The organism is Streptomyces sp. NPDC018026 (assembly GCF_044327745.1).
GTDB lineage: Bacteria > Actinomycetota > Actinomycetes > Streptomycetales > Streptomycetaceae > Streptomyces > Streptomyces rubrogriseus.
The window spans coordinates 283,300-397,869 of record NZ_JBIRFY010000005.1; the positions used below are offsets into that span (position 1 = coordinate 283,300).

At 69.7% G+C, this 114,570-nt stretch carries 95 protein-coding genes and 9 pseudogenes (1 of these 104 only partly in view); 48 read left to right on the top strand and 56 right to left on the bottom strand.

Going from position 1 to position 114,570, the window contains the following annotated elements; genetic code table 11:
• Positions 1–21 precede the first annotated feature (21 nt).
• Together ACH4D3_RS18485 and ACH4D3_RS18490 are read left to right on the top strand one after the other, a co-directional pair.
• Complete coding sequence (locus tag ACH4D3_RS18485; protein WP_398323247.1) at positions 22–390, top strand: VOC family protein; 369 nt, start codon at positions 22–24, stop codon at positions 388–390.
• A 148-nt stretch (positions 391–538) separates the two neighbouring features.
• Positions 539–1,327, top strand: a complete 789-nt coding sequence (locus tag ACH4D3_RS18490; RefSeq protein ID WP_398323615.1) for a LysR family transcriptional regulator — start codon at positions 539–541, stop codon at positions 1,325–1,327.
• Here the strand turns inward: ACH4D3_RS18490 and ACH4D3_RS18495 are convergent.
• Positions 1,324–2,208 carry an oxidoreductase gene (locus tag ACH4D3_RS18495; protein ID WP_398323248.1) on the bottom strand — a complete coding sequence of 295 codons (885 nt, stop codon included), beginning with the start codon at positions 2,206–2,208 and terminating at the stop codon, positions 1,324–1,326. The genes ACH4D3_RS18490 and ACH4D3_RS18495 overlap by 4 nt on opposite strands.
• A 93-nt stretch (positions 2,209–2,301) precedes the next feature.
• On the opposite strand from ACH4D3_RS18495, the gene ACH4D3_RS18500 reads away from it, so the two are divergent.
• Entirely contained in the window at positions 2,302–3,165 is an 864-nt protein-coding gene (locus ACH4D3_RS18500) for a LysR family transcriptional regulator (RefSeq protein WP_398323250.1), read from the top strand.
• A 63-nt stretch (positions 3,166–3,228) separates the two neighbouring features.
• Here ACH4D3_RS18500 and ACH4D3_RS18505 read toward each other — a convergent pair whose 3' ends face one another.
• Together ACH4D3_RS18505 and ACH4D3_RS18510 are read right to left on the bottom strand one after the other, a co-directional pair.
• Positions 3,229–4,506: a hypothetical protein gene (locus ACH4D3_RS18505; RefSeq protein WP_398323252.1), complete on the bottom strand. Its 1,278-nt coding sequence runs from the start codon at positions 4,504–4,506 to the stop codon at positions 3,229–3,231.
• 143 nt (positions 4,507–4,649) lie between these two features.
• On the bottom strand, positions 4,650–5,237 hold the full coding sequence (locus ACH4D3_RS18510; protein WP_398323254.1) for a TetR/AcrR family transcriptional regulator: 588 nt from the start codon (positions 5,235–5,237) through the stop codon (positions 4,650–4,652).
• 129 nt (positions 5,238–5,366) lie between these two features.
• Here ACH4D3_RS18510 and ACH4D3_RS18515 point away from each other — a divergent pair, with 129 nt between their 5' ends.
• Both ACH4D3_RS18515 and ACH4D3_RS18520 read left to right on the top strand, forming a co-directional pair.
• On the top strand, positions 5,367–6,836 hold the full coding sequence (locus ACH4D3_RS18515) for an MFS transporter (RefSeq protein ID WP_398323256.1): 1,470 nt from the start codon (positions 5,367–5,369) through the stop codon (positions 6,834–6,836).
• 2 nt (positions 6,837–6,838) lie between these two features.
• Positions 6,839–7,543, top strand: a complete 705-nt coding sequence (locus ACH4D3_RS18520; protein ID WP_398323258.1) for a CatB-related O-acetyltransferase — start codon at positions 6,839–6,841, stop codon at positions 7,541–7,543.
• 51 nt (positions 7,544–7,594) lie between these two features.
• Here the strand turns inward: ACH4D3_RS18520 and ACH4D3_RS18525 are convergent, their stop codons facing one another.
• From ACH4D3_RS18525 to ACH4D3_RS18540, 4 genes are all read right to left on the bottom strand, one after another.
• Positions 7,595–9,976 (bottom strand): glycoside hydrolase family 3 N-terminal domain-containing protein, encoded by a 2,382-nt coding sequence (locus ACH4D3_RS18525; RefSeq protein ID WP_398323259.1) that lies wholly within the window; start codon positions 9,974–9,976, stop codon positions 7,595–7,597.
• Positions 9,977–10,089: 113 nt separating this feature from the next.
• Entirely contained in the window at positions 10,090–10,986 is an 897-nt protein-coding gene (locus ACH4D3_RS18530) for a carbohydrate ABC transporter permease (RefSeq protein ID WP_398323261.1), read from the bottom strand.
• Between the two features lies 1 nt (position 10,987).
• Positions 10,988–11,890 carry a carbohydrate ABC transporter permease gene (locus tag ACH4D3_RS18535; RefSeq protein ID WP_398323263.1) on the bottom strand — a complete coding sequence of 301 codons (903 nt, stop codon included), beginning with the start codon at positions 11,888–11,890 and terminating at the stop codon, positions 10,988–10,990.
• Entirely contained in the window at positions 11,887–13,197 is a 1,311-nt protein-coding gene (locus ACH4D3_RS18540) for an extracellular solute-binding protein (protein WP_398323265.1), read from the bottom strand. Before ACH4D3_RS18540 ends, ACH4D3_RS18535 begins: the two co-directional genes overlap by 4 nt.
• 231 nt (positions 13,198–13,428) lie before the next feature.
• Here ACH4D3_RS18540 and ACH4D3_RS18545 point away from each other — a divergent pair, with 231 nt between their 5' ends.
• On the top strand, positions 13,429–14,457 hold the full coding sequence (locus ACH4D3_RS18545; RefSeq protein ID WP_398323267.1) for a LacI family DNA-binding transcriptional regulator: 1,029 nt from the start codon (positions 13,429–13,431) through the stop codon (positions 14,455–14,457).
• Positions 14,458–14,468: 11 nt separating this feature from the next.
• Here the strand turns inward: ACH4D3_RS18545 and ACH4D3_RS18550 are convergent, their stop codons facing one another.
• Positions 14,469–15,317 (bottom strand): LysR family transcriptional regulator, encoded by an 849-nt coding sequence (locus ACH4D3_RS18550; protein ID WP_398323269.1) that lies wholly within the window; start codon positions 15,315–15,317, stop codon positions 14,469–14,471.
• 38 nt (positions 15,318–15,355) lie between these two features.
• On the opposite strand from ACH4D3_RS18550, the gene ACH4D3_RS18555 reads away from it, so the two are divergent.
• The gene (locus ACH4D3_RS18555; protein ID WP_398323271.1) at positions 15,356–16,204 is read left to right on the top strand and encodes an NADPH-dependent F420 reductase; all 849 of its coding nucleotides are present in this window, start codon (positions 15,356–15,358) and stop codon (positions 16,202–16,204) included.
• Positions 16,205–16,295: 91 nt separating this feature from the next.
• Here the strand turns inward: ACH4D3_RS18555 and ACH4D3_RS18560 are convergent, their stop codons facing one another.
• Positions 16,296–16,898 (bottom strand): TetR/AcrR family transcriptional regulator, encoded by a 603-nt coding sequence (locus ACH4D3_RS18560; RefSeq protein WP_398323273.1) that lies wholly within the window; start codon positions 16,896–16,898, stop codon positions 16,296–16,298.
• Positions 16,899–16,988: 90 nt separating this feature from the next.
• On the opposite strand from ACH4D3_RS18560, the gene ACH4D3_RS18565 reads away from it, so the two are divergent.
• Complete coding sequence (locus ACH4D3_RS18565; RefSeq protein ID WP_398323274.1) at positions 16,989–17,957, top strand: zinc-binding dehydrogenase; 969 nt, start codon at positions 16,989–16,991, stop codon at positions 17,955–17,957.
• 33 nt (positions 17,958–17,990) lie between these two features.
• Here ACH4D3_RS18565 and ACH4D3_RS18570 read toward each other — a convergent pair.
• The 3 genes and pseudogenes from ACH4D3_RS18570 to ACH4D3_RS18580 form a co-directional block, all read right to left on the bottom strand.
• Positions 17,991–18,215 (bottom strand): annotated as a pseudogene (locus ACH4D3_RS18570) (AraC family transcriptional regulator); the annotation flags it as partial.
• Between the two features lie 90 nt (positions 18,216–18,305).
• Positions 18,306–20,180 carry a Na+/H+ antiporter NhaA gene (gene nhaA, locus ACH4D3_RS18575; protein ID WP_398323276.1) on the bottom strand — a complete coding sequence of 625 codons (1,875 nt, stop codon included), beginning with the start codon at positions 20,178–20,180 and terminating at the stop codon, positions 18,306–18,308.
• Between the two features lie 147 nt (positions 20,181–20,327).
• A complete protein-coding gene (locus ACH4D3_RS18580; protein WP_398323278.1) occupies positions 20,328–22,379 on the bottom strand; it encodes an NPCBM/NEW2 domain-containing protein in 2,052 nt (683 codons plus the stop codon).
• A 316-nt stretch (positions 22,380–22,695) separates the two neighbouring features.
• Here ACH4D3_RS18580 and abc-f point away from each other — a divergent pair, with 316 nt between their 5' ends.
• Positions 22,696–24,351, top strand: a complete 1,656-nt coding sequence (gene abc-f, locus ACH4D3_RS18585; RefSeq protein ID WP_398323280.1) for a ribosomal protection-like ABC-F family protein — start codon at positions 22,696–22,698, stop codon at positions 24,349–24,351.
• A gap of 106 nt (positions 24,352–24,457) precedes the next feature.
• On the opposite strand, the gene ACH4D3_RS18590 is transcribed toward abc-f, so the two are convergent.
• The 4 genes from ACH4D3_RS18590 to ACH4D3_RS18605 all read right to left on the bottom strand — a co-directional run bounded on the left by ACH4D3_RS18590 (position 24,458) and on the right by ACH4D3_RS18605 (position 29,003).
• Complete coding sequence (locus ACH4D3_RS18590) at positions 24,458–25,708, bottom strand: Gfo/Idh/MocA family protein (RefSeq protein ID WP_398323282.1); 1,251 nt, start codon at positions 25,706–25,708, stop codon at positions 24,458–24,460.
• Positions 25,709–25,773: 65 nt separating this feature from the next.
• Positions 25,774–26,931 (bottom strand): ROK family transcriptional regulator, encoded by a 1,158-nt coding sequence (locus ACH4D3_RS18595; RefSeq protein ID WP_398323284.1) that lies wholly within the window; start codon positions 26,929–26,931, stop codon positions 25,774–25,776.
• Positions 26,932–26,993: 62 nt separating this feature from the next.
• Entirely contained in the window at positions 26,994–27,752 is a 759-nt protein-coding gene (locus ACH4D3_RS18600; RefSeq protein WP_398323286.1) for a glycoside hydrolase family 36 protein, read from the bottom strand.
• A 459-nt stretch (positions 27,753–28,211) separates the two neighbouring features.
• Entirely contained in the window at positions 28,212–29,003 is a 792-nt protein-coding gene (locus ACH4D3_RS18605) for a VOC family protein (protein ID WP_398323288.1), read from the bottom strand.
• Between the two features lie 306 nt (positions 29,004–29,309).
• Between ACH4D3_RS18605 and ACH4D3_RS18610 the strand changes: the two genes are divergently transcribed.
• Together ACH4D3_RS18610 and ACH4D3_RS18615 are read left to right on the top strand one after the other, a co-directional pair.
• Positions 29,310–29,576, top strand: a complete 267-nt coding sequence (locus ACH4D3_RS18610) for a WhiB family transcriptional regulator (protein ID WP_398323290.1) — start codon at positions 29,310–29,312, stop codon at positions 29,574–29,576.
• A 292-nt stretch (positions 29,577–29,868) separates the two neighbouring features.
• On the top strand, positions 29,869–30,660 hold the full coding sequence (locus tag ACH4D3_RS18615; protein WP_398323292.1) for a DUF427 domain-containing protein: 792 nt from the start codon (positions 29,869–29,871) through the stop codon (positions 30,658–30,660).
• Positions 30,661–30,804: 144 nt separating this feature from the next.
• Here ACH4D3_RS18615 and ACH4D3_RS18620 read toward each other — a convergent pair whose 3' ends face one another.
• Positions 30,805–31,230 (bottom strand): OsmC family protein, encoded by a 426-nt coding sequence (locus ACH4D3_RS18620; RefSeq protein WP_398323294.1) that lies wholly within the window; start codon positions 31,228–31,230, stop codon positions 30,805–30,807.
• A 192-nt stretch (positions 31,231–31,422) separates the two neighbouring features.
• Between ACH4D3_RS18620 and ACH4D3_RS18625 the strand changes: the two genes are divergently transcribed.
• Together ACH4D3_RS18625 and ACH4D3_RS18630 are read left to right on the top strand one after the other, a co-directional pair.
• A complete protein-coding gene (locus tag ACH4D3_RS18625) occupies positions 31,423–32,856 on the top strand; it encodes an aldehyde dehydrogenase family protein (protein WP_398323296.1) in 1,434 nt (477 codons plus the stop codon).
• Between the two features lie 203 nt (positions 32,857–33,059).
• On the top strand, positions 33,060–33,920 hold the full coding sequence (locus tag ACH4D3_RS18630; RefSeq protein WP_398323297.1) for a helix-turn-helix transcriptional regulator: 861 nt from the start codon (positions 33,060–33,062) through the stop codon (positions 33,918–33,920).
• 53 nt (positions 33,921–33,973) lie between these two features.
• On the opposite strand, the gene ACH4D3_RS18635 is transcribed toward ACH4D3_RS18630, so the two are convergent.
• Entirely contained in the window at positions 33,974–35,713 is a 1,740-nt protein-coding gene (locus ACH4D3_RS18635) for an FAD-binding protein (RefSeq protein ID WP_398323299.1), read from the bottom strand.
• A gap of 228 nt (positions 35,714–35,941) precedes the next feature.
• On the opposite strand from ACH4D3_RS18635, the gene ACH4D3_RS18640 reads away from it, so the two are divergent.
• Together ACH4D3_RS18640 and ACH4D3_RS18645 are read left to right on the top strand one after the other, a co-directional pair.
• Positions 35,942–38,755 (top strand): AAA family ATPase, encoded by a 2,814-nt coding sequence (locus ACH4D3_RS18640; protein WP_398323301.1) that lies wholly within the window; start codon positions 35,942–35,944, stop codon positions 38,753–38,755.
• Between the two features lie 193 nt (positions 38,756–38,948).
• Complete coding sequence (locus ACH4D3_RS18645; protein WP_398323303.1) at positions 38,949–39,680, top strand: sigma factor; 732 nt, start codon at positions 38,949–38,951, stop codon at positions 39,678–39,680.
• A gap of 77 nt (positions 39,681–39,757) precedes the next feature.
• Here the strand turns inward: ACH4D3_RS18645 and ACH4D3_RS18650 are convergent, their stop codons facing one another.
• Complete coding sequence (locus ACH4D3_RS18650; protein ID WP_398323305.1) at positions 39,758–40,687, bottom strand: LysR family transcriptional regulator; 930 nt, start codon at positions 40,685–40,687, stop codon at positions 39,758–39,760.
• Between the two features lie 113 nt (positions 40,688–40,800).
• On the opposite strand from ACH4D3_RS18650, the gene ACH4D3_RS18655 reads away from it, so the two are divergent.
• Positions 40,801–41,328 (top strand): sugar O-acetyltransferase, encoded by a 528-nt coding sequence (locus ACH4D3_RS18655; protein ID WP_398323617.1) that lies wholly within the window; start codon positions 40,801–40,803, stop codon positions 41,326–41,328.
• Positions 41,329–41,407: 79 nt separating this feature from the next.
• On the opposite strand, the gene ACH4D3_RS18660 is transcribed toward ACH4D3_RS18655, so the two are convergent.
• From ACH4D3_RS18660 to ACH4D3_RS18680, 5 genes are all read right to left on the bottom strand, one after another.
• Entirely contained in the window at positions 41,408–41,737 is a 330-nt protein-coding gene (locus ACH4D3_RS18660; protein WP_398323307.1) for a putative quinol monooxygenase, read from the bottom strand.
• Positions 41,738–41,789: 52 nt separating this feature from the next.
• Positions 41,790–42,815: an NAD(P)-dependent alcohol dehydrogenase gene (locus tag ACH4D3_RS18665; RefSeq protein ID WP_398323309.1), complete on the bottom strand. Its 1,026-nt coding sequence runs from the start codon at positions 42,813–42,815 to the stop codon at positions 41,790–41,792.
• Positions 42,812–43,621: an iron-sulfur cluster assembly protein gene (locus ACH4D3_RS18670; RefSeq protein WP_398323311.1), complete on the bottom strand. Its 810-nt coding sequence runs from the start codon at positions 43,619–43,621 to the stop codon at positions 42,812–42,814. Before ACH4D3_RS18670 ends, ACH4D3_RS18665 begins: the two co-directional genes overlap by 4 nt.
• A gap of 1 nt (position 43,622) precedes the next feature.
• On the bottom strand, positions 43,623–44,624 hold the full coding sequence (locus ACH4D3_RS18675; protein WP_398323313.1) for an amidohydrolase family protein: 1,002 nt from the start codon (positions 44,622–44,624) through the stop codon (positions 43,623–43,625).
• 86 nt (positions 44,625–44,710) lie between these two features.
• The gene (locus tag ACH4D3_RS18680) at positions 44,711–45,508 is read right to left on the bottom strand and encodes an acetoin reductase (RefSeq protein ID WP_398323314.1); all 798 of its coding nucleotides are present in this window, start codon (positions 45,506–45,508) and stop codon (positions 44,711–44,713) included.
• Between the two features lie 226 nt (positions 45,509–45,734).
• Between ACH4D3_RS18680 and ACH4D3_RS18685 the strand changes: the two genes are divergently transcribed.
• From ACH4D3_RS18685 to ACH4D3_RS18695, 3 genes are all read left to right on the top strand, one after another.
• Complete coding sequence (locus tag ACH4D3_RS18685) at positions 45,735–47,558, top strand: sigma-54-dependent Fis family transcriptional regulator (RefSeq protein WP_398323316.1); 1,824 nt, start codon at positions 45,735–45,737, stop codon at positions 47,556–47,558.
• A 97-nt stretch (positions 47,559–47,655) separates the two neighbouring features.
• Entirely contained in the window at positions 47,656–48,375 is a 720-nt protein-coding gene (locus ACH4D3_RS18690; RefSeq protein ID WP_398323318.1) for a dienelactone hydrolase family protein, read from the top strand.
• Positions 48,376–48,544: 169 nt separating this feature from the next.
• A complete protein-coding gene (locus tag ACH4D3_RS18695; protein ID WP_398323320.1) occupies positions 48,545–50,098 on the top strand; it encodes an FMN-binding glutamate synthase family protein in 1,554 nt (517 codons plus the stop codon).
• 146 nt (positions 50,099–50,244) lie between these two features.
• On the opposite strand, the gene ACH4D3_RS18700 is transcribed toward ACH4D3_RS18695, so the two are convergent.
• Positions 50,245–50,817 carry a TetR family transcriptional regulator gene (locus ACH4D3_RS18700; protein WP_398323322.1) on the bottom strand — a complete coding sequence of 191 codons (573 nt, stop codon included), beginning with the start codon at positions 50,815–50,817 and terminating at the stop codon, positions 50,245–50,247.
• A 69-nt stretch (positions 50,818–50,886) separates the two neighbouring features.
• Between ACH4D3_RS18700 and ACH4D3_RS18705 the strand changes: the two genes are divergently transcribed.
• The 4 genes from ACH4D3_RS18705 to ACH4D3_RS18720 all read left to right on the top strand — a co-directional run bounded on the left by ACH4D3_RS18705 (position 50,887) and on the right by ACH4D3_RS18720 (position 56,588).
• Entirely contained in the window at positions 50,887–52,134 is a 1,248-nt protein-coding gene (locus ACH4D3_RS18705; protein ID WP_398323324.1) for an FAD-dependent monooxygenase, read from the top strand.
• 207 nt (positions 52,135–52,341) lie between these two features.
• A complete protein-coding gene (locus ACH4D3_RS18710) occupies positions 52,342–54,546 on the top strand; it encodes an MMPL family transporter (RefSeq protein ID WP_398323326.1) in 2,205 nt (734 codons plus the stop codon).
• Positions 54,547–54,666: 120 nt separating this feature from the next.
• A complete protein-coding gene (locus tag ACH4D3_RS18715; protein ID WP_398323328.1) occupies positions 54,667–55,902 on the top strand; it encodes a sensor histidine kinase in 1,236 nt (411 codons plus the stop codon).
• Entirely contained in the window at positions 55,899–56,588 is a 690-nt protein-coding gene (locus tag ACH4D3_RS18720; RefSeq protein ID WP_398323330.1) for a response regulator, read from the top strand. Before ACH4D3_RS18715 ends, ACH4D3_RS18720 begins: the two co-directional genes overlap by 4 nt.
• A 35-nt stretch (positions 56,589–56,623) precedes the next feature.
• Here the strand turns inward: ACH4D3_RS18720 and ACH4D3_RS18725 are convergent, their stop codons facing one another.
• On the bottom strand, positions 56,624–57,289 hold the full coding sequence (locus tag ACH4D3_RS18725) for a TetR/AcrR family transcriptional regulator (protein ID WP_398323332.1): 666 nt from the start codon (positions 57,287–57,289) through the stop codon (positions 56,624–56,626).
• Positions 57,290–57,350: 61 nt separating this feature from the next.
• On the opposite strand from ACH4D3_RS18725, the gene ACH4D3_RS18730 reads away from it, so the two are divergent.
• Positions 57,351–58,865, top strand: a complete 1,515-nt coding sequence (locus ACH4D3_RS18730; protein WP_398323334.1) for a monooxygenase — start codon at positions 57,351–57,353, stop codon at positions 58,863–58,865.
• A gap of 268 nt (positions 58,866–59,133) precedes the next feature.
• On the opposite strand, the gene ACH4D3_RS18735 is transcribed toward ACH4D3_RS18730, so the two are convergent.
• From ACH4D3_RS18735 to ACH4D3_RS18745, 3 genes are all read right to left on the bottom strand, one after another.
• Positions 59,134–59,718: a hypothetical protein gene (locus tag ACH4D3_RS18735; RefSeq protein WP_398323336.1), complete on the bottom strand. Its 585-nt coding sequence runs from the start codon at positions 59,716–59,718 to the stop codon at positions 59,134–59,136.
• A 109-nt stretch (positions 59,719–59,827) separates the two neighbouring features.
• Positions 59,828–60,202, bottom strand: a complete 375-nt coding sequence (locus ACH4D3_RS18740; RefSeq protein ID WP_398323338.1) for a VOC family protein — start codon at positions 60,200–60,202, stop codon at positions 59,828–59,830.
• A gap of 33 nt (positions 60,203–60,235) precedes the next feature.
• Positions 60,236–61,009, bottom strand: a complete 774-nt coding sequence (locus ACH4D3_RS18745) for an oxidoreductase (protein WP_398323340.1) — start codon at positions 61,007–61,009, stop codon at positions 60,236–60,238.
• A 79-nt stretch (positions 61,010–61,088) separates the two neighbouring features.
• On the opposite strand from ACH4D3_RS18745, the gene ACH4D3_RS18750 reads away from it, so the two are divergent.
• Positions 61,089–61,667, top strand: a complete 579-nt coding sequence (locus ACH4D3_RS18750) for a TetR/AcrR family transcriptional regulator (RefSeq protein ID WP_398323342.1) — start codon at positions 61,089–61,091, stop codon at positions 61,665–61,667.
• Positions 61,668–61,871: 204 nt separating this feature from the next.
• On the opposite strand, the gene ACH4D3_RS18755 is transcribed toward ACH4D3_RS18750, so the two are convergent.
• The gene (locus tag ACH4D3_RS18755) at positions 61,872–62,252 is read right to left on the bottom strand and encodes a hypothetical protein (protein WP_398323343.1); all 381 of its coding nucleotides are present in this window, start codon (positions 62,250–62,252) and stop codon (positions 61,872–61,874) included.
• A 1,289-nt stretch (positions 62,253–63,541) separates the two neighbouring features.
• Here ACH4D3_RS18755 and ACH4D3_RS18760 point away from each other — a divergent pair.
• Complete coding sequence (locus ACH4D3_RS18760) at positions 63,542–64,180, top strand: hypothetical protein (RefSeq protein ID WP_398323345.1); 639 nt, start codon at positions 63,542–63,544, stop codon at positions 64,178–64,180.
• A gap of 310 nt (positions 64,181–64,490) precedes the next feature.
• Here ACH4D3_RS18760 and ACH4D3_RS18765 read toward each other — a convergent pair whose 3' ends face one another.
• The 12 genes and pseudogenes from ACH4D3_RS18765 to ACH4D3_RS18820 form a co-directional block, all read right to left on the bottom strand.
• Complete coding sequence (locus tag ACH4D3_RS18765; RefSeq protein ID WP_398323347.1) at positions 64,491–65,210, bottom strand: hypothetical protein; 720 nt, start codon at positions 65,208–65,210, stop codon at positions 64,491–64,493.
• Positions 65,211–65,240: 30 nt separating this feature from the next.
• Positions 65,241–65,909, bottom strand: a complete 669-nt coding sequence (locus ACH4D3_RS18770) for a DUF4259 domain-containing protein (RefSeq protein ID WP_398323349.1) — start codon at positions 65,907–65,909, stop codon at positions 65,241–65,243.
• Between the two features lie 440 nt (positions 65,910–66,349).
• A complete protein-coding gene (locus ACH4D3_RS18775; protein WP_398323351.1) occupies positions 66,350–66,541 on the bottom strand; it encodes a hypothetical protein in 192 nt (63 codons plus the stop codon).
• A gap of 121 nt (positions 66,542–66,662) precedes the next feature.
• Positions 66,663–66,812 carry a hypothetical protein gene (locus ACH4D3_RS18780; RefSeq protein ID WP_398323352.1) on the bottom strand — a complete coding sequence of 50 codons (150 nt, stop codon included), beginning with the start codon at positions 66,810–66,812 and terminating at the stop codon, positions 66,663–66,665.
• Positions 66,813–66,980: 168 nt separating this feature from the next.
• The gene (locus tag ACH4D3_RS18785; RefSeq protein WP_398323354.1) at positions 66,981–68,465 is read right to left on the bottom strand and encodes an MFS transporter; all 1,485 of its coding nucleotides are present in this window, start codon (positions 68,463–68,465) and stop codon (positions 66,981–66,983) included.
• Positions 68,462–69,097 (bottom strand): TetR/AcrR family transcriptional regulator, encoded by a 636-nt coding sequence (locus ACH4D3_RS18790; protein ID WP_398323356.1) that lies wholly within the window; start codon positions 69,095–69,097, stop codon positions 68,462–68,464. Before ACH4D3_RS18790 ends, ACH4D3_RS18785 begins: the two co-directional genes overlap by 4 nt.
• A 133-nt stretch (positions 69,098–69,230) precedes the next feature.
• Positions 69,231–69,508, bottom strand: a pseudogene (locus tag ACH4D3_RS18795) (Tn3 family transposase); the annotation flags it as partial.
• Positions 69,509–69,638: 130 nt separating this feature from the next.
• Positions 69,639–69,830 carry a hypothetical protein gene (locus ACH4D3_RS18800; protein ID WP_398323358.1) on the bottom strand — a complete coding sequence of 64 codons (192 nt, stop codon included), beginning with the start codon at positions 69,828–69,830 and terminating at the stop codon, positions 69,639–69,641.
• 265 nt (positions 69,831–70,095) lie between these two features.
• Positions 70,096–70,905, bottom strand: coding sequence for a hypothetical protein (locus tag ACH4D3_RS18805; protein WP_398323360.1), 810 nt, complete (start codon positions 70,903–70,905; stop codon positions 70,096–70,098).
• Positions 70,902–72,497, bottom strand: a complete 1,596-nt coding sequence (locus tag ACH4D3_RS18810; RefSeq protein WP_398323362.1) for a DUF2589 domain-containing protein — start codon at positions 72,495–72,497, stop codon at positions 70,902–70,904. The genes ACH4D3_RS18805 and ACH4D3_RS18810 overlap by 4 nt, the downstream gene beginning before the upstream one ends.
• Positions 72,494–72,853 (bottom strand): hypothetical protein, encoded by a 360-nt coding sequence (locus tag ACH4D3_RS18815; protein ID WP_398323364.1) that lies wholly within the window; start codon positions 72,851–72,853, stop codon positions 72,494–72,496. Before ACH4D3_RS18815 ends, ACH4D3_RS18810 begins: the two co-directional genes overlap by 4 nt.
• A 264-nt stretch (positions 72,854–73,117) precedes the next feature.
• Positions 73,118–73,840 (bottom strand): DUF2589 domain-containing protein, encoded by a 723-nt coding sequence (locus tag ACH4D3_RS18820; protein WP_398323366.1) that lies wholly within the window; start codon positions 73,838–73,840, stop codon positions 73,118–73,120.
• Positions 73,841–74,557: 717 nt separating this feature from the next.
• Between ACH4D3_RS18820 and ACH4D3_RS18825 the strand changes: the two genes are divergently transcribed.
• The 4 genes and pseudogenes from ACH4D3_RS18825 (at position 74,558) to ACH4D3_RS18840 (ending at position 76,519) form a co-directional block, all read left to right on the top strand.
• Positions 74,558–74,743 (top strand): DUF4240 domain-containing protein, encoded by a 186-nt coding sequence (locus ACH4D3_RS18825; RefSeq protein ID WP_398323619.1) that lies wholly within the window; start codon positions 74,558–74,560, stop codon positions 74,741–74,743.
• Between the two features lie 276 nt (positions 74,744–75,019).
• A complete protein-coding gene (locus ACH4D3_RS18830) occupies positions 75,020–75,616 on the top strand; it encodes a hypothetical protein (protein ID WP_398323368.1) in 597 nt (198 codons plus the stop codon).
• 41 nt (positions 75,617–75,657) lie between these two features.
• Positions 75,658–76,031 (top strand): annotated as a pseudogene (locus tag ACH4D3_RS18835) (transposase family protein); the annotation flags it as partial.
• Positions 76,032–76,126: 95 nt separating this feature from the next.
• Positions 76,127–76,519 (top strand): hypothetical protein, encoded by a 393-nt coding sequence (locus ACH4D3_RS18840; protein WP_398323370.1) that lies wholly within the window; start codon positions 76,127–76,129, stop codon positions 76,517–76,519.
• Here the strand turns inward: ACH4D3_RS18840 and ACH4D3_RS18845 are convergent.
• Positions 76,516–77,136: a transposase gene (locus ACH4D3_RS18845; protein WP_398323372.1), complete on the bottom strand. Its 621-nt coding sequence runs from the start codon at positions 77,134–77,136 to the stop codon at positions 76,516–76,518. The two genes, ACH4D3_RS18840 and ACH4D3_RS18845, sit on opposite strands and share 4 nt — an antisense overlap.
• Here ACH4D3_RS18845 and ACH4D3_RS18850 point away from each other — a divergent pair.
• A complete protein-coding gene (locus ACH4D3_RS18850) occupies positions 77,104–77,355 on the top strand; it encodes a hypothetical protein (RefSeq protein WP_398323374.1) in 252 nt (83 codons plus the stop codon). The two genes, ACH4D3_RS18845 and ACH4D3_RS18850, sit on opposite strands and share 33 nt — an antisense overlap.
• A gap of 19 nt (positions 77,356–77,374) precedes the next feature.
• On the opposite strand, the gene ACH4D3_RS18855 is transcribed toward ACH4D3_RS18850, so the two are convergent.
• The 5 genes and pseudogenes from ACH4D3_RS18855 to ACH4D3_RS18875 form a co-directional block, all read right to left on the bottom strand.
• Positions 77,375–77,836 (bottom strand): hypothetical protein, encoded by a 462-nt coding sequence (locus tag ACH4D3_RS18855; RefSeq protein WP_398323376.1) that lies wholly within the window; start codon positions 77,834–77,836, stop codon positions 77,375–77,377.
• 42 nt (positions 77,837–77,878) lie between these two features.
• Positions 77,879–78,196 (bottom strand): annotated as a pseudogene (locus tag ACH4D3_RS18860) (transposase); the annotation flags it as partial.
• A 402-nt stretch (positions 78,197–78,598) separates the two neighbouring features.
• Positions 78,599–79,627 carry an alpha/beta hydrolase gene (locus ACH4D3_RS18865; protein ID WP_398323378.1) on the bottom strand — a complete coding sequence of 343 codons (1,029 nt, stop codon included), beginning with the start codon at positions 79,625–79,627 and terminating at the stop codon, positions 78,599–78,601.
• Positions 79,628–79,641: 14 nt separating this feature from the next.
• The gene (locus ACH4D3_RS18870) at positions 79,642–79,992 is read right to left on the bottom strand and encodes a hypothetical protein (protein WP_398323380.1); all 351 of its coding nucleotides are present in this window, start codon (positions 79,990–79,992) and stop codon (positions 79,642–79,644) included.
• Positions 79,983–80,507 carry a TetR/AcrR family transcriptional regulator gene (locus ACH4D3_RS18875; protein ID WP_398323381.1) on the bottom strand — a complete coding sequence of 175 codons (525 nt, stop codon included), beginning with the start codon at positions 80,505–80,507 and terminating at the stop codon, positions 79,983–79,985. Before ACH4D3_RS18875 ends, ACH4D3_RS18870 begins: the two co-directional genes overlap by 10 nt.
• 232 nt (positions 80,508–80,739) lie before the next feature.
• Here ACH4D3_RS18875 and ACH4D3_RS18880 point away from each other — a divergent pair, with 232 nt between their 5' ends.
• From ACH4D3_RS18880 to ACH4D3_RS18895, 4 genes are all read left to right on the top strand, one after another.
• Positions 80,740–81,408, top strand: a complete 669-nt coding sequence (locus ACH4D3_RS18880) for a macro domain-containing protein (protein WP_398323382.1) — start codon at positions 80,740–80,742, stop codon at positions 81,406–81,408.
• The gene (locus tag ACH4D3_RS18885) at positions 81,377–83,197 is read left to right on the top strand and encodes an ADP-ribosyltransferase domain-containing protein (protein ID WP_398323383.1); all 1,821 of its coding nucleotides are present in this window, start codon (positions 81,377–81,379) and stop codon (positions 83,195–83,197) included. Before ACH4D3_RS18880 ends, ACH4D3_RS18885 begins: the two co-directional genes overlap by 32 nt.
• 715 nt (positions 83,198–83,912) lie before the next feature.
• Complete coding sequence (locus ACH4D3_RS18890) at positions 83,913–84,974, top strand: ketoreductase domain-containing protein (protein WP_398323621.1); 1,062 nt, start codon at positions 83,913–83,915, stop codon at positions 84,972–84,974.
• 762 nt (positions 84,975–85,736) lie between these two features.
• Entirely contained in the window at positions 85,737–86,159 is a 423-nt protein-coding gene (locus ACH4D3_RS18895) for a hypothetical protein (protein ID WP_398323622.1), read from the top strand.
• Positions 86,160–86,674: 515 nt separating this feature from the next.
• On the opposite strand, the gene ACH4D3_RS18900 is transcribed toward ACH4D3_RS18895, so the two are convergent.
• Positions 86,675–86,941, bottom strand: coding sequence for a GlsB/YeaQ/YmgE family stress response membrane protein (locus ACH4D3_RS18900; protein WP_398323384.1), 267 nt, complete (start codon positions 86,939–86,941; stop codon positions 86,675–86,677).
• A 995-nt stretch (positions 86,942–87,936) separates the two neighbouring features.
• Between ACH4D3_RS18900 and ACH4D3_RS18905 the strand changes: the two genes are divergently transcribed.
• The gene (locus ACH4D3_RS18905; RefSeq protein ID WP_398323386.1) at positions 87,937–88,596 is read left to right on the top strand and encodes a hypothetical protein; all 660 of its coding nucleotides are present in this window, start codon (positions 87,937–87,939) and stop codon (positions 88,594–88,596) included.
• Between the two features lie 95 nt (positions 88,597–88,691).
• Here ACH4D3_RS18905 and ACH4D3_RS18910 read toward each other — a convergent pair whose 3' ends face one another.
• A complete protein-coding gene (locus ACH4D3_RS18910) occupies positions 88,692–88,940 on the bottom strand; it encodes a hypothetical protein (RefSeq protein ID WP_398323387.1) in 249 nt (82 codons plus the stop codon).
• Positions 88,941–89,235: 295 nt separating this feature from the next.
• Between ACH4D3_RS18910 and ACH4D3_RS18915 the strand changes: the two genes are divergently transcribed.
• Both ACH4D3_RS18915 and ACH4D3_RS18920 read left to right on the top strand, forming a co-directional pair.
• Positions 89,236–90,420, top strand: a complete 1,185-nt coding sequence (locus ACH4D3_RS18915) for an IS701 family transposase (protein WP_398323389.1) — start codon at positions 89,236–89,238, stop codon at positions 90,418–90,420.
• Positions 90,421–90,712: 292 nt separating this feature from the next.
• Positions 90,713–91,330 carry a DUF6368 family protein gene (locus ACH4D3_RS18920; protein ID WP_398323391.1) on the top strand — a complete coding sequence of 206 codons (618 nt, stop codon included), beginning with the start codon at positions 90,713–90,715 and terminating at the stop codon, positions 91,328–91,330.
• Between the two features lie 92 nt (positions 91,331–91,422).
• Here ACH4D3_RS18920 and ACH4D3_RS18925 read toward each other — a convergent pair.
• Positions 91,423–92,459 (bottom strand): annotated as a pseudogene (locus tag ACH4D3_RS18925) (IS630 family transposase); the annotation flags it as partial.
• Between the two features lie 644 nt (positions 92,460–93,103).
• Between ACH4D3_RS18925 and ACH4D3_RS18930 the strand changes: the two are divergent.
• The 5 genes and pseudogenes from ACH4D3_RS18930 to ACH4D3_RS18950 all read left to right on the top strand — a co-directional run.
• A pseudogene (locus tag ACH4D3_RS18930) lies at positions 93,104–93,583 on the top strand (IS110 family transposase); the annotation flags it as partial.
• A gap of 627 nt (positions 93,584–94,210) precedes the next feature.
• Positions 94,211–95,989 (top strand): group II intron reverse transcriptase/maturase, encoded by a 1,779-nt coding sequence (gene ltrA / locus ACH4D3_RS18935; protein ID WP_398323393.1) that lies wholly within the window; start codon positions 94,211–94,213, stop codon positions 95,987–95,989.
• Between the two features lie 96 nt (positions 95,990–96,085).
• Positions 96,086–96,889, top strand: a pseudogene (locus tag ACH4D3_RS18940) (transposase); the annotation flags it as partial.
• 61 nt (positions 96,890–96,950) lie between these two features.
• Complete coding sequence (locus ACH4D3_RS18945; protein ID WP_398323395.1) at positions 96,951–97,718, top strand: hypothetical protein; 768 nt, start codon at positions 96,951–96,953, stop codon at positions 97,716–97,718.
• A 103-nt stretch (positions 97,719–97,821) separates the two neighbouring features.
• Positions 97,822–98,539: pseudogene (locus ACH4D3_RS18950) on the top strand (transposase).
• A gap of 151 nt (positions 98,540–98,690) precedes the next feature.
• Here ACH4D3_RS18950 and ACH4D3_RS18955 read toward each other — a convergent pair.
• Positions 98,691–99,455, bottom strand: a complete 765-nt coding sequence (locus ACH4D3_RS18955) for a GNAT family N-acetyltransferase (protein WP_398323624.1) — start codon at positions 99,453–99,455, stop codon at positions 98,691–98,693.
• 405 nt (positions 99,456–99,860) lie between these two features.
• Positions 99,861–100,778 (bottom strand): annotated as a pseudogene (locus ACH4D3_RS18960) (helicase associated domain-containing protein); the annotation flags it as partial.
• Between the two features lie 1,549 nt (positions 100,779–102,327).
• On the opposite strand from ACH4D3_RS18960, the gene ACH4D3_RS18965 reads away from it, so the two are divergent.
• The 3 genes from ACH4D3_RS18965 to ACH4D3_RS18975 all read left to right on the top strand — a co-directional run bounded on the left by ACH4D3_RS18965 (position 102,328) and on the right by ACH4D3_RS18975 (position 106,646).
• Positions 102,328–102,873: a hypothetical protein gene (locus tag ACH4D3_RS18965; RefSeq protein WP_398323397.1), complete on the top strand. Its 546-nt coding sequence runs from the start codon at positions 102,328–102,330 to the stop codon at positions 102,871–102,873.
• A gap of 726 nt (positions 102,874–103,599) precedes the next feature.
• A complete protein-coding gene (locus tag ACH4D3_RS18970; RefSeq protein WP_076972345.1) occupies positions 103,600–103,965 on the top strand; it encodes a hypothetical protein in 366 nt (121 codons plus the stop codon).
• Positions 103,966–104,099: 134 nt separating this feature from the next.
• On the top strand, positions 104,100–106,646 hold the full coding sequence (locus ACH4D3_RS18975) for a tetratricopeptide repeat protein (protein WP_398323399.1): 2,547 nt from the start codon (positions 104,100–104,102) through the stop codon (positions 106,644–106,646).
• 182 nt (positions 106,647–106,828) lie between these two features.
• Here ACH4D3_RS18975 and ACH4D3_RS18980 read toward each other — a convergent pair whose 3' ends face one another.
• From ACH4D3_RS18980 to ACH4D3_RS18990, 3 genes are all read right to left on the bottom strand, one after another.
• A complete protein-coding gene (locus ACH4D3_RS18980; protein ID WP_398323401.1) occupies positions 106,829–106,984 on the bottom strand; it encodes a hypothetical protein in 156 nt (51 codons plus the stop codon).
• Between the two features lie 34 nt (positions 106,985–107,018).
• Positions 107,019–108,278: a hypothetical protein gene (locus tag ACH4D3_RS18985; protein WP_398323403.1), complete on the bottom strand. Its 1,260-nt coding sequence runs from the start codon at positions 108,276–108,278 to the stop codon at positions 107,019–107,021.
• Positions 108,279–108,346: 68 nt separating this feature from the next.
• A complete protein-coding gene (locus tag ACH4D3_RS18990; protein WP_076972342.1) occupies positions 108,347–108,529 on the bottom strand; it encodes a Dickkopf N-terminal cysteine-rich domain-containing protein in 183 nt (60 codons plus the stop codon).
• A gap of 840 nt (positions 108,530–109,369) precedes the next feature.
• Here ACH4D3_RS18990 and ACH4D3_RS18995 point away from each other — a divergent pair.
• Entirely contained in the window at positions 109,370–110,554 is a 1,185-nt protein-coding gene (locus ACH4D3_RS18995; RefSeq protein WP_398323405.1) for an IS701 family transposase, read from the top strand.
• 2,126 nt (positions 110,555–112,680) lie between these two features.
• A protein-coding gene (locus ACH4D3_RS19000) for a CRISPR-associated endonuclease Cas3'' (protein ID WP_398323407.1) crosses the window boundary here: on the top strand, positions 112,681–114,570 show its 5' portion. 978 nt of this gene lie beyond the right edge of the window; only the first 1,890 of its 2,868 coding nucleotides appear in the window; it begins with the start codon at positions 112,681–112,683; the stop codon falls past the right edge of the window.

Consider the following 114,570-nt stretch of genomic DNA (forward strand, 5'->3'; position numbering starts at 1 on the left):
ACCGTTCCCGACAGGAGTGCCATGTCCACCATCCAGCCAGTGATCCTGACCGCCGACCACGGTGTCCTGCTCGGCTTCTACACGAAACTGTTCGGCGCCGAGGAGATCTTCCGGGTACCGGAGAAGGGTCCGGTCTTCTACCTCGGCCTGCGCATCGGCGACACCGACCTCGGGCTGGTGGCCAAGCCGGACCCGGGGGAGCGGGAGGCACCGCGGATCCTGCTCAGCATCGGTGTCGACGACGTCGACGAGACGCTCGGCCGGGTAGCGGCGCTGGGCGGCACGGTCCGCCGCGGTTCCAAGGACATGCCGTGGGGGCAGCGTGTCGCTCACATCGAGGACCCCGACGGCAACCCGGTGAACCTCACCCAGCCCGTTCCGGCCCGGTGACGCCGCCTGGAGCAGCGTGGGCAGCCGCTCGGTCCAGCGGCTCGTGGTTGACCCAGATCGCCCGGTAGGGGTGGCGGCCCTGCCAGCGCCTGATGATGTGACGCCGGGCGGCGACCGACTCGACCAGACCGGATGCCCTCACGAGTTCCTGGAATTCGTCGAGGCGGCCGGCCTGGCGATCGCGCAGCCGGCCCTGTCCAAAGCGGTCCGGCGTCTGGAATCCCGGCTGGGGGTGCGGCTGCTGGAGCGCTCCAGCAGGCACGTCGCCCTCACCACCGCAGGCGAAGCGCTGCTGCACCACGGCCGGCACGCACTCGACGCGGTCGGCGCGGCTGCCGAGGAGACCCGCCGGGCCGGTGACCGGCACGCCCACCTGCGCCTGGTGATCAAACCCGGCGGTGACGGAAACCTGCTGTCCGGCATCCTCGCCGGCTACGCCGGCCGGCCCGACGCCCGCCAGGTGGACATCCTCTTCGGCGGAGCCACCGACCGCGCCGATCACGTCCGGGACGGCCGTGCCCATGTCGCCCTGGTGTACGCGCCGTTCGACGACATGACCGGCCTGGACCACGAGACCCTGGCAGTCGAAGGACGTGTCGCGATCCTGTCGCCGGACCACGGGCTCGCCGCCCGCCCGGAGGTCACCCTCGCCGACCTCGCCCGGGAGACACTGCCGCGCTGGAAAGGCGTGCGCTGGACCGGAGCGCCCGAGGCCGGGCCGGGTCCCGAGGTCACGGACGCGGCCGAAGCCCTGCGAACTCGTCATCGCGTGGTCCCAGGACGACCGTCGCCGCCCGATGCCGACGGGCTCCCCGCGCTCCCGGTCGTGGCGGCGGCGCAGACCGAGGACCACGGCCGCCGCTCCCGGCCCGACCCCACCTCCGGGAACTCGGAAAAGCTGGAACAGGGCCTCTCTGTCCCGGCCGAGTCCCGCTAGTGGCCGATCTTGTCCAACTCGGCGAGTTCCTCGGCGGAGAGCGAGAGCCCCGCGCCGGTCACGTTCTCGCGCAGGTGCGCCACCGACGAGGTGCCGGGAATGAGCAGGATGTTCGGCGACCGCCGCAGCAGCCAGGCCAGGGCGACGGACATGGGCGTCGCACCCAGCCGGGCGGCCACCGCGGAGAGGGCCGTGGACTGCAGCGGGGTGAAGCCGCCCAGTGGGAAGAAGGGCACGTAGGCGATGCCCTTGTCGGCGAGTTCGTCGATCAGCCCGTCGTCCTGGCGGTAGGCGAGGTTGTACATGTTCTGGACGCACACGATCGGCGCGATCGCCTGTGCCTCGGCGACCTGCTCGGCGGTCGCGTTACTCACTCCGAGGTGCCGGATCAAGCCCTGATCCTGGAGTTCGACGAGGGTTTCGAAGGGCTCGGCGAGCGAGCCGGGCCGGGGGCCCTGAGCGTCGCCGAGCCGGAGATTCACCACGTCGAGCGAATCGAGGCCGAGGTCATCGAGATTCTCGCGGACGGCGTGGCGCAGATCCTCGGGCCGACGGGCAGGAGGCCAGCCGCCCTGCTGATCGCGGACCGCGCCGACCTTGGTCACGATGTGCACCGGCGCGGAACCGGGGCGCAGCGCTTCACGGATCAGCCGGTTGGTGACACGAGGTCCGTATGCGCCGGCGGTGTCGATGTGGGTGATCCCCAGGGCGGCCGCCTCGCGCAGGACGGCGAGCGCGCCGTCGTGGTCGGCGGGCGGGCCCATGACCCCGGGGCCGGCGAGCTGCATCGCGCCGTAGCCGAAGCGGGTGACGGTCAGGTCGCCCAGGGTCCAGGTGCCGCCGGGCAGTGAAGCGGAGGGTGTGTTCACGGTTTCGCTCATGCCGAAGATGCTCGCTCGTGGAGCGGCTGCGCAGCCAATACCGATGCGGTGCTCTCTCATACCCGGTAGGTATCACCGAGGTACGCTGTGACCATGGACGCCTTGGAGACCCGCGAGCTGAGGTACTTCGTGGCCGTCGCGGAGGAACTGCACTTCGGTCGTGCCGCCGAGCGCCTCGGCATCGCCCAGCCACCGCTGTCCCGGGCGATCCAGCAGCTCGAACGGCGCCTTGGCGTACGTCTGATGGAACGCGACCGCCGCGGCGTCGCACTCACCGGCGCCGGAGAAATGCTGCTGCACGAGGGCCGCGCGGCCCTCGACGCGACCACCGCGGCCGCTCGCCGCACCCGTCGTGCCGGTGGCGCCGACAGTCCGGGCGGCCCCCGCAACCGCCTGGTGCTGGCGGTGAAGGCCGGTGCCTCCCACGAGCTGCTGCACAAGCTCCTCGACGCCTACGCGGCCGAGCCCGCCGCCGCCGAGATCGAAGTGCTGCCGAGCGGCACGTGTGAGCAGGAAGGAATGCTGCGCGACGGCCGCGCCGACGTGGCGCTCATGCACGCGCCGTTCAACTCCCTCGCCGGGTTCGACAGCGAGGAGCTGATGACCGAGGGTCAGATCGCCGTGCTGCCCGCCGGGCACCCTCTCGCCGCGCGGAGGACGCTGTCACTGGCCGACGTCGCCGACATCCCCGATCTCCCGCTCGCCCGCTGGTCCCGCCACGGCACGTACCCGCCCGGCCCGGGCCCGGAGATCCACGACCAGACGCAGCTGGCCCAGCTGATCGCCCTCGGACGCACCGTGGCCGTCTACCCCGACTCGGCCCGCGCCTGGCTGTGGGCCGAGCACGCCGCCGTCCCCCTGACCGACGCGCCCCCCGTCGTCACCCACATCGCCTGGCCCGCGCACAGCAGTTCCCCCGCCCTCGCCGGGCTCATCCGCACGGCCACCCGGCTGTGACCGCCCGGCTCGGGCGGCCGGGACCGCCCGAGCCGGGAGCCGCGTCGTCCGCATCCCGGACCGTCAGACTCCGATCAGGGTGTACGTGCCCGTACCGTCCTGCCTGCCGCTGGAGTACTGACGTATGAACTCCCCGTCCGCGTACCGGTCGTGGCCCATCATGGAGCCGGTGTACTTGTTCTGCACACCGATCTGCGAGCTGCCCGGGACATCGCGGTAGATGTAGAACCGCTGGAGGTCGTCCTCCGCGCAGGGGACCGTCATCAGGACCGCCCGATCGGTGGCCGCGCTCTCCTCGGTGACGGTCGCGCATCCACCGTTGCCCCAGTTCCACAGGGACGCCTCGAGGACCCCGTTGCGCTCCGTCACGTTGCACAGGCGCCAGTTGTCCAGGTGGGCGCTGAAGATCGTCGAGGGCCGCAGCCGGACACCGTCGTCCGCCAGGAGCGGTGCGCCCCAGGACAAGGGCTTTCCGGGGACGGCGATCTTGTAGGCCTCGGCCGAGCAGTCCAGAGCGGCCCGCGCGCTGTCCCCGGTTGCCCCGGACATTTCGGCGGAGGCGCCACTCGTGGGAGCCGGGCGCTGCACGGGGCGGTCCGGCTTCTGCTGCGCGGCCGGGGCCACCGCACCCGCCGGGTGGGCGGCCTTCGCGGCGGCCGAGCCGCAGTCGAGGAGGGTTTGTGCCTTGGCCATGATGCTGCCGGCGGGCACGCTGTCCTGGCAGCGCACCGCGCCCTCCTCAAGGGTGGTGAAGGTGGTGAAGCTGCCGCTGCCGGGCCCCTCGGCCCACTCCAGCGCCCAGCTTCCGTCGTCCTGCTGGGCGCGGTTGCAGTTGAGGCTTCCGTACGTGCCGGTGACCTTCTTGGTGCCCTTGTAGACGCCGTAGTAGCCGGGCTGGTTGAAGTTCCAGGTGACCGAGGTCGACTCCGTGCTGGTGGAGGTGTACTCGAGCTTCACGTCCAGGCCGACGGTCGCGCTGACGTTGCTGAGCGTCTCGACGTCGAAGCTGCTCTCGATCGTGTCGTTGAGGCCGACGGAGACCGTGATGACCGTCGTGAGGTCGGTGGTGACGGCCTGGTTTCCGGTGGTGCCCTCGGTGACGTACCAGCCCTTGAAGTGGGTGATCGTCGGCGACACTTCGGTGGCCTTGATGTACGGGTGGCGGGTGCCGAGGTCGGCCGCCGTACAGGTGTCGCCGGGCCGGGGCGCCGTCGTGTCGGTGGGCGCCGCGGCGGCCGGCGGGGCGGCGAGGCCCAGGGCGGCAACCGCCCCGGCGGCCGCCGTGGCGGCCACCGCCATGAGTGATCTGCCGATGCGGCTGACGGGTCCTGTGGAGCGCATCGTTGCCTGTTCCCCCCTGGTCGAGTGGGTTCGGTCGGGGTGAATGTAGCGGCCACCCAGGGTGGTGGTGTGAGGCCCGAACTAGCCACAAATGATCACGGAGGGGCCTGTTCCGCCCCTGCCGCGGACCGTCCCCGCGGGTCTCACGGACCAGGTTCCGGGTCCCTCAGCAGCCGGTCGACCAGCCCGTCGATGTAGTCGGGGGTGAGCGGCACCATGCCGAACAGGACGCGGATGTACATCGGGGCCAGGACGTGGTCCAGCACGTCGAGCGCGTCGGGTGCGGCCTCGCCGCGGTCGCGGGCGTGATCGAGCATGGACTGCAGTTGCCGGGTGCGTTCGGCCCGCAGGTCGGCCCCCGCCTGCCGGCCCTGCCGGCCGCTGCTCGACAGGGCGACCGCCAGATGCAGCACCGCCGGACCGTCGGGCCCGGTGATCTCGCGGGCCACCTGGGCCGCGTACGTACGCAGGTCGCCGGCGAGGCTCCCGGTGTCGGGCATCGGGGACTGCGCATTGAGGCGGGTGAGCGCCACGTCGGTGAGCAGGGTTTCGAGGCTGCCCCACCGGCGGTAGATGCTGCTGTCGGCCACGCCCGCGCGGTCCGCGACGTCGCCGACGGTGAACTTGCCGTAGCCGCGCTCGCTGATCAGATCGGTGACGGCCTGGTGCACCTGCGCGCCGACACGGGCACTGCGCCCGCCGGGTCGCCGGGCTCGCTGTTGCTCGTTCATGCCCCTCACCTTAACGCAGTCGCGGCTTGCGTTTGCGAGGGGAGCCTCCCTATAGTCTCCTAACGCAGTCACGGACTGCTTTAGGGGTGCTCGGATGTCCGGGCACAGCCAACGACGGAGGGGGATTCCATGGGCGCACCGCATGCGACCGCAGGCAGTCGGCCGGACCGGGGCGTGCTGCTCACGGTGACCTGCCTGGGGCAGTTCATGGTGCTGCTGGACAACACGATCGTCGGAGCGGCACTGCCCGATATGCAGGAGAGCCTGCACACGCAGCTGACCGGACTGCAATGGATCGTGGACGCGTACGTACTGCTGGTCGCCATGCTGCTGCTGTCCGGCGGGGTCTTCGCCGACCGGTTCGGCCGCAAGCGGGTGTACCTGACCGGGGTGGCCGTGTTCACCGTCGCGTCGTTGCTGTGCAGCCTCGCGCCCTCACTGGGCTGGCTGGTCGCCGGCCGGATGCTGCAGGGCATCGGGGCCGCGGCACTGAGCCCGGCCTCGCTGGCCCTGCTCGTCGCCGCCCACCCCGTGCCGCAGGAACGAATCAGGGCGATCGGGCTGTGGGCCGGAATCAGTGGAATCGGTCTGGCCGCAGGCCCCGTGGCCGGGGGCGTACTGACGGACGCCTTCGGCTGGCCCGCCGTCTTCCTGGTCAACCTGCCCATCGGCGTGGTCCTGGTGCTGGTCGGCCTGCGCCGCCTCGGCGAGTCCCGCAACCCCGGCGCGCCCGCGATCGACGTACCGGGCACGGTGCTGTCCGTTCTGGCAGTGGGGGTACTGACCTACGGGCTGATCGAGGGAGGTGCCCGCGGCTGGACCTCCCCGGTCATCCTGGGCAGCCTCGCCACCGCGGTGATCCTCCTCGCCGCCTTCGTCGCCGTCGAAGCCCGTCGCGACGCTCCGATGCTGCCGCTGAGGCTGTTGCGGCAGCGCCTGTTCACCGTGTCCAACACCGCCATGGTCGTGGTGGGATTCGCGCTCATGGGTTCGTCGTTCTTCTTCTCCCAGTTCTTCGTGTACGTCCAGGGCAGCTCGGTCCTGCGCGCCGGCCTGCAGACCCTGCCCATGTCCGTGGCCATGGTGATCGTCAGCCCGTACGCGGGCCGGCTCGCCGCCCGGTACGGCTTCCGCATCGTGGTCACCGCCGGCCTCGCCCTGGCCGCCCTGGGACTGCTGGCGCTCGGCACGGTGCACGCCGACACCGGCTACGCGAACGTGTGGTGGCGGCTGGGACTGGCCGGCGCCGGCTTCGCCCTGGCCATGTCCCCGCTGACGGGCGCCGCCATCCAAGGGGTCGGCCCGCAGGAGGGCGGCCTCGCGTCGGGCATCAGCAGCACCACCCGGCAGATCGGCGCGGTGCTCGGCGTCGCGGTGCTCGGAGCCGTCGTCCGCACCCGGCAGTCGGGCGGCGCCTCCTTCGAGACCGGCCTCAACACCGCCTTCCTCGTGGCCGGCGCCGTCACCGCGGCCACCGCCGTGTTCACCGGCCTGTGGCTGACGAGGTCCAGGCCCGCGAAGGATTCCACCACCCCGGCGCCCGCCACCGGCGCCGACCCGGTCACCTCCCCGAACGGGGCACCCACGCACAGTGGTTGACCATGGACCATGGACCATCACCTCGTTCGGCAACCACGCGAAGGACCCCGACCTTGACTCCGGACCCGACCACCCTGCACCCGCTGCCCGCCCACGACCGCGTGGTGTTCCTCAAACCGCTGGTCACCTCTCCGAACATCACCGTGGGCGAGTACACCTACTACGACGACCCCGACGGCGCCACGGACTTCGAGCACCGCAACGTCCTCTACGCCTACGGGCCGGAGCGCCTCACCATCGGCAAGTACTGCGCGATCGCCACCGGCACCACCTTCCTGATGGCAGGCGCCGAGCACCCGACGATGGGGGTGTCGACGTATCCGTTCACCATGTTCGGCGGCCGGTGGGCGGAGCAGACCCTGGACATCGTCACCGCCATGCCCAGCCGCGGCGACACCGTCGTCGGCAACGACGTGTGGTTCGGCTACCGGGCGACCGTCATGCCGGGCGTACGGATCGGCGACGGCGCCATCGTCGCGGCCGGCGCGGTGGTGACCGCCGACGTCCCGCCCTACACGATCGTCGGGGGCAACCCGGCCGGACCGATCAGGCAGCGCTTCGACGACGCCGACGTCGAGCGGCTGCGGCACGCGGCCTGGTGGGACTGGCCCGCCGACCTGGTCACCGAACACGCCCGCACCATCATGGCCGGAACCCCGGCGGACATCGTCCGCGTCGCCACCGAGCTCGGACGGACCGCCCCTTGAACCACGGGTGAGCCGACGGCCGCCCGGCACCCCGACCACGGGTGGCTCGGCTCAGGCCGGAGCGGTCGGCTCCTGCTCGACCACGGAGCGCAGGCGCCGGGTGTGGTCCGGGTGGCGTTCGGCTCCGGTCAGAACGACCCTGGCGGTCAGGCGTGGGTCCGCGCTGGAGGCGGCCAGCCTCAGCTCCAGCTCGCCCGGCTCGACCACCCGCCGTCCGTCGCGTCCGGTGAACGAGGCGAGATCGGCCGGGACGGTGACCCGCAGACGCCGGGCCTCACCGGGCTCCAGGCCGACCCGGGCGTAGCCGACCAGGCGCTGCACCGGCTGGACGACGGAGGCGACCGGATCGTGCAGATAGAGCTGGACGACCTCGGTCCCGGACCGCCCGCCGGTGTTGCGGACGGTGAAGGCGAGAGTGAACTCGCCGTCCGTCGGTGCCTCCGGGACGTCCACGCTCAGGTCTGTCCAGTCGAATTGGGTGTAGGACAGGCCGTGACCGAAGGGGAACGCCGGTGTCGGGTCGACGTTGGACACCGCGCCGGCGTGGGCGAGCCTCGCTCCGAGGTAGCTGGCCGGCTGGGAGCCCGGCCCGCGCGGCACCCCGACCGGGAGCCGCCCGGACGGGTTGACGCGGCCGCTGAGCACACCGGCGATCGCGTGGGTGCCTTCCTCACCGGGAAAGAAGGACTGCACGATCGCCGCCGACTCCTCCACGGCGCGGCCGAGGGAGTACGGTCTCCCCGCGAGCAGCACGGTGACCAAGGGCGTCTCCAGGTCCAGCAGGGCGTCGAGCAGTTGCTGCTGCGCCCCGGGCAGTGCCAGCGTCTCGACGTCGCAACCTTCACCACTGGTGCCCCGCCCGAAGAGCCCGGCGCGGTCGCCGAGCACCACCAGGGCGAGGTCGGCCCCGCGTGCCACCCGGAGGGCCTCGGGTAGACCGGTGAGATCCCCGTCGTCGACGCCGGTGCCGCGGGCGACGGTGATCTCCGCGTCGGGGAACTCGGCGGCGAGGGCGACGCGCAGCGTGGGCAGCTCGATGCCGTGCGGGGTCCCGGGGTGCCGGACGCCGATGTGCTGGGGGAAGGAGTAGCAGCCCAGTACGGCGACGGCCTCGTCGGCGTTGGGGCCGACGAGGGCGATGCGGCGCGGCCTCGCGAGCGGCAGCGTGCCGTCGTTGCTCAACAGCACGACGGCTTCCTCGGCGACCGTGCGGGCCAGTGCGCGGTTCTCCGGACTGTCCAGGTCGATCCGGCCGCGCAGGGCGGCCGGATCGTCGAGGTCTGCCCCTTCGAGCGCGGCCGGCAGGGGGTTCCAGTCCGGATCGAGCAGACCGAGCCGCGCCTTCTGGGTGAGTATCCGGCGCAGGGCCCGGTCGACCAGCGTCTCCGGGACACGGCCGTCGGCAACGGCCTCGGCCAGGGGCGCGCCGTATGCCTTGACGTTGGGCAGCTCGACGTCGATGCCCGCCCGCAGCGCCAGTCCGGCGGCGTCGGCCCAGTCGGCCGCCACCCCGTGCAGGGTCTTCAGGAACGCGATGGCGAAGTAGTCGGCGACGACGGTGCCGTCGAAGCCCCACGTGTCGCGCAGCAGCCCGGTGAGCAGCTCCTCGTCGGCCGCGGAGGGGACGCCGTCGGTGTCGGTGTAGGCGTTCATCACCGACCGCGCGCCACCTTCACGGATCGCCATCTCGAAGGGGGGCAGCAGGACGTCGGCACGCTCACGCGGGCCCATCGAGGAGGGAGCGAGGTTGCGCCCGGCGCGAGAGGCCGAGTACCCGGCGAAGTGCTTGAGGGTGGCGACGATCCCGGCCGACTCGAGACCCCGCACGTACGCCGTTCCGATGGTGCCGACGAGGTAGGGGTCCTCGCCGATGGTCTCCTCGACCCGGCCCCAGCGGGCGTCGCGGACGACGTCCAGGACGGGCGCGAGCCCCTGGTGAACGCCGACGGCACGCATGTCCCGCCCGATGGCGGCGGCCATGCGCCCCACCGTGCCGGGGTCGAAGGTGGCGCCCCAGGACAGTGGGACGGGGTAGGCCGTCGCACCCCAGGCGGCGAAGCCGGCCAGACACTCGTCGTGCGCGAGAGCGGGGATGCCGAACCGGTTGGTGGCGGCGATCCGGGACTGGGTGCGGGCCAGGGAGAGCGCGCCCAGGGCGGGGTCGACCGGGACCGTGCCGAACGGCCGGGTCAGCTGGCCCAGTCCACTGGGCAGCAGCGCGTCGAGATCGACGGCCTCCTCCATGTCGTGCTGGTGGGGAGCCACTTCACCGCCCTGGTCGGAGGCGCCCACCCAGACTCCGTACAGCTGGGCGGTCTTCTCCCGCAGGGTCATCGCGTCGATCAGGGAGTCGACCCTCGCGGTGACGGAAACAGCGGTGTCGTTCCAGCGGGAGACTTTGGCGGTGTTGTCTGCGGCCACGTTGGCGTTCACTTTCCCTCCCACGGCCCGCGGACCCCGACCGGGGCGCGACGGGCGAACAGGTGGACGTGCGGGACTCGGTGCGGGACGGGGCCCGTCCGGGTTCCGGCGGGTGCCGGCGTCGGTCAACGGCTGAATCCGGCGGTCAGACCGCTCAGCAGTTGGCGGCGGCCGAACGCGTACAGGACGAGGACGGGCAGTGTGGTGAGGACGACGGCGGCGAGAACGGCGGGGACGTTGACCCCGTACTGGCCCTGGAAGGTCCACAGCGCGAGCGGCAGGGTCCGGCGCTCCGGACTCTGCGTGAGCACCAGCGGCAGCAGGAACCCGTTCCAGATGGTCAGGGCGTTGAAGATGGTCACGGTCAGGATGGCCGGCCGGGTGAGCGGCGCCGCCAGCCGCCACATGGTCGTCCATTCGCCGGCGCCGTCGACCCGCATCGAGTCGAAGAGCTCCCCCGGCACGTCGCGGACGAAGTTGGCGAGTACCAGCACCGACAGCGGGATGGCGAACGCGATGGACGGGAGGATCAGCGCCGCCAGGCTGTCGTACAGCTGCAGTTTGATGATGATCAGGTAGACCGGGATGACCGTCGCCTGCAACGGGATGGCCAGGCCCATCAGGAACAGCCCGTTCACCGCGCGCAGCATCCGCAGGTGCCGGCCCCGGACGATCGCGTAGGCGGCCATGAAGGAGAACACGACCGCCGGCACCACGGCGCCCGCGGTGACCACGACGCTGTTCAGCAAGTAACGGAGGAAGTCGGACTCTACGACCAGCCGGTAGTTGTCCAGTGTCGGGTCGCCCGGGGGCACCAGCGGGTTGCTCGCGTAGTAGCGGCTCTGGGCCTTGAGACTGGTGATGAGGGTCCAGTACAGGGGTACGGCGACGACGACGAGCCAGAGCCATCCGGCCAGCCCGCCGGCCCAGTTGCGTCGGCCTGCCCGCCGGGAGGAGCGGCGTTGCCGCTCGCGGGGAGCGATCCTGGGCGGCCGTCGTGCCTCGGGCAGTGTGGCGGTCACCTCAGGCCCCCTCGAGTTGGCTGGCGCCGGCGTCCCGGCCGCCGAGCCGGCGCAGCAGCAGGGCCAGGGCCAGGCCCACCAGGACCAGGATGACCGCGATGACGCTGGCCGGTCCCATCAGGCTGGCCTGGAACCCCCGCTTGTACATGTCCAGGGCCAGCACCCGGGTGGCGTCGCCGGGGCCGCCCTCGGTCAGGACGAAGATGAGGTCGAAGAAGGTCAGCGACCCGACCACCATCAGCGTGGACGAGGTGATGATGGTGTACCTCAGCTGGGGGAGTGTGATGCTGAAGAACTGTCGGATCCGTCCGGCTCCGTCCACCTGGGCCGCTTCGTACAGGGACTTGGGAATCTGCTGGACACCACCCTGGTAGATCAGGGAGTGGAACGGCACGAACTGCCAGGAGACGACGAAGACGACGACCCCGAAGGCGAGGCCGGGCCGCCCCAGCCAGTCCTGGCTGAGCAGGGGGAGCTTCAGCCCGGCCCCGAGCCCGAAGTTGGGGTCCAGCAAGGCCTTGTACGCGATCGCGATCGCCGCGGAGCTGAGCATCAGGGGGACGAAGTACACCACGCCCAGCACCGCACGGTAGCGCTGGCGGCCGGCGAGGAAGGTGCCGAGCAGAATGCTCAGCGGCGTCTGGACGGCCCAGGACACCGCCATCACCATGAAGGTCACCCAGAGGGCGTGCGGCAGCCCGGGGTCGGTGAGCACCGCGCGCCAACTGGTCAGCCCCGACGGGTGGATGGCGCCGATCCCGTCCCAGGTGGTGAAACTCAGGGCGAAGACACCGACGAGTGGGATCACGGCGAAGCCGACGAAGAGCAGCAGCGCCGGTGTCGCCAGCCAGGGCAGGATGCTGCGCTGTCGGCGACGCGCTGGGCGACCCGTGAGTGAGCTCATTTGCCGATGACCGCGTTGAGGTTGCCGGCGAACTGCTGGGGCGAGATGGACAGTTGGAACAACTTGACGATGCTGTCCAGCAGCGTCTCGGCGGCCGTCGGACTGAGCGCCTGGTCCCAGGACTGCACGAACGTCCTGGCCTCGCTGGCGATACCGTAGTTGACCTGGAGGAAGTCGGCGCTCTTGGAGGCGGCCAGCAGCTTCTCCGTGCCCAGCCGCACGGGGACCGACCCGTTGTCGATCCACGCCTTCACCTCGGCGTCCTGGAGGACACCGGTCGCGAAGAAGTCCTTGGCGACCTTCTTCTCCTCGTCGGTGGCCTTCGAGGAGATGGACAGGTACTGGGCGGGGTTGCCGACCGCGTTGCTGGGATCGCCCTTTCCGCCGTCGACCGGAGGGAAGTTCATGTAGCCCAGTCCGCCGCTGGAGACGAAGTCCCCGCCGTCGGTCTGCTGGATGCCGTACGACCACGCACCGTGCAGCATCATCGCGGCCTTGCCGGTGTACAGCAGCGCCTGGTCGGCGTTGGAGTCCGCGGTGATGGAGGAGAAGCCCTTGATGAACCCGTCGGCCTTGACCAGGTCCTGCACCCTGGTCAGCGCGGTGATGGCGTCCGGATGGGACCAGGCGTCCTTCTCGCCCTCGATGACGGCCTGGAAGACCTCGGGACCGCCGATGCGGTCGAACAGGAACTCCAGCCACATCATGTTCGTCCACCGGGACTGGCCACCGAGGGAGAGCGGTGCTATGCCCTTCGCGTTGAACCTGGGCACCAGCGCCATGAGGTCGTCCCAGGACTCCGGCGGCTCGGCGCCGACCTGGTCGAAGACCTTCTTGTTGTAGTAGAGGATGATCGGCTGCACGGTCTCGCACGGCATCGCGTAGATCCTGCCGTCGACGGTCGCCGCGCCGAACGACGACGGGAACAGCCCCTTCTTGACCTCGGAGTGCTCGTCGAACCACGACGTGAGGTCCTCGACCTGGCCCGCTTCCGCGTAGGTGCGCAGTGTCCCGCCGCCCCAGCCCCAGATGATGGTGGGGGCCTGACCGGCGCCGATGGCCGTCTTGATCTTCGTCTTGTAGGCGTCGTTCTGGAATGTCGTGTCGTCGATCCGGTCGTCGGGACGGGCCTTGTTGAACGCGTCCACCGCGCCGGCTCTGACGCCTTCCTGCGGCTGCCCGTTCAGATACCAGTACGTGGCCCCACCATCACTCTTGCCGGGGCCGGACGAGCCGCAGGCCGCCAGTGCCGCGGAGACCGGCACCGTGGCGGCCAGGCCGAGGAGGGTACGTCGGGAGAGCGCCATGTCTTTTCTCCGCACTCGAGAGCCGCCCGGCTTCTCGTGAGTAGTGGTGAAAGATTTTCGAAACAGCCTTCTCCGAGCTCTGTTGGTGCAAATTAGGTTTCGGGCTGATGGCCTGTCAAGGGAAGTGACAATGCCCGACAGGTTCTCGTGAGGTTCGAAATTGTTTCGAAAAGGCTGGGCCGAGGGTAGGCAGGTCAGGCGGTGATCTGCTGGAGTCAGGGGAGGGGACCGATGCGACCGAGCGCGAGACGCACCACTTTGGCGGACATCGCTCAAGCGGCGGGGGTCTCCGTGGCGACCGTGTCCAAAGTGGTGAACGGCCGCGGTGACGTGGCGCCGGGGACCCGCGCCCGGGTGCAGGAGCTGCTGCACCACCACGACTACCTCGCCCCCGTGTTCCGGCACAGCGAGCCCGTGGAGAGCCCGACCATCGAGGTGCAGTTCCAGGGCAGCCTGAAGTCGTACGTCGCCGAAACCCTGGAAGGGATCATCGACTCCGCCTCCGAACTGGGGGCCTCGGTCGTGATCAGCAAGGCGTCCCGTGCCCCTCACTGGGCCAGGGACCTGGTCTCCGCCGGGCGTCGTGCCGTCATCGCGGTCACCAGCGTGTACACCTCGGCGCACCTGAACGAACTGGCCAGGTCCGGGCTGCCGCTGGTCGTGCTGGACCCCTTGCACCTGCCGGACAGCCGGGTGCACAGCGTCGGGGCCACCAACTTCGCCGGAGGGCTGGCCGCGACCCAGCACCTGCTCTCCCTGGGCCACCGCCGAGTCGCCTATCTCGGCGGACCCGCCATGGCCGTGTGCAACCAGGCACGCATGCACGGCTACCGCGCCGCCATGGAGGCGGGAGGGGCCCGGGTGCCCGAGGCCTACGTCCGGCCGGGAGAGTTCACCCACGAGACGGGACTGCTCGGAGCCACGGCCCTGTTGGGCCTGCGAGAGCCGCCGACGGCGGTCTTCGCAGGCAACGACGAGATCGCCGTCGGGGTCGTCGAGACCGCACGGGGCCGGGGCCTGCGCGTTCCGGAAGACCTGAGCGTGGTCGGTTTCGACGACACGAGCCTCGCCCGGATGGCCTCACCGCCCCTCACCACCGTGCGCCAGCCGCTGCGCGAGATGGGCGGCGCCGCGCTGCGTACCGCGCTCCGGCTCGCCAACGGCGAGAAGGTCGAGTCCCACCACATCGAGCTCGCCACCGAACTCGTGGTACGCGCCTCGACGGCGCCGCCACCCGAAGCGTCTGCGGAGCGCGGGTGACCGCGGGCCGGTCAGTCCGCGAACGCGGCGACGTACGAGGCCACGCACGACTCGGGTGTGGCCAGTGAGGTGACGACGTGGCTGTCGACGGTCGCGGGCGGGTCGAACGGTAGATGGAGCAGCCGCTCGGAACGGAACCCGGCGAGCTGCTCGGCCGGCATCAGGGTCCAGGCCCCGGGATCACGGCCGACCTCCAGCAGCACGTTGGACAGGTCCCCGGCGGGCGGGCGGAGTGGGGCCACGGGAACGGCTGCGAGGAGCGCGTCGTGCAGCGGCGGGTCGCTCTCACGGGCGGGCAGCCGCAGTCCCCGTGGATCAAGGTGACGCAGGCCGACCGCCGGCTTGCCGGCCGCGGCGTGGTCGCGCGCGAGCACCGCGTGTACCGGCTCGGACCACGCACGCGCCACCGTCACCGCCGACGAGGCGATCGCCCCTCGTACCAGCGCCACATCCAGCTCGCCGTCCCGGACGGCGGCCAGCCGTGCGGCCACCGGGAGGTCGACCAGTTCCAGTTCGGCAGGCCGCTCACTCACGCGCAGGCGCTCCAGTGCGCGGTCGAGCCGCCACATGGCACACGACGCCGTCCCGATCCGCAGGGCCGCGGCCGGTTCCCCGGCGACCACCCGGACCCGCGCCGCCGTGGCGAGGGTCTCGCGGGCCGCGTCCAGGACCCGTGCACCGGCCGGGGTGAGACGCACCCGCCGTGAGGTGCGCTCCAGGAACTGCACGCCGAGTTCGCGTTCGAGTCGGCCGATCTGCTGGCTCACCGCTGACTGCACGATGTTCAGCCGTTGCGCCGCCCGCCCGAAGTGCAGTTCCTCGGCAACGGTCACAAAGTAGTGCAGCGCTCTGAGCTCCATCTCTCTGATCTATCACATGATGTGATCGCTGCTGGAGGATGCTGGTTCTTGTTCGCCCGGGACGTCGCCGCTGTGATGGGTCCGAGGCCGCCGCAGCGGCCGAGCAGTCGGCTGCGGCAAGGCGGCAAGACCCCGAACGGAGAACGCAAGTGAGCCGAACGACCTTGGGAATCATCGGCACCGGCATGGTCGGCGTCGCCGTGGCCCGCCGCGCCGTCGACGCGGGTGTATCCGTCGTCCTGAGCAACTCCCGCGGCCCCGAGACCCTGGCCGGGCTGGTCGCGGAACTAGGTCCCCGCGCCCGCGCGGCCACCCCCGCCGAAGCCGCGGCGGCCGGTGATCCGGTCCTGGCCGCCGTACCGCTGGCGGCGCGCGAGCGGCTGCCCCGAGCGGCGCTGTCCGGCAAGACCGTCATCGACCCGATGAACTACGCGTTGTACCCGGGCTTCTCGATTCCTCGGCTCGACACCAACGAGCTGACCTCCAGTGAGCTGGTGCAGAGCCACCTCGCGGACAGCAGGGTGGTCAAGGCCCTGCACAGCATCGGCCCCAAGCACCTGCTGGAACTCTTCCGCCCCGCCGGAGCCGACGACCGCACGGCGATACCGCTCTCCGGAGACGACGGGACCGCCAAGCAGGAGGTGGCCGATCTGCTCGACGTCCTCGGCTTCGACACCGTGGACCTCGGCACGCTGGCGGAAAGCTGGCGCAGCGAACCCAATACGCCGCTGTACGCCCTGCCCTACGTCGGGCAGCCGCCGACCGGCCTCGGCCCCGAAGAGTTCGTGGCCTGGGTCCAGCAAGCCGCCGGCATCCCCGCATCCGCCGCCCGGATCAGGGACCTTGCGGCTGCCGCGGTGCGCGGTCCAGCCGGATTCCGCATGTAGTGCTCCGGCCCCGCAGGGGAGTGCGCCCGGCCGGGTGGCGGCCGGGCGGGTGGCGGCCGCCACCGCCGCCGGGCCGGAGCCTTCTTCGTCCTCAGACCGTGAAGGACAGGCTGAGGGCGGAGGTCATGGACGAGCAGGTGCGGCGCAGAAGTCCGGGCAGTTCGTCCGGTGTGCAGTCGGGCAGCCATTCGTCCAGAGCGCAGCGCCAGGACGCCACGAAGAACTCGATGAGGAGCCGCAGTTCGAGGCAGTCGTGACCGCCGAGCCTGCGGACGATCTCGGCCTGGACCTCGGCGCAGTGCCGCAGCGAGTGCCCGTCGAGTGCGGGCGAGCCGGCGATCAGCCGCAGCGTGAGCGGGAACCGCCGGTACCAGTCCTCATCCATGCGTTCGAGGGTGGTCAGCATGGCGCCGAGGAAGGCGTCGGTCAGCGGGCCGGACTTCTCGACGTCGTCCAAGACGTCCAGGTAGACGTCCCACAGCTGTTTGACGGCGGTGAGGGCGACGTCCTCCTTGGAGCGGTAGTTGCGGAAGAAGGTGCGCCGGGACACCTCCACCCGCTCCAGCAGCGCGTCCAGCGGAGTGCCGTCGAAGCCGCGTTCGCCGAAGAGCGTGACGGCGGTGTCGGCCAGGGCCTGGCGGGTGCGGAGCTTCTTCCGCTCGCGCAAGGTGGCGGGCTGTTCGGAGCTGGTCATCGAGAGCACTCTACCAACAGCGCCGAGATCGCGCATATGCTCTACTGGAGCAAACGCCACACTGTGGCACTTCATGAACGGAGTCTTCACGTGCGTGCACTCGTCGTCGACCACACGTCACCCGGACACCTGTCACTGACGGATGTCCCCGCACCGCGACCGGACGCCCATGAGGCGCTCGTGCGGGTCGAATCGCTGTCGCTGAACTCGGGTGAGGTCCATGAGGCGACCCGGGCGCAGACACCGGCGGGTACCGTCCTCGGCTGGGACGCGGCCGGCGTGGTCGTCCAGGCGGCCGCCGACGGCTCCGGCCCGGCCGAGGGGGAGAGGGTCGTCACGCTCGGCGAAACCGGCTGGGCCGAACTGCGGGCCGTACCCGCCAACCGGATCGGTACCGCACCGTACGACGCCGACTCCGGCGCACTGAGCACGGTCCCCGTCGCCGGGCTGAGCGCCCTGCGCGTGCTGCGCGGGATGGGATCGCTGCTCGGTCGCCGCGTGATGGTGACCGGTGCGTCCGGCGGCGTCGGCCGCTACGCCGTCCAGTTGGCCGCCCTCGCGGGCGCTCACGTCGTGGCGATCAGCCGGAACCCGGCCCAGGCGGACGGGCTGCGCGCCCTGGGCGCCCACGAAGTCCTCCCCGAACCGGCCGCCGCGCGGCAGCCGGTGTCCGCCGTTCTCGACAACGTCGGCGGACAGTACCTCGTCGACGCCTTCGCCGCCCTGTCGGCCGGTGGCGTCCTCTACAGCGTGGGCCGTTCCTCCGGGGCCGACGTGGTGCTGACACCGGATGCGCTGCTGGGCAACGGAGGACGACATGACCGTTCGATCCGCACCTTCTTCCTCCTCGGTGACCCCACCGCCGACTTCTCCGGCGATCTGACCTGGCTGGCTGGAGAGATCGCCGCGGGCCGCCTCGATCCGGGCATCAGCTGGCGAGGCCCCTGGACGCGCCACTCCGAGGCGGTACGGGCGCTGCTCGACCGACGCCTCCACGGCAAGGCCGTCCTCGATCTCACGAGGGTTCCCCGGCCGTTCGGTCCAGACAGCACTGTGTAGAGATGACGTACGGAGATGTCGTGTGCGGCGGCGATCGTAGAGGGCGAATTCCCCCGTACGACGGATCGTGACCGCGGTCGCCCGTGCCGAACAGATTCGGAGAGGTCCGACGGTACCGAGCCCGATCCGAACGGACAGGTCCTCAGCGGAAGGACGGTGATCGATGTCGACCGCCACCACGGATTCCCACACGGCGTTGCGGACCACTTCCTCCCGGTCGCGTGGCGGTATGAACGCGGTGTCCAGAACTGGGCTCATGAGCCGGACCTTCGTCCGCGCCGCTCGTACCGCCGGCCCGACCGCCCCTCGGCCCGTTCCCTCACAAGCGCCCGCCCCGGCCCGCGCCGGTCACCCGGTCAGCGCACGCTGCCGGGCCAGCTCCACCGCCCGCGTGAGCGCGGCGATGTCATAGGCGCCGTGATGGCGGCGCCCGTTGATGAAGAACGTGGGCGTCCCGGACACCCTGCTCAGATCCGCCGAGTCGATGTCCTCCGCCACCCGCCGGGCACCGCGATGGTCCCTGAGGTCCTGCCGGAACAGCTCCACGTTGAGACCGAGCTCACCGGCGTAGCGCAGCAGGTCCGGCGCGCCGAGGGCGTTCTGCCGTTCGAGCAGCAGGTCGTGCATCTCCCAGAAGCGGCCCTGCCGGGCAGCGGCCTCGGACGCCTCCGCGGCCAGCTGGGCCCTGGGATGAACGTCCCTCAGCGGCAAGTGCCGCCACACATAGCGAACGTCGCTCTCCTGGCCGAGGAGGTCTCGCACCACGGGCTCGGCCTGTCCACAGTACGGACACTCGAAGTCCCCGTACTCCACCACCGTGACCACCGCGCTCTCGGGCCCGCGGATGCGGTCGTGCCGCCCGTCGACGGGCACGGCCAGGTCCGTCAGCGGGTCGACGTCGCCCAGCAGCGCCCGCGCCCTGCGTCGCTCCGGCAGCAGACCGATCACCGCGGTCGCCGCCCAACTGGTCACGAACGCGCCGACCAACGTGACCAGGATGCCGATCCGCGCCTCTTCGAGTTCCTCTCCGTCGAACGCCAGGGACGCGATGAGCAACGACACGGTGAACGCCGACCCGGCGATCGCGCCGCCGACGGTCACCGATCCCCAGCCCACGTTCGGCCGCAGCCGCCCGCCCGAGAGCAGGCGCGCGGCCGCCATGGACCCGACCGTCCCGATCACCTTGCCCACCACGCAGCCGAAGACGATGCCCAGCGTGATGGGCGAGGTGAAGGCGTCGCCGAGGGCGGAACCGGAGAGTTCGATACCGGCGTTGGCCAGGGCGAACAACGGGACGATGCCGAAACTCACCCATGGCAGGAACCGCTGCTCCAGCCGCTCGTTCGGCGAGATCGCCGCATCCAGCCCCTGGACGGCGCTGCGGTGCAACTCGGGCGTCGGCTGCTCGCGAAAGAGCCGGAACAGCCGGCTCGCCTGCTCCAGATCGCCGCGGGGCGCGGGGTAGGCCGCCACCAGGGCACCCACGGCCAGACCCGCGACGACCGGGTCGACCCCGGCCTCGTGCAGCGCCACCCACACCACCACCGACAGCACCGCGCAGTACAGGGCGCCGCGGACGCCGGCCAGGCGCAGCAGGGCGAGCGCCAGCAGTGTGCAGACGGCGACCACCAGGGCGGGCAGACGGATGTCGTCGCTGTAGAAGACGGCGATCACCAGCAGCGCGACCAGATCGTCGACGACGGAGATCGACAGCAGGAACGCGCGCAACGACGCGGGCAGCCGAGAACCGAACACCGCCAGGACGCCCAGCGCGAACGCGGTGTCGGTGGACATGGCGGTGCCCCAGCCGTGCACCGACTCCCGTCCCGCGTTGACGACGACGAAGATCAGAGCCGGGACGATCATGCTGCCCAGACCGGCGACGGCGCTGAGCAGCAGCCAGCGGCGGTCGCGCAGCTCGCCCACGTCGAAGTCCCGCCGCGCCTCCAGGCCCACCACGAAGAAGAAGAGGCTCATCAGCCCCGAGTTGATCCATTCATGCACGGTGAGCGAAAGGTGGCGCGTGTCGAATCCCACGGTGAACCGGGCCTGCCACACCGCCTCGTAGGAGTGCGGACCCACGTTGGCCCAGACCAGGGCGGCAGCGACCGCCGCCAGCAGGAACACCGCACTGCTCGTCTCGGTCTGCACGAAGGTCCGCCATCGCGCCGTGCTCCGGGCAGCGGGGCTCGACGTCGCCTCCTCGGGCTCCTGACCACTCACGACGCCGATTATCACTGCTTGGGCCCCATTCGCCCGGAGCCCTTGCCCACCTGACACGGAAGACCGCTGAGTGGCACCAACCGGAACGGTCCGACCGTGCGACGTCCTGCTCGGGGCATCGACGGCCGGACCGGCGCCTCATACGGCTCAGGTGCAGGTGACCCGCAGGTCCGCCCAGTCCGCGTGGTCGTATCCGCTGCCGTCCCCGGCGTCCGTGACCACCAGGCGGACGACGTCCGCGCCGGAGACGTCGGCGGAGACCGCGCGGGCGGCGTCGGCGTTGGTCAGGGTGCCCGTCGACGCGGCCCGGGTCTCGTCGGCCCAGACCTCGAAGGCCACGGTGCCCTTGTCGCCCGACTCGTCGTCGACGCCGACCTGCGCGGTCACCCTGCTGCAGGCGCCGCCGAGGTAGTACTCGACGCTGCTGGATGCGTGGACGCCCAGTCCCTTGGCGAAGGCCGTGCCGCCGATGGTGATCGGATTGCCGTCGCCGGCTCCGAGCTCGCCCACGCTCTGGTCCCGTTCGACGGGGCCCCAGCCGTTGGTGGCGCTCAGCGGATCGGCGTCCGACAGAGCGGACTCACCGGCTGGCAGGGGGACGCCGACGCGCACGGTGAGGGGTGCCGTGGAGGTGAGCCAGGAACCGGAGTGCGTGCGGTGCCTGGCGGTGAGCGTCAGGTTCTGGTCGCCCGTGGATGTGCCCGCGGGGACGGCGACGTCCCAGTCCGTTGCCAGAGTCGCGCCCGGCTTCAGGGCGCGGGCCGACGTGGCGGACCTGGGGGTGACGCGCCAGCCGTCGGGGCCGGTCAGGGCGACGCTCACCGAGTGGGCCGCGGTGCCGCCCAGGTCAGTGGCCGCGGAGGTGATCCGCACGGTCCGTCCGGCCTCGGTCACCGTGTCGCCGCCCGCGTGCACGTCCACGGCGGGCGGGTACTGGGCCCACTTCTTGTCGGCGTGCACCCGCACCAGCACGGTGCCGTGCGCGGGCACCGTCGCGGCGATCGTGCCCGTCGTGTTGGTGTCACTGTGCTTCCAGAGGTCCCGCACGGCGTAGCCGCGCGCCTTCGGCAGGCCGACGGCCGTGGTGGTGGTCTCGATCCGCTGGGCCCGTGAGCCCTCGTTGAACAGCGCGACCGCCCGGCTGCCGTCGGCCAGCTCCTTCGACACGACCCAGCGGCCACCCTCCGAGGAGACGACCTCGCCCTGCTTGCCCAGGGGGTCCTGGTCGACGGCGACGACCTCGTCGTTGGTGAGGATCTCGAACGCCGACTCGGGCGCCGTGCGCAGGTCGGTGCCGATGAGCAGCGGGGCAGCCATGATCGACCACATGGAGAAGTGCGTACGGTACTCGGTGTCCGTCATGCCGCCGTTGCCGACCTCCAGCATGTCGGGGTCGTTCCATCCGCCGGGACGCGCGTACTCGGCGAGTTCGAGGTTGCTCTTCATGATCGACGACATCGAGCCCCAGGAGTCGTTGATGTCCCCGGTGGTGCGCCAGAGCTGGCCCAGGTCGCCCGCCCACTCCCAGGGCTTGTTCTCGCCCCACTCACAGATGCTGTACACGATCGGCCGGCCGGTCGCCGCGAGCGCGTCGCGCATGGTGGTGTAGCGCTGCTCGGCGTCGATGCCCTGGTTGTTGCAGTTGTCGTACTTGAGGTAGTCGACACCCCAGTCGGCGAACTGCCGGGCGTCGCTGTACTCGTGACCCAGCGCGCCGGGGAAGCCGATGCTGCTGCACGTCTTCGTGCCGGCGCTGGTGTAGATGCCGAACTTCAGGCCTTTGGCGTGCACGTAGTCGGCGACGGCCTTGATGCCGTTCGGGAAGCGCTTGGGGTCCGGCACCAACCGGCCGTCGGCATCGCGCTCCGGCAGCGCCCAGCAGTCGTCGAGGTTGACGTACTCGTAGCCGGCGTCCTTCAGACCCCGCTCGACGAAGAGGTCGGCGATGCCCTTGACCATCGACTCGTCGAACTCGTCCCTGCAGTGCGTGGAGTTCCAGTTGTTGAAGCCCATCGGCGGGGTGAGGGCCAGTTGCCCGTGGCCGGACGGTGCCGGAGCCGAGCCCGGCGCGGCGGTCGCGGCGGTTGCGGCGGCCTGCGCGCTCACCGCCAGGCCTCCGGTGGTGAGCAGTCCGGCGGTGATGGCGCCCAGGGCTCTGCGCCCGATGACGCGCGTGACACGCATGGGAAGGTGACGCATTGTCATGTTCCTCCGCGGCTCGTCGGCAGCGGGTGCGTGCGGGGGCACGCACCGTCAGCGCGCGCTCACAGTAGAGGCGCCGAGGACTGATGGAAAGAGTGCGGTCGTGATTGATTCTGCTAGCTATTTCGAACCTTGTTCCACAAAAGCGCAGACCGTCTCCCTGATCCGAGGCGTCTCCCCGCGGAATTGAAGCGAGACGCCTCGTCTTGTTAGGGTGGGGGCATGGCTTTCCTCTTCTTCGTCTGAGTCCGGGCACGGCCCCCGCCGCCGCTTCCACCGCCCGTAGACCCTTCGCATGCCAGGGGAAAGCTCCATGCGCGATCGCGCCCGTACCGCCCTGCCCACCACCCCCGCCACCGCTGTGGCACAGCTGTCCGTCAGGTCCGTCACCAAGTCGTACGGCACCCGGACCGTCCTCGACCAGGTCTCCTTCACCGTCCGGCCGGGCGAGAAGGCCGCCGTCATCGGTGAGAACGGCTCCGGCAAGTCCACCTTGCTGCGGCTGCTCGCCGCGGTCGAGACGCCGGACGCCGGGGAGATCACCGTCCGCTTCCCCGGCGGAACGGGTCACCTCGCCCAGACCCTCGGCCTGGAGGCGGACCGCACCGTACAGGACGCCGTCGACGTCGCGCTGAGCGAACTGCGCGACATGGAGCGAGGGCTTCGCGCGGCAGAGCAGTCCCTCGCCGACGCGTCCGACGAGGAACTCGCCGCCTACGGCGAGCTGTTGACCGCTTTCGAGGAACGCGGCGGATACGAGGCGGACGCCCGTGTGGATGCCGCCACGCACGGACTCGGGCTGGCCCGGATCGCCCGGGAGCGTCTGCTCGGCACCCTGTCCGGCGGGGAGCAGTCGCGCCTCGCCCTCGCCTGCACCCTGGCGGCCGCCCCCGAACTGCTGCTCCTCGACGAGCCGACGAACCACCTCGACGCGGCGGCCGTACGCTGGCTGGAGGAGCACCTGCGCGCACACCGCGGTACCGTCGTCGCCGTCACGCACGACCGCGGCTTCCTGGAGCGCGTCGCCACCACGGTCCTCGAGGTCGACCGGGACGAGCGCACCGTGCGCCGGTACGGCGACGGATGGGCCGGCTACCGCGCCGCGAGGGCCGCCGCCCGGCGCGGAGCGGAGCAGCGGTACGCGGACTGGACCGAGGAGGTGGCCGCCGCCGAGGAGCTGCTGGCGGCGGCCGCCCGGCGGCTGAACACCACCGGCCGCGACCCGAAGCAGGGCTTCGGCAAGCACCGCCGCTCCAGCGAGGCGAAGCTCGGTGGGCAGGTGCGCTCGGTGCGGGAGCGCCTGGACCGGCTGCGGCGCAACCCGGTGGCGAAGCCGCCGGTACCGCTCCGGTTCACGACGGCACTGCCGTCGGCGGCCGACGGCCCGGCTCAGGGCACGCTCGCCGAGCTCGCCGACGTACGGGTCGGGCAACGGCTGCGTCTGGAAGGGCTCCTGGCGATCGAACCCGGAGGGCGCCTCCTCGTCACGGGCGAGAACGGCGCGGGGAAGACGACGCTGCTTCGCGTTCTGGCGGGCGACCTGCGGCCGGACGCGGGCACCGTGCGGCGCCCCGCCCGGATCGGCTACCTCGCCCAGGAACTGCCCCCGCACGCCACGCGGCTGCCGCTGCTGTCCGCGTTCGCCGCCGGGCGACCCGGGCCGCCCGACGAGTACGCCGGACAGCTCCTGTCCCTGGGCCTGTTCCGCGAGCAGGATCTGCACGTGCCGGTCGCCGCCCTGTCCGTCGGGCAGCGGCGGCGGCTGCAGATCGCGACCCTGGTGACCCGGCCCGCGGAACTCCTCGTACTCGACGAGCCGACCAACCACATCGCACTCGACCTGGTCGAGGACCTCCGGGCGGCGCTCGCGGCCTACCCGGGGGCGGTGGTCGCGGTCTCGCACGATCGCGACTTCCGGGCGCGCTTCGAAGCCGAGCGGCTGGAACTGCACGCCGGTCGCAGACGCTGACCCGACCCGACCCGGACCGCCCGTTGGCCGTCGGAGCGGCCCCCTTCACGCTGATCCTGCCGGTGACCGGCGCGATCCCCCTGGTACTGCTGCTCCTGACGCCCTGCTACGGCTGCGGCCCGCTCCCGTCGGCCCCCTCGGTGGGCTGGTGCTCCTCGAAGTGCCGGACGATCGCCGGGTCGAGCGGGGGAACGTCGACCGGTGTGCTGCCGGAGCGCAGCGAGGTCGTGGCGGCGACCGCGGCGGCGACCGCCTCGCGGGCGGCCACGGGTGAGGTCTCGGTCGGCCCTCCGTCGGCGGCGAAGCGCAGGAACTCCTCGACGAGCGCCCGGTCCGCGCCGCCGTGCGTCTCCTCGTCGGACGCCACGACCGCAACGGACAGGTCGGCGTCGGCACGGTAGCCGGAGCGGCGCCGGTTCCACACGTCGACCCGAGCGAAATCGCCGTCGATGCCGTCGCCGAAGTTCTCCAGGCGGCCCTCGTCGCCGATGACGGTGTAGTTGCGCCAGTAGTCGGGCGTGAAGTGGCACTGCTGGTAGCTGGCGAGGACGCCGTTGTCCAGGCGGGCCAGCATCATGCTGATGTCCTCGACGTCGACGACGGGGTTGAGGTCGCGCAGGGCGGACGGCGGCCAGACCTCCGGGTCGAACCAGTCGGGCATGCGCCGACCGGGCGGCACGGTCTCCTGCGTGGCCCGGCGCGGGTTGTCGCCGTAGACGGCCAGCGCACCCTGGGCGACCACGTTGCGGGAGTAGCCCCCGGCGAGCCAGTGGACGACGTCGAGGTCGTGGGCGCCCTTCTGCAGCAGCAGACCGGTGGTGTTGGCCCGCTGCGCGTGCCAGTCCTTGAAGTAGAAGTCCCCGCCGTGGCCGACGAAGTGACGGCACCACACCGCGCGGACGCGGCCGACCGCGCCGTCGTCGATCAGCTCGCGCATCCGCCGCAGTACGGGAAGGTGACGCAGGTTGTGGCCCACGTAGAGCCGGGTGCGGGAGCGGAACGCGGCCCGGAGCAGCGTGTCGCAGTCGGCGACGGTGATGGTCAGCGGCTTCTCCACGAACACCGCCACCCTCGCCGCGAGAAAGAACAGCGCGGGTTCGGTGTGCAGGTGGTCGGGGGTGAGGACGAACACGGCGTCCAGCTCGTCGTCGAGCATCCGCTCGTACCGGCCGTGCACCACGACATCCGCGCCGAACAGACGCCTGGCGTCCTCCTGGCCCCGCGGGTCCGGGTCGGCGCAGGACACGATCCGGGCGGCGCCGGAACGGTTCACCAGAGCGGCCATGTCCGCGCGCTGTCCGACGCCGACGACGCCGACGCGCAGGTGCCGATCCGGTATCTGGTCACGGGTGCTCACTGGGCTGTCCCTTCGTTCCTGTCGGGTGTTGCGTACGGGCGCCGGGTGCCTGCCCGGCCCCGCCGTTACCGTCGGGGTGCGGCCGGCGCCGCCAGACCGTCGCTCAGCAGCCGGCTGTCGACCTCGTCCAGGGCCAGCCGCACCGCCCCCAGCGCCACGCTCTCGTCGCCGAGCGTGGAGGCGCGCAGCTCCGGCATCCGCAGGCAGTGCTTGGCCAGCTCGCGGTGCAGCGGACCGAGGACCACGTCGGCGGACCGGGAGAACCCGCCGCCGTAGACCACGACCTGGGGGTCCAGGGCGAGGACCAGGGCGGCCACCCCCACCGCGAGGTCGCGGGTGTAGCGCCGGACGGCCGTCCGGGCGTCCCGGTCGCCGTCCCGGGCGGCCTGGAAGACCCAGGCCGCCGCATCGCCCTCCGCGGCGGTCGCCGGCAACCCGGGGCAGGTCTGCAGGTGGTCGGGCGCGGTGAGCCACCGTACGGCCTTGAGCGCGCCGATCTCTCCCGCGGCGCCGCCGTGGCCCCGGCGCAGGGTGCCGTCGAGGATGAGACCGGCGCCGGTGCGCAGACCGGCGAGGAGGTACACGATGTCGTCGGCGTCCTGCGCGACGCCCCGCCACCGTTCGGCTACGGCGGCCAGCTTGCAGTCGTTCTCGACCCGCACCGGACAGGAGAACCGGGCGCCGAGGTGGGCGGCCGGGTCGGCCTCGCTCCAGCCGGGCAGCGGACTGGACAGCGAGGTCCGGCCGCTGCGGTCGACCGGACCGGTCACCCCGACGGTCACCGCCCAGATGTCGCCCGGCGCCATGCCCGCGCTCGCCAGCACCTCGTCGACGACCCGGTCCACCGCCGCCAGCCGCTCCGCGGGCGCCGCCTCCGGGGCGGCCGGGTGGCGCACCGTGCGCACCAGGTTCCCCTCGAGATCGCCGAGGATCACGAGGATCTTGTGCACGCCGATGTCGATGCCCAGCACGTGCCCGGCGGTGGCCCTGAACCGGTACCGGCGGGCGGGACGCCCCACCACACTGCTGGCCCCCGGTTCCTCGACCTCCGCCCACCCGTCGGTGACCAGGGACTGCACCAGCACGTCCACCGCGGGACGGGACAGGCCGGAACGGGACGCCAGCTCGGTGACCGTGGACGGCGGGTTGCCGCGCAGTGCCCCCACGATGGACAGCTGGTTCATCTCGCGCATCCGGGACATGTCCGTTCCGGTCGTCGCCATGTTGGTGCTCCCTGGAGGCATTGCGGTGGCCACCGCCGAATATTGCTGAAGAGTTTACTAATTCATGGTGACGGCCGCGTGCGGGTGCGAGGTGGGGCGACGGGATAGCGCTGCTCGTGGCCGGGTGTCACGGCCGCGCCGAAGTCCACCGGGTCGGAGACGGCCCGGAACCCGCAGACGTCGGCCAGGTCGCGCAGCAGACCCTGCTGCTGGTCGGTCAGCAGGTTCAGCCGGCTGCGGAAGTACACGACGTCCGGGTCGACCTCCAACAGCGGTGACTGCCACAACCGGTGCACCGTGTTGACGACGGCGTTGCGGGCCAGCGCGTCGGACGGGTCCCGCGTGGCGTGGTGCTCCCACATCGGTGCGACGTCGGGGCCGCTGCGGATGGCGTCCACCAGCCCCAGCGAGGGCAGCAGCGGGGCGCCGCTGCCGACGAGGTACGCGTCAGGGCCCGCCGTTTCGCGGACGATCGAGAGGCCGGTGCGGTAGGCCTCCTCGCGGCCCACGTCGGCGAAACGCACGCCGGGTATGGCACCGGCAACGACGAAGTCGAGCTTGAGGTAGGTGAACCCCCACTCCCGGACGACCCGGTGGATCACCTCGCGCAGGTGCTCCTGCGCCGCGGGCAGCGTGAGGTCGAGCGCCCAGTAGCCGCCGCCCCAGTTGTGCCCGGCGACCACCGGCTCGCCGCGCCCGTCGCGCAGCAGCAGCTCCGGACACTGCCGGGCGGTACGCGAGCCGGGCAGGACGATGAACGGGGCGATCCACAGTCCGGGCCGCAGCCCGGCGTCCGTGATCCGGCCGGCCAGCGCCCGCATCCCGGAGGGGATACGCGTAGAAGAGCGCGAAGCCGAGCAGGGCCGGCGCCAGGAACAGCCAAGCCGCCTTCCGGTCGTCGCGGGGCCGGCACCTGCGTGCGGCGGCGCCACCGCCGTGTGTGCGCCCATGGTTCCCCTCCGAAGGGATTCGCGCCGCACCTCTTGCCAGTGGGGCACCATGGACAACATATTGATGAGCAAGAGTGAAACTTTGTCAATGCTGTCGCATAATAAAGAGACCGTCCACCGCACGGCTGATCGCGGGCAGCACCCGGCCGTTCAGTGCCCCGGGATCGCCGTGGAACCGCGGCCGCGAGTTGGACGGGAACGGGTTGGAGGAAGAACGGGCCGGACGGACGGGCGGGGCGGTCCGGCCCCGCGCCCGTTCGCCTCGGCACCGCCGGAGCCCGTCGCGTGATCAGCCACCGCGGGGGCTGTCCGCCCGCCGCGCCCTGGTGCTCATCCCGCCGTCGGAGCCAGCACCACGAAGTCCGCCTTCGACGGATCGAGGCACACGGCCAGACGGCCGACGCCCTCCGCGTCCGCCGGCCCCATCTGCACGCTGCCGCCATGCTCCGTGACCGCGGCGACCGCGGCGTCGCAGTCGGTGACGGCGAACACCGGGTGCCAGTACGCCCGGCCGTCCGTCAGGGTGAGATCCCGCTCGTCGAGCTGCATCAGGCCGCCGTGCATGCGGTCCTCGGACAGACCGGAAGGAGTGATGAGGGAGTACGTGCCTTCGCCGCCCGGCACCGCCATGTCGCCGAAGCGCCAGCCGAGGACCCCGCCGTAGAACTCCTTGGCCGCCGCGGCGTCGCTCGTGTACAGCTCCGTCCAGCACAGTGTCCCGGGCTGGTCCACCAGCTCGACGCCCTTGGTCCGGCCCGGCTGCCACACGGCGAACTGTCCACCGGACGGGTCACTGTACTGAGCCATCCGGCCCCAGTCGTCCAGGTCCGTCGGCGCCACCCGCACGGTGCCGCCGGCGCGCTGCACCGCCTGAGTGGTGGCGTCCGCGTCGGCGACGGAGTAGTAGATCATCCAGGCGGAGCGCGCGCCTTCCTCGGTGAGCTTGCCGAGACCGGCGACGACCTTGCCGTCCTTGCGGAACATACCGCCTTCCGCGTCTTCCCCCATGGCCTCGTACGTCCACCCGAACACGCCGCCGTAGAAGGCCGCCGTCCCGGCGACGTCGGGGGACCCCAGGTCGAGCCAGCAGGGGGAGCCGGGGACGAAGTCATTGGTGATCACGAACGTTCCCTTTCGCAGTTCCTGTGTGTTCCAGCGTGACACTCCGTGGTGACTCTCGCCCGTCGCCCGGCGTCCGGCGTTCCGCCGGGCGCAAGCGCTCGGGCCCCCTTGGTCGCGGCTGTGCTGCGGACGTGCGGCGGGCCGGGGCATCGACGCCCATGCGGCGGTGCGGAGCCTTCCCGCAGCCGATCGGCTCCGTCCCCCGCCGGTCGCACGCCCGGCCGGGCCGGTGTCACAGATGCGCCGGTCGTCCGGTCTTCCCAAGTGACCCCCGAACAGTGCCCCTTTCACAGCAGGAGGTGCTCCATGGACTGGCGCGAGCGGGGCCTGTGCCTGGGTGAGGACCCTGATCTCTTCTTCCCGGTCGCCAGGGTCAACAGTGGCCAGTGGGCGGTGCAGACGGATGAGGCGAAGGACGTCTGCCGTCAGTGCCCCGTGGCCGAGCGGTGCTTGGCGTGGGCCCTGGCCGCCGGACCCGTGGAGGGCATCTGGGGCGGGACGACGGAAGGGGAGCGCCGCGCCATGCGACGGCGCACGGCCCGCCACCGGGCGGCGACGGGAGCCGCTGCCTGAACAGGGGGCGGGCACTGAAGAGACCGGTCCCGCCGCGTGGCGAGTGCACACTCCCGGCTGCCGGCGGCAGCGCGACGTTGATGGCGAAACTCGCCGCCGACACGCCCTGCACCTGCATGAAACACCGTGTGAAGACATATTCTGTTACGCGTCTCCCATGTGACGGACCACCTCGGTGTGCAGCGGACAGCATCGAACGCCGGGGAGGACCGTCGGCCCGAGCGCGCGGCCGTCCCGGGCAACGCCACGGGACACGACGGGCGCGCCATCAGCGAATACAAGGTGAACCACCATGACAACCGAAAGTGTTCTGCACCCGAGCCTCATCATCCCGGTCGGACACGTCGAACCCGTGCCCCGCCGCATCCGGGGCACGGTCGGCGGGCAGGTCGTCTTCGACACCCGCCGTGCGCTGTACGTGTGGGAATGGAAGGCCTACCCGCAGTTCAGCATTCCGGTCGAGGACCTGGTGGACGGCGTGCTGCACGACGACGGACACACGGAAGAGCTCGGTGCCGGCCCCGCGCACCGTCACACGCTTCAGGTCGGTGAGGAGGTCCGTGCGGGCGCCGCATGGGTCTGGGCGGAGGGCGCCCCGGGGCCCCTGCACGACACGGTGCGCTTCGAGTGGGAGGCGCTGGACTCCTGGTTCGAGGAGGACGAACCGGTCTTCGTCCACCCACGCAGCCCCTACTCCCGGGTGGACGCCCTGCGTTCGGGCAGCAGCGTCCGGGTCGAGCTGGACGGCGTCGTCCTGGCGGAGGCCGCCGGCTGCGTCAAACTGTTCGAGACCGGCCTGCCCACCCGGTACTACCTCGACCGAGAGACTGTCCACTGGTCCCGGCTGCGGCCCTCGGACACCGTGACCCGGTGTCCTTACAAGGGGACGACGAGCGGCTACTGGTCCTTCGACAGCGACAGCGCCTCCCACGAGGACATCGCCTGGGCGTACGACTTCCCGACGATTCACGCCAACCGCATCGCCGGACTGACGGCGTTCTACAACGAACACGTCGATCTGTACGTCGACGGCCATCTGCTGCCGAAGCCCGCCGACCCGCTCCCGGCGGCATCCGGCCGCTGACGCCCGCCCGGAGGGCTGCTCCAGGACGGGATCCGAACAGGGGGACCGGTGGCCTGTCCACCGGTCCCCTTGTCGACGCGAACGACGCGAACGACGCGAACGATGTGATCGACGCGAACCTGGAGCCGACCGCCCGGCCGGTCCTCACCCGGACGCCGGCAAGGAACGGGGTGCGTCCTCCGGTTCCGCCAGCAGCCTCGGCACCGTGACGATCGTGACCTCCCTGGCCAGCAGACGGTGCACGGGACACCGTCCGGCGGCCGCCAGCAACTGCTCCCGCTGGGCCGGCTCCAGGTCACCCGTCAGCCCGACGTTCTTGAGCACGGACCCGGCCGGCCCGAAACGTACGGCCACGTCGACCCGGTCGAGCCGCCAGCCGCGCCGGTCCGCCAGCGCGCGTACCGTCATGGACGTGCACGTACCCAGCGCGGCCAGCAGCAGCTCCCCCGGAGTGGGACCCGTGTCCGCGCCGACGGGCTCGGGTTCGTCAACGGTCAGCGTGTGGGGGCCGATCGCGACGGATCGGGTGAGCCGTGCGCCTTCGGCGACGGACACGAGACGCGTGATCATGGATCTTCCTCCCGGTCGAGGTGCGGGGACCGCGACGAAACTCGTCCCCTTTCCCGCACAGACCGAACGACCTCGCCACCTGTGACAGCCGGAGCGGACGGCCGGGTGCCGCCCGCGGTGTGGGCGAGTGACACAGATCATGGGCACGGGAAGACATGGTTGCCGCGTGGAGAACGGTGTTTCCTTGGCGGCATGAACGATGAACACACGGTTTCTTTCCCCACCCCTTCCCACTGGATCGACGGCCGGGCCGTAGCGGGCTCCGGGCAACCCATCGAGGTGGTGAACCCCGCCGACGAATCCGTCGTCGCCACGGTGCGCGAAGGCACGGCCGCCGACGTGGACCTGGCCGTGGACGCCGCGCTCGCCGCGTTCCCCGGATGGGCGTCGACGTCCGTGCAGCACCGGTCGGACGTCATGCTTCGCCTGGCCGAGGCCCTGGCGAGGCACGGTGAGGAACTGGCGGCCACCATCTCCCTGGAGATGGGCGCGCCGATCGCCTTCTCCCGGCAGGCGCAGGTGGGCTTCCCGGTGGCCTCGGTCCAGGCCGCGGTCGCGACGGCCGAGCACTTCGAGTGGACGTCGGAGGTCGGCAACTCCCTCGTCGTCCGCGAGCCCATCGGAGTCGTGGGAGCCATCACTCCGTGGAACTTCCCGCTCCAGCAACTGGTGACCAAGGTGGTGCCCGCGATGCTGGCGGGCAACACTGTCGTGCTGAAGCCGTCGGAGATCTCCCCGCTCAGTGCGCGGATGTTCGCCGGCATCGCCACCGAGGCGGGTCTGCCCGACGGAGTGTTCAACGTCGTGCAGGGCACCGGCCCCGTCGTCGGCGAAGCCCTCTCCCGGCATCCGAAGATCGACATGATCTCCTTCACCGGATCGACCAGGGCCGGTCGGAGCGTCGCCGCCGCTGCCGCCGGAACGGTGAAGCGGGTCGCGCTCGAACTGGGCGGCAAGGCGGCCCACATCGTCCTTCCGGAAGCCGATCTCGACCTCGCCGTCGCCCGTGGCCTGGCCTTCGCCTGGGCCAACGGCGGCCAGGCCTGCGGCGCCTACACGCGCATGCTCGTGCCCGCCGGCCTCCAGCAGAGCGTGGTCGACAGGCTCCGGGCCGCGGCCGACGAGTACGTCGTCGGTGATCCGAGGAGCGAGGACACGCGCATCGGCCCACTCGCCTCGGAGACCCAGCGCCGGCGCGTCGACGAATACATCCGGCGCGGTATCGCCGACGGTGCCACGCTCGTCACCGGCGGACCCGGCCGCCCGGAGGGCCTGGAGAGCGGCGCCTACGTCAGGCCCACCATCTTCTCCGACGTCGCCCCGGATTCGGTCATCGCGCAGGAGGAGATCTTCGGCCCGGTCCTCGTCGTCATCCCGTACACGGACGACGACCACGCCGTCGAGATCGCCAACGGCACGGTCTACGGACTCAACGGCGCGGTCACCGGTGACGAGGACCACGCCATGGCCATCGCCCGGCGCCTGCGGGTCGGCCAGGTCGACGTCAACGGCGGACAGCACAACTTCCAGGCACCGTTCGGCGGTTACAAGCAGTCCGGCAACGGTCGGGAGATGGGCCGGGCCGGCCTTGAGGAGTTCCTGGAGACCAAGGCGATCACCCGCTGACCCGGCACACGCCGGCATCCGGGTGAGGAGTGACGGCCCTGCTCCTCACCCGGATGCAGACGTACGATTCCGATGTGGCGGAACACCGTGTCACAGGAATGAGAGTCCGGCACCCACCGTTCTCAGGACAGGAGTATCGGTGAGTAGGCCGGTGAGAGAGCCGGTGAGAGAGCCGGTGAGTGGGTCGGTGAGAGGACTCAGCCATGAGTGACCGAGCAGCACTGGCGGCCTTCCTGCGGGCGCGCCGTGAGGCCCTCCAGCCCGATGACGTCGGCCTGCTCCGGGGGCGTCGCAGACGTACCGGCGGGCTGCGCCGCGAGGAGGTGGCCGCACTCAGCGACATGTCGGCGGACTACTACGGCCGGCTCGAACAGCCGCGCGGCCCGCAGCCCTCCGAGCAGATGCTCGCCTCACTGGCCCGCGGCCTGCGCCTGTCGCTGGACGAACGCGACCTGCTCTTCCGGCTCGGCGGCCACGCCGCCCCCGGCCGGGTACGGCGCGGGGATCACATCAACCCGGGGATGATGCGCGTTCTGGACCGGCTGGAGGACACTCCGGCCCAGGTGGTGAACCACTTGGGCGAGACGCTGAAGCAGACGCGCCCGGCCAAGGCGCTGCTGGGCGACGAGACGGCGTACACCGGACTGGCCCGCAGCGCCCACTACCGGTGGTTCACCGATCCCGCGGCCCGGCTGATCCACCCCGCGAGCGACCACGCCGACCAGAGCCGCCTGATGGTGGCCGACCTCCACGGCGCCCGCGCCCGCGACGGCGGCGACTCCCGCGCGGCCGCACTCGTGGAAGCCCTGACCGGCGAAAGCCCGGAGTTCGCCGCCATCTGGCGGGAGCGTCCCGTACTGGGGCCCCAGTGCGCGTCGAAACGCTTCTGCCACCCGCGGATCGGCACGCTGGAACTGCACTGCCAGACCTTGATCGACCCCGACCAGTCGCAGCGGCTCGTGGTCTACACCGCGACCCCGGGGACCGAGAGCCACACCGGTCTCCAGCTGCTGTCCCTCCTGCCCGACCTTCCCCACGCCCCCAGCCCCGGGCATGCCGGGTGACGCCGTGGCGGCGCCCGTCCGTCAGCCATCGGCGGCCGACACGGTCACTCCGGTCACTCCTCCCACCACTCCGGGGACGCCGTGTCCGCCGCGACGTCCCCCATCAGCTCGACGATGTCGGTCGGAATGGGCGGAACGGGCTCGCGGCGTACTCCGGTCGCCGGGGACCACACCAGGTTGACCGTCAGGTCCGGGTCCACGTCGGGGTAGTCGGACCGATGGTGACTGCCGCGGGTCTCCCGCCGCTCCCGCGCGCACTCCAGCGTCCCGCGCGCGGCGACGACGGCGGAGCGCAGGTCGTAGGCGTACGCGAGATCCTGGAAGCCGCCGATGTCGATGTGGACCCCCACGCCCTCGATGCGGTCCTCGATCTCGTCGAGTCCCGCGAGCCCGGCGGTGAGTCCCGCCTCGTCGCGCACGACACCGGCGCGCTCCGTCATCAGGTGCCGCACCGACCGGAGCAGTGTGCGCACGTTCTGGTCACCGTCGGCGGTCAGCAGCCGGTTCACCTGCGCCTCGGCGGCGCGCACCGCCGCCGGTGACCGCTGCTGCGCGGTGAGTCCGGCCGAGTACTCCGCCGCGGCCCGGCCGGTGATCCGCCCGTAGACGAGCAGTTCACTCAGTGCGTTCTCCTCCACACGGTTCGCACCGGGCAGGCCGCTGGCGGCCTCCCCGGTCACGAAGAGCCCGTTGACCTCGGTGCTGTGGTCCTCGGGCCGTACCCAGACGCCGCCCATCGCGTACTGGGCGGTAGGCGCCACCTCGACCGGATCGCGGGTGATGTCGAGCGTCTGGACGTCCAGCAGCGTCTGGTGCAACTGCGGCAGACGGGTCAGCACGGTCTCCCGCGGCAGATGGGACAGATCGAGCCAGACACCGCCGGCCCGGGTGCCGCGGCCGGCCTTGATCTCCGTGTACGCGGCCAGTGTGACCCGCTCCCGGCGGCCCCGTTCCAGGCGTTCGGCGTCGTAGCGGGCCATGAACCGCTCTCCGAGACTGTTCAGCAGGACCCCGCCCGCACCGCGGGCCGCCTCGGTGACCGGCGTGCCGGCCGCGTGCTCCGGCCCGAGCAGCCCCAGGGGATGGAACTGGACCAGCTCGGGGTCGCGCAACCGCGCGCCCGCCTCGACGGCGAGGCGGAAGGCGTCCCCGCCGCTCTCGCCGCGCCGCGCGGACGTACGCCGCCAGATGCGTGTGTGTCCGCCGGTCGCGAGGATCACGGCATCGGCGTGCACCAGGTAGCGTTCGCCGTCGGCGAGGCCGAAACCGTAGGCACCGAACACCGATCCGTCGTCGACCAGCAGCCGGGTGACGTAGACGCCGGTCAGCACGGGGATGCCCAGTTCCGCCGCGCGGGCCCGGAGCGCCCGGCGCACCTGCGCGCCGGTGTACTCGTCGCCGTACACCGCGCGGCGGTGCGGGGGGTGCCAGGGCCGGTGGCCCCCCGGCCCGCCCGGTCCCCGACGGCCCGCCTGCGCTCCGTAGCGTCCGACGTCCTGGAACCCCTGCCGCGCGTAGCGCGCCACGATCTGCGCGGTGCGGGGATCGGCCAGCAGACGGCCCTCGCGCAACGTGGCGGCCGCGTGCCCTTCCCACACCTCGCCCGCGTCGGTCGTCGTCGCCCGCACGGGACCGTCGGACGGCGCGGCCGGGTGCGCGCCCCCGGCCGTCCGTTTGGCCACCGCGATGACCGCGACTCCGGCCTCCGCGACCTCGATGGCCGCCCGAAGGCCGGACCCACCGGCTCCCACCACGAGCACGGATGTGGCGAGCTGGTGTCCGAGCGAAGACATGGGGGACCTCCTGCGAACAGCGGACGTGCGGTGGACGAGCGTGGGCCATCGGCAGTGGTCGACCGGACAGCAGGACGTCTTGTGACAGGTGACCGGCACTTCGGGACGTGGAGTCCGTCACAGGAACCCAACACACCGTGTGGTGGTTGTTCTGGGTATTGTTACAACGATCGTTCCGACACTGTGGTGGGAGTCCCTCCCCTGTCTTTTCCCGAGGAGTCGCGTCGCATGATCGCCAGCCCGCTTCCCGACCTCGTCGGCCGGCGACGCGAGTGCGCGGCACTCGACGACCTGCTGGCCGGTCTGCGTGAGGGCGGCGCCCGAGTACTGGTGATCCGCGGCGAAGCCGGTATCGGGAAGTCGGTGCTCCTGAAGTACGTGGCCGCTCAGGCTTCCCGCACGACGGTGACCTGGGCCCGCGGCATCGAGGCGGACATGGAACTGCCCTACGCGAGTCTGCACCAGCTGTGCGCGCCCTTCACGGACGAACTGGACGAACTGCCCGAACCCCAACGCGCGGCCCTGCGCGTGGCGTTCGGGATGGCCGCGGGAGACCCGCCCGACCGCTTCCTGGTCGGACTCGCCGTACTCACCCTGCTCACCCGGGCCTCGGAGAACCGGCCCGTGCTCGTGCTGGTCGACGACGCCCAGTGGCTGGACCAGGTGTCCCTGCAGACCCTGGAGTTCGTGGCCCGGCGACTGCTCGCCGAAGCCGTCGTCATGGCGTTCGCGGTGCGCGACCCCGAGGGGCGTTCCGCACTGGCCGGACTGCCGGCGATGCGGCTCGACGGCCTCGACACCTCCGCCGCCGGACTGCTCCTGGAAACCGCCGTCGGCGGGCGGCTGGAGAAGCGGGTCCGGAACCGGTTCGTCACCGAGATGCACGGCAACCCCCTCGCGCTCCTCGAGTTCTCCCGCGGCCGCAGCGCCGCCGAGCTGGCCTACGGGCTGGACTCGTCGAATCACCCGGCCGCCCGGGGCACGGTCGCCAACCGGGTCGAGCGGGACTTCGCCGACCGCCTCGGCGCGCTGCCGGAGGCGACCCGCACCCTGCTGCTGATAGCCGCCGCGGAACCGGTCGGCGACGCGGGCCTGCTGGTCCGCGCGGCCGCCTCGCTCGACATCGTCCCCTACGCCGCGCCGGCCAAGGCGGCCGGCCTGATCGAATTCGGCGAGTCCATCCGGTTCCGGCACCCGCTCGTCCGTTCCGCCGTCTACCACGGAGCCGAACCCGAGGAACGCCGGGCGGCGCACCGAGCGCTGGCCGAGGCCACCGACCCGGTCCTCGACCCCGACCGGCGCGCCTGGCATGCCGCACAGGCCGCCGACGGACCGGACGAGGAGGTCGCCGCGGGGCTGGAGCAGTCCGCCGGCCGTGCGCGGCAACGCGGCGGCCTGGCGGCAGAGGCCGTGCTGCTGGAGCGCGCGGCCGAGGTGACACCGGATCCGCGGCGCCGCGGCCGCCGGGCCCTCGCGGCAGCCGAGGCGCACTTCTCGGCCGCGGCGCCCGACCGGGCCACGGAGCTCGCGACGGTCGCCGAACTGTGTCCGCTGGGCACTTTGGACCGGGCCAGGCTCGCGCGCCTGCGGGCCAGGATCCTGTTCGCCCGCAGCCGCAGCGACGAGGCGGCGCCCCTGCTCCTGGAGGCCGCCGCACAGTTCACGGCCGCCGGTTCGCCGCTGGCGCGGGAGACCTACCTGGAGGCGATCAGCGCCACCATCTTCGCGGGCCGGGTCCACGGTCCGACCGGCGCCCGCGCCGCCGCGATCGCGGCCCGCGGATCCGGAGCGCCCCCCTCCGGCTCCGAGGCCGCCGACCTCCTCCTGGACGGCGTGGCCGCACTGCTCACCGAAGAGTACGAGACCGGCGTCCCGGCACTGCGCGGCGCGCTGGAACTGCTCGCCCACGAGGAGCTCGGCACCCGGGAAGCGACCATGCGCTGGCTGCTGCTGGTCCCGGTCGCGCTGGAGGCGTTCATCCACTACGCCTGGGACCTGCATGCCTGGGACACCCTGTCCGGCCGGGCCGTGCGCCTGGCCCGCGACATCGGCGCGCTCGGCGCGCTGCCACCGGCCCTCATCTACGCCGGCGGGGTGCACATCCACTACGGGAACTTCGCCGAGGCCGGCCGGATGATCGACGAGGCCGACGCGCTCGCGGCGGCGACCGGCCACGCCCAGCACCAGTACGCGACGCTGGTCCTGGCCGCGTGGCGCGGTGAGGCGGATGTCGCCGCCGGCATCATCGACGAGGCCAGGCAACGGGCCGAACTGCGCGGCGAGGTGTCCCTGCTGGGCGCCTCTGGCTATATCCAGGGCGTGCTGTTCAACGGGCTGGCACGCTACGAGGAGGCCTTGGCCGCCGCGCGCACGGGCATCGACCACGACGGGTTCAACTTCACCGGCCTGTCACTGGTCGAACACGTCGAGGCCGCCACCCGGTGCGGCGAGCTGGACCAGGCCCGTGCCTCGCTGACCCGGCTGCTCGAACTCACCCGCGCGGCCGACTCCGGATGGGCCTGCGGCGCCGCCGCCCGCAGCCGGGCGCTCCTCACCGACGGCGACGAGGCCGACGGCCTGTACCGGACCGCGATCGAGGAGTTCGGCCGCGGCGGTGTGACCGTGGAGGTGGCCCGCACCCACCTGCTGTACGGCGAGTGGCTCCGCCGCGACCAGCGCCGTTCCCAGGCCCGGGAGCAGCTGCGGACGGCCCACGAGATGTTCGACGGCATGCGCGCCCACGCCTTCGCCGAACGGGCCCGACGCGAACTGCTCGCCACCGGCGAGCATGTCAGAGTGCGGGAGAAGAAGCCGGTCAGTGCCCTCACCCCGCAGGAGTCGCAGGTCGCGACGCTCGCCTCGGGCGGCATGACGAACGCGCGGATCGGCGCCGAACTGTTCATCAGCCCCCACACCGTCGAGTGGCACCTGCGCAAGGTGTACACGAAGCTCGGCATCAACTCACGCCGCGCGCTGCCGGCGGCCCTGGCGAACACCCCGGCAGAGGAGTCCTGGGACCAGGACGCGCCGCGCACCGCCTGACAGCCGGCGCGGTCTTCCGGACGCGGTCGCATACCCCTCGTTGACCCACGGACTCCCCACGCGGACCCCACGGGTTCCGCACGTGGCACCACGGACTCGGCCACGCGGATCAAGGGCGCGGCGAACGGCCCCCCGCAGCAAGGGTGGAACCACTGCCCCACGACGGGCGCCCGTCCACGACGAGGAGTTCCCGATGCCCGCGCCCGGCCCGGACCCGACGCCGCACACCGCCACCTCGGCCGCCCACCCGGCCGACGGAGACCTGGACAGCGCCCTCGCTGTCTTCCTGTCCCAGCGACCACGGCTGTTCCGCATCGCCTACCGCATCCTCGGCGACGTCACGGGAGCCGAGGACGTGGTCCAGGAGGCCTGGCTGCGCTGGCAGCTCACCCACCGGGCGGAGATCGACAACCCGACCGCGTTCCTGGTGACGGTCACCAACCGCCTGTCACTCAACGTCGTACAGTCCGCCCGGCACCGCCACGAGATCCCGGCGGAACCGCAGTTGGCCGACCTCGGTGACCGGACCGCCCCGGACCCCGTGCTGAGCGCCGAGCGGACCGCGGCCGTCGAGGGCGCCCTGGCCCTGCTCATGGCGAAACTGACCCCGGACCGGCTGGCCGCGTACGTGCTGCGCAAGGGCTTCGGCTACGCCTACGCGGAACTCGCGGCCCTGCTCCGGATCAGCACCCCGAACGCTCGGGTGATGGTCCACCGCGCGCAGGCCCGCCTGGAGCGCGGACGTGAGCGGCCGGTCCCCGCCGAGTCGCACCGTCGTCTCGTCGTCGCCTTCCGCACCGCGGCCGGTACCGGAGACCTGACGGATCTGATGCGGCTTCTCACGCCCGAGGACCAGGCGCACCACGCACCACCGGCGGCCCCACCCCCCGGCCGCGAACACCTACCCGTCTCGCACACCGTGTGAGAGCGCTCGTCGCCGGCACCGTCCAGCACCCCGGTGAGCTCGCGCCGGGCTTCCGTACACCTCGGGGAGATGCGCGGTCAGTGCTCTGCCCAGTCCGGCGTCCACGTGTCGTGCGGGGTGCGCGGGGCTGTGTTGCGCAGGTGGTCACGCAGCGCGGTCAGCACGGGGTGCCGGTCTCCGGTGCGGAACAGCAGCACGTGCGGGTACACCGGGGTCGGGTCGTGCAACGGGATGCGCCGAAGGTCGTGGTTTCGGGGCCACACGTACCGGTCTCCCCGCCCGACGAGGGTGGCCAGTGAGGCCGAGTCGGCCAGCGAGTCCATCAGGGCCTCGTCGCCGAAGTCGGGGCCGAGCGCGTCGACGCTCAGGCCGAAGGCCTCGGACAGTGCCTGGTAGAACGCGGCCCACTCGGTGCCCGGCCTGATCCCGGGGATCCAGATGCGGTGGCCCGCCAGGTCCACCGGGCTGATCCGGGGTCTGTCGGCCAGCGGGTGGCCGGGGCCGACCAGCAGTTCCAGGGGTTCGTCCAGGAGTCGTTCGGCACTGATCCCGGTCGGGACCTGGTCCGCCGGCAAGGCACGGAAGGACGCGTCGACCGTCCCTTCGAGCACCGCCCTGGCCGCCTGTGCGGCGTTCTCCTTGTCCAGCGTGACCGCGTCCAGGTCCGTCTCGGGGCGGGAGCGGTAGAACCGGTAGACGGCCTGGGCCGGAGAGATACGCCGATTGAGGACATCGACGCGCAACGGGCGGCTCCCCGGGTTGACGGCCCGCTCGGCCTGCTCGATGGCCGTCAGGACCTTCTTGGCGTGCGGCAGGAAGACCTGCCCGTCCAGGCTCAGCCGGGAGCCTCGGGAGCTTCGCACCAGCAGCGTGACCGCGACATGCCTCTCCAGGGCCGCGATCCGCTTGGAGACCGCCTGCTGGCTGATCCCCAGCTCGTCGGCGGCGGCCTGGAACTGACCGGTCTCAGCGACGACCACGAACGTCCGTAGCGCTTCCACATCCACGCCTTCAGCCTACTTACACAACTGTGGGTTGTATCTGGCGCGGCGAGGGTTGTTTGATCGAAGGTTCCGCGCGGTGGTGGGATCGGCCCATGTCCACCCGCACAGAACAGATCATGTATGTCCATACGCCCGAGTTCGCGCGTCATGCCGAGCGGATCGTGGAGGTGACCGATGTGACGTCTCGGCTGAACGTGCTTCCGTTCAGCGACAGTGAACGTCGTGCGGAACTACTTTCCGTTGTGTTCGGAGGTCCGCTGCCGGAATCGGTGACGATCTACCCACCGTTCTTCACCGAGTACGGGCTGAACACGACGTTCGGGGAGAACGTCTTCGTCAATCAGGGATGCACCTTCATGGACAAGGGAGGCATCCGTATCGGGAACGGAGTCATGATCGCCCCGAAGGTCAGCCTCATCACCGGGGGCCATCCGCTGCCCCTGGCCGAGCGCCGCGCGCACCTCTCCTTCGCCCCGATCGTCGTCGAGGACGACGTCTGGATCGGGACCGCCGCCGTGATCACGCAGGGCGTGACCATCGGCGCGGGTGCGGTGGTGGCTGCCGGTGCGGTGGTCACACGTGATGTCCCCGCAGGCACCGTCGTCGCCGGAGTGCCGGCCCGGGTGATCAAGCAGATCGGCTGACCTCGGCCGGGCCGCCGGACCGGCCGCGGGGGCGACAGCCGTACGACCGGCTGTCGCCCCTTTGTCATGTTCGCCGGCGTCAGCCCGCGTCGACCGCCATCTCGCCGAGCGGCGACCAGTCGTCCTGGGGCACGATGGCGTTGACGATCCTGGGGGTCGTCGCGAGGTGGGGCGGCAGCGTCTGCCGGGCCGCCTCGAAATGCGCCGAGCCCACGTGGGCCGCACCGGCCTCCTCGTCCCGGAAGGCTTCCACGAGGACGTACTCGGTCGGGTCGTCGAGGCTGCGGGACCAGTCGAACCACAGGCATCCCGGTTCGGCCCGCGTCGCGCGGGTGAACTCCGCCACCACCTGCGGCCATTGGTCGGCATGTTCGGGGCGGACACGGAACTTCGCGGTGATGAAGATCAAGACGTTGCTTCCTTCGCTGTTCGTTCTTCGGGTTCCGTCACCCGGGGCCGGGTCACGGAACAAGGATCGCGCGGCCCCGGATGCGGCCGCCGTCCAGGTCGTCCAAGGCGTCCTGGAAACGGTCGAGAGAGTACTTGGCGGTGTGCAGGCGCACGCGTCCCCGCGCCGCGAGGACCATCAGCTCGCACAGGTCGTTGTAGGAACCGACGAGATTGCCGATGAAGTTGATCTCGGCGGAGACGACGTCGATGGTGGGGACGTCGATGTTCTCGCCGTAGCCGACCACGTGGTAGTCGCCGGCCTGGCGCAGCATGCCGATGCCGTCCCCGGTGGAGCCGCCCTCACCGACGAAGTCGATCACCGCCTCCGCACCGTGCCCGCCGGTCAGCTCGCGCACCCGGTCCACGTGGCCGCCGTCGGCGAGGACACCGTGGTCGGCCCCGAGGGAGACGGCCAGGTCGACCGCGTCGGGGTTGCGGTCGACGACGACGATCTCGGCGGCGGTGAGGGCCCCCAGCACCTGGATGCCGATGTGCCCGAGACCGCCCGCGCCGATCACGACGCAGCGGTCGCCCGGCCGGAGTCTCCGGGCCGCCTTGGCTGCCGCGTGGTACGCCGTGAGGCCCGCGTCGGCGAGAGCGGCGACGTCCGCCGGTTCGAGCGAGTCGTCGAGCCGTACGACACTGCGCGCGGAGGTCTTCAGGTACTCGGCGTAACCGCCCGCGGTGTCGATGCCCGGGAACCGGTTGTTCTCGCAGTGCACATCGTCACCGGCCCGGCACGCGCGGCACAGCCCGCAGGTGATCAGCGGGTGCACGATGACCTTGTCGCCCTCGGACACGTTGGTGACGGCGCTGCCGACCGCGTGGACCCACCCGGCGTTCTCGTGACCGATCGTGTAGGGCAGCTCCACCCCCGACTTCTCGGCCCACTGCCCCTCCAGGATGTGGATGTCGGTACGGCACACCCCGGCGCCGCCGATCCTGACGACCACGTCGTACGGGCCGGTGACCTCGGGGGCCGGGACCTCGGCCATTTCGAGGTTCTTGCCGTATCCCACCACCTGGACTGCTTTCACGACATGTTCTCCTTCGCTGGAGCGGAGAGCCGGAAGAGCTCACCCGCGGGTACGGGTTCCCCGGCCCCTACGGGTTTCCCGCCCGCCGGGAATTCCTCCGGGCGCGCGGACTGGTCGGCCGCGGACTGCGGGTACCGGGTGCGCAGCAGGCCCCGGCAGAAGTGGGCGTTGCCGTCGACCGAGATGCGCACGGAGCGGGCGAACCGCAGACGCAGCGGGATCTCGTCCGGAGCGAAGGGCCGGCCGTCGTCGTCCACGAGCGCCGGGTCGGCAGGGGCGGTGCCGAGCCCCAGGGCGGCACGGCGGCGCAGCAGCGCCCGGGTGGCGGCGGTGTCCGGCAGGTCGCCGAGGACGACGTCGCCGAGCTGGTCCTCGGCCAGCGCGGGCCGGGCGCGCAGCAGCGCCGTGAGCGCCCGTTCCATCGCGGCGGTGTGCGCCTTGCGCCGGAAGATGCCCCGCAGTTCCTCCAGGTCCTGCTCCGCCTCGTGGCCGAAGGTGCCGCGGTACCCGGCGTCGGCGGCCAGCCCCCGGTTGATCAGATCGGAGTCGTGGTGGTCGTCGAGCAGGACCGTGACCTCCCGGGCACCGGGCAGGGCGCTGAGCGCGTCCTTGGCGTCGGAGGCCATGAGATAGGCGAAGTTCGGCGAGCAGAACGAGGTCGGCAGCCGCAGGTGCACGGTGACGCGGCCGTCCTCGGCGGTCAGCGAGCGCACGAAGCCGAGGTCGGTGACGGGCTCGTCCAGCTCGGGGTCGTACACGGTGTCGAGCGCCGCGCGCGCCGCCACCTCGAGTTGCGCGGCCCACACGTCAGACCACCGCCGGCTCGGGGAGGCCCAGCCCGGCCGGGACCTCGATGTCGTACATGGCGGCCGCGTTCAGCCCGAGGATCTTCTTCTTCTGGGCGACGGTGAGCTGCGGGTACTCGCCCGTCATGTCGTCGGGGATCTGGAAGTCGACGAACCGCTCGACGATCCACCTGGGCGTCCACAGCGCGTAGTCGCTGGAGAACTGGACGCGGTCCTCGTCCAGCCAGTACAGCAGCTCGCCGATGATCTGCGCGAAGTAGCGGGGCCGGGTGTGCATGAACGGGATCGCGACGGCGAGCCCCGCGTGCACGTTGGGCTCCTGGGTGGCGATCCAGCAGAAGTCCTCGAGGCGGGGCAGACCGCAGTGCTCGACCACGAAGTTGAGGTCGGTGAAGTCGCTGGCTGCCGCGTCGACGTCGGCCACGTCGAAGGCGTCCCGGTCCAGCGGCCGGATGGTGGGGCCCTTGTGGATGTGGATGTTCTTGATGCCCAGCTCCCGGCAGGCGTCCAGATAGCGGTACGTCCACGGGTCGCTGAGCTTGTAGCCGCGGGAGTCGCCCTTCCACTCGGCGGTGTAGAGCTTGACGCCCTTCAGGCCGAAGCGGGCGGCGTCCTCGCGCAGTTGCCTGAGGCCCGCCTCCTCGAAACGCGGGTCGAAGCAGTGGTTGTAGGTGAGCTTGCCGGGGTGCTTCCGGGTGAGCGCGAAGGCCTCCTCGGTCTGGCCGAAGCCGGTGTTGTAGAACGCCCCGAGATGCGCCGGCTGGAAGATCGCGTGGTCGACGTACCCGTCGGTGAACAGGTCCTTCATAAGCCGCTCGCCGCCCTGGTACAGGAAGTCCTCGTACGGCCAGAGCTCCGACGCCGGGCTCAGGTTGCGGTGGTAGTCGTAGAAGCAGTCGATGAACTGCTTGCCGTGGATGTTGCGCTGGTTGTCGGGGCGTGCGTCCCACAGGGCGACGTGCGCGTCCACGACGAAGTAGTTCTCGCCGTCCTTGGAATACATCGGTTGCTCCTCGGTTCGCGGTGGGTGGTGGGCCGAGCCGGCGTTCGACGGTGCGGGTCGTGGGTCGGCAGGCTCGACGGCGCGGGTCAGGCGAACTGGATGCCGCCGTCGATCATCACCGACTGGCCGGTCATGTAGTCCGAGTCCCGCGAGGCCAGGTAGGAGACGAAGGACGCGACGTCGGCGGGCTCTTCGACCCGGCCGAGCGCGATCGCCTCCGCGTGCTTCCTGATGGCCTGGCCCTTCTGGATGCCCGCCTCCTCGGCCAGCCGCTCGTCGATCAGGTCCCACATGTCGGTGCCGACGATGCCCGGGCAGTACGCGTTGACGGTGATGCCGTGGCGCGCCCACTCCATCGCCGCGGCCTGGGTCAGCCCGCGTACGCCCCACTTCGACGCCGAGTAGGCGCCGAGCAGCGCGAAGGGGCGGTGCGCGACGATCGAGGCGGCACCGATGATCTTGCCGCCGCCGCCCTGGGCGATCATCTGCCGCGCGGCGGCCTGGTAGGAGAGGAAGACACCGCGCAGGTTCACCGCCATGACCTGCTCGAACTCGTCGAGGTCGGTCTCCAGCAGCGGGGTCACCCGGGCGATACCGGCGTTGGCCACGTAGACGTCGACCCGGCCGAAGCGGTCCGCCGCCGCCGCGACGAGTGCGTCGGTCTGTTCCTTGCTGGTCACGTCGGCGTGCACGGCGAGGGCCCGGCGGCCCGTCTTCTCGATGCCGGCCGCCACCGCGCTCAACTCCTCGGCCATGCCGGGGAGGTCGGCGACGACCACGTCGAGACCGTCCTCGGCCAGCCGCTCCGCGATGCCGCGGCCGATGCCCCGGGCCGCGCCGGTGACGACGGCGATACGGGGGACGGCGTTGTCGACGGAAGTCATGGGTCCTCCAGGGTTCGACTGCTCGGCGCGGAGCCTCCGCGCTCTCGTGCGGTGCTGCCCAACAGCGTGCGGGCGGCGGACGCCGTCGACTTTTTCAATGTGGAACACACCCGGCCGGCCCCTGATCGGAGGACCGCGAACGCCGGGAAAAGCCCCACCGAACGACCCGTTGACAGGTGCAAACGCGTTCGTAATATGGCGGAAACACGCTCACCGGAGGGGCGCCATGCTCAGTGACAGCACAGCGCGCGACCGAACCATCGCGCGAGCACGCCTGAAGTTCCTTCAGAACGCGGAACTGCCTGCGGCGGTCGTGCCCGAGGGCATCCTCAACTCCTGGCAGCGTTCCAAGTACCTGGGGATCGGCACGGACGAGGTGGTCGTCCCGTACCAGCCGGACTACGACCGGGAGAGCCGCCTGGTACGCGCCGCCACACCGGTCCTGGACCGGCTGGAACAGGCACTGGCGGGTTCGGACGCCAGTGTGATCGTGACGGACCGCAACGGCTGGGTGCGCGACCGCCGCGTCGGGGAGAAGCGGCTCTCGGCGCACCTGGACCGGGTGCACCTGGCACCCGGCTTCAACTACGCCGAACAGTTCGTCGGCACGAACGGCATCGGGGTCGCGCTGGAGGAACGCCGGCCCAACGTGGTCCTGGGCACCGAGCACTTCAACGAACGCCTGCAGAGCGTCTCCTGCGCGGCGGCCCCGATCCGCAACACGGTCACCGGGCGGGTCGAGGGAGCCATGAACCTGACCTGCTGGAACGGTCCGGCACGCCCCCTCATGGCGGCCCTCGTGCAGGAAGCCGTCGAAGACATCGAACGCGTGATGTACGAGTTCAGCAGCGCGCACCAGCGCGCCCTGCTGGAGGCGTTCCAGCAGGTCACCCACTACGGAGACCGGCCGGTGCTCTGCCTCGGGCAGGACCTCGTGCTCGCCAACACCGCCGCCTCGGCGAGGCTCACCGGCGACGACCACCGACTGCTGCACGAGGCCGCCGCCGAGTTCGGGCACGCACCCCGCACCCGCAGGGAGGTGCGGCTGACCGGCGGCGAGAGCGTCCTGATGCGCTGCCGGCAGGTCGACAGCTCCGCGGGCGCGGCCGGATACCTGCTGGAGCTGGCCTTCACGGACCGCCCCGCCGACGCCCCCGGCGCCAATACGGGCTCCCGTACCGGAATCCGCCATGGCTCCCGCGCGAAGGGCAGCGTGACCGGGCCCTGGCCGCTGCCGGGTCTGGCGGGGACGGACCCGGCCTGGAACTCGGCCTCCCGCACGGTCACGCGCTGCGCACGGGACCGCACCCCGCTCCTGCTCCACGGCGAGACCGGCACCGGCAAGGCCGGCCTGGTCCGTGCCGCGCACGCGCTGACGGGGGCGTCCTGGGCGCCCGTCGTCGTGGACGCCGCCGCCCCCGGCACCCCGCACGCCGGGGGCGGCCCGGCAGCCGCCCTGCGCGCGGTGCCCGCCGGACCGGGCCGCGCCCTGATCCTGCGCAACGCCGACGAGGTGACCCCCGAGGACGGAGCCGCCGTCGCCGAAGCACTGGACTCGGCGGCGGCCCGGGGCACCTGGGTGGTCGGCACCGTGCGGCGCGCGGCGGGCATGCCGGAGCCGCTCAGGCACTGCTTCCTGGAAGCGGCGGCGGTGCCCGCCCTGCGGCACCGCCTCACCGACCTCCCGGCGCTGGTCGACTGCCTGCTGCGGCGCATCGGTGGTGGTGTGGAGTGCGCACCGGAGGTGCTGCCGCCGCTGCGCCGGCACGACTGGCCCGGCAACGTCCGCGAACTGAGCCTCGTCCTGAGCAAGGCCGCCGCAGCCCGCCGTACGTACCGGATCGAGTTCGGCGACCTGCCGCCGTCCCTGCACAGCGCGGGCAGCCGGTCCTTGAGCGTCTGGGAGGCGTCCGAGCGCGACACCCTGGTCCAGGCGCTCCTGGAGGCGGACGGCAACAAACTGCTCGCCGCCCAGCGGCTGGGCATCTCCCGTACGACGATCTACCGCAAGATGCGGGCCTACGGCATCACCCTCCCCGCCCGGGGCTGACGCGGGCCCGCGCCAACGGCCGGACCGGCGAGGCCGAGTTCTGCCGGTGGCAGAAGACCGGCCGGACCGGGCTCGACCATCACTACAGTCCCGTCTCATGACGACGATCACGACGCGTGAGGTCGAGTACCCGGCCGACGGTTTGACGATGACCGGGTACCTCGCGCTCCCGGCCGGTGCCGACCGCCGACCCGCGGTGCTGCTCGGACCGGAGGGCATGGGGCTCAGCGACGTCGAGCGCGGACGGGCCGACGCTCTCGCCGAGCTGGGATACGCGGTGCTGGCCTTCGACCTGCACGGCGGGCGCTATCTGGGTGACCCCGAGGAGATGCTGGCCCGTTGCATGCCACTGCTCGCCGACCCCGACCGGATGCGGGGCATCGGCCGTGCGGCGCTCGACGTGTTGCGCACCGAACCGCGGACCGACCCCGACCGGATCGCCGCCGTCGGCTACGGCACCGGGGGCGCCATCGGGCTGGAACTCGGGCGTGATGGCGTCGACCTGCGCGCGATCGGGACGGTCAACGCGCTGACCACGGGCCGACCCGGCGAGGCGGAGCGCATCCGCTGCCCGGTGTGGGCCGGCGTCGGGTCGGAGGACCCGATCATGCCGCCCGCGCAACGGAACGCGTTCACCGCCGAGCTGCAGGCCGCGGGCGTCGACTGGCGCCTCACGGTCTACGGCGGCGCCCTGCACGCCTTCCACCACCCGCCGGTCGACCACCCCACGGTCCCCGGCGTCGGCCACCACCCACGGCACGCGCGGCGCGCCTGGCGCGACGTCGTCGACCTGCTCGCCGAATGCCTGCCCAGGTAAGCATGTCGGCGCCACCCCCCGGCCGCGTCTCCTCTCGTCCACCGCCTAACATCGCACTGCGTTCCGCAACGGACACCGACACGACGTCGGCCGTGCACCGCTGCCCCACACGGCAGGACGACGTCCACCGCCGGGGCGGGCGACCGGCCGTCGACAAGGGGGAAGAATCATGCGCGCCCGGAGCATCGGCACCGCCACCGCAGCGGCACTGGCCCTGGTGGCCGCCCGAGACCTCGTCCAGAAGAAGCACGCGCTGCTGCGCAACTTCCCGCTGGTCGGACATGCCCGGTACCTGCTGGAGACCATCGGGCCGGAGCTGCGGCAGTACATCGTGACCTCGAACGAGGAGGAGCGCCCCTTCAGCCGTGACCAGCGCACCTGGATCTACGCGTCGGCCAAGGAGGAGAACAACTACTTCGGATTCGGCACCGACGTCGACGTCGAGCACGTGCAGGGACGCGCGTACGTGAAGCAGCGCACGTTCGCCCGCAGCCTCCCCGAGTCGCACGGCCGGCCGGACCTCCCCGATGCCGTGCCGTCCGCCAAGGTCCTGGGGGGACCGCGCGGCCGGGCCAAGGCGTTCCGGCCGGACAGCGTGGTGAACATCTCGGCGATGAGCTTCGGGTCCCTCTCCGGCGCCGCGGTCACGGCTCTCAACAAGGGGGCGGCGCTGGCCGGGACGATGCAGAACACGGGCGAGGGCGGACTGTCCCCCTACCACCGCAACGGCGCCGACCTCGTCCTCCAGATCGGCACGGCGTACTTCGGCTGCCGTGACGAGAACGGCGACTTCGACCTCGCCAGGCTCAAGGACGTGGTCGCGGGCGCCCCGGTCAAGGCGATAGAGATCAAGCTCTCCCAGGGTGCCAAGCCGGGCCTGGGCGGGATGCTGCCCGGCGCGAAGGTCACCCCGGAGATCGCCGAGATCCGCGGCATCCCCCAGGGCAAGGACTGCGCCTCCCCGTCGCGCCACACCGCGTTCGGCGACGTCGACTCGATGCTGGACTTCGTCGAACTGATCGCCGCCGAGACGGGTGTGCCGGTAGGCATCAAGAGCGCGGTGGGGGAGATGGAGTTCTGGCACGAGCTGGCGACGCTGATGGCGCGTGGCGACCGCGGCGTCGACTTCGTGACGATCGACGGCGGCGAGGGCGGCACCGGGGCGGCGCCGCTCACCTTCACGGACTCGGTGTCGCTGCCCTTCCGGATGGGCTTCTCCCGCGTCTACGGCACCTTCGCCGAGCTGGGACTGACCGACGACCTGACGTTCATCGGCTCCGGCAAGCTCGGCCTGCCCGACAACGCCGCGGTCGCCTTCGCCCTCGGCGCCGACATGATCAATGTCGGCCGTGAGGCGATGCTGTCCATCGGCTGCATCCAGTCGCAGAGGTGCCACACCGACAAGTGCCCCACGGGTGTCGCCACCCAGAGCCCGTGGCTGGCCCGTGGGCTCGACCCGGAGTCGAAGGCCACCCGCGCCGCCGTGTATCTGCGCACCCTGCGCAAGGAGCTGACGAAGCTCTCGGCGGCCGTCGGTGTCGCCCACCCGGGGCTCATCACGCCCACGGACATCGAGATCCTCAACGGCGACTACGACGCCCGTACCCTGGCCGCCGTCTACGGCTACAAGGACGGCTGGGGCGAACTCGGCCCGCACCTGGCCGACGGGATCACCGCACTGCTCACCGCGGGGCCGGGCACCCTCGGGGACGTCCGTCCCTGACCGGTCGGGCCGGCACCCCGCCGAAACGCACAGCGCGTACCACGAAGGGCCGTCATCGCCGGCACCATGTCCGTGACGGCCACGCTCCGGGCGTGCCCCCGCACCCGGTGACCCGGGCCGGGGCGCGCTGAGCGGGGCGGGCTCGGCTACCCCGCGGCCACGTGTCCGGCCAGTCCGTCCGTGATGAGGGCGAGCCCCGCCTCGAACGCCGACGCGTGATCGATCTCCGGTACGCCGGCCGGGAGGTCCGCCGTGTCGCCGGGGCCGGCCTCCGCCTGCTCCTCCAGGACGCAGCCGACGGTGAAGCGGCCGGCCGCGAGCATCGCCATCTGGGCATGGCGCTCGGGTACACCGGACGCGACGAGGAAGCCCATCTTGCGGCGGATCCGGTCGAGGTCGGCGGTGGGTCTGCTGCCGGCGTGCAGCCGAGCACCGTCACGGCGGGCGAGCAGAGTGCGCCGGAAACTGCGCGTGTTCTCCAGGAACCAGGTGTACCAGTCCTCGTCGGGCCCCGGCAGCGGTTGGGCCGCGTGCGGGGCCATGGCGGCCTGCGCCATGGCCGCCAGAAGTTCCCTCTTCGTGCGGAAGTACCAGTACAGCGACGGCTGCTCGACGCCCAGGCGCTTCGCCAGCCGCCGGGTGCTGACGCCGTCCAGTCCGACCTCGTCGAGCAGGTCGAGCGCCTCGGTGATCACCGTCTCCCGGTTCATCTTGGTCATGTTGACAACCTATCGCCGATAGATGACCCTGGAAAACAATCATTCACTGATAGATTCCGGGTGAGGGCGATGGCGAAACGGTCAGGGACGACCTCCCTGCGGGTTCTTGTGGCCGGCGGCGGCATCGCCGGACATGCCCTGGCGTACTGGCTGGTCAGAGCGGGTCACCGGGTGACCGTGCGGGAGCGGTATCCGGACCTGCGCGCCACCGGTGCCCAGATCGATCTGCGGGGCCACGGCATCGAGGCCGTCCGGCGCATGGGACTGCTCGACACCGTCCGCGGCAGGCTCGTGGACGAGGCGGGGGTCGCCTTCCTCGACGCCCGCGGCAGGCCGAGGGCGACCCTCATGGCCAACACCTCCGGCCGGGGCAGGCAGAGCCTGACGTCCGAGTACGAGATCATGCGCGGCGACCTGGTGCGCATCCTCCACGAGGCGACCGGAAACGACGTGGAGTACGTCTACGGAGCCGGCGTGGACGGCTTCGACCAGGACGAGCACGAGGTCGTCGCCCACTGCTCCGACGGATCGTCCGAGACGTACGACCTCCTGGTCGCCGCGGACGGACAGGGCTCACGCCTGCGGCGGGCGATCCTCCCGGACGGCGCCGACCCGTACTGGCGGGTCGGCATCCACATGGCCTACTGGTTCGTCCCGCGCATCGCCTCCGACGGCAACATCCGCGACACCTGCATGGTCCCGGGCGGCCGCCAGATCATGCGCCGCAGCCACAACCCGACCGAGACACAGGTGTACTTCGTCCTGCGCGAGGACTCCGCGCAGGCATCGGCGATCCACCGCGAACCCGTCGAGAAGCAGCGCGAGTTCTGGGCCGACAGGTTCCGCGACGCCGGATGGCAGACCGAGCGCTTCGTCGACGGCATGAGGACGAGCCCGTTCTTCTACTCCCAGGAGATCGTCCAGGTGCGCACCGACACCTGGTCCAGGGGCCGCGTGGTCCTGGTGGGAGACGCCGCGCACTGTGCCTCCCCCTACAGCGGCATGGGAACCTCCGGCGGTCTGGTCGGCGCCCACGTCCTGGCCGGCGAGATCAACCGGCGCCCGGACGATCTCCCGGCCGCGCTGGCGCACTACGACGCCACGCTGCGGCCGTTCACCGACGCGATCCAGGGCGAGGTCAACCCGCGCCTCCTGAAGCTCGCCATGCCCATGACCCAGCGGGCGATCGACGCCTTCCTCACCGTCACCGGCATGGCCACCAGGCTCCATGTCCCCGACCTGGCGGCCCGCTTCGCGAAGGAGGACCGGGGCGGCGCCTGGCGACTCCCGCACTACCCGGAACTCCGGGCCGCCTGACCGCGGCACATCCCGACGACGACACAAAGGCCCTGTTCGTACGGCGATCGCAGTACGAGCCAGTGTCAGCAGGAGTGGGACGACGAGGACGTCCCGCGCGGCAAACCATGGAGCCACGGCCGGGGCACGTGTTTTCCCGGACCGTACGACCGGAACGCGGCCCGTGCCGCCGCACCCTGCCCATCCTCCTGACTGGAGCTCCTCGCCATGTCCACCCTGCTGTACCGACTCGGACGACTGGCGTTCCGACGACGCCGCCACTTCGCCTTCGCCTGGGTGGTGATCCTGGCGGCATGCGCCTTCGCGGCGCTGAGCGCCCCGGCGGCAGAGGACGACGGGTTCTCGATACCGGGCACCGAGTCGCAGCAGGCCTTCGACCTGCTCGACGAACGCTTCCCGGGCGGGACTTCCGAGGGCGCCGACGCGCGCGTCGTCTTCGCGGCCCCGGACGGACAGAAGATCACGGCTCCCGGCCACCGGCTCGCGGTGACCGAGGTCGTCGACGACATCGCCGCCGGTCCGCAGGTGGAGGAGGTGCCGAGCCCCTTCGCACCGGAAACCGTGAGCGAGGACGGCACCACCGCCTACACGACCATCACCTACGACGCCACGAGCGACAACCTGACGCAAGCCACCCGCGAGGCGCTCCTGGACGCCGTCCGGGCCGGCCGGGAGGCGGGCCTGACGGTGGAGGCCGGCGGCTCGGCCGTGGACGGGGGACCGGAGTTCGGCGGCATCACCGAACTGATCGGCATCGGTGTCGCCGCGGTCGTCCTGTTCCTCACCTTCCGCACCTTCGTCGCCGCCGGACTGCCGCTGGTCACCGCCCTCATGGGGCTCGGCGCGGGGATCTGCCTGATCATCGCCGCCGGGGTGGCCACCACGACGATCACCCTCGCGCTCATGCTGGGGCTGGCCGTGGGAATCGACTACGCCCTGTTCATCGTCTCGCGCTACCGCACGGAACGGGCCGAGGGACGCAGCGCCGAGGAAGCCGCGGGCCGCGCCACGGGCACGGCCGGCTCCGCCGTCGTCTTCGCCGGAGCCACCGTCGTCATCGCCCTGGCCGGACTGTCGGTGGCGGGCGTGCCCATGCTGACCGACATGGGCCTGGCCGCCGCGGGGACCGTCGTGATCGCCGTGCTGGTCGCGCTGACCGTGCTGCCCGCCCTGCTGGGCTTCTTCCCCCGGGCCGTCCTGCCCCGGACCGACCGGGCCCCACGAAAGCGGGCCTCCGGGACCAGGGAACCGGCCGGCGTCCGCTGGGCCCGCCGGGTGGTCCGCCGGCCCCTCGCCGTACTGCTGTTGAGCATCGCGGGCCTGGGCGTCGTCGCCGTCCCCGCACTGGACCTCCGACTCGCCCTTCCCGGCGACGAGTCCCTGCCCCCCTCCACCACCCAGCGCCGCGCCTACGACACCCTCGCCGACGGGTTCGGCCCGGGCTTCAACGGGCCCCTGACCATCGTGATCGACGCCCGGGAGGCCGACGACGCGAAGGCGGTCGCCGACCGGGCCCAAGGGATCCTGGACACCACCGACGGTGTCGCCGAGGTGTCCCCGGCCATGTTCAACAAGGCCGAGGACACCGCCGTCCTCACCGCCGTGCCCGGCACCGGCCCCACCGCCACCGAGACGAAGAACGTGGTCGAGACCATCCGCGCCGAAGCGGACCAACTCGAGGCGGACACGGGCGCGTCCATGGTCGTGACCGGGCAGACCGCGCTGAACATCGACGTGTCGAACAAGGTCACCGCCGCCCTCCTGCCCTACCTCGCGATCGTGGTGGGCCTGGCCGTACTGCTGCTGACGATCGTCTTCCGCTCCGTCCTCGTACCGCTCAAGGCCGCACTGGGTTTCCTGCTCTCGGTCGCCGCGGCGTTCGGCGTGATCGTCGCGGTCTTCCAGTGGGGATGGCTGGCCGGCCTCCTCGGAGTCGCCCAGACGGGACCCGTGATGAGCATGATGCCGATCTTCCTGATCGGCGTGGTCTTCGGCCTGGCCATGGACTACGAGGTCTTCCTCGTGACCCGGATCCGGGAAGCCCATGTGCGGGGCGAAGGCCCCGCGCAGGCCGTCGTCACCGGCTTCCGGCACAGCGCCCGGGTCGTCGTCGCCGCGGCCGTCATCATGATTGCGGTGTTCGGCGGCTTCATCGGCCTGACCGATTCCCTGATCAAGATGCTGGGACTGGGACTGGCCTCGGCCGTCCTCTTCGACGCCTTCGTCGTCCGGATGACCCTCGTCCCGGCGGCCCTCGCCCTCCTCGGGCACTCCGCGTGGTGGCTCCCGCGGTGGCTGGACCGGGTGCTGCCCGACCTGGACATCGAAGGCGAACGGCTCACACACGCCCTGGAGACCGGTTCCGCTCCGGTGGCACCGCCCCCGCACCAGGAGGAGTCGGTGAGCGTGTGACCCGGGCGCGCCGGGCCGCCTCGGTCCGGGCGGCCCGGCGCCCCGCCTGCCCAGAACACGTCAGGACGGGACCGTACCCAGGACGAAGAAGGCACCACCACGACCGGTCAAGGAGCTCGTGTGATCGTCGAACCGCGGCAGTGGATCCGGCGTCGTCCCCGCGCGACCGACAGCATGCTCGCCGTACTGCTGTTCGCCGTCACGCTGGTGTCCACGACCTGGGAGCAGCCTCCGTACGTCCATCAGTGGCCGCCGCCACCCGCGCTGGTCGTCTGCGCGGTCTCGGCCGGCACGTTCCTCCAGCACCGCCGCCACCCGCGCCTGACGGTCGTCGCGACCACCACGTGCAGCACCGTCCTGGGCGTCCTGGGGCCGACGCTGGGCTACCAGTTCGGCTCCACCGTCGCCGCCACGGCCATAGCCGCGCTGGTGTCCCTCGCGTGGCGCACCGACCAACGCACCACCGGCCGGTACACCGCCGTCTGTGTGCTGACGCTCTTCGCCGCCTCCGCCGCCTCCGCCGCCCGGACCTCGGACGGCATCCACGTGCGCCCCGACCAGGTCGGACTCGTCGCCTTCGTACTCCTGGCCGGCGCGGTCGCCGACTCCGCACGCAGCCGGCGCGACCACGTTGCCGCCGTCGAGGCCCGGGCGGAACTCGCCGAACGCACCCGCGAGGACGAGGCACTCCACAGGGTCGCCGCCGAGCGGATGCGCATCGCCCGCGAACTCCACGACGTCGTCGCCCACCACATCACCCTCGCGCACGCCCAGGCCGCCACCGCCGACCACCTGCTGGCGACCAGGCCCGACCGGGCGGGGCCCGCCATGAGTCATCTCGTCCCCACCTTGGCGACCGCGCTGAAGGAACTGCGCGCAACCGTGGGGCTCCTGCGCCACAACGGCCACGAGGGTCCACTGGAACCGGCGCCCGGACTGGCCCGGCTCCCGGCCCTCCTCGCCTCCTTCGCGCGTGCCGGGCTCACCGTCCACCGCACCGACGACGGCCCCGAGCAACAGCTGGCACCCGGCGTCGACCTCACGGCCTTCCGGATCATCCAGGAGTCACTGACCAATGTCACCAAGCACGCGGGAACGGCCGCAGCACGGCTGCACCTCGCCTACACCGGCGATCTGCTGACCATCACGGTCAGCGACGACGGCCCCCCGCGCACGGCGGCGGACACAGCCGCCGGGTACGGACTCATCGGCATGCGGGAGCGGGCCCGCGCCGCGGGCGGGCGCCTGCGTGCCCGGCCGAGGACGGACCACGGTTTCGAGGTGATCGCCGAACTCCCCACCGGCACGGCGCACCGGGCGGGGCCGTCGCTCACCGACCACGAGGACGTGCGATGACCATCCGGGTGCTGCTCGCCGACGACCAGGCACTCCTGGCCGGCACCTTCCGCATCCTCATCGACGCCACAGACGGCATGGAGGTCGTCGGTGTGGCCGAGGACGGCGACCGGGCCGTCGGGCTGGCCCGCACCACGGCGCCGGACGTCGTCGTGATGGACATCCGGATGCCGGGCAAGGACGGTCTCGACGCCGCCGAGGAGATTCTCCGGCCCGAAGCACCGCACCGGCCCCGGATCCTCGTCCTCACCACGTTCGAGACCGACGAGTACGTGACCCGGGCCCTGCGCGCCGGCGTCAGCGGCTTCCTGGGCAAGGGCGTCGCCCCCGCCGAACCCCTCGGCGCCATCCGCACCGTCGCGGCCGGAGACATGATCCTCTCTCCTCTCGCCACGCACACCGTCATCAGCCGCTACCTCGCCGTCCCGGGCCCGTCGGGCGCGGTGCCCGAGGCGCTCGACACACTCACTCCCCGCGAACGCGAGGTCCTGGCACAGGCGGCCAACGGGCTGACCAACCACGAGATCGCCGAGGTCTTGTGCCTGAGCCCGCTGACCGTACGCACCTTCATCCAGCGCATCATGGCCAAACTCGACGCCCGTCATCGCGCCCAACTCGTCGCGATCGCCTACCGGACCGGCTTCGTACGCGTCCACCAACCGCCTTCGCCCGACGCGCGCACCTGAAACGGCGCCGACGGGCGCCCGGGAACCCGCCGGAATCACGTGCGGACGGCGCGCAGGCCGTCCAGGAGCAGCCGCAGTCCGAACTCGAAGTGCGCCGTGAAGTCCGTACTGGTGAGCACCGGCAGGGTGGCGGCGAGGTGGGGATACGTCCCTGCCGCCACCGCCCCGCGCAGGGTCTTCTCGTCGAGGGGCCCGCTGTCCCCGGGTGCGAGGGCGGCCTGTTCCTCCAGCGTGTGGCCGACGGTGAAGTTGGCCACGGAGTACAGCGCCCGTGCCGCGTCCTCGTCACCGAAGCCCGCCTCGCGCAGCACGCCGACGAGGCTGTCGGCGAATCCCAGGGTGTTCGGACCGGTCGCGTGCGTGCCGGCGAAGACGCGTGCGCCGTCCCGATGGGCGAGCAGGGCCGTGCGCAGCGCGCGGGCGAGGCGCGCCGTTCGCTCGCTCCAGTCGCCGTCCCCCGCCGGCCCGGCGGCATCGGCGATGCCGTCGACCATGTACTCGGCCATCGCGGTGAGCAGGTCCTGCTTGGCCGCGAAGTAGCGGTACAGCGCACCGGCCTGGACGTCCATCGCCTGAGCGAGCCGGCGCATGGTCAGCGCGTCGAGGCCGGACCCGTTCAGCAGGTCGAGGGCGGTCCGGACGGTGCGGGCCCGGTCGAGGCGGGCGGGCCGACCCCTGGTCCGGCTTGACGGGAGACTCATGGACCTCACTATAGTGAACACCATTCACGTGAACACTGTTCACTAATGAGGAGGTATCCCGATGAGCGCCGATGTGATCGTCGTGGGCGCGGGCCCGACCGGGCTGATGCTCGCCTGCGAGCTGGCACTGGCTGGCGTACGGACCCGGATCCTGGAGCGCCGCACCGAACCGCAGCGCGATTCGCGGGCGCTGAGCCTGCACCCGCGCAGCGTGGAGCTGATGGACCAGCGGGGGCTGCTCGACCGATTCCTCCCGCTGGGCCGGGCCGTGCCGGGCTGGCACTTCGCGGTCCTGCCCACCCAACTGGACTTCAGCGCCCTGGACTCCCGGCACGGCTACACCCTCTTCCTGGCCCAGGCGCGCACCGAGGCGATCCTCGAGCAGCGTGCGCACGAGCTGGGGGTGGAGATCAGCCGGGGACACGAGGTCCTCGGCGTGCGCCAGGACGGCGACGGCGTCGAGGTGGAGGTACGCGCCCCCGGCGGCGGCACCGAGACCGCACGCAGCCTCTACACGGTCGGGTGCGACGGCGGGCGCAGCATCGTGCGGCAGGCCGCGGGGATCGGCTTCCCCGGCACCGACGAGACCCTGACCGGCGTACTTGGGGACTTCGAGGTCGTCGACCCACAGCCCGGCGCCCTCGATGCCGCACGCGCGCACGGCGTGATCGTCGCGCCGCTGGAGGCAGGGGTCACCCGGTTCGTGTACCTGGATCCGGAGCGGATGCGGGTGCCGGCCCATGAGCCGGTGTCCTTGGAGGAGTTCCGTACGTCACTCACCCGGATCACCGGATCCGACTGCGGCGTCGCCGAGCCCGTCTGGCTGTCGCGTTTCGGCAACGCCACCCGGCTCGCGGAGAGCTACCGCTCGGGACGCGTCCTCCTCGCGGGCGACGCCGCCCACATCCACTTCCCCGCAGCGGGGCAGGGACTCAACACCGGGCTCCAGGACGCCGTGAACCTGGGCTGGAAGCTGGCAGCCGCGGTGGGCGGCTGGGCCCCGCCCGGGCTGCTGGACGGTTACGACGCCGAGCGCCGCCCGGTCGGCCGGTCGGTGACCGAGAACACCGAGATCCAGACCCTGCTGGTGGAGCTGACGCTGGTCGCGCAGTACCGGCGCCCGGCCGCGGCCCTGCGCGAGCTCCTCGACGAGCTGCTGGGCATGGCGGAGGTCAACCGCCGGCTCGCCGACCAGGTCTCCGCGCTCGGCACCCGCTACCCGGCGTCGGACCCGGGCGCCGATCCGCTGGTGGGGCGGCGCATGCCCGACATCGGGCTGACCGCGGCCGGTTCACAGGCGACGCGAGTGTACGAACTGCTCTGCGGCGGCCGCTTCGTCCTGCTCTCCCTGGACGGGGACCCGGACCCGCGCGAGTCCGTCGACGCGGGCTGGGGCGCGCGGGTCACCGCCGTCGCCGTCGACCGGCACGACGAGCACACGGACCTCGACGGCGTGACCGAGGTCCTCGTACGTCCCGACGGCCACGTCGCCTGGGCCACCCGTACCACCAACGGCGGCGCACGCGGCGACGAGCGCGTCCGGGCGCTGACCACCTGGGCCGGCACGCCCTCCTGACAGGTCCACCAAGGAGCGCACCTTCTCCCGCATGAAGAACTACAAGATCCTCCGCGACCTTTCGGGTACTCCCCGAGGGCCATCACGTGCTCCGACCAAGGCGCACGTGCCCACGGCGAAGGCCGCGAAGGCCGTGACAGTGAGTCCGCTGCCTGATGCTGTCGGCTGCTGCCCCTGGAGTTGGGGTTCGGCTCCGGCCAGACGACGCCCGGACCGGGCCGGGCCCGGTCCAGGCCATGGAGTTGGGCGAAGCGACTGACTAGCAGCTTCAGGCCTCGACGACGATCGTGCCTATGGTCGATTCCGGGCCGGGCCCTTCCGGACGGTCGACCCTCCACCACCCCAGCACGTCCTGGTACTCCGGCTGCGGGACCGCACGCCCTTCGGCAGTCATCAGACGTCCTTGATACGCCTGGGCGTAACGTGCTCGAACCGAGTAGACGCCGGGTTCGTCGGGGACGACGACGTCGCACGACACGGTCACCCACTCCGCCGGACCCGGGTTGTCCTCCGCCAGCGCCTGGACGTGCGTGCCGGGATTGACCACCTTCATGCCGCCCCCGCTGCGCTGCTTGCCGTTCCACACCGATGCCTGGGCCCGGTCCTGGCCCGCCAGACCGACGATCACCTGGTTGACGGCGTTGCCGCACTCCGAGCAGTCGTGCAGTACGTCGAAACTGACCTCGTGCGAACCTCCTCCGCGAACGCGCACCACGTCGGCCCGGCCATCGATCTTCACGTTGCGGATCTTGAACCGAAACCCCGTCCCGCCGCCGTACGGCTCGACCATCTCGGCGCCGGGAGTGGGGGCCGTGGTCCGGTGGACATTGCTGTGACTCATCTTGTCGGTCATGCGCCAAGTAAACAGGTGGCGGCACCGGGGGAGTCGAGGTGCTCTGGACCATGCATGGCGGCTGCCGCCGCCCACGCGAGATCCATGGCTGTCGCACTCCGCCAGAGGCCTACGCCGACGTCCTGCGCAGACAGAACGGGTGTCCGGCAGGGCTGGCGTAGACGCGGCTGCCGGTGCGGGTTTCCGGGGTGGCCTCGTCGGTGGGCCGCAGTCGGGTGGCGCCGGCGTCGGTGGCCGTACGGTCGGCGGTCGCGAGGTCGTCGACGCCGAAGTCGAGGTGCATCTGCTGGGAGTTGCCGTCCGGCCAGTCGGGGGCGGTGTGTCCCGGGGCCGCCTGGACGACGATCACCGGGAGGCCGGGGGCCTGAACGAAGTGGTGGGTCGACGTGGACGTGAGAGACCCGCCGAGCAGCCGATGCCAGAAGGAGCTCTCCGTCTCGATGTCGGCGGCGTCGATGATCACGGAGGTCAGGGTGATGGCCATGCGGTGTCCTGTTCGTGCTGTGGGTGGTGTTGCTCAGACGGTCGGGATGATGCCGCCGTCGACGCGGAACTGCGCTCCGGTGAGCCACTTCGCGCGGCTGGAGGCGAGGAAGGTGATCATCTCGGCGACGTCCTCGGGATCTCCGGGACGTCCCATGGGGACCTTCAGATGGTCCACGATCTGCTGCGCGGCCTCGTCGGTGGTGATGCCCTGCTGCTCTGCCATGTGCTTCAGATGGGCGGTGGCACCTTCGGTCACGACGAAACCGGGCAGGACGCAGACCACACGCACCCCGTGCTCGCCGACCTCGGTGGCCAGTTCCCGGCTGTAGGCGTTGAGCGCGGCCTTGGCGGCGGCATAGGACGCCTCGGTGCGCTGGGGCAGTTGGGCGGCGATCGAGGAGACGTGCACGACGACACCGGAGCCCCGCTCGACCATCCCCGGCACCAGGGCCCGGTCCAGGCGCGCGGCGCTCAGGAGGTTCATCTCCAGGTCCGCCTGCCAGGACTCGTCCGACCGGCTCAGGGTCGGCGCGGGGGCGCTCGCCGCGCCCGCGTTGTTCACGAGCACGTCCACGCCGCCCACCTGCTCGATGACACGGCGGCCGAGTTCCGCCACGCCCTGCCGCGTGGAGAGGTCCGCCGCGAGGAACGTGGCACCGCTGTTCTCCTCGGGCCGGCTGCGGGAGGCCGTCAGTACTCTCGCGCCCGCGGCGACGAAGCGGCGGGCGGTCGCCGCGCCCAGGCCCCGGCTGCCGCCAGTGATCAGTACACGAAGGCCGTCGAGGCTGCTGTCCGTGAGGGGCATGGGTCTCTCCTCCGTAAGATGAACCTGACTCCGGAAACGGTACACGTAAACGGAACCAGACTCACCTTATGGAGGTCCCTTGCCGTCATCACGCCCGCCGCGCGCCGACGCGCGGCGCAACCGCGAGGCACTGCTGTCCGCGGCCCGCCAGGCCTTCCTTAGCGGTGACACCGACGCGCACGTGAAGGACATCGCCCGCAGCGCAGGTGTCGCCATCGGAACGCTCTACCGCCACTTCGAAACCCGCGAAGCACTGATCGAGGAGGTCTACCGCACCGAGGTCGACGTCCTGTGCGCCGCGCCCGGCGACCTGCTGGACCAGCACCCCCCGGACGAGGCACTGCGACGCTTCCTGCTGCTGCTCGTGGACCACGCGGCGGTGGGCAAGGGGATGGCAGGTGTTCTGGAGGGCATCATGGCGACGGACTCACCGGTCTTCGACGACGCACGGACCCGTATGTCCAACGCCCTCTCCCTCCTGCTCGAAGCCGGCAGCGCGGCAGGCACCGTCCGGGACGACGTCACCGGCTCCACCCTGCTGCGCGCCCTGGGCGGCGTCTGCGGGATGCGGGCCACGGAGGGCTGGTTGGTCGAGGCCCGGCAGATCACCGCCCTCCTCTTCGACGGCCTGCGCCACGGCGCCCCGCAGGCGCCCTGAATCGAGGGCCTCGCGCAGCGGGCGCACGACGCAGGCGGCCAGGACCCCGGCGGTGACGTTGCAGCGGCCGAGCAGCTTCAGGTCGTCGCTGTGCTTCGTCGTCCAGAGCGCGATGACGTTACGGCGCGAGTGCCGCACGTTCCGCAGCGGCGTAGAGCGGCACTTCACACTACGCCGCCACAGGGCCGCCGATGAGGCGAGAGATCACCACTGCCCGAAGTGTTCCAGGGCTGTCTGCATCAGGCTCTTGCCGTCGGGCGAGTTGAAGAGGACCGAGTCCTTCTCCTCTTCCCGCTCCCACCCCTCGGGCACGGCGATGTTGAAGCCGGGGCCGTCCTCCCGGCGGACATGGCCCGGGGCGCTGGGCAGGTCGGAGGTGTACTCCTCGGTCGGCTCGGCCTCGACCGGGCCGGAATTCGGTCCGCCGCCCGCGCTGATGTCCGGGGACGTCCCGTTCTCGGGCACGGCGGGTCCGGACGTGCTGAGCGTGGACGCCCCGCGGCCGCCCGCACGATCCGCCCCCGTGCCCACGTCGCGCACCACGAGCAGCCCTCCGACCACGCAGCCCGCGAGGACCGCCACCACCCCGCCGACAATCAGCGGCGTCCTACGCCGTGCCCTCGGCACATGGCCAGGCGGGCCGCTCGGGTGCTGTCGCCGCGTCGTACGCGGGCGGGGGCGGCGCGGCCGACGCGTTCCGTGCCTCCCGGTTGCTCTCCGTCTCCCAGCGCTGCGTCTCGTCATTCCAGCGGGCTCCGCCGGAGTCCCTCGGTGGGCACCAGGAAGGTAAGGCTCAGCCCATCGGCGACCGGCAGGCTGACGATCCACAGCAACAGGATCGCCACCGCCCAGCCGAGCTCGCTGCGCTGGGCGCGCAGGGCACGGGCGAGTACCCGGGCGGCGTCGAAGCCGAACGAGGGCGCGACGATGAGCTCCTCGTGGAGGTACAGCTCGTCGATGACCGTGTGACGGTAGGTCTCGTCGAGATACGTGCCCGCGCACGGCAGGCGTGTCGCCTCGCTGGCGTGCGGAGGCGCGCATGTGACGGGTCCGGGTGACGGGCCCCGTTGTCCGGACCGTCCGGCTGCCGCGGCGCCGTCATCTGTTGCGTCACTGTGTCGTCCCCCGAGACACGCGAGTCCTTGCGCTGCCGAAACCCTTCACGGCTCGTAGGTTGACGGGCCGAAACGTCAGCGTAGGGGAGTGACGGGTCGGCTCACGGAGTAGAGAACGCGACAAAGAGGGATGGATGAGGTGTCGCCGCTGGCTGTCGTGGTTCCGGCGTTGAGTCGGGGGCGTTGCGTCACAGGGCGGCGGCGAGGTGGCCGCTGCCGGCGGGTTGGAGTCGGCGGGGTACCACTACGCGATGCCGGGGTCCTGGCTGCGTACGAGTTGGTCGCCGAGCCGGGTGCGCCGATGGAGCACGGACCGCCCGTCGCGTCGGCTGGTGAGAATGGCCGCGACCTGAAGTGCTTTGAGGTGTGCGTCCGCCCCTCGACGAACTGGCCGACGCCCTCGCCCGGAACGGCTCACCCGGTGCCACAGTGGCCCGCAGCGCTTGCCGCTCTGCCCACGCCGGATGACACCGGCGCTGTGTCTGCGGCCCTGGCGGCACTCGTCGACACCGCGACCGTGCGGTATCTGCGTACTGGCCCCCATGCTCCCGTCCTCCTGGAACGGGCCGCCGACCACCGCGACGACCACGTCATCAAGTTCGCGGACACGGCCGTCGATTCGTTCGAGCGAACCGGGAACCCCAAGGCGCTGGCCGCTGCCCACGCGTCACCGGGGAAGCACAAGCCTCACACATGGCCCTTCGAATACCACCCGGGGGTATATTGCTATTGGTGTCACCGAGCAGCGAAGGAGCCGAGATGTTTCTCATCGAGATTGCCTGCCCACGCGGCGCATTGACCGACGACGACCGAGGAGACCTCGCCGGCGAAGTGTGCCGACTGCTGGTCGGCGCCGAAGAGGGTGTGGCGGAGGAAACCATGAGCCGTGCCCGCGCGATGATGCATGTCGGCTTCCGGGAGCTCGACGGCTGGACCACCGGCGACGGCCCGTGGGTCCCCGGGAACGCGCCGCCGCTCTGGGTCACGATCACCGTGCCGGAGGCGTGGCGCACTGAGATGTCGCTGACCACCATGGGCATGGTGCGTCGCGGTGTGCGCCGGCTCGATCGTGCGCACGGGTGGCAGCGCCCTGAGGGCCATCTGTGGATCAACCTCGTCGGCATCGTCGACGGGAGCATCGGGATGGATGGCAAACCTGGCACCGCCGACGACGTCGTCAGCCGGATGACCGCTGCGTACCGGGCGAAGCAGGACGCCCCGAGTGCCGACGGCCCCGACCTCCCCGAAGGAGTCACGATCGACCCGATGTGCGGCATGCATGTACGGCTGGGAGGCAGCGCCATCACGCTCGAACACGAGGGCCGGACGATGGGCTTCTGCGCGAAGAGCTGCCGGGCGGCATACGCCCGCGAACACGGGCTGTCCGCCCCGGCCTGAGCTCGTCCCACTTCCAAGCGGGCCGGTAAGACCACCATCACCAGCCGCAAACGGTGGTGATCTTGCGGGGGTCCGACTCCACCCGTGGAGGCCAAGTACACGGGCTCGCATGGCCAGTCGGACATCGGGTTTGGCATCACGAGCCTGCTGAACTTCGACCTACTGCGGCGTACCAAGCGGATCGCGGAGCCGGTCAAGGGCAGACGGAACCAGGGATGATACGTCGCCAGGCACGGTCTTCCAAGCAGGTCAAAGGGCGCAGAGCACTCCATGATCACGGGAACCTTCCCTGCACCTTCCGCCGGTCACATCAACGCGCAGCCTCGCCTGCCACCCAGGTCCGCCAGACATGACGGGTGTTCGGCAGGTCAGGGCGGTCAAGCAGCCAGAGCACATACCCGGCGTGGCACCGCGCCCACGGACTGTCCGAGCCGGCTGCCCGTTCGAGCCTGCCCCGTAGGTCAGCGCTGTCGACAGCCCGGGCAACCCGCACGTATTCGCGATCCTTGCATCGATACGCCCGGTTGACGACGATCTCGACCAGGTCGGTGAGCTTCGCCCTGATCGCCTCCTTCTGGCGAGAACGGGCCACCCCCCGAATCAGGCTCTGCTTCGTACCCCACGCCTTCGCATGCTGCGTCCACTCCAGCGGGTACCTCGCCTCCCACTCCAAAAAGAGCAACACATAGGGCAACCCCGGCCAGGTCGCCAGATCCCCGCCCACAGGACCACCCCACACACCGTCAGGCAGCGAACGCCTCTGGGCTAGCTCAAACCTCCGGCGCGCTTCCAGAAAGGCCGGCTCCCGGTACTGCTCGTCCGTTCCCAGATGCCGCGTCAGCAGCCACATCTCGTTCGATCGGGCGAGCGCGTCCGTGACCTGCCGCTGGGCCTCCACCAGATGGACGAGCGCTGCACCCCTCACAGCCGGATCCTCCGCTATGAGTCCGAACGCCCAGCCCAGCCTCTCAGCCCACGCGCAAGCATCGTCCGCATCTGACCCTGCGTGTTCAGCCACGTAAAGGATCATCTCCCAACGTCCATAACTGTGGGTCACTTGTCATATCTCGAAGAGGGCCTCCTCTTGTGATGGGATCGGAGGGTCTAGGACGTCGCGGAGGCGGGTGATGTCTCGGCGCCATCTCGGCCCGTCCGTGGCCTCATCCCACAGCTCGGCGATTTCAGACCGCTCGTCGACTACTCGGTCCAGGGCGCCGACGGCGAGCGTCCGAAGGTCTGCGGGCAACTCCGGCAGCGGCTTCGATGGGCCGTAGTTCGTGCACGTGGGCTCGCCGTCAGGGTGCTGTGCGACCACCAGGGCTGCTGCGGCAACTGCTCGCTCGGCGTCGGAGGTGATCAGGTAGTCCGAAGGGTCGGCGGCGCGTTTGAGGACTCTGCGGATCATGGACTCGCGTTCTTCCATGGTTGCTTCGTCCAGGTCGCCGGCAAAATCGGCGGCGGTGTCATTGCCGAAGGCGCCGATGTCCCAGGTGCCCATATCTCTCCTCGCGCGGTCGTCTCGGGATCTTCGCACTGCAGCGCGTCCGTACATCTGCTGTTTGATCATTTTGGTGCGGTTGACGTGGCCGTCCCCTCCGCCCGAGCTCCAGGGCAGGGTCAAGCCGGCGATGACGACGTCGAGGCCGCGGTCGATGCCTTCGGCGAGGGTGTGGAGGCTGGGCAGGTCGTCCTGACGAACTGCGTCGAGCCACTCCGGAAGATTCGCCATGCCGGTCGGTGGGCAAGGTCGCGAGGGATCGGACGTGGTGGGTCAGGGCATCGAGCTCGTGGCGGAGGATCCATCCGGAGACCGTTCGGGGCGACAGCGGCCGGGCGGTCAGCGGCTGCGGTGAAGCGCGCTTCTTGTGCAGCCAGCCGCGGACACGCTGGTAGCTGTGCTAGCTGCCCTGATAGCCGAGCGGCACGATCTCCTCCCTGTACCCAGCCTCCAGGAGTGCGTGGACGGCGGCATACCGGGCCTTGGTGCGGTCGGCGAACCTGTGCCCGGTCGACCATGGTGGTCCGGACGGTGTTTCTCCTTGGCTTCGCGCAGGCTGTGCCAGAGGTGCCACCGGTCCGCAACCTGGACGGCCTGCGGTGCGCCGACGCCGGCGCCTTCGGCGACGAACGGCGCCCGGTCGCGGCAAAACGACCTCAACGCCTGGCCGGTCAGAGACCAGGCGGCCAGGCCGCCACGCTGGAGGCCTCCCGGTCCGGCAGCAGGTCGACGTGGCGGCGGGTCTCGATGCCGACGAGGACGGTGCCGTGGTGGCGGCCGTTACGGGTGGCGTACTCGTCGACGCCGACCACCCGCGGCGCGGCCCCCTCAGGTTCGGGAAGTCCGTCGACCGGCTGGAGCACGGCGTGTGCAGCCCGAGTTCCCAGAGGTGAACCGGCGAACTCTCAGCTGGAGGACAACGCTTCAGCCACCGCTCGGTACATCAGCGGGAAACCGCAGACAGGAACCATGAACTCGATCCGGTCAGACTTCGCGAACTGGCCACACAGCGCCGTCCGCGATGCCCTGGGCGTCAATGCGCACTATCTCGATGTCCACGTCCACCGACAGCACCGCGGCGTCTGGGATCGACGCGAACAACAACTCCTTCATTGGGAGCGCGACCTCTTCCACGGCCCCGAACTGTCAGCCCCACCGCCTGGTCCACGGACCATTTTCGGGCGACTTCGCGGAAGGCTCGAAGGAGTCCGCCTGTCACTCAGAGTGGCGCCATCACAGAAGTTGCGCCAGAGCCCGTTCTCGTGGACAAGGCCACGTTCGTTCGTCGACAGGCGTCGCGGGTCATGCAGCGGACTCGCCGGTCGTCGGCGTCGCTGTGCGGGCCGTTGCCTCGCTACGGCGGCTCGCAGGGGTGGGGATGGCGATGTTGCGCATGAGGAGGAGCGCCGCGAGGGCGAGCAGTCCGGCAACGGCACCGCTCCAGGCGATGGTGGATCCGATCGCGGCCGTGGGTGTGGCGTGCTGGTTCATCAGGGACTGGCCACATGCCAGGCCGAAGGCGCCGCCGATCTGCTTGGTGAGGGCGGAGCCTGCGGTGGCGGTGCCCATGTCGGCGTGCGGGACGCAGTTCTGGGTGGCGATGGTGATGCCTCCCATGGCCGGCCCGGTGCCCAGTCCGGCGATGAGCAGCCATACGCACGTCCATGCCGGGGGTGTCGTGGTGTCCAGAGTGAAGAAGGCGGAGGTGCCGAGGGTGAGCAGCCCGGCGCCGGTCAGGAGTGTGGGCTTTGCGTGTCCGCTGCGCAGGACGGCGGTGGCGGTAAGCCGGTTGCCCAGCGTCATGCCGATGAGCAGGGGGAGGAGCAGGAGGCCGGAGACGGTGGCTGAGTGGCCGCGGTCGTATTGGAAGTACAGCGGCAGGAAGACTCCGACCGGCAGCGCGGCGACCTGAAGGAAGAAGCCCGCGGCCAGCAGGGCGCTGTAGGTGCGGTGTTGGAACAGCCGCATGGGCAGCACGGGAACGGCCGCGCGCCGCTCGACGGGAACGAGCAGGGCGAGCAGAGCCAGGCCGCTGAGCAGGCACCCCGCGACGGCGGGGTCGGTCCAGGACGGGGCATGCCCGGCGACGGTGTTGCCTTTGAGGCTGAGGCCGGTCAGAGCCAGGCAGAGACCTGCGGCGAGCAACGCGATCCCTGCCACGTCGAGGCGGCCGGATGGTGCTGCGGCGGGCCGGTGGTCGGGCAGGAACCGGGCAAGGACGATCGAGGCGGCGAGGCCGATGGGGAGGTTGAGCCAGAACGCCCAGCGCCAGCCGGCGTGGTCGGCCAGCAGGCCGCCGATGATCGGACCGCCCACCATGCCGAGCACCATCATCGCGGCCAGGACCGTCTGCATCCGGATGAGTCCCTGCGTCCGGGAGGGCGGATAGAGGTCGCGGATCAGGGCCATGCCGAGGGTGAGCAGGGCTCCGGCACCCAGACCCTGCACGGCGCGGGAGGCGATCAGCACCGTCATGGACCCGGCAAGCCCGCAGGCGAGCGAGGCGACCAGGAACACGGTGAGTCCGCCGAGCAGTAACCGGCGGCGGCCGTACAGGTCGGAGAAGCGGCCGTAGACCGGGACGCCGACCGAGGAGGTGAGCAGGTACGCGGTGACGAGCCAGACGTACCAGGAACCGTCACCGCCGATCTCCTCGACGATGCGCGGCAGGGCAGTGCCGACCACGGTTCCATCCAGCATGGCCAGGAAGGCGCAGCCCAGTAGGGCAAAGGTGACCGCCGTCCGGTGCCGGGGCACGAGCGTGTCGTACGCATCAATGGTGGTCACCGGGTCTTCCCCGGGGTGGTGAGCGCGCCGTTGAGGAAGAGGTCCACCAGTTCTTCGGTGGTCAGCGGGTCCGGGGCACCGGGACGGCCGGCGGACATGAGCATGAGCTGGAAGGCGTCCGCGAGCCGTTCCGGGGCCAGTCGCAGGGAGTCCTGGTCGGGTCCGAACAGCGCGGCCAGGGCTGCGCGGGGTGCGGCGAGGCCGGCTTCGCGATCCGGGGAGCGGCCGTCCTTGGCGGGATCGGCCGGTGCAGGGCGGTCCAGTCGCCCGGCCGACGCGAGGGCACCGACAACGGCGCCCATGCGCATCATGTAGCCGCGCATCACCTCGGCCGCCTCGGTGAGCCGCGCCGCCAACGGCTGGTCCAGTGCGATCGATTCCAGGTGGGCGAGGGTGTCGTCGGGGCGTACCGCCTCGGCCATGCAGGCCGCGAGCAGCGCGTCCTTATCGGCGAAGGCCCGGAAGATCGTGCCCTCTCCAATGCCTGCGGCGCGCGCGATCTTCGCCGTGGACACGGAGGCGCCGTACTCGATGACGAGGGGAAGGGCCGCAGCGACGATCATCGCGCGGCGCTGGTCGGGTTCCATGGGCGCCGCACGGCGCCGGGAGGGAGCGGGAGAGGTCTCTGCCATACGAAAACTGTACGGAGTGAGTACTCACTCCGTCAATGTTGGAGCTGATCGGCGGACTGTGGGTCATACGTGGGGCGCCGTCGTCCTCGCGGAGACCGCCGGCCCCGGGTCGCGCAGCGCGGGCGGGCAGGGTCCGCACCTCCTCGACTGCGGCGTCGGGATATCGGGTCGTCCACAGCCGGCTGTATCCGGCGCGAGACCGAGGGGCGCCGACTTGGTCCTCCTGGCCCGTCCTGTACGCCTGCATGATCTGCCCGCGTTCGCGTGACACATGTCCCGGGCGAGCTTGCGACGGGACTCCTGCACAGTGAGCTGCCGGTTCATCTGCCGCCGATAGGTGTCGTCGACGGGATCGACCACATGCAGCAGGTGCAGGGTCTCGGCGATCCACCCGTACTCCGCGAAGGCGGCTACGTGCCTCCAGCGAGTCCGACATCCACGAGTGGAAACGAGTCAACTCGGCCAACCAGCCGAAGCTGGCGGCCGCCTATAACTACCGACCGGGCACCGCCACCGCCACCGCCACCGTCGGGCCAGCAGGCTAGACGCTCTCCAGAGCCTTGATCACGTGCTCCAGTTCCGGCGGCATGACCGCGATCAGGACCTCCCCGTCGGACGATTCGCATTCGACGATCCGGGATCCCGGGTTGACCGCCGCCGCCTCCCGCAGTGAGGGCGAGCGCACCCCGACCCGGCACAGATCGGCCGGCAGAACGGCTCCCTGCTTACCCAACTTGCCCAAGGAAGGCTTCCAGACGAGGGGACCAGCACACTTGACCATGATCGACGATCAGGAGCCCGACGTCTACGTCTCACCGTTTACCGTGCACGAGCACGTTAGGCGGGGTGGTCGACGCACCAGCGCACCGCGAGTGCCGTCACGTTCGCCTGTCGTCGTAGCCGGTCGGGTACCGCTGGCCGTGCCCCAGTGCCCAGGGGGTGGTCGCGCGCCGGTGGGCAGGTTGTCGATGGTTCCTTGTCCGTCCCTGCCGAGCAGGTCAAGCGGGTTCTGGTGGGGCGAGGGCGTCGCGGAGTCTTGACACCGTGGTGGCGAGGGCGATCAGGGCGGGTGGTGCGTCGGGATCGAGGGCGTCGGGGCGGGGGGCGCGTGCGAGGAGGCGTGTGTCGACCGGTGGCCCGCCGGCGCACCACGTGCATACGGCTGTGGCCAGGTCTTCCGCGGTCTGGACTGTCGTGGTGGTGGCCGGGTGGTCCGGAGCCTCGTCGGAAACCCGCCGGGCGGAGCGGTACAGGCCGGGCAGGTGTCTCCAGGCCGCGACGGCCCGGCGGGCCGCCGCGGTTAACCGGTCGCCGTCGACGCTGGGTGGGGCGGGGGTAAGGGCGGCCGCGGCGAGATCGTCGGCGAGGGACCGGCGGCCCGGCCGGGTGGACAGCCGGATGGTGACGGTCATGGTGGCGGTGGCGGTGGCGGGGACCGCGGTGTGCGCGACGCCGTCCGGGCCGGGGGGTGCGGGCATGGTGAGGTGCAGGGTGATGCGAGCGGTTTCGACGCTGTAGAGGGGCCATCCGCAGAGGTCGGCGAGGGCGATGTGCCGGGTGCTGCGGGCCGGGCCGGTGGCAGCCGCCGTCTGCGCGACGGGTTGTGGGCGGCCTTCGTCGTCGCAGGTGAGAAGGGTCCGGGCCGCACTTGCCAGTCCGGTGCCCACCGCGCCGACTTGCCCGTCCAGCACCGTGCGGCAGGCCTGGGCGAGCAGCGCGGCCAGGGGCGTGGCCTGCCGCGGGCACTCCCCTCCTTCCGCGCGCGGCGCGGACGCCCGCCCAGGGCCGCCGCCATCCATGCAGCTCACGAACGGCTCTCCACGTAGGCGAGCTCGGTGACCGGGTGGGTTCTGGTGTCGATGAGGTGTCCCCAGATCTGAAGGGCCGCCCTGTTCCAGGCACGAGCGGCGGGGTTCCACCTGTCCGGATCGTAAGAGGGCACGGAATAGTTGCCATACCGGATTAGATTGTTGAAAGTTTCGAGCTTTTCGATGACCCCCTTCATGCTGCTGTCTGGGATCCGTTTCCCGAGCTGCAAAGCCTCCTTGCCCTTATCCCATGCTTGATAGGCTTGCGTGCAGGCCATTTGCATACGATCGCAAGGATCCTTCTTGTTCATACGCCGGCGAAGCATCTCCTCGCGGAGTGGCTCCGCCTGTCTATCAAGCTCCCCCAGCAATCGCGTGCACTCTTCGATCTCTTTGATGCTCATTCGGCTGCTGGCGCGGAAGTCGACCGGTACCTTACGGGGCCCCAGCGCGTCCCATACCCTCTCAGCGGCTGCGGCCAGCTCGTCCTGTGTGTCCCGGGATTCGGGGCTTTGGGCCGACGGGTTCCACATCTCCCGGGTCGCTTCAGCGGTTTTGTTGTAGCGATCCAGAGTTGCTGTGACGGCTTCCGGCTGCTTGTACTGGTGGGCGATGCAGCCTTGCGCGACGGCCCCTTCGAGCTGCTCCAGTTTCCCCAGCAGATCTGTCAGGCTCGGCACCGCGGCAGCGAGTGCGGCTCGGGCGGCCTTGAAGCGGTCGCGCAGCTGTTCCACGGTGGGCGGGCCGAATTCGGCGACCTGTGCGCGCGCCGGGAGGGCGTCCCACACGTCTCTGGCGGCCGCGATGAATGCCCGCCGTAGCTGCGTGATGGTCTCCGGCTCGGTGTGCCGGTCGATCCAGGTCAGTTTCCGGCACTGGGTGTTCCACCTCTGGTGGAGCGGGGGAATCTTCTCCGGCAGCCCGTCGCGGAAGGCGCTCACTGCGTCCGTGACGGTCTCCTTCAACTCCCACAGAAGCTGCAGCCACTCCCGTACCCCCACGCCCTTCCCTTTGGAGCCGTCCTGGGCGACGGTGTCGATCAACGCGGTGGCGGCCTTGCGGAACGCCTCTGCCAGGTCCAGGACCTGGTACCAGACGCTGTCACGGTCGCTGACCGCCGCTTCCAGCAACTGGGACAGCCGGCTGCTGGCCATCAGGTCGCGCTGCTTGAGGGTGGACTCGATGGTCAGGACGGCGTTCTTGTCCCCCTGGTGGACAATGCGCCCCTTCAGCTTGGGCGTGGTCGCCGCCGCTGCACTGCTCGCGGCGGGGCCGTCGGCCGGCCCGGTTCTGATGTCCTGGCTGGTCAGGTGCAGGCTCATGTTGATCTTGGCGCTGTCGATGCTGATGACCGGCGGGTTGACCAGAGACAGCAGCGGCACGGTGGCGTGCACAGTACGCACCTGCGGCCCGGCTTCCGTCGCCTCGGTGCGCTGATAGGCGAAGCAAAACGGCTTCGCGTTGCCGTACTTATCGAATCCGAGATCCTTGACCAGTTCGATCGCTTCGCGCGCGGCCAGGCCCTGCCCGTGGACCACAGCCTCGTACGCCGCGCCGAGCAGCGCGCTGACCGGGACGTCGTCGTCGCTCATCGCTGGTCCCCCGCGGCTCCTGCGGGGACGATGTGATAGCGGCCGTTGACCTCGAGCCGCTCCACCGGCTGGTTGCTCACGGTGAACCTGACCTCGTGCACGTGCTTGGCATCGGCGAGAGCCTGCTGGTCGACAGCGATGCGGACGTCTTCTGCGACCTGGCCGGAAGCGGGCGCAGACGGAGCGACCTGATCGGCCACGAAGGAGACGGTGAAGGAAACGTCGTCAATGGCCATCTGCGGCTGGATTCCCACACAGTCGCTGTCCGGCTCCTGGGCCGCGCGTACCGCCTGGTCGGCATCGGCCACGGCCTGCTGCAAACTCTGCAGAAGCCCACGCATCGTCAACTCACTCATTGAATGTCCTAGGTTGGAAAATTTTCGGCTCGCACCCCTCATTGAGGCGGTGGCGGTGACCATCGCCTCCCCCGGAAACCTGAGTCATCCGAACGGGGGAATGTGAGGAGCGGGCCGGGCATGACAGATGAACGGCTCTGGCGCGGCTCCGGGCGCCGGATACTGACTGCGGTCGGGGGCGGGGCGGCACTGGGGTCCGAGCCGGATGCAGTGCCGCCCCCGGACGTCCGGAGACGAACGGATGGGATTCGACGTTGGATTCCGTCAGGTGGTCTTTTCCTGGACGGCGGTGGTGACGGCGTTGTCGGTCAGCATCGTCAGGATCTTCTCCATGCCGCCCGGCATCGGCCCCTGCTGAGCCTCCACATGGACCGACATCGAGGCACTCCGGCTGACCGTGTCGGAACTCGAACTGCTCGAGCTGTAGCTGGCCTTGACTGAAGCCTGGATGCCCCAGAAGCCGCCACTCGCCGACGCTTCGCCTCCGACGTCCTGTTTCCTCTCCTGCTTCGAGACCGAGTCGATCTTCACATTGAAGTCGAGGGTCACTTTGGAGAGCTGCAGATAGGGAACCGGCACCACCGCGAGAAGAGGCACCGACACATTCGTCACCACCTTCTTTCCGGCGGCGCTATCCGTTTCCGTGGGCTCCGAGGTGTAGGTGAAATCCACCATCCTGGCGTGCTTCTTTTCGTCGAAGCCCACGCTGTTGATGAACCGCGCGGTCTCGTTCGCGGCCATCGCACTGGACCGGATGACCCCCTGGAGCGGTCCGCCGATGATCTGCTCGAACGGCAGCGACAATTCCGCCCCCAGGTCGACCGCGGAGGTCGGGGGGCTCGGGTCACCCGGCACGAGCGGGACGCCCGGGACGGACGGTCCGGAACCCGCGCCGCCGGACCCGCCCGCCGCTGGCTTCCTGGCTGGCGCCTTCGCCGCCGCCGGCGTCCTCTTCCTCGTCGAACTTGTCTTCTTCGCCTCCGCCATCAGCCACTCCCTCAATCAGGTACTGGATCTTGAAGTGATCCTCTGCCGTCCCCGTTGCGCCCGCCTCCCGACACGCTAGAGAGCACTGAAAGTCGTACGGGCGCGCATCGGTGGCGGGGGTGGGAGGGGGAGTCCGCGCCTGCGAACAGGAGCCGTTGGGCGTGCCGAGACAGCGGATTTCCGATTGCATGGTTTGTTGGGCAAATACGCTCGTATAGCGGATTCAGACTGCGTTGCCACTTGTTCAGCGAGTCCTGGAATCACAACAGAGCCGGTGCACACTACGTATGAACGAGCCGTGGTCCTTCGGCAACGGAAACACTGGCCTGCGACTTCATAAGGACGGAAACGTCGTCCTCTACAAGGAAGCTACGCCAGTGTGTGCGGCTCACGGCGCCCTCCACAACGGTGGGCGACCACGCCAGGTGCCCGGAAGACGGCAACTTCGTCCTCATCCGCGTGGACGGGCCCGTGCTCTGGGCGTCGAACACGGATGCCTGCTGCTATGGCCTCGCCCAATTTGAGTTTTAACCTTCGCGCGCGTGCGGAGGAGGGTTTCGTAGCCCCTGGCAGCCCGCCCGCAATGGAGACCGAAGCGTTCTGGCGCGCGCTCGACGCCGTAAAAGACAGTGACAAGCCGCTCGATGTAGCAGTCGTCGACCATCTGTCGGTCCGGCCAGCAAAGAGATCCTCGCCTTCGAACACAGCTTCTGCCGTCTGCGCGATGGGGTCTACCGCTGGGACGTGTGGGCGGCCGCCTACCTCATCGGTGGTGGCTGCCCCGATGACCGGTTCAGCGACTTCACGGCTGGCCTGGTGGCGCTCGGACGTGATTGGTATGAACAGACCGCTACCTGCCCTGACGCACTGGCCGAGGAGGATGGCGAGGACATGGGTGAGTAGTTCGACTTCGGAGACGCACAGCAGATGTGCCGGCGTCTGCCGCGGCTGGCTGCGCTCCCTCTCGGTCCTGGAGCCGGCTGACTCACACGAGTGGCTGGCAGGTTTCGAAACGCCCGCGGCGGGGACAGCCCATAGCCTGAGTTTTAGCCTCGGCTCATCCCTTCATGTTCGTTGTGGGCACCAAGCTCCTGATGAGCGGCGGCATTGACCTGGAGGCAACGCGTCAGGGCTCGAAAAGATGCGATGCCGTGCGAGCGGTGTGTGTACGGTGCCGGAGTGATCGACACTGATGGCGCTTGGTTGGGAACGGAGGCCGCGCGGCGGTTGGCGGAGGCGGACTGCTGTGAGATAGCTCCAGGGCTCACTGAGGAAGAGTTCAGCCGGATCAAGGCGACCTACGGGTTCGAGTTCTCCCCGGAGCATCGGGCCTTCCTGGAGGCAGGACTGCCGGTCGCCTCACCTCCCGAGGAAGGCGCAACGTGGCAGCAGCCCTGGCCCGACTGGCGGCACGCCGATGCGGACGACCTGCGCCATCGGCTGGAGTGGCCGGTACGAGAAGTGCTGGGCGATGTCGCCGCTGGCAGCTGGCATCCGGCCCTGGGGGTGCGTCCCACCGCCACTGAGGAGGCCGTCGAGGTGGCTCGAGCGGTACTTGCCCGAGCGCCACGACTCGTTCCCGTCTACGCGCACCGCTTCATACCCGCGGGTCCCGACACTCCGGGACATCCGGTCCTGTCAGTGTGGGGAACTGACATCATCTGCTACGGCCACGACCTGGCCGACTACATCGACCGCGAGTTCGGCGAGGTCGACGAGGACGCGCCATGGGCTCCACAGGCGTCCGTGCCGTTCTGGAAGGACTTCCTCGGCTGAGATTGCTCCCCAGCTGATGCCGGGCGTAAATGATCTCTGTCGTGCATGGTGTGATCACGGCCTCAGAGCCATCCTGGATAGCTCCGTTCACCGGCGTGGGACCGCGCCAGTTCAACCAGGTGGTGCGTGCGCTGCGGCGCGAAGGCGTCGACACCGCTCGGCGAGGCCGGCCGTGGCGGCTTCCGCTGGAAGACCGGTTGCTCCTGGTGGCCGCATACTGGCGTTCCAACCTGACGCTGCGCCAGCTCGCCCCGCTATTCGGCGTCTCGAAGTCCGCAGCCAACCGCATCGTCAGCCACCTCGGGCCTCTTCTCGCCGCTCAGGCCCCATAAGCGGTTCCACAAGGACGTCGTGCTCATCGTGGACCACACCCTGGCCCCCCACCCGCGACCACACGGTGGCCGAGCAGTCCAAAACATCTCATGTCGTCGGAGGTCAAGTGCCTCGTCTGTCGGAGTGACCCGACAACACCGCGGCGCGTCATGAGGCGGACACCAGAGAGGGTTGAATGTGCAGGTCGCGAGCGTGGAGATTCGGGTGAATCATCCGGTTCTGGCGTTGGGGTCGACCGACTGGCTGCCGGTGCTGGAGCTGAGAGGCGAGGCTGCGGTCGGGTGTGACACTCATGTGGCAATCCGGGTTCAGGCTCAGGTTCGGCTCATCAAGGTCCGGCTCTTCACCGATCCGCTCGACGAGGCGCCAGGGCCGGACCCTTCCTTCACGACCGTCTTCAAGGGGCCGATCTCGTTGGCTGACGGACGGCTGGTCGTCGGTGATGTCATGGGTGTGACGCGCTTCGTGAGCCTCATCGGTGAAGGGGGCAGGCGGCAAATCCATGTCGCTGTTGACGAGCCTGGCTGGAAAGCCGCCGCAGTCGACATCTTCGTGGGCCCGCGGCTTTAGGCAGCGAGTGCGACGGGTGCGGTGAAGGCGCGTTCGACGTCATAGGGCATGCGGTTTCGCAGGCAGTGGTAGAGGCAGCCGAGCAGTTTGTTGAACAGGTTCCTGAGAGCTGCGGTATAGCGTTCTCCACCAGCTCTGCGTCGGTCGTAGTGGGCTCGCGGAGCCTGCGTCCAGAGGGCTGTAAAGGCCCACATGTGCCCGGCTGAGGCCAGTCGCTGGTTGTTGACGGTCCGGGCCACGACCACGTGGCTTCGAGCGGAGGCTCGCGTCACGGGTGCCGCTCCGGCATATGCTTTCATGGCTCTGGCGTCCGCGAAGCGTTCGCGGTCGCCCCCGATTTCGGCGAGGACGCGTGCCCCGGGCAGTACAGACAGCCCCGGGAAGCGTGTGATGATGTCTGCATCAGGGTGTGAGGAATGCCTCTCCCGTCGCCGCCGCGAGCTGAGTGACGCTGAGGCGGGCGGAGTCGACCTGCCGGGCGAGCGCCACTGTCTGATGTCCCAGAGCCCTTTCGGCCTGCGGCAGTTGCCCCAGGTAGTCGGCTCGGAAGATTGCCCGAAGCCGCTCGACCTCGCATCACCGAGATGCCCACCTACACAGCCCCGCCCCTGGAGCACGGAGCCTTCCGCGAACTTGTGGAGAGCGACTACACGCTCTACGCCCAGGACTTCCTCGACGACGACCAGCGCGACAGCGCCGTGGACGACACGTTCAACCGCCTGTGGCTGTCCTGGAACGAGGCCCTCGCCGACCACGACACCCGCCGCCACGCCTGGAACGTCCTGCGCGAAACCGTAATGGCCCGCCCCCCCACCACGACGGTCGGCCCGAACTAGGCCCTGTCTCCTCGACCGTCTACGGGCTGGGCGTTTGCGGGTGGTCCATGGTGGTGCCGTCAGGATTTCGCCCGAAGGCGGCCTTTAGAACGTCAGGGAGGTCCTTCTCGGAGACTGTGGTGCGCACGGCCGTCAGAATCTGGGGAAAGTCGTCATCGTCGATAACTCCCATGTGTTCCTTGCGGAGTTGGTAGACGATCTCGACGAGCTCCGGTCTCAGCCGCATCCAGGCACGGGAGGTACGGATCTCTTCATCGACATGGTGCATGAACCAACGTATGACCTTGTACGGGACGTCAGCGTGCCCCGCGTGCGGGGTGAAGCAGACGGTGGGTTCCCGTGCCGGATCCTCGTCAGGGACGATTGCGGTGACGAGAGTCTCTTGCTTGGCCACGAGATCCAGTTCCAGGTACCAGGCGTCATCGGGCACGGAGTACATCATGGTGATCGTGTAGTTGCCGTCGGGGTGTCGCAAGACCATTGCCGCATGCTGTCACGCTGGACTGAGCAGGTGCCTCTCCAATCAGGTGGCCCGACGCCTCCATGTCCGGGTCCAGATGAGAAGGGCGGCGACGTGGAGCGCCGCCTGGCAGGCGATGGCGAATCTGTCCATTCGCATCGCCAGCCCTCGCCACTGCTTGAACCGGCTGATGCATCACTCGACCGCGTTGCGCTGCTTGTACGCCTCGGTGTCGAAGGCGGGCGGCCGGCCACCCGAACGACCCCGGCGCCTACGGTGACCGGCCTGGTCGGACGGCTGGGGAATGACAGCGCGGATCCCGCGTTGGCGGAGATGCTTCCGGATCGAGCGTGACGAATACACGCGATCTGCGACGGTGATCGGCCCACCGTCGACCGCGAACGGGGGGTCGACCGGCATCAACGGTTTGATCCGACCCCACATCGCATCAGTGATCAGCAATTGGACAGACACATCCGATCAACCGACCGACAAGCGAATCAAGGAGACGCGCTCTAGCCCACGCGTCGGCCGCAGCGGCAGCAACGGCTGGACCCTACGACGGTCACGAACGGTGCGTCCCGCCGCTGCGGGCAGCCGCGCTGCTGACGCGGACTCGCAGGTCACCCGCGCCCAGGGTGCCCGTGAGCTGGCCCGGGACGGACGAGTTCCTTGCCGTGGGCCAGGATGAGGAAGGCCCCGTCGGGCAGCAGACCTCTGTCGGCTCGGCCGCCCCGGCATGTCGAGTTGGTGCCGCACGTCCGAGGGCGTCCTCGTCCGGCATCAGTGTCGGGTCAACCGGTGCAAGGAATCGAGGACGGGCGGCGCGAGCGTGTCCGGGTGATCGGGGTCGTGCATCAGATGGTCCACTGCCGGCAGTGTCACTCGGCCCGGTCCGCCGGCATGCGCGTGACGCAGGGCGGTCGTCAGGGCGTTCGTTGTGGCACAAGGGACCTGGGCGTCGTTCGTGCCGCAGGTCAGGAGTACGTTGGTTCCGGGCCGGAGCGCGGCCGCGATGTCCGGTGGGTAGACGGCGTCGTCACTGTCCACGAACCGGGCGTTGGGGCCTTGGAAGGCCTCGAAGAGCCGGCCGATCGCCGGGGGCAGGTCGGTGGTCTCGAGCGGTAGGTTTTCGCGCAGTGAGGTGACGGCGGCGTCGATGGCCGTGTGTACGGTGCGTTGCTGCTCAGGGGTGAACTGGCCTTGCCGGGTCGCTTCGGATACCTGGGCTTTGAGCTGGAGCGCGACCAGGTCCAGCATGCGGATGGCCTGGGGTTGCAGCAGCGCCAGGCCGACGGGACGCGGGCGGACGGTGCCGCCGAGCACGAGTCCCGTCATCGCGCCCTCGCTGTGTCCGACGACCAGCAGTTCGTGCGGGTCGGTCTCCGGTTGATCGCGCAGCGACTCGTAGGCGGCTTGTGCCTGGCGGACGAATGCTGGGTAGTCGAGTTCTTCCGGGTGGTCCCGATAGGCGCCGAGTCCCGTGCGGCCGGTGCCGTACTTGTCGAACCGCAGAGTGGCGATTGCCTCCCCGTCGAGCGCGTCGGCCAACTGTGTCAGGGTGTTTGGTGAGGACACGGGCGGCTGGTTGCCGTCCCGGTCGGTGGGTCCGCTGCCGGGCAGCAGCAGTGCTGCCCGCAGCCGTTGCCCGGGGCGGTGTTCGGGAACGTGCAGGGTGCCGTACGCGGTCGTTCCGTCGACCGTGAAGGCGACCTCGCGGTCGGCGGCAGGTACGAGCCCGGGTGTTGCCGCGGCCGGGGCGGCCGTCACGGCGGCCAGTGCCGTCACAGCTGCTGCCAAGTGGCGAAACATCGGACTACCTCTCTTCATGCAAGGGCCCTTTCGACCAGGGCGACAGCCGCGCGGGGGTCCTCGACCTGGAGCACCAGGCGTGCGTACTGTTCGTCAGCGAGTTCGACCACGACCGCCTTGGATGGGTCCCTGACATCCCAGAAGATCTTCTCGCCGTCCTGGTAGAACGTGCCGGCGGTGATGACGCCGGGGAGGTGGGAGCCCGGCGCGCGGATTCCCTTGGGGTCGGCGGAGATGCCGGGGGCGGCGGTCGCGCCACGGACGTTGGCCAGCGGGGTGGTCAGGCTGCCTTTGAATGACCAGAGCTTGTCGAGGCCCTCGATCACGACCACGAGGTCGTCGCCGTCGATACGTATCAGTGCCATTTCGGGTTCCGCTTCGGGGGAATCGGGTCGAGGTGTTGGGTCAGTGCGGTGACGGCGTTCTCGGGGTTGCCGCGCAGGAGAATGCCCAGCGCGGCGGCGGTGAGGGCGGAGGCCAGGTCGGCGGGAACGCCGAGCGCGTCGGCGATCGCCTGATCGACTGCCGCCAATGCGGCTGTCACCTCGGAGGCGACTTCCTCGTCGACCGGTGCGCGTTCGATCGTCGCGAGTAGAAGTAGACGGAGGTCGGCCGTGGTGACGAGTCGCAGCGCGGCCGCGGCATCCGATGCGGTGCCGAGGGCGTTGAGCAAAGGGCGGACATCGTCGGCGAGGTGGCGGCGCAGAGCGATCAGATAGAGGCCGCGCTTACTGCCGAACGTCTTGTACAAGCTGTTGCGGTGTACGCCGAGGTGGCTGACGAGGTCGTCGACGGACACACCGTCATAGGCGCGTCCGCCGAACAGATCCACGGCGGCGCGCACCGCTTCGTCCTCGTCGAATGCTCTTGGCCTGCCCATGGCCACTACGTTAGACAGTTTAGGAATGATCAGTCAAGAACAATCGTTCCTTAATCTCCCGTCCCCTTCGAGGCACGGTCTTCACCAGTTGTGGGCCAGCCACAAGGCAGCTGTGCGGCGTTGGACTGACTCAGGCGGGCTCTCGTTTCGAGCAGGTCTGTCGTACGGCGTTGTCAGTGGTGCGAGGTAGCTTCGGGATCGTTCGGGATCACAGGGCGGGAGGGGTGAATTCGTGGGTGTCAGGCATGCGTTGAGCGTTGTCCTGGTCGACGTCAACAAGGAGGTGGTGACGGCCTGGCGATCCGCTTTCGCGGACACGCCGGAGGTCGAGATCAGGCGGGGTTCCCTTCTGGATGTGGGGGCCGACGCCTGGGTCTCGCCCACGAACGAGCGTGGCCGGATGGACGGTGGGGTCGACGCCGCCGTCAAGCGGTACCTCGGTGCGGGTATCCAGGTGCGGGTGCAACGGGCGATTCGCGACCGGTTCGGCGGACGGCTGCCGGTGGGGAGCGCGGTGTGTGTCCCGTCAGGGGCGGATGTGCCCCGGTACCTCATCTCGACACCCACCATGCGCCAGTCGTCACAGGACGTCAGCGACACGATGAACGTGGCGCTGGCCTGCGCTGCTGCCTTCCAGGCGGTGCATCTGCAGAACCGGGCGAAGCCGGACAGTATCCGGTCGGTGGCTCTCGTCGGGATGGGCGCGCAGACCGGGCAGGTGCCCGCGGAGGTGTGCGCCAACCTGATGTGGACGGGCTACACCCTCTTCCACGACCACGGTTTCGCGGACTACGACGAGTTGAGGGCCGCTGTACTGAGGCAACTCGACGACATCGAGGGAGCGGGGTCCGCACGGCGGGTCCGGATCAATGTGCCTCAGCGGCCTTCCTTTCGCCACTGACCCGAAGGCCTCGCAAGCCTCTGCCGCGCAGGGCGCGAACACCGGTGACGACGTTGCCGCATCTGTTCAGCATGCCGGGGCGCCCGTGGGGGCATCCGGTTCGACTATCGGGAGTCCCACCCTCGTGAGTGATGTCGACGTGACGGCCGCCCAGGATGCCGGTTCCCCGGCCGGAGATCCGCTGGAACTGGCCGACTTGTTCACCGGTGGCGGCGAGCCGTGGCTGCCGTTGCTCAAACCGGTGATCGAGGCGCAGCCGGGAGCCGCCGAGTTCATCGGCCCGAAGCGCAGCCCGGAGGTCGTTCCGGTGCGCGAGCTGACGTTCCAGGCGTTGAAGCCGCATCCGCCGGAGAAGTGGAAGGTGGTCGTCTTCGGACAGAACCCCTATCCGCGGACGGAGAGCGCGACCGGTATCGCGATGTTCGACAACACCTTCAACGACTGGAAGGACAGCCAGTTCGGCAGGGTCGTCAGCATCCGCTGCCTCATCAAGGCGGCCGCGATGTGGAAGTACGGCATCGTCAAGAAGACCCCGATCGCCGACGTCCGAGCCCTGTTGAAGAAGGAGGACACGGTTCAGCCGCCCGAGTGGTTTCAGGCGATGCTCACCCAAGGTGTGCTGCTGCTGAACGCGTCGCTCACGGCGAGTGCGGACGGGGCGATGGCCACCGACCGGCACACGTCGTTCTGGCGGCCCGTGGCCGAGCAGATCGTCGAGGAGATCCTCAGGGCGAAGCAGGATGCGGTGGAGGAGGACGACCGGGGGGTGGTGTTCGCCTGGTGGGGCGCGCACGCCCGCAGTCTGAAGAGGGTCGTCCAGCGGCTGGAGGAGAAGTACCCCGGGGTGCAGGTGCGTCACCTGGACCACGCCAATCCGGCCGCCCAGGGGGATCTGTTCTGCGAGGGCGACCACTTCGCCCAGGTGAACGACGCCCTGGCGGTGGTGGGGGCCGAGCCGGTCGACTGGCTGCCGCAGAAGGGCTGGGACCAGGGGACGGAAGGGGCCGGCGAGCCCAAGGACGGTGGTGTCGCGAAGCGGATGGGCGCGTTCATCGCGTCCACGATGGAGTTGCACCAGCTGTATCTGGAGCGGCTCACCAGCGTCAAGGACGAGGGCCTCGTTCTGCCGCCCGTCACCGGGGTGTTCGACACGCCTCTGGTGGATTTCCAGAAGGCCGTCGAGCCGGTCTCGCGGGTGCTCGCACACCTGGATCGGCATATCGCTCTGTCGAGCCGTTTCGGGGAGACGAAGGCCGCTGAGGCGTCGTCCGCGGGCGCGCTGTCCGGAGAGGCCGTGGGCGCCATGTCGGCCGACGCGATCTCGGCCCTCTACCTGTACACGTGCGAGTCGGGCTTCTACCGCGAGATCAACGCCGTGCTGCGCTCGTCGGACCGCGAGCGCGTGGTGCCGTACCTGCCGTACCTACGGTTGCTGTTCTCGGCGATGGAGGCGTTGCCGGCGCAGACGCGGCCGTTGTGGCGTGGTGTGGCGTTGGATCTGCGGTCCCAGTACCCGCTGGGGCGGACGGTGACGTGGTGGGGCGTGTCGTCGTGCACGTCCGAGCCGGGTGTGGCCCGCGCGTTCCTCGGCGGGCGTGGTCGGCGGACGCTGTTCGAGGTCACGCCCGCGCGGGCGGTGGGGATCCGGCAGTTCTCCGCGTTCACGGGGGAGGAGGAGTACATCCTCGCGCCGGGAACGCAGTTGAAGGTGACGGAGGTGAAGGCCGAGCGTGGGGGTCTGTGCACCGTGCGGCTGACCGAGCTGGAGGGGGCCGGCTTGGTGTCATGACGTGCCTGGGCCGGGCACGCAAGGCAACGCGGCTCGGACTCTGGCGGAGCCTCCCACTCGATGGCCGTCAACGAGATGGTGATCGCGATGCTGCGCCCTCCCGCCATGCACTGCTGGTGGGGGAGCGCGGCCGTGGCCCGCGACAAGTTCGTCTCCCGCGGCGGCCGGAGGAGCGCTTTCCCTGGGCGCTCGCGACCCGTCTCCGACCCGCGCATCCCGCCTGGCGCACCCTATCCTGGGCACCCACCCGGTACTGGCGCGACGTCGGCTGCGCGGCCGGACCACTCCTCGCAGGAATGCACGCCGGCGTCCCCGACCTCACGCAACCGTCATCGCCGCCGCAGCACTCACCGCCGGCTCCGGCATACCCGCCGCCCTCCGGATCACCGACCACACGAGCCGCTGACCCCCGCTCTTGTCGGGAACCGTCCTGCGGGCCGGTCGGTCCCGGCAGCCTGAAACACGCCCGCCGCACCTGCCCGGACACCGCGGCGGCCCGGGCCCAGGCGCTGACCGGGCGAGGTGTCTCCCCGCGTGTGTGGTGGCTGTCGTACGGTGCCCAGCCCGTGGCGGGGGCGGTGGACCGACGTCCCCGACGGCGACCTCACCGTTGGGCCGGGCACGTGGCCTCGATCGTCGCCGAGACAGGTGAGGCCAGTAAGCGCGACGGCCCGGCCCTGCCGCGCCGGCCGGCACTGCGGCAGGGCTACTGGTGGTGGCCCGGCACCGTCCCCGTACCGGACCCGGCGGGCAGGCGGCCCCTCGTACCGGCCGGAGAGGACACCGTCCACCCGGTGATCGGCGGCACGGGCGGCATGGGCCCGGCGCCGCGTGGCTGCTCGCACACACCCGCGGTCGGATCCTGGTGCTGTCGAGAAACCCGCGGCTGCCCGAGGAGTCGAACGAATGGGGCCACCACGTCGGCCCCGTCCGGGCGGATCTCGCCACCACGCCTGCTGACGAAGCGGCGGCGGCCGTCACCGACCAGACGTCACGGCCAGACGGCGTCATCCACGCGGCGGGTCTCGGACACGCCGGGGTGCTCGTACGGCGTGACAGCACAGCGATGCGCGAGGCCGTCGCAGTCCGCGAGAGAGGCGCACTCGTCGTCGAGCACCTGATCGCAGTTTTCCGTCCGGCGGTCGCGGTCTACTGCTCCTCGATGTCCGTCTGGCTCGGCGGTGTGGACCACTGCGACTACGCGGCGGGCGCGAGCCTCCTCGACGGCTTCGCCCACCACCACCGGGCCACCGACACGGAGACGACAGTCCGGATGGGATTCGACTGGGACATCTGGAGCGAGAGCGGAATGGCGACCCGGGTCCTGAACCCCGACACCCGCCATCAGGACCATCTCTCGGTGGGCCTGACCGGCCAGGAAGGAAAGCGGTCTTCGGCCATGCCCTTGCCCCGCAACTGCCTAAACTCCTCGTTTCCACTGCAGACATCGAGGCCTATCGAGCCTTCTACACTTCCGCCGAACCCGAGGACTAGTCCTCACGCACCGGATCGGCGAGTCGGACGGACGTACCGGAGGAAGCCCCCGGCGCCGGAGGTTCCGAAGAGCGAGCGGACGCCATGGCCCGGGCGATCGATCCTGGCCGACTCGCTGACCCTGATCAGCCTGATTGCCCGGACCAAGGACGGCTACGGTGTCGAGTTCGACCTGTCGTCCTTCAGTCACCGCGTCAGCGTCACGGAGATCCTCAAGCACATGGAGGTGGCCCTCACCCCGCCGAGCCCACCGCCGAGGCGACCGGAAGCACGACCTGGGTAGTCCTCGACAACTGACTGGAGGAGACCGGTCCGGCCGTCCTGTGTCTGGTGCACCCGTTGGCGGCGACATCCAGGCCTCCGCCACTGCCCCACGCAAGGGTGCTGACCACCGCCTACGACGAAGCCCATTTCGACAAGGTGCGCGCCGCCGAACTCGGCAGCCCAGCACCCTCGTTGCCGACCGAGCACGCGTAGGCGTACGCCGAGAGACTGGCTCACTGCTGCCGCGCCAACCTGCGCAGCCTCGGGGAACACCGTGTGAAGCCGCTCGTCTCCGTCCTCACGTATCTGTGGCTTGCCGAGCACCCCACAGTGGGCATGCCCGCCCCCGCCCCCCCCAGGAGCCGGAGCGCCAGTGGGCCACCTGCCTCCCCTCGTCCACCGTACTCAGGTACCTGCCCACGGACCACCACGGCATCGTCGCGGCACCCCAGGTGGACACGGTGGCCAAGGCCATCAGAGCGACGCCGGCGATTCCGGGTGCCGGCACACCTGGGACCGCCGACCTGCACTGAACCCACTCTTCTGGAGGTTGACATGGAGTCATACGAACGCGAGGCAATCGATGCGGTGACCACGCGCCCCGCGCATCCCTACCGCACAGTCACCGTCGAACGGATCATCCCGATTCTGGGCGCGGAAGTCTCGGGCGTCGACCTGTCGCAGGAGATCCCGGCGGATCAACTGGGCGGCCTCCGCCCGCCTGCTCGGAGCGGACCCCGTGCTGCGGGGCCATCTACGGATCGCCGTGACTGTCCTGGTCGTGGTCCACCATGCTGCCCAGCCCTATGGTCCCGCCGACTGGTGGTACGTCGAGGGCCGGCCGCGTTCGGGTGTTCTTACCACGCTGTCCGCCGTTGACGGCTCCTTCTTCATGAGCCGGTTCTTCTTCGTCTCCGCTGTCTTCGCACCCGGCTCGTACGAGCGCCGCGGCGCCCGGCGCTTCTTGGGAAGTCGGCTGGTACGACTCGGGATCCCGGGCGCGGTCGACGCCCTGGCGATCGTGCCGGGACTGTTGTACGCATACTGCGTGCACTGCCGTGGCTACCCGCCGATGTCATTCCCGCGCTACTTCACCGACGTGAACGTGGGACTGGGGGACAAGCCGACAGGTTGGGGGCGGCCCCTCCTGGTCGGACCTCCAGTTCGGCCACCTGTGGTTCAGACGAGTGGGTACCGGTTCTGAGATTCCTCCAGGTCGAGCCCGCACGCGTGCCGCAGTAGTCCACCTTCTTCGCGTTGGGAATCATCGCTGGCAGCCTGCGCTCTTCCTGGCCGGCGCCGACTCCACCGGCTTTGGACCGGGCGGGGCGAACGGGCCGTCCGTCGTGTGGGCGCCATACCAGAGTGTGCTGTGTGCATCCCTGTGCGTCGGACTGCTCACGCTCTTTCGCGGGCACGTGCAAGGCAGTAGCTGGTGGGCGAAGGAGGTGGTGGCAGGCCCCCTACGCCGCCTGCATCGTTCATCTGCCGCTGGCGGTCGCCGCACAGTACGGCCTGGCCGACCGAGGTCTGCCCGCTGCAGGCTCGTGCCTCCTCGTTGTGGCACTCGCGCTACCGACCTCCTCTCTCCGCGCGGCAGGGAATCGGTGTCCGGCGTGAGTCCTCAAGAGCGAGACGATGGCGCTCAAGAGCGACGATCGGTGAACGGCGGTGAACCAGCGCGGAGGCATCGAGCTCGTAGCCGTTGGGGGTCACCCGTCAGTTGCGGGAGTTGCCGAACAGCAGGCGGCAGCCGACCAGTAGAACGAGGGCGCCGGCGATGGCTGATCCCCAGGTGGCCGCGTCGAAGAACTCCCGCTGTACCGGCCGGTCGAGGAACTGGGCCGACAGCCAGCCGCCGAGGAACGCTCCCGCAATACCGATCACCGTTGTCCCGACGCAACCGCCCGGGTCCCGCCCAGGCAGGATCAGCTTGGCGATCCCTCCGGCCAGAAGTCCCAGAATCAGCCAGGCGATGACGCTCATCTCTCCGGCGCTCCCTTCCACTGCTCTGCTTGTAAGAGTCGGACCCCTACAGCATATCTTCTACAGCTGTGTAGAGGATGTGATGCTGAGTGGGCGTCTCTGTGGGCGGGCCGGCGACGCCGGTCGGCGGGCACCCTCGGTGTGCAGCGGCGGGAACCGCCGTGTCGGTTGTGGCATCTGGGAATTCGTCCGTGGACATGTGCTCCGTCCCGCGTGTTGCGAGACCGCTCCGACCGGCGGATGCGCTCCGTGGCTGTGGCACTTCGGCGATCAACGAGAACGAACTGCCGGGGATTCCGCCCGAGAAGCTGCGCGAGGCAGGCTTCACCGTCGTCGGAACGGGCAACGCGTCGAAGAGTAGCAATACCACGGTGAAACATCCGCCCGGCCTGGAGCAGCAGGCCGAGGCCCCTACCACCAGAATGACCGGTACACAGGCCGGACGGGACACGGAGGCCGTCTCCCGCACAGTGACCCTCGTGGACGAGAGTGATCTCGACCCTGCGCGCATCGGGCGAGTGTGCCGGGCGGAACTGTCCACCTCAACCGCGTTCTTCTGGCACCCTTCCGTGCGTGGAAAATGGTCTCGCGTCGATGACCTGCGCCCCCGCGTGGTTCCTCCGCTGCCGCCCCGCCCTGAACGGCGACACTGGTGCAAGGGTCGGCGCCGAATACCGGACCCAGTCGCGCTGGCGGGCATCTGCTACGTGCCGCACACCGGTGTGACCTGGCGCGATGTACCGCGCCACCTGGTGCCGCATCAGACAACGTTCGCCCTATAGCGCCGCCGGAAGACTCGTCGAAAATGTCTCCCTGCAGTAGCCGAGGATGGCCGCATTCTGGCCGCCGACAATCAGAACAACTCCGCAGGCGAGAACGCCTACTGGGACGCGAACGACTGGAGCCAGTACAGCGGCCGGTGGGGGACCGTCCAGACCACCTGGTCCGGCACAGGCAAGGAGATCATCGACCTGGGATGGTCCGTAAGAGCGACCGTGGATGCCAGTCTCACCGCTTCCGCAACGGCAGACTTCGGCAGCTCCGGTATCGAAGAAGTCCGAGAGCTTGCACCGCGCTGCGACGACATAGTCAAGGGCTCTGCGCCGGGCTGTGTGCTGCCGTACTTCAAGCTGAACTGGACGGTGGACACCAATTTGTATCCGGCCGCCGGTGGTCACTACTGGTACATGCAGCAAGTGATGCCTGATCACGCCGGCTCCAAGCGGTGGGGCTCGTTGATGCACTACCTGGGCCCCGACACTCCCGTCAAGAACAGTGCCGGGGGCACGTGGACGTCGGACAACAGCCGTACCCGTGTATGCGACAACACCTGGAGTGTGCACGCGTCCGACGCGTCGGTGGGGTCGGTCGACTGCGATGAGTTCGCCATGGCCTCCACGCATGAGTCCGGCGGCTATCCCAAGAGCGTGAACCTGGTGACGTCCGGCAGCAAGTGTGCACTGTTGTTCACCGACAAGATGGGCGACGGCTCTGCGAACTACGGGCTTCTGGCGGATACCCGTGCGGCGACCAAGGGGCCGAGTGGTTCGGAACGGTGCGGGCGTGCGGCTATCCCCAGCGTGCAGAATCAGCGGGGTTCAGTGGCTTTCCGGCCCCGTCGTGGCGGATGCTCGACGGTGACGGCTTCTTCGTGACCCTGCCGGGCTTCGAGCACTGCACCTCGACTGCGTCTACCTGCACCTGGCGCAAGGTCGGCTGAGGCAGCCTGGGCTCCCCCGCCCCTCCGCGTTCAGCCGGTCAGGGGCTGCCACCAGTCTTCCTGCGCCGGATCGAGCCTGCTGCCCCAGACCAGTACCCCGTCGATCAGGCCCGGTTTGTCCCGTGTGGCAAGGTCCGGGGATTCGAGCATGTCGGCGACGTCTTCCAGGTAGGTGAGGAGCGTCTCGTCCTCATCGTCCTGGCCCTCGTTGTATCGGGACCAGCGGCCCAGAGAGCCTGATGAGGTGACCAGGTGTAGCCCTGAGGTGCGGTCGGTCACGCCGTAGGAGACCACCGGAAGCCGTGATGACTTCCAGACGGTGGTCTGGTCGTATTCCGGGCGGCCGGCGTTGAGGTGTCCTGGTGTGCTTGGGAGTCCATCTTCTGCCGGTATACGGAAGCCACGGCCTCCAAAGACATCAGAGCCTGGTTCCCGGGCAGGCATCCCGCACCGTTGACCCCGTCATCCCCTGCGGTCAAAATCCAAAGGGCCCGTACGTCAGCAGGTATCTCAAGGCCTAGTACTGCAACGGTGCTTGCCGTGACTGGTGGCCAGGCTGGTCGTTGGTGTGGTTATGGGTGGGGACCTTGCTGATGTCAGGTTGTGGGCGGGTGAACTGGAAGCTGTGCATGGGCGGTTCGTGCACCGTTTCAGCAGGTCGGAGCCCCGGGAGTCGGCACTGGCCTATATGCGGGGCCTGATCGCTCCGCTGCAGCGGAAGAACGGCTGGACGCTGGCGGAGGAAGCAGGCCACGCAGGCCCGGACCGCATCCACCGGATGCTGAACCGGATCGAATGGGACGCCGACGAGGTGCTCGACGACGTGCGCCGGTACGTGGTCGACAACCTCGGCGACCCCGGTGCCGTCCTGGTCGTGGACGACACAGGTTTCCTGAAGAAGGGCACGCGGTCGGCGGGGGTGCAGCGCCAGTACTCCGGCACAGCCGGGCGGACGGAGAACTGCCAGGTCGGCGTCTTCCTCGCCTATGCCACCGACCGTGGGCGGACGCTGATCGACCGGCGACTGTATCTGCCCACCTCATGGACCGACGACCCGGAAAGATGCCGCCGGGCCGGCATCGGCGACGAGGTCGCCTTCGAGACCAAGGTGGCCATGGCCAAGGCAATGGTCCGCCGCGCGATCGCAGACAAGGTCCCGTTTCGGTGGGTGACCGCGGACGCCGCCTACGGCTTTTCCAAGGGCTGGCGGTCCGAGCTGGAGCGGGCGGACGTCTTCCACGTCATGGCCACCACCCGGCACGACACCGTGGTCACCCGCTGGGCGATCGACCATCCCGTCCACGACCTGTTCAACGGCCTCGCCCGGCAGAAATGGAAACGTCGTTCCTGCGGCACCGGAGCTCACGGCCAGCGGATCTACGACTGGGCACGCGTCGAGGTGCGGCCCTGGCACCGGTCCGACCGCCGCCACTGGGTGGTCGCCCGCCGCAGCGTCGCCCGCCCGCAGGAGATCTCCTACTACATCGCCTACTGCCCCGCCGAGACCACACTGGATGACCTGATCCGCATCGCGGGCAGCCGGTGGGCCATCGAGGAATGCTTCCAGAGCGCCAAGCAGGAATGCGGCCTGGACGACTACCAGGTCCGCCGCCACCCCGGATGGCACCGCCACATGACCCTGGCCATGGCCGCCCACGCCTGCCTGACCGTCCTGCGAGCCCGCGAGCTGGATACCGGGAAAGCAGAAACGGATCCTCCCAGCTCATCCACCTCAGCCTCGCCGAGATACGAAAGCTGATCACCCGCCTCACCAACCGCCGGCCCACACCCGTCGAGCACATCCTGCACTGGTCGACCTGGCGCCGCCGACGACAACACCAGGCCCGCACCAGCCACTACAAACGACGCGGACACATCCCCTGACCTGGCCACCAGTCACGGCAAGCACCGTTGCAGTACTAGTGCTCTGACCGCATAGGTTCGCCGGGTTGACGGCGTCCGTGCTCGGACCGGCTGGGCTCGGTGTGGGAACAATGCGAGCGGTTGCGGAGCTGATCAAACTAGGCTCCCAGCATGTCTGGTCCGACGTTGTGGTGATCGAGTTGGCGGAGCCGCTCTCCCCGGGTGTGCTGCGGAAGTTTCGCGCGTTGATGGTGGGGCTCTCCTCCCACTTCGACGAGAAGCGGCCTGGGTTCTTCGACGTCAACGTGCCTGCAGAGCGACTGGGCGTCGAGGACGGGCGAGAGCAGGACTGGCGAAAGCCGTTCCCGCTGCCACTCCTCGGCAACACCTCCGCGGACGAGGAGCTCACAGCCCTGGTGGGGTTCAATCCGCGGCGCGAGGACTGGCGTCGGCCCTTCCTGGTCTACTTGATGGGGCCGGGCGTCGGCGACGAGAGCATCTTCGAGGCTGAGCACTCGGACGAGCCCGAGGTGAAGGCCATCCTCGGCTTCAGACCGACCCATGCCGTCAATGTCAGCGCCGGCTGCAATCGCGAGATCGACCATGTGACCACGGCCCTGCTGACCGCCGCTGTCATGGACGTCATCGGGGGCGTGGCCAATGTCGAGCTGATGGATGGACAGGCGTCGGTCGTCGCTGGCCTTCCGGGGGTGTTGGGGATCGCGGGCGACGACTGGATGGCGCTGGGATCGGCGGAGTTCCTGCGGGCCTGGGTCGGGCACCCCGACTTCCGGCTGGTCAAGTAGCCCAGACAGATTCGCGGCGGAGGTGGTGCTGTGACCTGGAACGTTCGCCGTGTTGCCTGATCATGCGGCGAGAGCGGGTCGGCCGCCCCGGTGCGTTCCGTGACCAGGACGTCGTGGTGGCGGGCATTGGCATTGCGCCAGCGGAGGTAGCCGTGCAGGGCTCGGGTCTGCACGGTGTGGTTGGGGTGGTTCGAGTTGGCGATGGTGAACTGCCGCAGCGGTCCGAAGTGCGCTTCGATCGGGTTCGCCCACGAGGCGTAGGCCGGGGTGAAACACAGCTCGACCTTGTGCTTCTTCGCCCAGCGACGGATGTCGGCGCCCTTGTGGGCGGACAGGTTGTCAAGCATCACGTAGATCGGTGCGCCGTCGGGCCGGGCGGCACGGGTCGATCTCAGCGCGGCCAGCGTGTTCACGGCTCCCTTCTTTCGCCGGTTCACGGCCCACAGCCGGTCGTCGCCCAGTGAGTAGCAGCCGTGGAAGTACCGGACTCCGTGGGTGCGGTGGTAGGTGGCCGGCAGCCGGTCGGGACGCAGTTGTTCGGCCCAGCCCGAGCCCGCGGTGGGCCGGATCCCGAGTGGGCCGAACTCGTCGAAGGCGAAGACCCGATCCGGGAAGCGGTCCAGGACGTGCTCGATACGGCCCAGCTTGCCTCCCGTTCGGGGGCCGGGGGCTCCTTCCAGGTCTTGGTGAGCTGGAAGGTGACGCCGCGGCGGGCGAGCAGGCACCGGTAACGCCTCACGGCCAATGCGGATCACCCGGCCGTGCACTTTGCGCGGGTAGGCGACCAGCTTGCGCAGCGACCAGCGGGTGAACGGCTGACCGGGCGGGTAGTGGCCGTCGCGATGACGAAGTCGTCGTCATCACTGAGTCGGCGGGGACGGCCTCCCGCCCACTGAGGGTCCAGGCGGGCCGGACCCTTCTCATTGAACGCGTGGATTACATCCCTGACGGTGTCCTAGTCGGCCTGCACCAGCTGGGCGATCACCGGCACTCGGTTCCCGCCGGCCGAGGCCAGCAGCATCATCGCCCGCTGGCAGCGAACTGAACTGGCGCTGCCCCGGCGCACGATCTGCTGCAGCTTCTGGCCCTCCTGGTCGGTCAGTCTGCGCACACGGACGGGCTCGGCCACCGCGCCTCCAGCGGACGGACCGGATGTCACCGCACATCCAACCGCTACGACCGCCAACTCGGCCAGCCCAATCCGGAGTCAAGGACGTTCCGACGGGGCGGATGCTTCGCGGGATGTTCGAGTACGGGACCACGATGCCTCCGGCCAGCCGGGTCTGATGAGACCTCCGCATAGAGCGGCGCGTGGTCCCTGTGCTCATGGTGGTGGTCGCGTGGGTGCCGGACGGATGCCTGTGCTGCTCCTGGTCGGGATGCCTAGTGTGAGATCGCGCAACGTTCGGCTCTCTCGTGACTGCCACCACTCGGTAGGTGGGTGTTGACGTTCGTCGGTGCCGGGCGGACATCTGAAGCCAGCACGGCCAAGCAGGCCTCGGCTGAGACCGGGTGCCGTCCGGCACCGTCATGCGTCAGCACTGGCCGCTTGATTACTCGTTGGTGTTGGTGGTGCGAGCCCGCCGCACGGTGACCTCTTGTTACGCCCGAGCCGAGCTCCCGTGCAGACCGGGGCCCCTGGGGTGCGCTGGTGCCACGAACGGCTAGTGAGGTGGCGGACCGACCGGATGGTCGAGTCCTGGAATTAGGTCGCTGCGTGGCCCGCATGCGCTCGCAACCAGCGCAAACACCGCATCTCTGGGGAGGAAAGAGTTGATCTACTGCGGCATCGACTGGGCCGAGAGGACACACGACGTTGCCTTGGTCGACGACACCGGCCAGCTACTTGCGAAGCGACACATCACCGACGACGCGGCCGGCTACAGGAGCCTGATAGACCTGCTCGCCCAGTACGGCGACACGGAGGACACCCCGATTCCGGTTGCGATCGAGACCTCCCGCGGTCTGCTGGTCGCGGTGCTGCGGGCAGGCAAGCGGAAGGTGTTCGCGATCAACCTGATGGCGGCGGCCCGCTACCGCGACCGGCACGCGGTCTCCCGCAAGAAGTCCGACCCCGGCGACGCCCTGGTCCTGGCGAACATCCTGCGCACGGATATGCATGCCCACCGGCCGCTGCCGGGCGACAGCGACCTGGCCCGCGCCATCGCCGTACTGGCCCGCGCTCAGCAGGACGCGGTCTGGAACCGGCAGCGTGCGACACGAAGTCGCACCAGAGAAGTGAGGGCAGCCGCATGAAGGGAAGTTGATCGGCTGTTCTTCGGGCCAGTGTCCAGGGCCCGTCCCCACGCTCACATGCGTCGCTGGCAACGGCGGGGTGTGAAGCTGAGCGTTCAAGCCCAAGGGCACCCGGGCCATCCGGGAGCCACAGGCGAGGGGAAGGCTGGACGGGTGAACGCAGGTGAACCCCCGATGATGCCTCGTCATTCCAAGACCGCGCGATGGTGTGCTTGCGGCGGTTTCAGGACCCTGTGCTGAAAGGCACGAGGCGACCTCCGGCCAGTTGACACCGGAGGGAGGACACCGCTGGTCCCGGGGTTTAGGGGGCACCCACCCCAGCCGTTTCTTACTGGTGCGGAACGTGGAAACCCCGTCGTGGTCCAAGCCGATGGCTTGGTAGGCCGACCGCAAGGAAGGCTGATGCTCCGGCGGGAGAAGGATGATCCAAGAAGCAAAGGCCGGCAGGCCGAAAGGCCAGAGGAAACCACGGGTCGGGGTCTTCACCCGCCCGCGCATAACTCGTCGGATACGGGCCCTGGTGGCCCGGCCCGAAAGGGCGCCCACGTGGATCGGGTGAGCCTTTGAAGCTCGCTCAGCAAGAGACGTCAGAACCGAGGGACAAGTTAGACACCGGAGGCAAACATGGAGGTCACGGCCCCGGCCGGGGTATCCGAGCCTGCGGCGAACGGACCCGAGGGCGTGGGCCTCGACTGGCACGGCATCGACTGGGCCACCTGCGAGGACAACGTACGACGACTGCGGCAGAGGATCTTCAAGGCGACGCAGGAAGGGGACCTGAAGAAGGTCCGCAACTTGCAGAAGCTCATGCTGCGGAGCCACAGCAACACGCTGGTCAGCGTGAAGCGGGTGACACAGCAGAGCAGTGGTCGCAGGACCGCTGGCATCGACGGGGAGCGAGCCCTCACCCCCAGGGCGAGGGGCAAGCTGACGGCCGAGATCCATCGGTCTTCCCAACCCTGGCGAGCCAGGCCGGTCAAGCGGGTGTTCATCCCCAAGAGCAACGGGAAACAGCGACCGCTCGGCATTCCTGTCCTCCGGGACCGGATTCTCCAGGCCCGCGTGAAGAACGCGCTGGAACCCGAGTGGGAGGCACGGTTCGAGCCGAAGTCGTACGGGTTTCGACCGGGCCGCAGTTGTCACGACGCAGTCAGAGCGATCTGGTCCACGACGAACGGGAAGAACCCGAAGCGTCAGTCGGTCCTGGACGCGGACTTGTCGGCGGCATTCGACCGGATCGACCACGATCACCTGATGGCCGCGCTTGGGCAGTTCCCCGCCAGGGACCTGATCCGAGGCTGGCTCAAAGCGGGTGTGGTCGACCACGGCCGGTTTGCACCAACTGAGGACGGAACTCCTCAAGGCGGTGTGATCAGTCCTCTGCTGCTGAACGTTGCCCTGCACGGATTGGAACAGGCCGCAGGATGCCGATACGGAAAGCCGGGCCCCGCAACTGGAAGGGAGCCTGGCGCTCTGAGAAGCTCTCCGGTGCTCGTGAGGTACGCCGACGACTTCGTTGTGCTCTGTCACAGTGAGGAACAGGTGCGCCAGGTCAGGGACCGTCTGGAGAAGTGGCTGGAGCCGAGAGGGCTTCGCTTCAACGAAGAGAAGACCAAGGTCGTGCACCTCGATGAGGGCTTCGACTTTCTCGGGTTCACCATCCGCCGACTCAACGGAAAACTGATCACCAAGCCGAGCAAAGCGGCCTGCGCGAGGCTCCGAGCGCGATTGCGGACCGAGGTGAAGGCCCTGCGAGGGGCCAATGCCGGAGCCGTACTGCGCAAGCTGACCCCGATCGTTCGCGGTTGGGCGGCTTACTACCGTGGGGCGTGCTCCACAAGGACGTTCGCGTCGATGGATCACTACATGTGGCGGCTGACCTACAACTGGGCCAGATACCGCCACCCCACGAAGCCGAAGTGCTGGATCGTCAAGCGGTACTTCGGCGAGTTCCACCCGTCCCGGCGAGACAAATGGGTGTTCGGTGACCGCGTCTCGGGTTGCTTCCTGCCCAAGTTCTCCTGGACGGGCATCGTCCGCCACTACCAGGTCAAGGGCGCGGCATCCCCGGATGACCCCGCCCTGACGAAGTACTGGCGAGATCGCCGCCACCGCAGAGAGCCACCGCCGATGGACAAGACCAGTCTTCTCCTGGCAGCCCGGCAGAAGGGGCTGTGCCCCCTCTGCAAGCAGGCTCTCATCGTCGGAGCCGAATACGAACCGGACAGCCCACGCGAGTGGATCAACTGGTTCGCGGCCTCGAAGAAGATGCTCCACAAGCATCACTTCACCTACCGACGCGACGGCGGCACCGACGAACGGAGCAACCTCCGCCTCGTGCACTCCGAATGCCATCGCCAGCACCATGCCCGCGATGACAGACGGACCACACAACGCAGTTGACCTGCGAAGCCCTCGGGCTTGCTTGAGCCGGATGCCTCGAAACGAAGCACGTCCGGTTCTTAGGGGGCCGGATCGCGGCAACGCGATCCGGCTACCCGACAGGTCGCCAACCAGCTTCGCTCGCTGTTGCGCGAGTACTACCCCGCCGCTCTGGAGGCCTTCGCCAAGTGGGACAACGGCTTGTGCCGACCGGAGGCCCGCGAGCTGATGAAGCTCGCGCCGACACCGGCCAAGGCCGCGAGCCTGACTCGCACCCAGATCACGGCGGCTCTCAAGCGTGCGGGCCGCAAGCGCGGCATCGAGGCGGACGTCGAGCGGCTGCGCGAGGCATTCAGCACCGACTGGGCCCGTCAGTCCGAGCTTGTCGAGGATGCGCTCGGCAAGCAGACGCTCGCCCTCCTCGGACAGCTCACGGCCGCCTGCACCGCCGCCGCCGACCTCGCCCAGGCCGTCGAGGAGGCGTTCCCACAGCACCCGGACTCCGAAGTCATCCTCAGCTTCCCCGGCCTCGGTATCCGGCTTGGCGCCCGGGTGTTGGCCGAAATCGGAGACGACCGCACCCGCTTCGCGGACGCCCGCGGCCTGAAGGCCTATGCGGGCGCCTCACCCGTCACCCGAGCCTCCGGCAAGAAGTCCAGCATCACCAGACGATGGGTGAAGAACGACCGGCTCAACCACGCCGGCTACCTCTGGGCGTTCTCAGCGATCACTGCCTCGCCCGGTGCCAAAGCTCACTACCGACGGCGACGTGACGACCACGGAGACTGGCACGCGGCTGGCCAGCGCAATCTGTTCAACCGGATGCTGGGCCAGCTCCACCACTGCCTCAAGAACCGCCGCCTGTTCGAGGAACGCACCGCGTTCCCGGCGCCGCAGGCCCCAGCTCTGGCGGCGGCATAGGTGATCCCGCTCATGACTCACCGCCCCAGGAGGTCGCTCCGCAGCGTGCTTGAATCACCGGATGATCGACTGGTCCACACTCCACGACGTCTACGGCCCGGCACACGCGATACCTGGGCTGCTGGACCGAGCCATCGGTCGTGACCAGGAGGCCATCGACGGGCTTTGGGGGCGCTTGTGCCACCAGGGGACGATCACCCCGGCGAGCATCGCCGCACTGCCTCAGCTGGCGGACATCGCGAAGACCGAGGGTGCCGGGGACTGGGCGCTCGATCTGGCCGGAGCCATAGCGGGTGGCCTCCTTCAACCTCACGGTGCCGACGAGGAAGTCGCCCGCTGTGCTGCGACCTTGGCCGAGCTTCGCGCCATGGCCGCCGCCCGGCTGCGGTCTGGCCTGGACGGGAAGATCTACCTAAGCTGGCTGCGGGCCATGCTCGCGTTCGACGGCCAGCCCTTGTGGCTCGAGGCCCTGGACGACTTCACCGATTCCTTCGTCACTGTCGTCTGTCCGCACTGCGTCGCACCAGTGACGATCGCGATCGGCGACTACGGATGCTACTCCTCAATCCGGGACTGGCATCTGGGGGATGTCCACCAGGTCCCGCTCAGGCTGGCCGTCCCGCACGAGCTGACCGGCACCGGGAGGATGTTGCATGAGTCAGCCGTGCGGGATGGCCAGCAACGGCTCGCCTGGGGCCTGACGCACCTGTTCGGCCAGGCGGAATGCCCAGGATGCGGGAGCGTCTTTGGCATCGCAGACGAGTACGCGGCCGCCAATGCACCCGCCCCATGGGACTTCGCCAGAGGCCACATCAAGGACGCTCTCTGATGACCACCGGCAGGGCCCTCGAAATCGAACGGTGAGCTCATGCCCGCTGTCCCGGCTTGACGACTTGGCGCCGTGAGGTGTCTGGGTAGCCCCGTTCACTGGGCTGAGCCCACGCTGCTTCGGCAAGTTGGTGACCCACGTGCGCCGCGGGACCGCGGGCGAATCGCAGCGTGGGTGGTTGTGGAGCCCTCCGTTGGAGGATCGAGTGTTGCGGGTTGCAGCGTACTGGCGCACGAATTTGACGCTGCGTCAGCTCTCTCCGCTCTTCGGCGTCTCAAAGTCGGCGGTCGACCGGATTATCGGCCACCTCGGCCCCAAGCTCGCCTTCCAGCCGCGTAGGCGGTTCCGTCAGGACACTGTGCTCATCGTGGACGGCGCTCTCGTGCCTACCCGCGATCACACAGTGGCCGAGCAGTCGAAGAACTACCGTTACGCGACCAACCATCTGGTCGTCATTGATGCCGACACCCGCCTCGTCGTGGTGGTCGGCCGCCCGCGGCCCGGCAACCGCAACGACTGCCGCGAGTGGGCGGAATCCGGGGCGAAGAATGCCGTCGGCGCCACGATGACCATCGCAGACGGAGGCTATCGGGGTACCGGCCTGGTGATTTCCCACCGCCGCGCGACAGGCCAAGCTGAACTGCGTGGCTGGAAGCAAGAGCACAACCGCTCCCACAAACAGGTCAGGGACCGTGTCGAGCACGCCTTCGCCTGGGATGAAGGGGTGGAAGATCCTGCGCGACTGCCGCCTCAAGGGCGACGGCGTGCACCACGCGATACTCGGCGTCGCGCGCCTGCACAACCTGGCCCTGGTGAGCTGAGAGGGCGTTCTCTCTCCGACCTCCATGTTTGGTTTTCGCTGGTCAGGCATGAGGCCGGAGCTGGAGGCCCATTGAGGCGATGCCCCGGGGGTGAAGCGTTGCCGATGGACTACCAGGCGTTGGTGAGGAGTGGAGCGGTTGCCGTGACGGGTCAGGGGGTGTGGGCGTACTCGGTGAAGTGGCCGCTGACGGTGAACCCGAGGCGGCGGTAGACGGGTTCCCCGTCGGCGGATGCCTGCAGCACCGCGGTCTCGTAGCCCGCGTCGCGGGCGGTGTGCAGGGTGGCCGCGGTGATGGCGCCGCCATAGCCTCGGCGGCGGTCGGTGGCGCGTGTGGCGATGTTGTAGATGCCGGCGACGCCTGCGTGCAGGAAGACCTCGGCCGAGCAGACGGGACGGCCGTCGACGTAGCCGACCAGGTAGCGGGCGGGGCAGTCCTGGGCGAGCGCCCAGCCGGCGGTGTCGGCGAAGAACTGGCGCACCGTGGCGGCGGGCGGGTTCCAGTTCGCGGCGAGGACCGTGGCGTAGTCGGCGAGCTGTTCCGGGGTGGTGGCCGGGCGGATTGCCAGGCCGTCGACGTGCGCGTCAGGGAGGGGATCGCGCAGGTCCTTCCACATGCCCGCCTCCGTTTCCGACACCTCCAGGCCGACGGCCTGAAGATGCTCGGCGAGATTGTCCGGCGTGGAGGCGGGGCCCACCCACCAGGAGAAGGGGCGGCCGGTGGCGGCCAGGGTCCGGGCCGTTTCCGCGGCGCGGGCCGGTGCGGTGTCCGGGGTGAAGTGGGCCGTTGCGACGATGTTGAAGGTGTCGTCGTCGAGACCGCTGTCGGCGATGAGCAGGTCGGCGGTCTCGGTGACGGACGCGCCCTTGAGGGTTCGGTGCAGGTGGCAGGCGTGCTCGGCGAGATTTTGCTCCATCGCGAGCGGAAGGTCGGATTCATTGACGGACGGGATGTGCATGGAGTTCATGATGATCCATCCCAGCAGGCCGTCTGGGGTGCTCGCAGGTCCCCCTTTCCGTACTTGTGAACGGGCCGTCCAGGAGCTGTCCGCTGGATCAGGGGGGTCATGCTGGCAGCGAAGGCGTGATGGGTAGGTACGGCAGACAACGTCGTCCCGTTCTCTCCGGCCAGCCAACCAGTTGCCTGCTGCCCATCGGATCAGCTCTGACAGGCCGGACACAGTTTCGGGACAACCCTTAGCCGGCGTTATCGCCTGACGTCCAAGCGCGCACAAACCCGACAAGCAGCACAACATCAGACCCCGGGACGATCACGCCCGGGGCCTCATGCTGTCCGGCTCAACAGCCGGACAGCGCCAGCGTCACGCCCACTCCACGCCCAGCTCCCGCAGGGCGTCCAGTTGCTCCCGGGCGAGCCCGTCCCGCCTCGTGCGAGCGTTCGATACCCATACGCCCAGTTTGACCACCACCGGCTCTGCCTCGCCCTGGACTGCGATCTCCTCACTGTGGCCCCGTGGTACTGGCCGATGGCCTTCCCGTTCCACCCACTGCGCGAGGGCCGTCAGGCCCCGCTGGAACGACTGCTGCGCCTTGGCCGAGCGCTTGGCCGTCGGGGCGGGAGACGGCGCCTCGGCGGGCCTGATGCCCAGCTTGGACAGCCGCTCCTGTTGCACGGCCGAAAGTGACGCCCACGTTCCCGGCTTCTTATGCCGCTGGAGCCATCGCCCGATGTCGTCGCCGTCCATGAGCACGCCGGCCCTGATATCGGGCAGGACGCCGTGGGGTTCGTCGGCAGCGAGGTCACGTAGTACGGCGTAATGGCGTTGCCAGTCCAGTGGCCAGGGGCAGTTCCAGTCCGGGTCGATCGCGGTCAGCTGTTTCGCGCGGTCCGCCGCCCGATCCGGGTCCTTGCCGAGACCGCCCTTCCTACGGAGGTTGGCCATGTGCTGCCCTACTGGAACCATCGCCTCGCCCTCGCCCCACACCGCGTCCTGGCGGGGGGCGAGGTGCCCCGTGGCGCGTCGGTAGGACCGGAGGGTGGCGAGCTTGGTCTCCCACGCCTCCTCACCTGGCTCCCAGACCATGCCGGCCTCTGGCAAGTCGAGCAGTTCCTTGCGGCGAGGCTGCAGTTCCCCGGCCCGCAGCGCTTTCCGCTGCTGATGGACCCATCGCCCAAGTGGAAAAGATTTCGTTGCACCGACTTCGGCCTCGACGTCGTAGGGGACGGCGTGCAGGCCGGTGATCTCGTTCTGCTTTCGCCAGCGCAGCAGAGCCTGGTAGTGCTGACTCTCACGTCCGCGCCGCACCCGATTCTCATTTAGATGTCAGCTGAGAGATGTCCATGGCCCGCTAGTTGTAGGGATGTCATGGATTTGCTTCAGACACAGCATGAGAACTGCTGATGCATGCGACTGAGAATCACGAGTTCAGTCCACTGAGAATCACAATACGACGCGGACTGTGACCTGCTGTTTCGCGCTGAGCGGTGGCGAGATGGTCTACACACGCTTCGCAGTCGACTGCGCTCACATGTGCGGCACCTGGATCAGCCGACGATAAGTCATTCCCGCTCGCATGGACTATGCAACGCCGCGGTCTCCGCCCTGGCAGGAGGTCTGGGGCACCCCCGCCTGCGCGGGTGTTACAGCCTGGCCGGAGCAGCAAGCTGAACAGGGCGGCGGAGTCACTCCCGCTCATGCGGGCTCTGTTGGCCAATGACCACCTGGCAGGGCTGACAGCACGAGTCACCCCTTCTTGTGGGCTCGAAGGTCTGGGCGCCGAGGATGGTGCCACGAAGGACGTAGCATCCCGCTCGCGCCGGCCATGCCTCATCGTCGAGACCATGGAGCGCACTTCGGTGACCGTACCGACGGCGATGGGTCACTCCCGCTCGCGCGGGCGTTACGGCAGCGATCTCGCTCGGCGGATCGCGGAGCAGGAGTCATTCCCGCTCGTGCGGGTGCTACCGGTGCAGCGCCGAGGGCGGCAGGGGCCCTGGGGGGCACCTCCTGCTCGCGCAGGATCACCCGACTACTACCCCACTCCCGCCGGAGCGGGCATTCCAGACTGACGGTCAGCTGGTGAAGGCCTGAGCACGGGTGACTCCCGCTTGAGTGCGCTTACGCGGCGCCGCAGAACCTGTGCACCGTCATGACCGGATCACTCCGCTTGCGCGGGCTCTACCTCGCTGGGTCGTCCCGCGGGCTGCAGTTCCAGGAGTCATCCCCGCTCGCGCGGGCTCTACTCGCACAGTGGCGAGCGGGCCCCGCTGCCGTACGAATCATCCCCGCTCGCGCGGGCTCTACCCTCTCTGAACTGGTCATTCTAGCGCGGTTTGCCCGCGTTTTGCTTGGGACAGGGCAGTTGGCGGCTCGTGGTTTTAGCGTCGCCGGGGATCAGAACCTGCTGTCTCTCTCGACGGCGACCGAGAACGAGGCACGCGGCTGAAGCCGAGAGCCAGGCATCACCGCCAGGACTGCCGCGGCATCGCTTGCAAGCCCCGGATGGGAATGCCGTGATCAACCGATTGCTGCGGTCGGCAAGGGGCTGCACCAGCCCGTGCACAAGCCGGCGCGCCGACGCCGCGCCGGACGGGGCCAGCTACGCACTGCTGTCCCGGGGCGCCGGTCCCCCGCAGGCCGTCGGTGCGGGGGACCAGCGGCCCTGCTCGGAAATCCTGGGACACCGGGCCCGGTCTGCCATCGATGCCAGTCCGCCCAGGTGCGCCAGCTCCCCTTCCCCGACGGGCTGCTGCTGGACACGCGGCCTTGGACGCTGGTAGGAAACGGACTGGAATGCCGGGGGCGCACCGGCTGGGGGAGGGGAGCCGTGCAAAGTGAAGTGGGCGGCCGGGACATCCCGGCTGACGTGCGGGCGGTTCGTGATCTCGTCGACACCGTGGCCCCCACCCATCCGGCATCGGCCGCCGAGCAAGCACTGCTCGACTTTGTGGAGTCCCACCTCGCTCTGGTGAGCCGACTGGACCATGACGGCACTGCGGGATGGAAATACCGGTCGGTGTATGAGCTGGTGGCCGCTTGCGGCCGCTGGTACATCCCCGCCAGTCTTCCGGCCGGGATCCGGGCGCTTCCGGAGCGACAGTGTTTTGCCAACGCGGCGGCGACCGAGCGGGAGCACCCCCACCTGGCCTACACCGAGGGCTTCGCCGTAGCGGCCAACAGCCCCCTACCCACCGCCCACGCATGGTGCACCAACGCGGACGGACACGTCATCGATCCGACCTGGTCGGACCACGCGGGCGGCGCATACCTGGGAATCGCTCTGCCCACACACCTGCGACCCAAGGCGCCCCACAACTGGGGCGTCCTGGAAGCACCCGACTCCCTGTACCCACTGCTGGGCAGCGGCCTGTGAGCCGGTGGCCCCTCCCGCGTCCCGCGGTCCGATCCCGAGGCGGTCAGGGTGCGCCCACTGTTCCGCTCACCGTCCGTCCTCCAGTGCCTGACACCCCCATGCTTCAGGGCAGCGCCGAGGCCGCGGCCGCCCCGTTATGCCGCTCAATCCCGTTCAGCGGGCTCTACAACGTGTGGGCTACCGACTGAACGAACGGGTCACTCCCGCTCACGCGGGCTCGCTGGTCGTTGACCACCTGGCAGGCTGACAGCACGACGAGTCACCCCCGCTCGCGCAAGCTCTAGAGGTTCTCGCGGTAGTAGGAGCCGACCATGGCCGGGTCATCCCCGCTCGCGCGGGCCCAACCCTTCGTGACCAGGTCATTCTAACGCGGCTTGCTCATGTTCCGACAGCGAGATCGAATGTAGGCGTCGCTGTCGAGGATGTACGGGCCGGCCGATGGCCGACGTAGGCTGCGGACACGACGCCCGATTCGCAGAGGCGCTCCCCGCCGTTCCCAGCGACCGGCACCGTTGGGCCGGTTGATTGAGCCTGCGCCATCTTGCACATGCAGGTCAGTGGGGTGGCGTGATCCTCGTGAGGCGTACGTGTCAGTCCTGCAACGCTTGAGCGACGTCTCATGTCGTGCCAAAACTGACTGTTGCGTCCCAAGCGCCCTGGAGAATCGGTGGCGGAAATCGGCTCGATCGGACTCTCCGACGGTCCCTGATGGGCCATCATGGAATGGTGACTAACTGGCAGTTGCTGCGCCTGGTCGGCGGAATCACCGGTGTCATCGCTCTGGCCGTGTTCATGACGCTTCTGGGTCTTGAGCGGGCTGACAAACTGAGCAGCGTGCTCAGCCTGTTCGTCACCGTCGCCGGCTTCGTTCTGTCACTGGTGGCGCACGTGCGGCAGAAGCCGGTCGATACGCCGGTGGCGCGTGGCGGGGCGATTGCTGCGGCCGGGAGTGTGCGAAATGCCCGGGCTCGGAGCGATGGCGGCACGTGGCAGCCGGATTCGGCACCGGCAACGGGGATCCGGGCGGAAGGCGGGTCGATCGCTGCCGGTGGTGACGTCGAGGGTTCGTCGGCGTACGAGGGGCCCCGGTGAGTACCGGGTGGTGGCGTCGGGGTCCAGGCCGCGGCAAGGAGCAGGGCCACAGAGGGCTGAGCGCAGAGCAGGGATCGATCGCTGCAGGCGGGGACATCGCCCACGCAGTCGCCTTGCAGGTGGGCCACCTGGTCGTGCAGACTCCGGCACCCCAACCCCAGCAGTTGGCCTCCGCGGCACCACCGCCTCGCGAACTTCCCACCAGGGAAACGCTGGCCGGCGAGACCACCACCCTGGACGGTCTGTGCGCCTATCTCCGCGACGTGCCCGTACCCGACAGCCGCACGCTCCCGTCGACTGCCGCTGAGGGCCAGTCGAAACTCGTTGTCGTCCATGGCCAGCCCGGGGTGGGAAAGACGGCCCTGGCAGTCAACGCCGCGCACGAGGTGAAGGACGCTTACCCGGACGGTCAGGTCTACCTCGATCTCCATGGTGACAAGACGACTCCGAGGAGCAGTCCCGATGCCCTCGGTCGCATGCTCCGCAGTCTGCACGTGGACCAGAAGGACGTACCGAACTCCGCCGACGACCGCGCGGCGATGTTCCGGACACTCACCGCAGATCTGCGACTGCTCGTTGTCCTGGACAACGCCCACAGTACGGATCAGATCGAGCCTCTCCTCCCCACCGGACCCGGTTGCTCGGTACTGATCACCTCTCGACGCGCGCTCTCTTTCAACAGCATCACCCAGCGGGAGTCGCTGCCGATGCGTCTGCCGGACGACCAGAACGCACTAGCCGTGCTCGCGCACTACGCAGGGCAGGAACGCGTTGCCGCCGAGATGACGGCGGCAGTGGACATTCTTCGTTTCTGCGGCAACCTCCCGCTGGCCTTGCGGCTGGTCGGCTGCAAGCTGAGGGAATCGGGCCACAGTCTCGGACGCATGCGCCAGGCCTTGGTTGACGAAACAGACCGCCTGGAGAGCCTGGGGCGTCTCGACAACAGCAAGCTGACTGCCTGCTTCACCTTGAGTTTTCAGGGCCTCACGCCCACGACCCGTTCCTCCTTTGCCATGCTCGCCTCCTTACCTCCAGGCCGCTTGACCGATTGGCATCTCACCCGGCTCGCGACCACCCGCGGGGCCGGACTTGCGGCTGGGGACGAACTGCTCGAGGTCGCCTTGATGGAGAGGCTGGACGGAGATGGAAGCGGCGGGAACTCCGAAAGCAGCTACCGCATGCACGACCTGACGCGTCTCTTCCTCACCCGACAGCACGAGCAGATGCCGCCAGAGGAACGGAACGCTCTGGAGGAACGTCTGGTCCGGGCCTACAGGGACACTGTTGTCTTCTGGGCAGCTCAGCGTGCCCCGGAACTGCGCACCGAGGTGGACCCCCAGCGCATGTCCGACCTCTCCGAAGCGTCGATGACAGCCGCCCAGTGGGTCGCCGACGAGCAGGAGCGTCTCCTGTGGGCACTCGACCACGCACGGACCCTGGGGCTGAACGCGGTTGCGGGGGAGATCGGAGAGGCGTTGTCCTACTTCCTCGACGACATCACCCTGGCCCCGAACTCCGCCGAGTGGATCTTCGAGGTTCCTGGGGAGACTCGGTCGCGGGTCCTGGCCGGTCTCCGCAGAGCACGCGCGATAGCCTCCCTCGCCGAAGGCAACCCGGACCGGGTGCTTTCGCTTCTGCCCGTCAGCAGCGACGATGCAGTGGAGCGGTCCAGGGACCCGGCCCTATGGGCCCGGGACACAATGGTCGTTGCCCGGGCGCACTCCATGAAGGGCGACTACCGCACCGCTCTTGCCCGTATGACGACCGCAGTGGACGGGCTACGCGGGGCAGGCGATTCCTGGCATACCCTCAGTTCCCTTGAGCTGCTGGGGGAGCTGCAGCGCTGGCGTGGGAAGCCCGAGCTGGGCGAGCAGAGCCAGCGGGAGGCCTTGCGTCTCGCCGAACAGGCGGGTGACCTCAGGGCTCGGGCACGTCTGCGGCGCACCCTTGCGGAGACGCTCGGTTACCTACGACGCCCGTCGGAGGCGGCGCCCCTGCTCGAATCGGCCAGGGACGACTTCAGACTTCTCCGCGACCGCCGTTGGGAAGGCGCCACGGAGTACGCCCTCGGCAAGATCTACCGGCTTCTTGGAGAACGCCAGAAGGCACTCGACTGCTACAGCCGGGCGGAGAGCATCTTCGGCCCGATGGGCGAGCGGCTGTGGCTCGCCCGGGTGAACAACGCCCGTATCCGTGTGCATGCGGGCATGGGACGGCTTGAAGACGCTGTCGCTACTGCCCACCAGGCGATCTCGATGTTCGAGCAGTTGGGCAACCACATGTGGGTGGCGCACACCCAGCGGGACGTCGGCTGGCTGCAGTTGCGCGCTGGACGCCCTCAGGACGCGGAGGCGCCACTCACCCATGCCGTGGACGCCTGTGCTGCAGCCGGCGACTCCTATGCGGGTGCCATGGCACGTCACCTGAGAGGCGTGGCCTATCGCGAACTCGGACGGTACACAAAGGCGCACGCGGACTTCGACGCCGCGCTGGAGATCTACAGGTCCGGTTCGTACGAGTGGAACGAGGCAGCGATCGCTCATGACGTGATCCGCACCCTCCGAAAGGAAGGACGCGCGGAGGAGGCGGACAGCATGGAACGCGAGCTCTCCGCCGGCAATCCGTTCTTTGAGCGTATGCACGGCCGGGACGGAGCGGTCGCGGTGCCGGATGAGGACTGACCAGACCTGCCGACAACCGGGGTCCGCTTGACGTTCAGGACTTCGCTCCGCCCAGACGGCCTGGCCGGCCCTGCCCCCAAGCGTGATGAACCGCCACCGACGGTCGGCCAAAGCCCTCGACCAGGAGCAGCCGCGCATCCCTTCGCCGCAATCCCGGCGCGGCGTCCCATACCCGTTGGTGATCACCGCAGCGCACCGTCGCCCAAGCCCACGACCTGCTCGCCCGGCCCGGCCGAGACCTCGCTGTCGTCACCGAGAACCAGGTCCCGATGGACGACGTCCTCCGTCCGTATCCTTGCCGACCGGCTCATCGCCAGGCAGGAAGGCGAGGTCAGCATCCTCACAGAGGTCCTCCCACAACCCCTGACCTCGTCAGGTGGCAGGCGAGCCGGCACGCAGGTGGTCGAGGGCCTGGCTCCACGTACCGACCTGCACCGGCAGGGTCTGAAGACTGTCCGCGAGCGAGCAAACGGAATCAGGCGTGGCAGGACGACGGATCCAGTTGACGATCTGAGCCAGCACCTGGGCACGCGTCCACGACCCGGTCGAAGCTGACTGAGACAGGACGCTGGTGACCAGACTTTCCCGCTCCCGACTTGCGGGCGAGCCGGTCAGTACTGGCTTTCCTCCCGAAGGCGGAAGACGCAGGGTGGTAAACGGCCTTGGGCACAGGCGCCAGCCAGCACGCTCAAGCCTCGTTGAGTGCACGACCAGGTCCGACAGCCAGTTCCGCGGCAGCAGTACGGCACGTCCATCCCGGTGCACGGCCGCCGCGCACATCAGCGTCGTCTCGCTGGGGTCGGGAACGCCGTAACCCGCCAGCACCTGTGCCAAGGTATGACTCAAAGCGTCTGCCGTCCGGGCACGGGTGAGTAGTTCGCCGCCCCGGTAGAGCAGGTAGAGCGATTGCGGCCGTTCCACGGTCAGCGTGACGGGCGCGTAGACACCCTGGTGCCCCTCACCGGTCACCGATCGGACCAACTCGAGTATGCCGCCGCCGCCCCGGACCGCAATGCCCACAGCGCGGCCGCCCCCCACCCGAGCCGTCACCAACGCGTCTACTGGCGCCTCGGTGACCTTGAGGGAACAACTGGTAGGAGCTTCGATCACCGTCGTCACGGCGTTGCCGCCACTGAGGTGTACCAACTCGGCGCTGACATCGGGGAACCCCGCCACGAACCGGGCGGGACTGCCGGGCGACAGAAGCCACCCACCCGGAGTCCCGAGGCATGCTGTTTCGCGGCCGAGTGCCACAAGACGTGCTCGGACCTGTGGCGGGACAGGCAAGCCCAGCAAGTCGTCCCGCACGTCTTCGAGTAGAAGCACGGAAGCGTTCAAGCGGGTCAGGACAGAGGCATTCGCGGCGAGATCGGCCGACAACTGCGTGCAGAATCCGCACTCCGGTGACATGGCCACCACCAACACACGATGAGGCACCGCAACATCGTCAGCCAGCACTCGCATTCGAGTCGGAGCGGCCGCGAGAGCCGGGGGCTGGGTGTTGCCGGCGTGGACGAGCCCGGCAGCACTCCACCTCTCGAGGCACTGCCGGTAGGCGGCGTGCTCTTCCGCGGCCGGCTGCTCCTTGCCCTGCAGCCACGCCATGGGCGCCGGGGCGATGAAAGCAGCCACAGGCCGGACGGTATCCAGCAATACGCCGCCGCGTCCCAGATCAGCGGTGATTACACCATCGGCCAGTCTCAGGCCTGGGTGCATTTGAACCACGAGCAGATCATGCCCGGGCAGCACTCGGAATCCCACCAACAGGCGCCTCCGGCTTTGGTGCAAGCGGTCGGGGCCGTGTAGACCTCAGTGAAGATTTCTTCGATATCTGTGACGGTCTTGGCGTCGAGGGACACCAAGTCTTCCGCGACGGTTACCATAACTCGTCCTTCTCGTGAGGAGGGCAGGCACTTCCCTTTCCCAGGCAAGCGAATGCATTCCGCTCAATCCGGAGGTTCGCCCGGAAGAATGAAGGGCACGTACGAGATCGTAGCGTGCAGCCGCCGTTGGCCGGGACATCTTCAGCCAAGGTTCACGCCACACAGTGATCACTCACCGCGGCTGAGACCTGCTGCACCGCATCGCCCACGGCAAACTGCTGCAAACACCTGAGCCGGCGGACGACCCAGACGCGCCACCGCCACAGATCCGGTCCGGGCCGAACGAGGCAGAGCACCGCGAAGTGAAGGACCAATCCGCCCCGGAGGCTCGGAAGAAGAGTGCGCAAGTACAACAACTGCCTTCAAGTCACTCCTGCGGGCCACTGCATGGCCAGTGAGGAAACCGTCAACTAACGGGCGAAGTGAACTCTCGCTCGCACAGGCTCTACCGGTGGCAGATCGTGGGCCGGGACTCGGTCGTCGAGTCACTCCCGCTCGCGCGGGCTTACGCCGAGTTCAGCGCAAACGATGACAACCACCGTGAGTCACCCCCGCTCGCGCGGGCCCTGCTCTCCGCTCCGGCCGGTCAGTACACACTCGAACGGGGCCACTCCTGCCCTCGCGGGGGCGCTTTCGAAGACGTGAACACCGACGACCTAGCTCCGGGCGCTCCGGCTCTCTCGGAGCAGTTGGCCGCCACGGTACAGATTCTGGGCACGCCCCGGACGCACCGTGCCCAGGCCGACTCTTCCGTGGCGGCAGGCAAGCGATCTCCAGGCCACGCTAGTACTGCAACGGTGCTTGCCGTGACTGGTGGCCAGGTTGGTCGTTGGTGTGGTCATGGGTGGGGTCCTTGCTGATGTCAGGTTGTGGGCGGGTGAACTGGAATCTGTGCATGGGCAGTTCGTGCACCGTTTCAGCAGATCGGAGCCCCGGGAGTCGGCACTGGCCTATATGCGGGGCCTGATCGCTCCGCTGCAGCGGAAGAACGGCTGGACGCTGGCGGAGGAAGCCGGTCACGCTGGCCCGGACCGCATCCACCGGATGCTGAACCGGATCGAGTGGGACGCCGACGAGGTGCTCGACGACGTGCGCCGGTACGTGGTCGACAACCTCGGCGACCCGGACGCTGTCCTCGTCGTGGACGACACGGGCTTCCTGAAGAAAGGGACGCGGTCGGCAGGAGTGCAGCGGCAGTACTCCGGCACCGCGGGGCGGACGGAGAACTGCCAGGTCGGCGTCTTCCTCGCCTATGCCGCCGACCGTGGGCGGACGCTGATCGACCGGCGTCTGTATCTGCCCACCTCATGGACCGACGACCGGGAAAGATGCCGCCGGGACGGCATCGGCGACGAGGTCGCCTTCGAGACCAAGGTGGCCATGGCCAAGGCGATGGTCCGCCGCGCGATCGCAGACAAGATCCCGTTCCGGTGGGTGACCGCGGACGCCGCCTACGGCTTTTCCAAGGGCTGGCGGTCCGAGCTGGAACGGGCTGACGTCTTCCACGTCATGGCCACCACCCGGCACGACACCGTGGTCACCCGCTGGGCGATCGACCATCCCGTCCACGACCTGTTCAACGGCCTCGCCCGGCAGAAATGGAAACGTCGTTCCTGCGGTAGCGGGGCGCACGGCCTGCGGATCTACGACTGGGCACGCGTCGAGGTGCGGCCCTGGCACCGGCCCGACCGCCGCCACTGGGTGATCGCCCGCCGCAGCGTCGCCCGCCCGCAGGAGATCTCCTACTACATCGCCTACTGCCCCGCCGGAACCACACTGGATGACCTGATCCGCATCGCGGGCAGCCGGTGGGCCATCGAGGAGTGCTTCCAGAGCGCCAAGCAGGAATGCGGCCTGGACGACTACCAGGTCCGCCGCTACCCCGGATGGCACCGCCACATGACCCTCGCCATGGCCGCCCACGCCTGCCTGACCGTCCTGCGAGCCCGAGAGCTGGATGCCGGGAAAGCAGAAACGGATCCTCCCAGCTCATCCACCTCAGCCTCGCCGAGATACGACGGCTGATCGCCCGCCTCACCAACCGCCGGCCCACACCCGTCGAGCACATCCTGCACTGGTCGACCTGGCGTCGCCGACGACAACACCAAGCCCGCACTAGCCACTACAAACGACGCGGACACATCCCCTGACCTGGCCACCAGTCACAGCAAGCACCGTTGCAGTACTAGCGCATGTATGTGTCCGGCCGGGGTGTCCGCCGTTCGTTCCGGGAGAGTGGCAACCCGATGGCGCCCCGGGGCGGCGCCGCCGTTCGTGTGGGCGCTACGTTGAGTCACTCCCGTTTGCGCAGGCGGCGCTACTCCACCAAGGTCGCGCGGATCATCGTGCCCGTCGAGTCATCCCCGCTCGCGCGGGCACGACGCTCAAGTACTGCGCAGCAGCTGGTGGTTCGACGAGTCATTCCCGCTCGCGCGGGCTTCACCCGGTCACTGCTGCTGCGTGCGCTCTGGAGTGGGAGTCACTCCCGCTCGCGCAGGCTGTGCAGAATCGTGCGGGGTCGTTCGGTCAGCGCGGGGATCACTCCTGCTCGCGCAGGCTTCACGGCGCTGGTGTTGCCAGCGGTATCGACCTCTGAGGTCACTACAGCCCGGCGTGTGCCGGACCCCTGCGTTGAAAACAGAGGACCAGAGAACCGAGTTGCTCCCGCTCGCGCGGGCGCTAGTGCAAGAGCGGCGGGACGCCCGGACCGGGCCCTGCCAGCCAAAAGCTCCAGGGGAGCCACCCCCGCTCGCGCAGGCGCGCAACCTGGTGTTCAGCCCATTCAGTAGGTACGCGTACGAGTCACTTCCGCTCGCGCGGGCTCCACACCGCAGCGATCGGCACCACTGACGACGGATGCGGAGTATCCCCGCTGGCGCAGGCGTTACCCTCTCCGAACTGGGTACTATAGCGCAGCTTGCTCGCATTTTGCATGGTTTGGGTAGGGGAAGGATGATGCGACCGAAGACCTCGTACTGCCTCCGGGGCGTGCTTCGGAAGCCGCCCGCCCACTAATGAATTTGTCGCTGGCACCCGGCACCGACGATTCGCCACTTCCGCGACCGGATAGATCACGAAGTCGCACTTGAGCGTTAGCCGGTCGGGTTCTGCCCGGCCCTATCCCGATGCTGCGGCAGAGTCGGCCCTGCTACACGAGGCACTCCCGCTCCCGCGGGCTTCCGCCAGCTCCTCTCTGCGGAACGCAGTGCTGCTTCAAGGTCGCTCGCGCGTCTCTGATAGCCGGGTGATCACCTGGCAGGGCTGGGCAGCACGGGTCGCTCCCGCCCGCGCGGGCGTTACGAGTACAGCAACGAGGATGAGACGAGGCCGTTGGAGACCACGCAGGTTGCGCGGGTTCTCTCTGGTCAGAAGGGCGCGGGCCCACTCGATGGACGAGTCACTCCCGCTTGCGCGGGCTCTGCAGACGACGGCTGATCCTGAAAGGGTCGTACAGGGACACTCCCGCTCAACGGGCTCGGCAACGCTGCGGTCACCGTCCTGGACAGGAAGTCTGGATCATCCCCGCTTCCGCAGGCTTTACCTCATCGTACAAACGCGCGGGTTCTTCTGGCCGTTGGCCACCCGGATCGACACCAGCGTTGGGTCACTCCCGCTCCCGCAGGCGGTGCGAGACGGTGGACAACATGCTCACCTCCCGGGCCGAGTCACTCCCGCTCGCGCGGGCTCCACGCCCAAGACACTCGTCGTCGACCGAGGCAAAGTCGAGTCACTCCCGCTCGCGCGGGCGCTACGCAACCGGCAGACGTTCCCGGACAGCCCGAACGGGTCACTCACTCCCGCTCGCGCGGGCGCTGCGGCGCCGGCTACGTAGAGCTGCTGCCGGTGCGCGGGTCACCCCCGCTCGCGCGGGTGCTGCGACTGCGAAGGCGGCCGCCGTGTCTACCTCGCCGGGCCACTCCCGCTCGCGCGGGCGCTGCTGGTCGGCGCTGTGGGCCATCGCGAGCAGCGGCGGGTCACTCCCGCTCGCGCGGGCGCTGCCCTCTCCGGCCCGCCCGTTCTGGCATGGTGTGCCTGTCATTTGCTTCTGACTGGCTGGGAGATGATGGCACACGGGACTGGATGCACGGCAGGAATCTCTGCTTTCTGGCGTTCGTGGTCTCGTGAGCAGCACGGGGTGGCAGCGTTGGGGGATGGGAGTCGTTGAGGATGCCCGGTACGACGGTGTTGACCGTCGTCCGTGGGGGAAGTTCGACCGCACGACGCTGAGGGTGTACTCGCTGTTGTTCCACTTGATCGATGTGGGGGCGGTGGCCGGGGTACTGTGGGACCGGTTTGTGACCCCGAGCCAGCGCCGGGTCATCAGCGATGGGCTCAACGTGCCGCAGGAGCAGGCGCGTTCGGTGGTGTGTTTCCTGGCTGCCATGCATGACATCGGGAAGCTGATTCCGTATTTCCAGGCTCTCGAGCCTGCGGCGTATGTGCGGCTGGGGGAGGACCTGCTGGCGGACACCGGCCCGGTGGTGCATGTACCGCACGCGCGTGCGTCGATGCATGCGGGGCTGCAACTGCTGGGCGAACTGGGATTCGCCGTGGGCGGTAACGATAGTCCCGCCGTGCGTGCAGCGCAGTGTCTGGGCGGGCATCACGGCCGATTTCTGCAACTCGACGTGGACGGGGCGGCGTCCGCGCAGCGGGTGGAGGCCACGTTGGGCGGGTCCGCGTGGCAGGATCTGCGCCGCCGCTACGCCCGGCTGCTGTGGCACCTGTTCGGTGTCGATGAGGGTCCGGAGCGGTTGTCGGTGGAGGCTGCGGTGCTGATCACGGGGCTGACGATGGTCGCGGACCGGGTTGCGAGTCAGCGTCGCTACTGGGTGCCCAACGCGGACACGCCGTCCTTCGGCGCCGCCGAGCACCACAGCCGCGCCCGCCGGCAGGCCGAGGAGGAAGTCGAGCGGCTTGGCCTTGCCCGCTTCGCATTGGACCGGATCCCGTTCACCACCGCGCACCCGGGACTGGAGGAACCGAACGCTCTGCAGCGTTCGGTGATGGATGAGTTGCCGCGTCTGGTCGCCGAGCGGGGGAGCGGTATCGCGGTGGTGACGGACGCGATGGGGACGGGCAAGAGTGTGGCCGCGCTGGAGATGGCGCGGATCTTCAACGAGCATTGCGGTACCCAGGGGGTGTTGTGGCTTCTGCCGGCGACGGCCGCCGCCGATCAGGCCTACGAGGTTCTGGACCGGTATGTGCGCGCCCACCAGCCCGGGTACGCGCCGGTGACGCTGGTGCACCACCACAGCGACCTCAACGAGGCATACACCGGCCGGCGTCTGTCCCCGGCGGACGCCACCGTGGTGGACGGGCCGCCCGACGACCCGTTCACCGAGGACCAGGACGACTCCTTTGCCGACGACGAAACCGAGTACGGTCCGGGCGCCGCGGGGCCCGACCGGTGGCTGCGTGGCAGGGACAACGCGCTGTTGGCCCAGTACACCGTCTCCACCACCGACCAGGCGCAGATGGCCGTCCTGCCCGTCCGTCACAGTGCGCTGCGCATGCTGGCCCTGTCGGGCAAGACCGTCGTGGTCGACGAAGCCCACGCACTGGACCCGTTCAGCCAGCTCCAGCTGCTGCGCCTGCTGCAGTGGCTGGGAGCCCTGAACTGCCCGGTCGTCCTGCTGTCGGCGACGATGCCCGCATCCACCGCCAGCGACCTGGTGCTGGCCTACCTGTGGGGCGCCGGCCGTACCGGTCTGCACGGTGCCTCGTTCGCCCCCGGCTACCCCGGGTGGCTGTTCGCGGATGCGGCGACCGCCACCGTCCACCGCATGCCCGAGCCGGCCCAGGACGAGCAGCGGACCGCCCAGCGCAGGACCGCGCGCATCCACGTCCGTCCGGTCACCTACCGGCCCCTGGGGCCGGCCGGCCGTACGGTCGAGGCGGGGGAGCGCCTGGCGGTGATCGCCGACGTGCTCCAGCGGGTCATCCGCCAGGGCGGGTGCGCGGCCGTGGTGTGCGCGACGGTCGCCGACGCGCAGGACACCTACCAGTACCTGCGCCGCATCTGGAGCGGCCCGCCTGAC

Excerpts from the sequence above, each read along its gene's own strand:
- ACH4D3_RS18710 (WP_398323326.1), top strand. The coding sequence starts at position 52,342 with ATGTCCACCCTGCTGTACCGACTCGGACGACTGGCGTTCCGACGACGC.
- ACH4D3_RS18500 (WP_398323250.1), top strand. The coding sequence starts at position 2,302 with ATGGACGCCTTGGAGACCCGCGAGCTGAGGTACTTCGTGGCCGTCGCG.
- ACH4D3_RS18495 (WP_398323248.1), bottom strand. The coding sequence starts at position 2,208 with ATGAGCGAAACCGTGAACACACCCTCCGCTTCACTGCCCGGCGGCACC.
- ACH4D3_RS18855 (WP_398323376.1), bottom strand. The coding sequence starts at position 77,836 with ATGGTCTTGCGACACCCCGACGGCAACTACACGATCACCATGATGTAC.
- ACH4D3_RS18485 (WP_398323247.1), top strand. The coding sequence starts at position 22 with ATGTCCACCATCCAGCCAGTGATCCTGACCGCCGACCACGGTGTCCTG.
- ACH4D3_RS18870 (WP_398323380.1), bottom strand. The coding sequence starts at position 79,992 with ATGGCACTGATACGTATCGACGGCGACGACCTCGTGGTCGTGATCGAG.
- ACH4D3_RS18635 (WP_398323299.1), bottom strand. The coding sequence starts at position 35,713 with ATGTCTTCGCTCGGACACCAGCTCGCCACATCCGTGCTCGTGGTGGGA.
- ACH4D3_RS18900 (WP_398323384.1), bottom strand. The coding sequence starts at position 86,941 with ATGAGCGTCATCGCCTGGCTGATTCTGGGACTTCTGGCCGGAGGGATC.
- ACH4D3_RS18600 (WP_398323286.1), bottom strand. The coding sequence starts at position 27,752 with ATGCGGGCGCTGGCCGGCCGGATCACGGACGCCGGGCTGCGGCCCGGA.
- ACH4D3_RS18615 (WP_398323292.1), top strand. The coding sequence starts at position 29,869 with ATGACAACCGAAAGTGTTCTGCACCCGAGCCTCATCATCCCGGTCGGA.
- ACH4D3_RS18820 (WP_398323366.1), bottom strand. The coding sequence starts at position 73,840 with ATGGCGGAGGCGAAGAAGACAAGTTCGACGAGGAAGAGGACGCCGGCG.
- ACH4D3_RS18610 (WP_398323290.1), top strand. The coding sequence starts at position 29,310 with ATGGACTGGCGCGAGCGGGGCCTGTGCCTGGGTGAGGACCCTGATCTC.
- ACH4D3_RS18675 (WP_398323313.1), bottom strand. The coding sequence starts at position 44,624 with ATGTATTCCAAGGACGGCGAGAACTACTTCGTCGTGGACGCGCACGTC.
- ACH4D3_RS18760 (WP_398323345.1), top strand. The coding sequence starts at position 63,542 with ATGTTTCTCATCGAGATTGCCTGCCCACGCGGCGCATTGACCGACGAC.
- ACH4D3_RS18885 (WP_398323383.1), top strand. The coding sequence starts at position 81,377 with ATGTGCCTCAGCGGCCTTCCTTTCGCCACTGACCCGAAGGCCTCGCAA.
- ACH4D3_RS18640 (WP_398323301.1), top strand. The coding sequence starts at position 35,942 with ATGATCGCCAGCCCGCTTCCCGACCTCGTCGGCCGGCGACGCGAGTGC.
- ACH4D3_RS18990 (WP_076972342.1), bottom strand. The coding sequence starts at position 108,529 with ATGGTAACCGTCGCGGAAGACTTGGTGTCCCTCGACGCCAAGACCGTC.
- ACH4D3_RS18720 (WP_398323330.1), top strand. The coding sequence starts at position 55,899 with ATGACCATCCGGGTGCTGCTCGCCGACGACCAGGCACTCCTGGCCGGC.
- ACH4D3_RS18765 (WP_398323347.1), bottom strand. The coding sequence starts at position 65,210 with ATGATCCTTTACGTGGCTGAACACGCAGGGTCAGATGCGGACGATGCT.
- ACH4D3_RS18580 (WP_398323278.1), bottom strand. The coding sequence starts at position 22,379 with ATGCGTCACCTTCCCATGCGTGTCACGCGCGTCATCGGGCGCAGAGCC.
- ACH4D3_RS18725 (WP_398323332.1), bottom strand. The coding sequence starts at position 57,289 with ATGAGTCTCCCGTCAAGCCGGACCAGGGGTCGGCCCGCCCGCCTCGAC.
- ACH4D3_RS18560 (WP_398323273.1), bottom strand. The coding sequence starts at position 16,898 with ATGACCAGCTCCGAACAGCCCGCCACCTTGCGCGAGCGGAAGAAGCTC.
- ACH4D3_RS18875 (WP_398323381.1), bottom strand. The coding sequence starts at position 80,507 with ATGGGCAGGCCAAGAGCATTCGACGAGGACGAAGCGGTGCGCGCCGCC.
- ACH4D3_RS18790 (WP_398323356.1), bottom strand. The coding sequence starts at position 69,097 with ATGGCAGAGACCTCTCCCGCTCCCTCCCGGCGCCGTGCGGCGCCCATG.
- ACH4D3_RS18695 (WP_398323320.1), top strand. The coding sequence starts at position 48,545 with ATGCGCGCCCGGAGCATCGGCACCGCCACCGCAGCGGCACTGGCCCTG.
- ACH4D3_RS18620 (WP_398323294.1), bottom strand. The coding sequence starts at position 31,230 with ATGATCACGCGTCTCGTGTCCGTCGCCGAAGGCGCACGGCTCACCCGA.
- ACH4D3_RS18770 (WP_398323349.1), bottom strand. The coding sequence starts at position 65,909 with ATGGCGAATCTTCCGGAGTGGCTCGACGCAGTTCGTCAGGACGACCTG.
- ACH4D3_RS18810 (WP_398323362.1), bottom strand. The coding sequence starts at position 72,497 with ATGAGCGACGACGACGTCCCGGTCAGCGCGCTGCTCGGCGCGGCGTAC.
- abc-f (WP_398323280.1), top strand. The coding sequence starts at position 22,696 with ATGCGCGATCGCGCCCGTACCGCCCTGCCCACCACCCCCGCCACCGCT.
- ACH4D3_RS18540 (WP_398323265.1), bottom strand. The coding sequence starts at position 13,197 with ATGGCGCTCTCCCGACGTACCCTCCTCGGCCTGGCCGCCACGGTGCCG.
- ACH4D3_RS18735 (WP_398323336.1), bottom strand. The coding sequence starts at position 59,718 with ATGACCGACAAGATGAGTCACAGCAATGTCCACCGGACCACGGCCCCC.
- ACH4D3_RS18595 (WP_398323284.1), bottom strand. The coding sequence starts at position 26,931 with ATGGCGACGACCGGAACGGACATGTCCCGGATGCGCGAGATGAACCAG.
- ACH4D3_RS18555 (WP_398323271.1), top strand. The coding sequence starts at position 15,356 with ATGCTGGTTCTTGTTCGCCCGGGACGTCGCCGCTGTGATGGGTCCGAG.
- ltrA (WP_398323393.1), top strand. The coding sequence starts at position 94,211 with ATGGAGGTCACGGCCCCGGCCGGGGTATCCGAGCCTGCGGCGAACGGA.
- ACH4D3_RS18740 (WP_398323338.1), bottom strand. The coding sequence starts at position 60,202 with ATGGCCATCACCCTGACCTCCGTGATCATCGACGCCGCCGACATCGAG.
- ACH4D3_RS18550 (WP_398323269.1), bottom strand. The coding sequence starts at position 15,317 with ATGGAGCTCAGAGCGCTGCACTACTTTGTGACCGTTGCCGAGGAACTG.
- ACH4D3_RS18690 (WP_398323318.1), top strand. The coding sequence starts at position 47,656 with ATGACGACGATCACGACGCGTGAGGTCGAGTACCCGGCCGACGGTTTG.
- ACH4D3_RS18535 (WP_398323263.1), bottom strand. The coding sequence starts at position 11,890 with ATGAGCTCACTCACGGGTCGCCCAGCGCGTCGCCGACAGCGCAGCATC.
- ACH4D3_RS18865 (WP_398323378.1), bottom strand. The coding sequence starts at position 79,627 with ATGTTTCGCCACTTGGCAGCAGCTGTGACGGCACTGGCCGCCGTGACG.
- ACH4D3_RS18955 (WP_398323624.1), bottom strand. The coding sequence starts at position 99,455 with ATGGAGCAAAATCTCGCCGAGCACGCCTGCCACCTGCACCGAACCCTC.
- ACH4D3_RS18520 (WP_398323258.1), top strand. The coding sequence starts at position 6,839 with ATGGACCATGGACCATCACCTCGTTCGGCAACCACGCGAAGGACCCCG.
- ACH4D3_RS18915 (WP_398323389.1), top strand. The coding sequence starts at position 89,236 with ATGGGTGGGGACCTTGCTGATGTCAGGTTGTGGGCGGGTGAACTGGAA.
- ACH4D3_RS18545 (WP_398323267.1), top strand. The coding sequence starts at position 13,429 with ATGCGACCGAGCGCGAGACGCACCACTTTGGCGGACATCGCTCAAGCG.
- ACH4D3_RS18645 (WP_398323303.1), top strand. The coding sequence starts at position 38,949 with ATGCCCGCGCCCGGCCCGGACCCGACGCCGCACACCGCCACCTCGGCC.
- ACH4D3_RS18995 (WP_398323405.1), top strand. The coding sequence starts at position 109,370 with ATGGGTGGGGTCCTTGCTGATGTCAGGTTGTGGGCGGGTGAACTGGAA.
- ACH4D3_RS18850 (WP_398323374.1), top strand. The coding sequence starts at position 77,104 with ATGCCCACCTACACAGCCCCGCCCCTGGAGCACGGAGCCTTCCGCGAA.
- ACH4D3_RS18655 (WP_398323617.1), top strand. The coding sequence starts at position 40,801 with ATGTATGTCCATACGCCCGAGTTCGCGCGTCATGCCGAGCGGATCGTG.
- ACH4D3_RS18515 (WP_398323256.1), top strand. The coding sequence starts at position 5,367 with ATGGGCGCACCGCATGCGACCGCAGGCAGTCGGCCGGACCGGGGCGTG.
- ACH4D3_RS18685 (WP_398323316.1), top strand. The coding sequence starts at position 45,735 with ATGCTCAGTGACAGCACAGCGCGCGACCGAACCATCGCGCGAGCACGC.
- ACH4D3_RS18980 (WP_398323401.1), bottom strand. The coding sequence starts at position 106,984 with ATGCTGACCTCGCCTTCCTGCCTGGCGATGAGCCGGTCGGCAAGGATA.
- ACH4D3_RS18745 (WP_398323340.1), bottom strand. The coding sequence starts at position 61,009 with ATGCCCCTCACGGACAGCAGCCTCGACGGCCTTCGTGTACTGATCACT.
- ACH4D3_RS18630 (WP_398323297.1), top strand. The coding sequence starts at position 33,060 with ATGAGTGACCGAGCAGCACTGGCGGCCTTCCTGCGGGCGCGCCGTGAG.
- ACH4D3_RS18700 (WP_398323322.1), bottom strand. The coding sequence starts at position 50,817 with ATGACCAAGATGAACCGGGAGACGGTGATCACCGAGGCGCTCGACCTG.
- ACH4D3_RS18945 (WP_398323395.1), top strand. The coding sequence starts at position 96,951 with ATGATCGACTGGTCCACACTCCACGACGTCTACGGCCCGGCACACGCG.
- ACH4D3_RS18730 (WP_398323334.1), top strand. The coding sequence starts at position 57,351 with ATGAGCGCCGATGTGATCGTCGTGGGCGCGGGCCCGACCGGGCTGATG.
- ACH4D3_RS18625 (WP_398323296.1), top strand. The coding sequence starts at position 31,423 with ATGAACGATGAACACACGGTTTCTTTCCCCACCCCTTCCCACTGGATC.
- ACH4D3_RS18510 (WP_398323254.1), bottom strand. The coding sequence starts at position 5,237 with ATGAACGAGCAACAGCGAGCCCGGCGACCCGGCGGGCGCAGTGCCCGT.
- ACH4D3_RS18505 (WP_398323252.1), bottom strand. The coding sequence starts at position 4,506 with ATGCGCTCCACAGGACCCGTCAGCCGCATCGGCAGATCACTCATGGCG.
- ACH4D3_RS18815 (WP_398323364.1), bottom strand. The coding sequence starts at position 72,853 with ATGAGTGAGTTGACGATGCGTGGGCTTCTGCAGAGTTTGCAGCAGGCC.
- ACH4D3_RS18705 (WP_398323324.1), top strand. The coding sequence starts at position 50,887 with ATGGCGAAACGGTCAGGGACGACCTCCCTGCGGGTTCTTGTGGCCGGC.
- ACH4D3_RS18680 (WP_398323314.1), bottom strand. The coding sequence starts at position 45,508 with ATGACTTCCGTCGACAACGCCGTCCCCCGTATCGCCGTCGTCACCGGC.